90 protein-coding genes and 6 tRNA genes (1 of these 96 running past the window's edge) are annotated in these 115,343 nt (G+C 40.9%); 48 read left to right on the top strand and 48 right to left on the bottom strand.

Annotated features, from left to right (window positions below):
• Positions 1–153: 153 nt before the first annotated feature.
• Positions 154–2,319 carry a cation:proton antiporter gene (locus tag IEY40_RS03355; RefSeq protein WP_188953271.1) on the top strand — a complete coding sequence of 722 codons (2,166 nt, stop codon included), beginning with the start codon at positions 154–156 and terminating at the stop codon, positions 2,317–2,319.
• A gap of 92 nt (positions 2,320–2,411) precedes the next feature.
• Here the strand turns inward: IEY40_RS03355 and bcp are convergent, their stop codons facing one another.
• Positions 2,412–2,879, bottom strand: coding sequence for a thioredoxin-dependent thiol peroxidase (bcp, locus tag IEY40_RS03350; protein WP_188953269.1), 468 nt, complete (start codon positions 2,877–2,879; stop codon positions 2,412–2,414).
• Between the two features lie 95 nt (positions 2,880–2,974).
• The gene (locus IEY40_RS03345) at positions 2,975–3,511 is read right to left on the bottom strand and encodes a glycine cleavage system transcriptional repressor (protein WP_188953267.1); all 537 of its coding nucleotides are present in this window, start codon (positions 3,509–3,511) and stop codon (positions 2,975–2,977) included.
• A gap of 282 nt (positions 3,512–3,793) precedes the next feature.
• On the opposite strand from IEY40_RS03345, the gene dapA reads away from it, so the two are divergent.
• The 4 genes from dapA to IEY40_RS03325 all read left to right on the top strand — a co-directional run bounded on the left by dapA (position 3,794) and on the right by IEY40_RS03325 (position 10,298).
• Entirely contained in the window at positions 3,794–4,675 is an 882-nt protein-coding gene (gene dapA / locus IEY40_RS03340; protein WP_188953265.1) for a 4-hydroxy-tetrahydrodipicolinate synthase, read from the top strand.
• Between the two features lie 7 nt (positions 4,676–4,682).
• Positions 4,683–5,783, top strand: a complete 1,101-nt coding sequence (bamC, locus tag IEY40_RS03335) for an NlpB/DapX family lipoprotein (RefSeq protein WP_188953263.1) — start codon at positions 4,683–4,685, stop codon at positions 5,781–5,783.
• Positions 5,784–6,123: 340 nt separating this feature from the next.
• Positions 6,124–7,206, top strand: coding sequence for an efflux RND transporter periplasmic adaptor subunit (locus tag IEY40_RS03330; RefSeq protein WP_188953261.1), 1,083 nt, complete (start codon positions 6,124–6,126; stop codon positions 7,204–7,206).
• Complete coding sequence (locus IEY40_RS03325; RefSeq protein WP_188953259.1) at positions 7,203–10,298, top strand: efflux RND transporter permease subunit; 3,096 nt, start codon at positions 7,203–7,205, stop codon at positions 10,296–10,298. The genes IEY40_RS03330 and IEY40_RS03325 overlap by 4 nt, the downstream gene beginning before the upstream one ends.
• A gap of 184 nt (positions 10,299–10,482) precedes the next feature.
• Here IEY40_RS03325 and IEY40_RS03320 read toward each other — a convergent pair whose 3' ends face one another.
• A complete protein-coding gene (locus tag IEY40_RS03320; protein WP_229777001.1) occupies positions 10,483–10,917 on the bottom strand; it encodes a PaaI family thioesterase in 435 nt (144 codons plus the stop codon).
• Positions 10,918–11,002: 85 nt separating this feature from the next.
• Entirely contained in the window at positions 11,003–13,450 is a 2,448-nt protein-coding gene (fadE, locus tag IEY40_RS03315) for an acyl-CoA dehydrogenase FadE (protein WP_188953255.1), read from the bottom strand.
• 260 nt (positions 13,451–13,710) lie between these two features.
• Here fadE and IEY40_RS03310 point away from each other — a divergent pair, with 260 nt between their 5' ends.
• Entirely contained in the window at positions 13,711–14,490 is a 780-nt protein-coding gene (locus IEY40_RS03310; RefSeq protein ID WP_188953253.1) for a class II glutamine amidotransferase, read from the top strand.
• Here IEY40_RS03310 and IEY40_RS03305 read toward each other — a convergent pair.
• From IEY40_RS03305 to trhA, 3 genes are all read right to left on the bottom strand, one after another.
• Positions 14,476–15,468 (bottom strand): DUF3108 domain-containing protein, encoded by a 993-nt coding sequence (locus tag IEY40_RS03305; protein WP_229776991.1) that lies wholly within the window; start codon positions 15,466–15,468, stop codon positions 14,476–14,478. The genes IEY40_RS03310 and IEY40_RS03305 overlap by 15 nt on opposite strands.
• 40 nt (positions 15,469–15,508) lie before the next feature.
• Positions 15,509–15,853, bottom strand: coding sequence for an MGMT family protein (locus IEY40_RS03300; protein ID WP_188953251.1), 345 nt, complete (start codon positions 15,851–15,853; stop codon positions 15,509–15,511).
• Positions 15,854–15,983: 130 nt separating this feature from the next.
• A complete protein-coding gene (gene trhA, locus IEY40_RS03295) occupies positions 15,984–16,667 on the bottom strand; it encodes a PAQR family membrane homeostasis protein TrhA (protein ID WP_188953249.1) in 684 nt (227 codons plus the stop codon).
• A gap of 348 nt (positions 16,668–17,015) precedes the next feature.
• Between trhA and IEY40_RS03290 the strand changes: the two genes are divergently transcribed.
• Positions 17,016–17,570 (top strand): hypothetical protein, encoded by a 555-nt coding sequence (locus tag IEY40_RS03290; protein ID WP_188953247.1) that lies wholly within the window; start codon positions 17,016–17,018, stop codon positions 17,568–17,570.
• A gap of 147 nt (positions 17,571–17,717) precedes the next feature.
• Here the strand turns inward: IEY40_RS03290 and rrtA are convergent, their stop codons facing one another.
• Together rrtA and queC are read right to left on the bottom strand one after the other, a co-directional pair.
• On the bottom strand, positions 17,718–18,278 hold the full coding sequence (rrtA, locus tag IEY40_RS03285; RefSeq protein ID WP_188953503.1) for a rhombosortase: 561 nt from the start codon (positions 18,276–18,278) through the stop codon (positions 17,718–17,720).
• Positions 18,279–18,506: 228 nt separating this feature from the next.
• A complete protein-coding gene (queC, locus tag IEY40_RS03280; RefSeq protein ID WP_188953245.1) occupies positions 18,507–19,214 on the bottom strand; it encodes a 7-cyano-7-deazaguanine synthase QueC in 708 nt (235 codons plus the stop codon).
• A 202-nt stretch (positions 19,215–19,416) separates the two neighbouring features.
• On the opposite strand from queC, the gene queE reads away from it, so the two are divergent.
• Positions 19,417–20,085 (top strand): 7-carboxy-7-deazaguanine synthase QueE, encoded by a 669-nt coding sequence (gene queE / locus IEY40_RS03275; protein WP_188953243.1) that lies wholly within the window; start codon positions 19,417–19,419, stop codon positions 20,083–20,085.
• Between the two features lie 71 nt (positions 20,086–20,156).
• Here the strand turns inward: queE and IEY40_RS03270 are convergent, their stop codons facing one another.
• The 4 genes from IEY40_RS03270 to IEY40_RS03255 all read right to left on the bottom strand — a co-directional run bounded on the left by IEY40_RS03270 (position 20,157) and on the right by IEY40_RS03255 (position 21,867).
• A complete protein-coding gene (locus IEY40_RS03270; protein WP_188953241.1) occupies positions 20,157–21,218 on the bottom strand; it encodes a PLP-dependent cysteine synthase family protein in 1,062 nt (353 codons plus the stop codon).
• Positions 21,219–21,488: 270 nt separating this feature from the next.
• Positions 21,489–21,573: transfer RNA gene (locus IEY40_RS03265), tRNA-Tyr, on the bottom strand.
• Between the two features lie 28 nt (positions 21,574–21,601).
• Positions 21,602–21,686, bottom strand: a tRNA-Tyr gene (locus IEY40_RS03260).
• 96 nt (positions 21,687–21,782) lie between these two features.
• Positions 21,783–21,867 (bottom strand) — tRNA-Tyr (locus tag IEY40_RS03255).
• A gap of 125 nt (positions 21,868–21,992) precedes the next feature.
• Here IEY40_RS03255 and IEY40_RS03250 point away from each other — a divergent pair.
• From IEY40_RS03250 to IEY40_RS03240, 3 genes are all read left to right on the top strand, one after another.
• Positions 21,993–22,487: a VC2046/SO_2500 family protein gene (locus tag IEY40_RS03250; protein WP_188953239.1), complete on the top strand. Its 495-nt coding sequence runs from the start codon at positions 21,993–21,995 to the stop codon at positions 22,485–22,487.
• Positions 22,488–22,623: 136 nt separating this feature from the next.
• Positions 22,624–22,914, top strand: a complete 291-nt coding sequence (locus IEY40_RS03245; protein ID WP_188953237.1) for a DUF406 family protein — start codon at positions 22,624–22,626, stop codon at positions 22,912–22,914.
• A gap of 350 nt (positions 22,915–23,264) precedes the next feature.
• Entirely contained in the window at positions 23,265–25,493 is a 2,229-nt protein-coding gene (locus tag IEY40_RS03240) for a bifunctional diguanylate cyclase/phosphodiesterase (RefSeq protein WP_188953235.1), read from the top strand.
• 12 nt (positions 25,494–25,505) lie between these two features.
• Here IEY40_RS03240 and IEY40_RS03235 read toward each other — a convergent pair whose 3' ends face one another.
• A complete protein-coding gene (locus IEY40_RS03235) occupies positions 25,506–25,988 on the bottom strand; it encodes a YchJ family protein (RefSeq protein WP_188953233.1) in 483 nt (160 codons plus the stop codon).
• Positions 25,985–26,590, bottom strand: coding sequence for a YybH family protein (locus tag IEY40_RS03230; protein ID WP_229776990.1), 606 nt, complete (start codon positions 26,588–26,590; stop codon positions 25,985–25,987). Before IEY40_RS03230 ends, IEY40_RS03235 begins: the two co-directional genes overlap by 4 nt.
• 131 nt (positions 26,591–26,721) lie before the next feature.
• Between IEY40_RS03230 and smrA the strand changes: the two genes are divergently transcribed.
• Entirely contained in the window at positions 26,722–27,324 is a 603-nt protein-coding gene (gene smrA / locus IEY40_RS03225; RefSeq protein WP_188953231.1) for a DNA endonuclease SmrA, read from the top strand.
• A gap of 92 nt (positions 27,325–27,416) precedes the next feature.
• Here the strand turns inward: smrA and IEY40_RS03220 are convergent, their stop codons facing one another.
• Complete coding sequence (locus IEY40_RS03220) at positions 27,417–29,267, bottom strand: M2 family metallopeptidase (protein WP_188953229.1); 1,851 nt, start codon at positions 29,265–29,267, stop codon at positions 27,417–27,419.
• Between the two features lie 195 nt (positions 29,268–29,462).
• On the opposite strand from IEY40_RS03220, the gene psrA reads away from it, so the two are divergent.
• Both psrA and IEY40_RS03210 read left to right on the top strand, forming a co-directional pair.
• Positions 29,463–30,104, top strand: a complete 642-nt coding sequence (gene psrA / locus IEY40_RS03215; RefSeq protein ID WP_160052423.1) for a TetR family transcriptional repressor PsrA — start codon at positions 29,463–29,465, stop codon at positions 30,102–30,104.
• Between the two features lie 11 nt (positions 30,105–30,115).
• A complete protein-coding gene (locus IEY40_RS03210; RefSeq protein WP_188953227.1) occupies positions 30,116–32,392 on the top strand; it encodes an acyl-CoA dehydrogenase in 2,277 nt (758 codons plus the stop codon).
• Between the two features lie 545 nt (positions 32,393–32,937).
• Here the strand turns inward: IEY40_RS03210 and pyk are convergent.
• Positions 32,938–34,377 (bottom strand): pyruvate kinase, encoded by a 1,440-nt coding sequence (gene pyk, locus IEY40_RS03205; RefSeq protein WP_188953225.1) that lies wholly within the window; start codon positions 34,375–34,377, stop codon positions 32,938–32,940.
• A 318-nt stretch (positions 34,378–34,695) separates the two neighbouring features.
• On the bottom strand, positions 34,696–35,550 hold the full coding sequence (locus IEY40_RS03200; protein WP_160052426.1) for a MurR/RpiR family transcriptional regulator: 855 nt from the start codon (positions 35,548–35,550) through the stop codon (positions 34,696–34,698).
• A gap of 338 nt (positions 35,551–35,888) precedes the next feature.
• Between IEY40_RS03200 and zwf the strand changes: the two genes are divergently transcribed.
• The 9 genes from zwf to IEY40_RS03155 all read left to right on the top strand — a co-directional run bounded on the left by zwf (position 35,889) and on the right by IEY40_RS03155 (position 45,891).
• Complete coding sequence (gene zwf / locus IEY40_RS03195) at positions 35,889–37,358, top strand: glucose-6-phosphate dehydrogenase (RefSeq protein WP_188953223.1); 1,470 nt, start codon at positions 35,889–35,891, stop codon at positions 37,356–37,358.
• 9 nt (positions 37,359–37,367) lie between these two features.
• Entirely contained in the window at positions 37,368–38,066 is a 699-nt protein-coding gene (gene pgl, locus IEY40_RS03190; protein WP_188953221.1) for a 6-phosphogluconolactonase, read from the top strand.
• 11 nt (positions 38,067–38,077) lie between these two features.
• Positions 38,078–39,904 (top strand): phosphogluconate dehydratase, encoded by a 1,827-nt coding sequence (gene edd, locus IEY40_RS03185; protein WP_188953219.1) that lies wholly within the window; start codon positions 38,078–38,080, stop codon positions 39,902–39,904.
• 19 nt (positions 39,905–39,923) lie between these two features.
• Positions 39,924–40,568: a bifunctional 4-hydroxy-2-oxoglutarate aldolase/2-dehydro-3-deoxy-phosphogluconate aldolase gene (locus tag IEY40_RS03180; protein ID WP_188739715.1), complete on the top strand. Its 645-nt coding sequence runs from the start codon at positions 39,924–39,926 to the stop codon at positions 40,566–40,568.
• 959 nt (positions 40,569–41,527) lie between these two features.
• Positions 41,528–42,304 (top strand): hypothetical protein, encoded by a 777-nt coding sequence (locus IEY40_RS03175; protein ID WP_101033131.1) that lies wholly within the window; start codon positions 41,528–41,530, stop codon positions 42,302–42,304.
• A 736-nt stretch (positions 42,305–43,040) separates the two neighbouring features.
• Positions 43,041–43,571 (top strand): hypothetical protein, encoded by a 531-nt coding sequence (locus IEY40_RS03170; RefSeq protein WP_188953217.1) that lies wholly within the window; start codon positions 43,041–43,043, stop codon positions 43,569–43,571.
• A gap of 269 nt (positions 43,572–43,840) precedes the next feature.
• Positions 43,841–44,104, top strand: a complete 264-nt coding sequence (locus IEY40_RS03165) for a hypothetical protein (protein WP_188953215.1) — start codon at positions 43,841–43,843, stop codon at positions 44,102–44,104.
• Positions 44,105–44,541: 437 nt separating this feature from the next.
• Positions 44,542–45,102 carry a hypothetical protein gene (locus tag IEY40_RS03160; protein ID WP_188953213.1) on the top strand — a complete coding sequence of 187 codons (561 nt, stop codon included), beginning with the start codon at positions 44,542–44,544 and terminating at the stop codon, positions 45,100–45,102.
• Positions 45,103–45,198: 96 nt separating this feature from the next.
• Positions 45,199–45,891: an aspartate/glutamate racemase family protein gene (locus IEY40_RS03155; RefSeq protein ID WP_188920916.1), complete on the top strand. Its 693-nt coding sequence runs from the start codon at positions 45,199–45,201 to the stop codon at positions 45,889–45,891.
• Between the two features lie 58 nt (positions 45,892–45,949).
• On the opposite strand, the gene adhE is transcribed toward IEY40_RS03155, so the two are convergent.
• Positions 45,950–48,547, bottom strand: a complete 2,598-nt coding sequence (gene adhE, locus IEY40_RS03150; RefSeq protein ID WP_188920918.1) for a bifunctional acetaldehyde-CoA/alcohol dehydrogenase — start codon at positions 48,545–48,547, stop codon at positions 45,950–45,952.
• 793 nt (positions 48,548–49,340) lie between these two features.
• On the opposite strand from adhE, the gene IEY40_RS03145 reads away from it, so the two are divergent.
• From IEY40_RS03145 to IEY40_RS03125, 5 genes are all read left to right on the top strand, one after another.
• A complete protein-coding gene (locus IEY40_RS03145; protein ID WP_188953211.1) occupies positions 49,341–50,012 on the top strand; it encodes an HAD family hydrolase in 672 nt (223 codons plus the stop codon).
• A gap of 21 nt (positions 50,013–50,033) precedes the next feature.
• Entirely contained in the window at positions 50,034–50,993 is a 960-nt protein-coding gene (locus IEY40_RS03140; RefSeq protein WP_188953209.1) for a sugar-binding transcriptional regulator, read from the top strand.
• A 329-nt stretch (positions 50,994–51,322) separates the two neighbouring features.
• The gene (locus IEY40_RS03135; protein ID WP_188953207.1) at positions 51,323–53,038 is read left to right on the top strand and encodes a purine-cytosine permease family protein; all 1,716 of its coding nucleotides are present in this window, start codon (positions 51,323–51,325) and stop codon (positions 53,036–53,038) included.
• Positions 53,039–53,145: 107 nt separating this feature from the next.
• Positions 53,146–54,672: a mannitol dehydrogenase family protein gene (locus tag IEY40_RS03130; protein WP_428848128.1), complete on the top strand. Its 1,527-nt coding sequence runs from the start codon at positions 53,146–53,148 to the stop codon at positions 54,670–54,672.
• 5 nt (positions 54,673–54,677) lie between these two features.
• The gene (locus IEY40_RS03125) at positions 54,678–55,598 is read left to right on the top strand and encodes a carbohydrate kinase family protein (RefSeq protein ID WP_188953500.1); all 921 of its coding nucleotides are present in this window, start codon (positions 54,678–54,680) and stop codon (positions 55,596–55,598) included.
• Positions 55,599–55,775: 177 nt separating this feature from the next.
• Here IEY40_RS03125 and IEY40_RS03120 read toward each other — a convergent pair whose 3' ends face one another.
• The 9 genes from IEY40_RS03120 to IEY40_RS03080 form a co-directional block, all read right to left on the bottom strand.
• Positions 55,776–57,137, bottom strand: a complete 1,362-nt coding sequence (locus IEY40_RS03120; RefSeq protein ID WP_188953203.1) for an anti-phage deoxyguanosine triphosphatase — start codon at positions 57,135–57,137, stop codon at positions 55,776–55,778.
• 8 nt (positions 57,138–57,145) lie between these two features.
• The gene (yfbR, locus tag IEY40_RS03115) at positions 57,146–57,733 is read right to left on the bottom strand and encodes a 5'-deoxynucleotidase (protein WP_188953202.1); all 588 of its coding nucleotides are present in this window, start codon (positions 57,731–57,733) and stop codon (positions 57,146–57,148) included.
• A gap of 121 nt (positions 57,734–57,854) precedes the next feature.
• Entirely contained in the window at positions 57,855–59,069 is a 1,215-nt protein-coding gene (locus IEY40_RS03110; protein ID WP_188953200.1) for a pyridoxal phosphate-dependent aminotransferase, read from the bottom strand.
• 278 nt (positions 59,070–59,347) lie between these two features.
• Positions 59,348–59,908 carry an elongation factor P gene (gene efp, locus IEY40_RS03105; protein ID WP_160052443.1) on the bottom strand — a complete coding sequence of 187 codons (561 nt, stop codon included), beginning with the start codon at positions 59,906–59,908 and terminating at the stop codon, positions 59,348–59,350.
• 49 nt (positions 59,909–59,957) lie between these two features.
• Positions 59,958–61,145, bottom strand: coding sequence for an elongation factor P maturation arginine rhamnosyltransferase EarP (gene earP / locus IEY40_RS03100; RefSeq protein WP_188953198.1), 1,188 nt, complete (start codon positions 61,143–61,145; stop codon positions 59,958–59,960).
• Positions 61,146–61,231: 86 nt separating this feature from the next.
• Positions 61,232–61,759 carry a flavodoxin FldA gene (fldA, locus tag IEY40_RS03095; protein WP_160052445.1) on the bottom strand — a complete coding sequence of 176 codons (528 nt, stop codon included), beginning with the start codon at positions 61,757–61,759 and terminating at the stop codon, positions 61,232–61,234.
• 51 nt (positions 61,760–61,810) lie between these two features.
• A complete protein-coding gene (gene ybfE / locus IEY40_RS03090) occupies positions 61,811–62,083 on the bottom strand; it encodes a LexA regulated protein (RefSeq protein ID WP_188953196.1) in 273 nt (90 codons plus the stop codon).
• A 7-nt stretch (positions 62,084–62,090) separates the two neighbouring features.
• The gene (locus IEY40_RS03085) at positions 62,091–62,312 is read right to left on the bottom strand and encodes a DUF2788 domain-containing protein (protein WP_160052447.1); all 222 of its coding nucleotides are present in this window, start codon (positions 62,310–62,312) and stop codon (positions 62,091–62,093) included.
• 99 nt (positions 62,313–62,411) lie between these two features.
• Positions 62,412–63,185: an alpha/beta fold hydrolase gene (locus IEY40_RS03080; RefSeq protein ID WP_188953194.1), complete on the bottom strand. Its 774-nt coding sequence runs from the start codon at positions 63,183–63,185 to the stop codon at positions 62,412–62,414.
• 295 nt (positions 63,186–63,480) lie between these two features.
• On the opposite strand from IEY40_RS03080, the gene seqA reads away from it, so the two are divergent.
• Together seqA and pgm are read left to right on the top strand one after the other, a co-directional pair.
• Complete coding sequence (gene seqA, locus IEY40_RS03075) at positions 63,481–64,116, top strand: replication initiation negative regulator SeqA (protein ID WP_188953192.1); 636 nt, start codon at positions 63,481–63,483, stop codon at positions 64,114–64,116.
• Between the two features lie 41 nt (positions 64,117–64,157).
• On the top strand, positions 64,158–65,801 hold the full coding sequence (pgm, locus tag IEY40_RS03070; protein ID WP_188953190.1) for a phosphoglucomutase (alpha-D-glucose-1,6-bisphosphate-dependent): 1,644 nt from the start codon (positions 64,158–64,160) through the stop codon (positions 65,799–65,801).
• 98 nt (positions 65,802–65,899) lie between these two features.
• On the opposite strand, the gene katG is transcribed toward pgm, so the two are convergent.
• The 7 genes from katG to dacB all read right to left on the bottom strand — a co-directional run bounded on the left by katG (position 65,900) and on the right by dacB (position 77,400).
• Positions 65,900–68,086 carry a catalase/peroxidase HPI gene (gene katG / locus IEY40_RS03065; RefSeq protein WP_188953189.1) on the bottom strand — a complete coding sequence of 729 codons (2,187 nt, stop codon included), beginning with the start codon at positions 68,084–68,086 and terminating at the stop codon, positions 65,900–65,902.
• Between the two features lie 329 nt (positions 68,087–68,415).
• Positions 68,416–69,588 (bottom strand): acetyltransferase domain-containing protein, encoded by a 1,173-nt coding sequence (locus tag IEY40_RS03060; RefSeq protein ID WP_188953186.1) that lies wholly within the window; start codon positions 69,586–69,588, stop codon positions 68,416–68,418.
• Positions 69,578–71,668 (bottom strand): TonB-dependent siderophore receptor, encoded by a 2,091-nt coding sequence (locus tag IEY40_RS03055; RefSeq protein ID WP_188953498.1) that lies wholly within the window; start codon positions 71,666–71,668, stop codon positions 69,578–69,580. Before IEY40_RS03055 ends, IEY40_RS03060 begins: the two co-directional genes overlap by 11 nt.
• Positions 71,669–71,835: 167 nt before the next feature.
• A complete protein-coding gene (locus tag IEY40_RS03050) occupies positions 71,836–72,129 on the bottom strand; it encodes a DUF2607 family protein (protein WP_188953185.1) in 294 nt (97 codons plus the stop codon).
• A gap of 156 nt (positions 72,130–72,285) precedes the next feature.
• Complete coding sequence (locus IEY40_RS03045; protein WP_229776989.1) at positions 72,286–73,875, bottom strand: putative bifunctional diguanylate cyclase/phosphodiesterase; 1,590 nt, start codon at positions 73,873–73,875, stop codon at positions 72,286–72,288.
• Positions 73,876–74,212: 337 nt separating this feature from the next.
• Positions 74,213–75,625 (bottom strand): TonB-dependent receptor, encoded by a 1,413-nt coding sequence (locus tag IEY40_RS03040; RefSeq protein WP_188953183.1) that lies wholly within the window; start codon positions 75,623–75,625, stop codon positions 74,213–74,215.
• 131 nt (positions 75,626–75,756) lie between these two features.
• Positions 75,757–77,400: a D-alanyl-D-alanine carboxypeptidase/D-alanyl-D-alanine endopeptidase gene (dacB, locus tag IEY40_RS03035; protein ID WP_188953181.1), complete on the bottom strand. Its 1,644-nt coding sequence runs from the start codon at positions 77,398–77,400 to the stop codon at positions 75,757–75,759.
• A 603-nt stretch (positions 77,401–78,003) separates the two neighbouring features.
• On the opposite strand from dacB, the gene pssA reads away from it, so the two are divergent.
• The 5 genes from pssA to IEY40_RS03010 all read left to right on the top strand — a co-directional run bounded on the left by pssA (position 78,004) and on the right by IEY40_RS03010 (position 83,218).
• The gene (pssA, locus tag IEY40_RS03030; RefSeq protein ID WP_268244193.1) at positions 78,004–79,344 is read left to right on the top strand and encodes a CDP-diacylglycerol--serine O-phosphatidyltransferase; all 1,341 of its coding nucleotides are present in this window, start codon (positions 78,004–78,006) and stop codon (positions 79,342–79,344) included.
• An 82-nt stretch (positions 79,345–79,426) separates the two neighbouring features.
• Positions 79,427–80,236 carry a tRNA-uridine aminocarboxypropyltransferase gene (locus IEY40_RS03025; protein WP_188953177.1) on the top strand — a complete coding sequence of 270 codons (810 nt, stop codon included), beginning with the start codon at positions 79,427–79,429 and terminating at the stop codon, positions 80,234–80,236.
• A gap of 156 nt (positions 80,237–80,392) precedes the next feature.
• The gene (locus tag IEY40_RS03020; RefSeq protein ID WP_188953175.1) at positions 80,393–80,752 is read left to right on the top strand and encodes a hypothetical protein; all 360 of its coding nucleotides are present in this window, start codon (positions 80,393–80,395) and stop codon (positions 80,750–80,752) included.
• A 181-nt stretch (positions 80,753–80,933) separates the two neighbouring features.
• Positions 80,934–82,946: a RecQ family ATP-dependent DNA helicase gene (locus IEY40_RS03015; protein ID WP_188953172.1), complete on the top strand. Its 2,013-nt coding sequence runs from the start codon at positions 80,934–80,936 to the stop codon at positions 82,944–82,946.
• A complete protein-coding gene (locus IEY40_RS03010) occupies positions 82,943–83,218 on the top strand; it encodes a hypothetical protein (protein WP_188953170.1) in 276 nt (91 codons plus the stop codon). The genes IEY40_RS03015 and IEY40_RS03010 overlap by 4 nt, the downstream gene beginning before the upstream one ends.
• Positions 83,219–83,512: 294 nt before the next feature.
• Here IEY40_RS03010 and eco read toward each other — a convergent pair whose 3' ends face one another.
• A complete protein-coding gene (gene eco / locus IEY40_RS03005) occupies positions 83,513–84,067 on the bottom strand; it encodes a serine protease inhibitor ecotin (protein ID WP_188953168.1) in 555 nt (184 codons plus the stop codon).
• Positions 84,068–84,313: 246 nt separating this feature from the next.
• On the opposite strand from eco, the gene IEY40_RS03000 reads away from it, so the two are divergent.
• Positions 84,314–85,336 carry a GGDEF domain-containing protein gene (locus IEY40_RS03000; protein WP_188953166.1) on the top strand — a complete coding sequence of 341 codons (1,023 nt, stop codon included), beginning with the start codon at positions 84,314–84,316 and terminating at the stop codon, positions 85,334–85,336.
• 114 nt (positions 85,337–85,450) lie between these two features.
• On the opposite strand, the gene IEY40_RS02995 is transcribed toward IEY40_RS03000, so the two are convergent.
• The 3 genes from IEY40_RS02995 to IEY40_RS02985 form a co-directional block, all read right to left on the bottom strand.
• Positions 85,451–88,165, bottom strand: coding sequence for a bifunctional acetate--CoA ligase family protein/GNAT family N-acetyltransferase (locus tag IEY40_RS02995; RefSeq protein WP_188953164.1), 2,715 nt, complete (start codon positions 88,163–88,165; stop codon positions 85,451–85,453).
• 172 nt (positions 88,166–88,337) lie between these two features.
• Entirely contained in the window at positions 88,338–91,526 is a 3,189-nt protein-coding gene (locus tag IEY40_RS02990) for an efflux RND transporter permease subunit (protein ID WP_188953162.1), read from the bottom strand.
• A gap of 5 nt (positions 91,527–91,531) precedes the next feature.
• Positions 91,532–92,722, bottom strand: coding sequence for an efflux RND transporter periplasmic adaptor subunit (locus IEY40_RS02985; RefSeq protein ID WP_188953160.1), 1,191 nt, complete (start codon positions 92,720–92,722; stop codon positions 91,532–91,534).
• Between the two features lie 213 nt (positions 92,723–92,935).
• Between IEY40_RS02985 and IEY40_RS02980 the strand changes: the two genes are divergently transcribed.
• Positions 92,936–93,496 (top strand): GNAT family N-acetyltransferase, encoded by a 561-nt coding sequence (locus IEY40_RS02980; RefSeq protein ID WP_188953158.1) that lies wholly within the window; start codon positions 92,936–92,938, stop codon positions 93,494–93,496.
• 62 nt (positions 93,497–93,558) lie between these two features.
• Here the strand turns inward: IEY40_RS02980 and trxB are convergent, their stop codons facing one another.
• Positions 93,559–94,512, bottom strand: coding sequence for a thioredoxin-disulfide reductase (gene trxB, locus IEY40_RS02975; RefSeq protein ID WP_188953156.1), 954 nt, complete (start codon positions 94,510–94,512; stop codon positions 93,559–93,561).
• A 201-nt stretch (positions 94,513–94,713) separates the two neighbouring features.
• Entirely contained in the window at positions 94,714–95,193 is a 480-nt protein-coding gene (gene msrA / locus IEY40_RS02970) for a peptide-methionine (S)-S-oxide reductase MsrA (protein ID WP_188953154.1), read from the bottom strand.
• 221 nt (positions 95,194–95,414) lie between these two features.
• Here msrA and astE point away from each other — a divergent pair, with 221 nt between their 5' ends.
• The 5 genes from astE (at position 95,415) to nadA (ending at position 101,828) form a co-directional block, all read left to right on the top strand.
• Positions 95,415–96,449: a succinylglutamate desuccinylase gene (gene astE, locus IEY40_RS02965; protein WP_188953153.1), complete on the top strand. Its 1,035-nt coding sequence runs from the start codon at positions 95,415–95,417 to the stop codon at positions 96,447–96,449.
• A gap of 426 nt (positions 96,450–96,875) precedes the next feature.
• Complete coding sequence (locus tag IEY40_RS02960; RefSeq protein WP_188953151.1) at positions 96,876–98,054, top strand: thiamine pyrophosphate-dependent dehydrogenase E1 component subunit alpha; 1,179 nt, start codon at positions 96,876–96,878, stop codon at positions 98,052–98,054.
• A 2-nt stretch (positions 98,055–98,056) separates the two neighbouring features.
• Entirely contained in the window at positions 98,057–99,034 is a 978-nt protein-coding gene (locus IEY40_RS02955) for an alpha-ketoacid dehydrogenase subunit beta (RefSeq protein WP_188953149.1), read from the top strand.
• Between the two features lie 9 nt (positions 99,035–99,043).
• Positions 99,044–100,636, top strand: a complete 1,593-nt coding sequence (locus IEY40_RS02950; RefSeq protein WP_188953147.1) for a dihydrolipoyllysine-residue acetyltransferase — start codon at positions 99,044–99,046, stop codon at positions 100,634–100,636.
• Positions 100,637–100,760: 124 nt separating this feature from the next.
• The gene (nadA, locus tag IEY40_RS02945; RefSeq protein WP_188953145.1) at positions 100,761–101,828 is read left to right on the top strand and encodes a quinolinate synthase NadA; all 1,068 of its coding nucleotides are present in this window, start codon (positions 100,761–100,763) and stop codon (positions 101,826–101,828) included.
• 324 nt (positions 101,829–102,152) lie between these two features.
• Here nadA and gap read toward each other — a convergent pair whose 3' ends face one another.
• A complete protein-coding gene (gap, locus tag IEY40_RS02940; protein WP_188953143.1) occupies positions 102,153–103,163 on the bottom strand; it encodes a type I glyceraldehyde-3-phosphate dehydrogenase in 1,011 nt (336 codons plus the stop codon).
• 233 nt (positions 103,164–103,396) lie between these two features.
• Complete coding sequence (locus IEY40_RS02935) at positions 103,397–104,227, bottom strand: DUF2989 domain-containing protein (RefSeq protein WP_188953141.1); 831 nt, start codon at positions 104,225–104,227, stop codon at positions 103,397–103,399.
• Between the two features lie 201 nt (positions 104,228–104,428).
• Between IEY40_RS02935 and IEY40_RS02930 the strand changes: the two genes are divergently transcribed.
• The 4 genes from IEY40_RS02930 (at position 104,429) to IEY40_RS02915 (ending at position 106,526) form a co-directional block, all read left to right on the top strand.
• Positions 104,429–105,865 carry a glyceraldehyde-3-phosphate dehydrogenase gene (locus tag IEY40_RS02930; protein ID WP_188953139.1) on the top strand — a complete coding sequence of 479 codons (1,437 nt, stop codon included), beginning with the start codon at positions 104,429–104,431 and terminating at the stop codon, positions 105,863–105,865.
• A 337-nt stretch (positions 105,866–106,202) separates the two neighbouring features.
• Positions 106,203–106,278: transfer RNA gene (locus IEY40_RS02925), tRNA-Gly, on the top strand.
• A 39-nt stretch (positions 106,279–106,317) separates the two neighbouring features.
• A tRNA-Cys gene (locus tag IEY40_RS02920) sits at positions 106,318–106,391 on the top strand.
• A 49-nt stretch (positions 106,392–106,440) separates the two neighbouring features.
• Positions 106,441–106,526: transfer RNA gene (locus tag IEY40_RS02915), tRNA-Leu, on the top strand.
• A 2,293-nt stretch (positions 106,527–108,819) separates the two neighbouring features.
• Here IEY40_RS02915 and IEY40_RS02910 read toward each other — a convergent pair.
• Positions 108,820–109,686, bottom strand: coding sequence for a PA4780 family RIO1-like protein kinase (locus IEY40_RS02910; protein ID WP_188953137.1), 867 nt, complete (start codon positions 109,684–109,686; stop codon positions 108,820–108,822).
• Between the two features lie 223 nt (positions 109,687–109,909).
• On the opposite strand from IEY40_RS02910, the gene IEY40_RS02905 reads away from it, so the two are divergent.
• Together IEY40_RS02905 and IEY40_RS02900 are read left to right on the top strand one after the other, a co-directional pair.
• Positions 109,910–110,383, top strand: coding sequence for a YciI family protein (locus IEY40_RS02905; RefSeq protein ID WP_188953135.1), 474 nt, complete (start codon positions 109,910–109,912; stop codon positions 110,381–110,383).
• A 144-nt stretch (positions 110,384–110,527) separates the two neighbouring features.
• Positions 110,528–110,827, top strand: coding sequence for a 2OG-Fe(II) oxygenase (locus IEY40_RS02900; protein ID WP_188953494.1), 300 nt, complete (start codon positions 110,528–110,530; stop codon positions 110,825–110,827).
• 147 nt (positions 110,828–110,974) lie between these two features.
• Here IEY40_RS02900 and yfaE read toward each other — a convergent pair whose 3' ends face one another.
• From yfaE to IEY40_RS02880, 4 genes are all read right to left on the bottom strand, one after another.
• Positions 110,975–111,268 (bottom strand): class I ribonucleotide reductase maintenance protein YfaE, encoded by a 294-nt coding sequence (gene yfaE, locus IEY40_RS02895; RefSeq protein ID WP_188953133.1) that lies wholly within the window; start codon positions 111,266–111,268, stop codon positions 110,975–110,977.
• Positions 111,258–112,388, bottom strand: coding sequence for a class Ia ribonucleoside-diphosphate reductase subunit beta (gene nrdB / locus IEY40_RS02890; protein ID WP_188953131.1), 1,131 nt, complete (start codon positions 112,386–112,388; stop codon positions 111,258–111,260). Before nrdB ends, yfaE begins: the two co-directional genes overlap by 11 nt.
• Before the next feature lie 69 nt (positions 112,389–112,457).
• Entirely contained in the window at positions 112,458–114,746 is a 2,289-nt protein-coding gene (nrdA, locus tag IEY40_RS02885; RefSeq protein WP_188953129.1) for a class 1a ribonucleoside-diphosphate reductase subunit alpha, read from the bottom strand.
• A 563-nt stretch (positions 114,747–115,309) separates the two neighbouring features.
• On the bottom strand, positions 115,310–115,343 hold the end of the coding sequence (locus IEY40_RS02880) for an HAD family hydrolase (RefSeq protein WP_229776988.1). Its footprint extends 629 nt past the window's final position; 34 of the gene's 663 nt are visible here — the last part of the coding sequence; the start codon falls outside the window, past its right edge — the gene reads right to left on this strand; the stop codon is at positions 115,310–115,312.

The following is a 115,343-nucleotide window of genomic DNA, read 5'->3' as shown; positions in this document are numbered from 1 at the left end:
TTCACTGTGGTTAGTTATAAGGAATGAGATCGCGATTACCAATTAACATCGTAATAACCTTTTTATGGTTTAGGGTATAAAACAGTTCACGTATGATCGTGAAGCACATTGCTTAGCTCGAGTGAGCAATGTATCGAAAAGAAGGAAACAAATATGGTCGAACACATCACAGGCATGCTGGCATTAATCGGTGTGTTGTCGCTTTTGTGTCAATGGGTTGGTTGGAAGTTACGTTTACCCGCTATTTTACCACTACTATTGTGTGGCTTATTGTTAGGCCCTGGTTTGGGTATTTTAAATCCTGACGAGATTTTTGGCGATTTATTATTCCCGATTATTTCGTTAGGGGTTGCGGTCATTCTATTTGAAGGCGCACTGACCTTAAACTTTAAAGAAATTAAAGATCATGGCCGTATGGTCACCAACCTAGTGAGCATTGGTGCATTAGTTACCTGGCTCGTGATTGTGCCTGCCGCACACTTTTTAATGGGCTTTGAGTGGAGTATTGCCGCATTATTTGGTGCTCTCGTGGTAGTGACGGGCCCAACCGTAATTGTGCCAATGTTACGTACTGTTCAACCAAAATCTAACCTTGCCAGTATTTTGCGCTGGGAAGGTATTGTGATCGACCCTATTGGCGCACTAATGGCTGTACTGGTGTTTGAATACATTGCTGTATCGAACGATCCTACTACCCATGTACTGCATGCCCTTGGACTAACGTTAGTCATTGGTTTTGGTTTAGGTGCTGTTGCAGGGTATTTAACGGGTTTGGCTATCCGTAAAAACTTATTTCCACATTACTTACTCAATACCGCAGTATTAACCATTATGCTAGGGGTGTTTGTTGGTTCTAACTTAGTACAGCATGAGTCAGGTTTATTAACCGTAACCGTTATGGGGATCCTATTGGCTAACATGCGCGGCGTAGATATTGCCGACATTTTAGAATTTAAAGAAACCCTTACCGTACTATTGATCTCGGCACTGTTTATTTTACTGGCTGCACGCTTAGATTCTGGTGCGATGCTCGACCTTGGTATTGGTGGTATTGCTGTTTTATTAGTTGTGATGTTTGTAGCAAGACCATTAAGTATTTGGATTTCGGGACTTGGTACCAATTTATCATCAAAAGATAAGTGGTTTTTAAGTTGGGTCGCACCACGGGGTATTGTTGCTGCAGCGATTTCATCGTTATTTGCTATTAAACTTGAAGCAGTTGGCTTAGAAGGGGCATCATCGATTGTACCATTAGTGTTTTTAATTATTATTGGTACGGTTGTTATTCAGAGTTTAACCGCTGGCCGCTGGGCTAAGTTTTTGGGTGTAAAAGAAGGTTCGAACCAAGGTTTACTTATCTTTGGTGCGTCTAATTTTTCACGTGAACTTGCGAAAGTGTTAATTTCGAAAAACATCAAAGTTGTGTTGGCAGATAATAACTGGGACAGTATTCGCCAGGCGAGAATGGAAAACATTCCGGTATACTTTGGTAACCCAGCGTCTGAACACGCCGAAACCTATATGGATTTAAGCGGTGTCGGTCGTGTGCTTGTTATGTCGCCTTATCGTCAGTTAAACCCATTAGTGACTTTCTATTTCCAAGACTTACTTGGGGTTGAAAAGGTTTATGGTTTAAACAACGCGGACAGCGCCAGTGCTCGTCATCAGTTGTCTGAGTCTTATTTAAAACGCTTGTGTTTGTTTGGTGAAAATATCTCTTATGCCAAAATTGCCAGCTTGATGGCCAAAGGCGCGGTATTAAAAGTCACCAACATCACTGAAAACTTTACTTACGAAGATTTTAAAAAGCGTTATGGCGACACCGCTATGCCGTTGGTTTACTTAACCAAAGAAGGCAAAGTTAAAGTGTTGTCAGGAGTAGGGCCGTTTGATTATCCTGTTGGGATTGAATTGATAAGTTTGTTACCACAAGAAGCGCAAGATCAAGCTGTTATTCAACGTGCATTAGACGAAGAAGCTGACCGCAAAGCAAAAGCTCTGGCTGAAGCAGAAGCTAAAGCGGCTGCAGAAGCGCGAGCTATCCGTGAAGCGGAAGAAGCTGAACAACGTGCAATAGACAAAGCGCGTCGTAAAGAAGAAGAGCTGGCACAATTTGAAGAGCAAGAAAAGGCTCGATTACTTGCTGAAGAACAAGCCGTCATTGCTAAAAAAGAATCGGCAGAAAAAGCCAAATTGTTAGCTGCTGAGAAAAAAGCCGCTGCACAAGCTGCCGCTGAAAACGCAGATGAATCAACTCAGGCAGAGTCATCTACTGAGGAAGATAAGCCCGCACAATCCACTGACCCGAAAACGATTTAATCGTTAGCGGGTAACAAAAAGGCTTAGCAGTAATTGCTAAGCCTTTTTTTTGCAGGAAGAGTTATCGTTAGATATTGACTACGGAGGGATAACTATTCAGCTAATGTTGCCAGTACCACTTCGTGATGGTCTTTGGTTTTGAATTTATTGAGCACATGGCTAACTTTGCCATCAGTGCCCACGATAAAGCTTAGACGATGAATTCCGTCATAATGTTTACCCATGAACTGTTTAGGGCCCCATACACCGAAGCCATCAGCAACAGCGTGGTCTTCATCGCTCAAAAGGGTGAAGTTAAGTGCTTGTTTGTCGGCAAACTTGGCCAATTTGGCTACAGGATCTGGACTAATGCCAAATACGGTAACGTTTAAGCCATCTAGCTGAGCTTTGATATCGCGAAGACCCTGCGCTTGAACAGTACAGCCAGGCGTTGATGCTTTTGGATAAAAGTAAACGAGTACTGGGCCATGGATTAAGGCATCTTTAAGAGAGACTGTTTCACCAGCTTGATTTTGTAAGCTAAAGCTAGGTGCAGTATCACCTACGGTTAATGTGTTCATGATTTGTCCTTATCAGATGAATTGCAGATAGTACGCTACCTTGTTGAACAAGGTTCAACTTGTCAAAGTGTTTACTCTGAAAATAAATCCTATTGTTAAGGTGCTGCAATACCTTGCATGCGCTTGATAGTACATTCAAGAGACATTGATTCTGCCAGTTCATGAATACCTTGTTCAAGCATCAATAAGTCGACTTTATCGGGAATGTTAATTGCCAATAAAATGGATTGCGTTTTAAGATTGTCATTATCGTCAGCGTGCGAACGGACCGCGGCTAAATCTAAACCCCGATCGGCCAAAAATTGGGTAATGCTTTTCATGGTGCCACGTTGATCTTCACCATTAAACAGCACTTCAATGCGTGAGATAAAGTTTTTGGGTGTGTGTTTTGATGTGCGCTTCATTACTGTCATTAATTCAAGTTCGACACTTAAACTCGGTAATAAGCTTTCAATTTTGGTTATTGCAGTCCACGAGCCAGATATCATCATAATTAAGGTAAATTCATTACCAAATAATGCCATACGACTGTCGACTATATCGCAATCGCATTCACTTGCTAAACGCGCTAAACGACTGACTAAACCAGGGCGATCTGCACCCATTGCCGTAACGACCAGGTAGTTGGTCATGGATTTTCCTCACTGTCGATATCTTTGAGCGAAAACGCGTGCCGATGCAATGCGTTTTTGTGCGGGTGCTAATGCTAACATTTATCAGCAAAACACCTCAAGATACTAACCTATATCGGTCACATTAATGTGATTATTTTTTAGTTGCTAAGGTCGAAAAATGCTAGCTTATACCCATATCGAGAACAGAAATGACTTATTTCAGTTAATGCTTGCCGTAGTGCTTGTCATTAGTGGTTGGCATCAGTAACATAGCGAATCCTGAAACCTTGGGGAAGATAGATGATAAACGGAAGCATCGTAGCCTTAATCACACCAATGAATAGTGATGGCACAATAGATTACGCAAGTCTTGAAAGACTTGTCGAGTTTCATATCGAACAGGGCACAGATGCCATTGTTGCAGTCGGTACGACCGGTGAGTCGGCGACATTGCCAATGAAAGAGCATGCTGCTGTTGTGGCTCAAACCGTTAAGTTTGCCTCAGGTCGTATTCCTGTTATAGGTGGCAACGGCGCCAACGCGACGGCAGAAGCTGTTGAGCTGACTAAGTCACTGCAAAATACTGGTGTAGCAGCCATGCTTGGGGTGACGCCTTATTATAATAAGCCAACGCCAAAGGGATTAATTGCCCATTATAAGGCTGTTGCTGCTAGCACCGACATTCCACAAATTTTGTACAACGTACCTGGCCGAACTTCAGTAGATATGAAGCCAGAAACTGTCGCAGAATTAGTTGGCGTGAGTAACATTATCGGAGTTAAAGAAGCGACAGGCGATGTTAGCCGAGTTGCACGTTTGCGTGAGTTGTGCGGTGAAGACTTTTTGCTTTACAGCGGCGATGATGCGACTGCACGAGAGTTTTTATTACTTGGCGGTAATGGTGTTATTTCTGTTGCAAACAATGTGGTTCCACGAGCGTTTAAAGCCATGTGTGATGCAGCCCTTGCAAAAGATGCCCAATTAGCTAAAACGATTGATGAGCCATTAATGGGCTTATACAGTTCTTTATTTTGTGAAGCCAACCCAATTCCTGTGAAATGGGCTGTTCACAAGATGGGATTAATCTCTCATGGACATATTCGTTTGCCTTTAACTGAACTTTCTGAGCAGTTTCATGGTCTGTTAATAGAAACAATGAAACAAGCCCAGATAAAGGTATAATAAATTCATGTTAAAGAAAGTTACTCCGTTACTTCTTGTTGCAGCTGTTTCAGCTTGCAGTACGCCATTAGATCGTCGTCAAGCTAATGGCTCTGACGATTTCATTAATGCTGAAACTTCACCGTTATTGACTATTCCTGAAGGGTTAAATACCCCGACTTATAGCAAAGAATATGAAATTCCAGCTGTTGGCACTAAGTCTGATAAAACGTTAATCGGAAAAAAACTCGATATTCGTGCGCCTCTTCAAGTATTGCCGATGGCTGAAGGGACTCATATTGAAGAAAGCACTGACAATATTCGTGTTGTGATTGATTCAATAGAAAGTACTACTGATCTCAAGCAAGAAATATTTGATGTAGTTAAAGCTTACTTAACCAAGAATAATATGGTTATTCGTGCTGAAGATTATGCTGCCGGTGTTATCGAAACCGATTGGATTGAACACGAAGAAGTGATTGAGTCTAGTTGGTGGGGTAGCGATAAAGTGTACACGTTGCGTCAGCGTTACAGCTACAACATCGATGTTAAGCCTCACGGTCGTTCTGGTAGTGTAGCGATTAGTTTGCTAGAGCATGAAGAGTTTTATAACGGCGAAGATCAAAAAATCTTATTGAGTGGTGACGATAAACGTCGTTATACCACCGACATGCTTAACAACGCCATTGGTTATATGAGTGTTGAGCGTGATAGAGCCATTCGCGCAGCGCGTATTCAACAAAGTTTGGGTATCAAAGTTGACTTAGTGACAGGCACAGGCTCAGATGCTGCTTATTGGTTAGCTGATGCAAATTACCAATCTGTGTGGGATCGTTTACGTTTAGTTCTGCCTGAAATGGGCTTTGATGTAGTCGATATGGATACCAGCAAAGGTCTGTTCTTCATTAATTTAGAAGAGAGCAGCGGTTTCTGGAGTTCGTTATGGGGCGATGAAAAGCTGTCGCTGAAAAAGGGCAATTATCGTTTATTGCTTAAAGAAACCGACAATCCAGAGCAGACTAAAATTTTACTACACGATGTCGAAGATAATGCATTAGACAATGAAGCGATTACTGAAGTGTATCAAATCTTGTCAGATCTTATGCAAGAAGACCGAAAAGTGCGTTAATATTCACTTATCATGTTATCTATTTTGAAGAGACGCTCAATTTGAGCGTCTCTTTTTTTTAGCTAATTGTCACAATTTGTGTCAACAGCGATGTGTGTATAAGCCGCGCTGATGTCATTATTCCTCTTAAAACCTGGCTTTATGCGGTTTTTATGCAGCAAATGCAGGTTTAAACGCTGTTTTATTCATAATTTTCGTTGTTGAACAATTTGTTGTTTGCTTTCGTAATATGTTCGCGAAAGTAAAACGCCTTGAAGCAGGCGCATTGCTGAGTACAATCACATAATTAAACAATCAGCTAAATAATTATTCATTTACCCTGGATGGTTACGGACAAACAATGAAAAAAATAATATTACTGATCGCCATAGTGTCAATCGCGCTGTTCGGTTACTTTTCTTTCCTGCCTGAAAAAGCACAAATACAACGTCCTCGAGCAATACCTAATGTGGTAGTGGCTAAAGTTGAGGTAATGCCTATTCGTGACGAAGTAGAAGCGCTCGGGACAGGTAAAGCATATGAATCGATTATCGTGACTTCGAAAGTGGCCGAGATCGTTAATCAAATTAACTTTGATGATGGTGAGCTTGTTGAAAAAGGCTCTGTATTGGTGTTACTGCGTAACGATGAGCAAAAAGCCAAAGTGGCAGTCGCTGAAGTGAAGTTAGCAGAAAACTTACGTGAGTTAGACCGAATTAGAGCACTGGTTACCAGTAAAACCATTGCTGAATTGGAGCGCGACCGGTTACAAAGTTTAATCGACACCACTCGCGCAGAAGTTGAACAAGCCAATGCAGCCTTACATGACCGAATCATTAAAGCACCTTTCTCAGGCCGATTAGGTCTGCGCCAAGTCAGTGTGGGTAGTTTAGTCACACCTGGTGAGCAAATCAGTACATTGGATGATATCAGTAAAATTAAGCTGGACTTCTCTGTGCCAGAACGATTTATCCAAGAGTTAAAACCCGGCAAATTAGTTGAAGCCAAAGCCGTTGCTTATCCAGACCGTGTATTTAAAGGTGTAGTAACTTCTATCGATAGCAGAGTCAATCCAAGTACTCGCGCAGTGATTGTGCGCGCCGTAATGCCAAACAGCGATTTAAGCTTACTTCCTGGCATGCTAATGAAAGTGAAGTTAATTAAACAAAGCCGTGAAGCTTTGTTATTACCTGAAGCGGCGATTATTCCTATTCAAAATAATCATTTTGTTTATGTAGTCAATGCCGACAATAAAGTAGAGCAAGTGAAAGTCACTTTGGGTATTCGTACTCGTGGTTGGGTTGAAATCACTCAAGGTCTTGAAGTGGGCAAGCAAGTCATTATTCGCGGTATTTTAAAAGTACGTCCGGGTGATGAAGTGAAAGTACAACAAGCCGAAAACTTTAAGTTTGCTCAAGTCGAAGGTACGGAGAAGTCGGCATGATATTAACTGACTTATCGGTTAAAAGACCGGTCTTTGCATCGGTTATCAGCATCTTGCTGATTGTATTGGGCTTAGTGTCGTTTGGTAAATTACCATTACGAGAATACCCAAATATTGATCCACCTATTGTTTCGGTAGAAACAAGCTATCGTGGGGCAAGTGCCTCTGTAGTGGAAAGTCGAATTACTCAATTAGTTGAAGATCAGATCAGTGGTGTTGAGGGAATTCGCCATATTAGTTCATCCAGCAGTGATGGGCGCTCAAGTGTCACCATTGAGTTTGATATTAACCGTGACATTGAAGCTGCTACCAACGACGTGCGCGACCGAATTTCTGGATTGTTAGAACAGTTACCAGAAGAAGCCGACTCTCCGTCAATTTTTAAAGCCAATGGCAGTGATGAAGTGATCATGTGGCTTAACCTAGTGTCTGATCAAATGGACACATTGCAGCTGACTGATTATGCCAACCGCTACTTAGTTGACCGTTTCTCGGTAATCGACGGTGTTTCAACACTGCGTTTAGGCGGCGGTAAAGTTTATGCGTTAAGGATTTGGATAGACAGACAAGCATTAGCTTCACGCAACTTAACCGTGTCAGATGTCGAAGATGCGCTGCGCTCAGAAAACGTTGAATTGCCAGCAGGTTCCATTGAATCCAAAGAGCGTCACTTTACCGTGCGTTTGGACCGGGTATTCAAAACCGCTGAAGATTTTTCTAACCTTGTGATTACTCAAGGAGATGATGGCTATTTAGTTAAGCTTGGTGATATCGCTAAAGTTGAAATTGGCTCAGAAGAAGAACGTATTATCTTCAGGGGCAACAAAGAATCGATGATTGGTTTAGGGGTAAGTAAGCAGTCGACTGCCAATACCCTAGAAGTTGCACGGGCCGCCAACGCACTCGTTGACAAACTCAATCCAACATTACCCGCAGGTATGGAGATTAAACGCTCATACGACAGTTCAGTGTTTATCGAAGCGTCTATTGATGAGGTTTATCAAACTTTATTTATTGCCATGATATTAGTCATTGTCGTGATTTACCTTTTCTTAGGTTCTGTCAGAGCAATGTTAATTCCAGCGATTACGGTACCAGTATCACTATTAGCCACCTTTATTGTGCTTTATGCGCTTGGTTATACCATTAACCTACTAACGCTACTGGCAATGATTTTGGCTATCGGAATGGTGGTTGATGACGCGATTGTCATGTTAGAAAACATTCACAGACGTATAGAAGAGGGTGATTCACCATTAAAAGCCGCTTTCCTAGGCGCGCGTGAGGTCGCATTTGCCGTGGTTGCGACAACCTTGGTACTGGTAGCGGTATTTATGCCTATTACCTTCTTAGAGGGCGACTTAGGTAAGCTATTTAAAGAGTTTGCGGTCACAATGAGTGCAGCAGTCATATTTTCGAGTATTGTTGCGTTAACACTGACACCAATGATGTGTTCTAAATTGCTTAAACCTGCAGATCAAGACCCATGGCTCGTTAAGCAAGTCGACAAAATGATGGTTAAATTATCCGACTGGTATTTAATCATGCTTAATACCGGCATGAAACGCCCAGTGATGGTGTCGCTTGTTGTGTTGATTGCATTTGGTTTAAGCGGCTACTTACTCAATAAAGTGCCACAAGAGTTTGCCCCTCAAGAAGACCGCGGTTCTATGTTCTTAATGGTAAACGGACCACAAGGTGCCAGTTTTGAATATATTGAGAAATATATGGATGAAGTGGAAGGGCGTTTAATGCCAATGGTAGAAAACGGCGAAATTAAGCGTTTACTTATTCGCGCTCCGCGCGGCTTTGGCACCGCATCTGACTTCTCGAACGGCATGGCAATTATTGTGTTAGAAGACTGGGCTGAGCGTCGTAGTGCTAACGAAATTATTGTCGAAATCCGTGAGCGTTTAGCCGATCTTGCCGGTATTAGGGCTTTCCCGATTATGCGCCAAGCCTTTGGCCGTGGTGTGGGCAAACCTGTGCAATTTGTGATTGGCGGACCAAGCTATGAAGAGCTGGCCGATTGGCGTGACATCATGCTCGAAAAAGCCAAAGATAATCATAATATTATTGGTCTAGACCATGATTATCAAGAAACAAAACCACAATTACGTGTATTGATTGATCGCGAACGAGCAGCCGATCTCGGCGTGTCGGTGTCGCACATTGGCCGCACATTAGAGTCAATGTTGGGTTCTCGCTTAGTGACAACCTTTATGCGTGACGGTGAAGAGTATGATGTGATTGTTGAAGGTAACCGTGAAAATCAAAGCACGGCGACAGATATGGAAAACATCTATGTGCGATCTGAGCGTACTCAAGAGTTAATTCCGTTATCTAACTTAGTGTCGATTGAAGAATTTGCAGATGCAAGTTCGCTTAATCGCTACAATCGCATGCGCTCAATCACTTTAGAAGCTAACCTTGCGGCTGATTACAGTTTAGGGGAGGCATTAGATTATATGAATAATCTTGCTGCAACTTACCTACCTGCTGAAGCGGTAATCAGCTATAAAGGCCCATCGTTGGATTACCAAGAATCTGGTAGCTCAATGAACTTTGTATTTTTACTGGCCTTGGGTATCGTATTTTTAGTATTGGCAGCACAGTTTGAAAGTTATATTCACCCAATGGTGATTATGCTTACCGTGCCATTGGCGACACTCGGTGCATTGGTTGGTTTATGGGTAACAGGGCAAAGTATCAATATTTACAGCCAAATTGGGATCATTATGTTGGTCGGTTTGGCGGCTAAGAATGGTATTTTAATTGTTGAGTTTTCTAACCAACTACGCGATCGAGGTGTAGAATTCCAGCAAGCGATTTTACAAGCATCTACACAGCGTCTTCGTCCGATTTTAATGACCGGGATTACGACTGCTGCAGGAGCTATTCCATTGGTGATAGCTTCTGGTGCTGGCGCCGAAACTCGCTTCGTCATTGGTGTGGTGGTGTTGTCGGGTATTTTACTGGCGACCTTCTTCACACTAATCGTAATACCAGTAGCTTATAGCTTATTTGCGCGTAACAGCAGTTCGCCTGAAGCCGTTGCTAAGCAGTTAGAAATAGAACTTAAAGAAGACTAATTGCGACCCGTAAGTGTAAAAAAGCCAGTCATGTGAATGACTGGCTTTTTTGTTATTTGTTTCGCCCAAAGATAAGTTGATACATTGGGGAATTATCTATGTAACCATCAGTATCAATCAAAAACGTACTCAATAAGATTACACATTCGTGTTCAGTTTTGAGTTAAAGAACTTATATACACATTCAAGGACGGATAATTAAACATGTCGCTGTAGCAGTAGCGAGCAATTTACCCTCTTCTGTGGTTAATGTGCCTTGCGATATCCCCAATGATTTAGACAAGTTCATTAAGTTACCTTTAGCGACTAAACGTGTGTTTTGTGGCACAGGGCGAACCATTTTAATATTTAGATCAATAGTTGAATAACTGACGCCTGCTGGTAATGCTGAATGAACAGCACACGCGGTAACTGTGTCTAATACTGTTGCCGCAAATCCACCATGAACACCGCCCATAGGATTAAGGTGACGTTCATTAGCAAAGGCTTCAAATGTGACGTTACCTTCACTGACATCGATGGGCTTCATCGGGATGACTTCGCTAATTGAAGGGGCAGGGATGTCGCCATTTAATATGGCTTGCATTTGTTGTAATCCAGTGAGGTTTTTCATCATTATCCTTTACGATTTTTTAATAGTCACAATTTTTAGCGATAAAAAAAGGTAAAGCATATGCTTTACCTTTTTACTTAGAGCTTAATAATTAAGCTGCTTTTTCTTGCTTTGCTTTAGGAGCAAGTTGAGCACGTAATTCTTCAGTGTCAAAATCATCAACGTTAATTGATTTAAGACGACCAATTTCAGCACGTTCCAGTAAGGCGATTTCGCTGTCGCTTAACACACCTAGCGCTTTACCTTCTGCTGCAACTTTATCTAACCACATAAATGGTAGACGTTTACCCGCAGCCTTACAGACTTTGTCGTACAAAGGTTCTGCTGCAAGAATATCTTTAAACGTTTGTTCTTGAATACCCACAGCGTTGAACTCAGATGGTGTCCAGAACTGGCCTTTACCTAAACGGTCACGGCTAGCACATGGCGTTTGCATTATCTTAGCCACTTTGTGATCCAGTACATCACTTGGACGCTTAATAGGACGACCGAATGGGAAGATTACCGCGCGAAGTGCAATACCAAGGCCCATTGGGAAGTTGTTAAGCAAGTCGTCTAACGAATCTTGTAACTTGTATAACGAATCTTCTACAGCCCATTGAACTAACGGTAGATCTTCAGTTAAACGACCATCGTCTTCATAACGCTTTAACGTGGCAGAAGTCAGATACAACTGGCTTAATAAATCGCCTAAACGTGCAGAAATACGCTCTTTACGTTTGAGGTTACCACCTAACGTTGCCATGGCTAAGTCAGACAATAACGCTAAGTTAGCACTGAAACGGTTCATTTGCTGGTAGTAACGTTTGGTTTTATCTGAATATGGGCTATTCGAGAAGTAAGATGAGGTTAAGCCCATCCAGAAACTGCGAATAAAGTTAGACGTTGCAAAACCAATATGACCAAAGATGGCTGAGTCGAAGTTATCTAAACCACGGTTAGCATCGGTATCAAATGCAGATTCCATTTCAGCCAATACATATGGATGACAACGGATTGCACCTTGTCCATAAATAATCATTGAACGCGTTAGAATGTTTGCGCCTTCAACCGTAATGGCAATAGGTGCAGCTTGATAGCCACGGCCTAAATAGTTATTCGGCCCAAGACAAACACCTTTACCGCCGTGAATGTCCATTGCATCAATAACACATTTTTGCATTCTGTCGGTTAAGTGGTACTTAACAATGGCAGAAATAACAGATGGTTTTTCACCTAAATCAATAGCTGTGGTAGTTAATGTTGCCACGGCATCCATCAGGTAAGCGTTACCACCGATACGTGCCATTGGTTCTTCGATGCCTTCTAACTTACCAATAGGTAATTTAAATTGACGACGAATACGTGCATAGGCACCTGTTGCTACAGCCGCTGTTTTTACACCACCGGCAGAGTTTGAAGGTAGCGTAATACCACGACCAACAGATAAACATTCAACTAACATTCTCCAGCCTTGGCCGGCCATATCTGGACCACCAATAATGAAGCTTAATGGTACAAACACTTCGTTACCGCGTGTTGGACCATTTTGGAACATACAGTTTAATGGGAAATGACGACGACCAGTTTCAACACCTGGGATATCAGTAGGAATTAATGCACAAGTGATGCCTAATTCTTCTTTATCACCAAGCAAATGGTCAGGGTCGCGCAGTTTAAAGGCAAGACCCAAAACTGTAGCTACAGGCGCTAGGGTAATGTAACGCTTATTCCACGTTAGCTTCATACCAAGCACTTCTTCGCCTTGGAATTCACCTTTACATACCACACCAAAATCTGGGATTGAGCCAGCATCACTACCTGCTTCTGGGCTAGTTAGTGCAAAACATGGCACTTCTAAACCTTGCGCTAAACGCGGTAGGTAATGATCTTGCTGTTCTTTAGTACCATAATGCTGCAATAGCTCACCAGGGCCTAACGAGTTAGGAACACCTACGGTAGAAGCAAGTTCACTGCTTACGCCGGCAAGTTTTTGCAATACGCAAGATTGCGCGTAAGCAGAGTACTCTAAACCGCCGTATTTTTTCTTGATGATCATGGCGAAGAAACCATGGTCTTTTAAGAACTGCCATACATCTTGAGGTAAATCACCTAACACGTGAGAAACTTGGTGTTGATTAAGCATTTTACACACTTCTTCAACAGGACCATCTAGGAAAGCCTGTTCGTCAGCGGTTAAGCGTGCTTTAGGATAATTATGAAGTTTGCTCCAGTTAGGATTACCGGCAAATAAGTCAGCTTCCCACCATGTTGTACCTGCTTCAATGGCTTCTTTTTCGGTAGAAGACATTTCAGGCATGATGCCGCGATAAACTTTTAACAGTGGACGACTGATAAAATTCTGTCTAAACGATTTAATATTTAATGGTAGTGCGATAACGAGGAATACTATCCAAGCAATTACACCAATAATGTCCATTGTGCTGCCAACAACTAACACAACTGCCGCAGCAATTGTGGTCGATAATAGCGATACTCTAAGGTATGCCATAGCGCCGAGCACAAAGATCATCGCGATGATCCAAAGTAGGGTGGTCACTGTACTTCTCCTTAAAGCTATTTATGTAGACAAGAAATAGCTTATTTATTGTTGATCTCATTCACAGGAAAGATTGTGGTCAGACCTGTGTCACATAAAAGTTAACCTGATGTAGCCTCGAATACAAGTATTTTTCAAACAATTGTTTAAATATTTGTGTGTTTGAAATATTCCACTCAATAAGCATACTCGATACAATACGTTCGACTTATTAAAATCGCTCAATTTAGCGGAATTTAACAACTATAAAGGCAAGATTAATGTGCGAATTACTGGCGATGAGTGCCAATGTACCAACCGATATTGTGTTCAGTTTTACTGGTTTAGCTGAACGTGGTGGGGTCACTGGCCCTCATGTTGATGGTTGGGGAATTACGTTTTATGAAGGCAAAGGTAATCGAACATTTAAAGACGCTTGCCCAAGTAGTAAATCTCACATTGCTGAGTTAATTAAATCTTATCCTATTAAGAGTGAGATTGTTGTCAGCCATATACGCCAAGCAAATCGTGGCTGTGTTTCTTTGGTAAACACACATCCATTTACACGTGAATTATGGGGACGTTATTGGACTTATGCTCATAATGGACAATTAACTGGCTATGAGCAAAAATTTGCAGGTGTATCACGATTTCAACCTGTGGGTGATACTGACAGCGAATTGGCTTTTTGTTGGATTTTAGAGTCAGTAGTTAAAGAGTTTGGCGAACACGAACCACAAAATATGCAGCTTGTATTTGATTATATTGCTCAGCTCGCTGATGAAATACGTCAGCTTGGTGTATTTAATATGCTGCTCAGTAACGGCATTGATTTAATGGCATATTGTACTAATAATTTATGTCATATCACACGGCGTGCCCCGTTTGGTAAAGCCACTCTCATTGACACGGATGTTGTGATAGATTTTAGTCAAGAAACCACGCCAAATGACGTGGTGACTGTTATTGCGACACGGCCATTAACCAACAATGAGAATTGGGTTGTTTTGTCTCCAGGTGAGTGGAAGTTATTTCGCCAAGGTGAATTAGTCTTCAACTAGTTGTTTAATTTTATCCAGTTCAGACTCACTGATATCAGCTTCATTTTCAACATCTGCGGCTAAAGTATCTAATGCGTCAGAAGGGCCATCGATTAATATCGGTGTCATTGGTGGCAATGGTTTTTCAAACTGGTAGCTGGCTAATTGAATATCTAATTGCTTACTGCCTTTTGAGAAGTGACTTAATCTTACAGGCAAATAAGCTAAATCAGGTGCCATCCAAAAATAGGTTTGGCGCTTTTTAGCTTTCTTGGCTTCCCGAACAACTTCTACTTTAACCGTTTCATAAGTACCGCTGTTAAGTGTGAGAGTTTCCTTACCTAATACTCTAAACTGATAATCATCCACTTCTTTTTCTTTGACCATTTTATAATCTAATGGTCGGGTATTTGCAGCTAAGTCCATTCTAAATTGAAGTTGAACCATAAGAGGGTCAAATACTTTCTCTTGATAAGGTAACTTTAATGCTTCTTGCTTATAGATGGTGTGAATAAACTCTTGGGTTTTAGCAAATGCGGTTTGCTCAGTGTAATCACTGCCAGTACCTGTGCGTTCATGGATATACCTAAAGGGAACTAACTTACCATTTTCGAGTGTAAATTCACTTTTAAGGTGACGCTCATCAGACAACATTAATAAGCTGACATCACTGTCAAACTCATATACATAATAACCGCTGTCGGTGGCGGGAAGTTTATAGCTCGCTTCACCTAATTCAATACTGCCATAATACACAGTATATTTAGCGGTATGAGCAGTTAAAGGCGACAAGATTGCAGCTTGTTGGTCTACCGTTATAGGAATAATAGGGTTGAGTTGTTCAACTTTTTTGGCAATCGCTAAGGCTTCAGAGGGACTGAGTTGTGTAGTCGACTCTGCATCAGTAACAGCTGGTGTTGACTGGGCAGTCGTCTGTGCATATGCAACAGAGCTGAGGCAGAACATCATAGTGATTAAGCGAGTTAATTGGTTGATCAATGTATCAATACCTCAACAGTGAAAAGTTAACAGTGTAAAATTAAAAGGGGAGTGTCATTACTAGCGTAGCAAGATCAGGTTTCCATTGATATTGAGACAACGAAATCTTACCAGCGTTCACTAAGACGCCTTCTAATCTGAGTAATTCTTGTTGTGTACGAAAGAGTTCGGTTTCTTTTGCGAATGAAATTTTACCTTGGCTATTTATGACTCTATGCCAAGGCAACAACATATTGTTTGGCGCGAGTTTTAATGCCCTTGATACATACCTCGCTCGACCCGGAAGCCCCGCCAAATCGGCAACTATCCCATAAGGTAACACAGAGCCGTGTGGGATAAGATTAACAATAAACCATATTCGCTCCATGGGCGTTAGTTTTGTCATACGATTCCCACTGATGGTGTTTCAATGTGTATTAGCGATAGATGATAGAAAAATAGCAGTCAATGTACAACCGCAATTTTTCAAATAAGTTAACAGGTTAACAAGCAAAGTTTGATGAGAAAGTAATGTGTTAAAGCACGGTGAGATAAATACATAAGAAGTGGCTAAACGCGCCACCTAAGACAAACATGTGCCAAATGGCATGATTAAATGGAATACGTTTACCGACGTAAAAGATGACTCCAAGACTGTAGAATAGGCCACCCGCAAGCAATAAACCTATACCTAAGTCGCTCATTTGAGTTTTTAAATCGCCCATGACAGTGACACACAACCAACCCATTATTAAATATAACAGCACGCTAAATACTTTAAAGCGGCCAATAAATAAAGTTTTGAAAATGATGCCACCCAGTGCAAGTGTCCAAATGGCAATGAGTACTGTTGTTGCTTGTGCGCTTTGAAGGCTTATCAGCATCATGGGAGTATAGGTGCCAGCAATTAATGTATAAATGGCGCAATGATCGGCCATTTTAAACCGTTTGCGCCAGATAACACTTTGGCTCGAATGATACAAAGTTGAAGCCAAAAATAACACGATGATGCTCATGCCGTATACCAACACACCGCCCATCTGTACAAACGTTAATTCAGCCGGCGCTTTTAATAGCATCAGCACTAAACCAATAATACCCGCCACTACGCCTAAACCATGTGATATGGCATTAGCTCGTTCTTCATTGTGGCAATAGTCAGAAATAGATGTGGGTTTTGTGGTTTGATTTGTTGTTAATGTATCAGTTAAAGAGTTCATAATATCCTGTTTGCAACCTGGATGGTTTTTCTGCAAAGCTAGTCTAGCAGCCTCGATCTTAAATAGCTATATTTAAGAGTACACGTGTAAGCTTAATATCTAATGATTAATTATTTATGATTTTATTCAGATAATTAAAGTCACAAAGTTAAACATTATTTATCGAAAAGCAGCCTAATACGATAAATATAGTGCGTTGAAAATGGCTAATCACGTTATACTTATTTGATCTTTCGTGGCAATTTTTTTTATGTTGGACATACATTTTTATTTCCAACAACGCCCCAATACAGGACTTTACCGCCGCGGTATTGAATATGCAAAATGCTATGCGCTACAGGTGAAACTATGAATACAGCAATGCCTGAACAAGATGCAGAAAGTGAGCACATTGACTTTAATCTCGATGTGACTCCCTTTATTACACCAGAAAATGACGTTCCAGATGACAAACAACTGCAACAGCACCAACAAGATGTCGCAGATGGGATCCAACGACAGTTAACCGGTGGAATAGCAAGTAACACCAACAATAATCAACCATTGTTACTTGATGATGAAATTGAACAACACGCTAATCGTCTACAAACACTACTCGCGCGATTAACGGGTAATAACAGTTGGGTTATTGTATTAATTGTCCATGTATTGGTCATTGCATTAGCACTGATTTTTGGCCGGGCAGACATAAGCGGTTTAGCGGATATCCCACTTGAGCAAAAAGTCGAAAAACCTTTACCACCTTTAAAAAGCTATTTAATTACCGAAACTGAATATAACAAGTTAGTCGAGCGCGCTCAGCAAGCTGAACACTTAAACAGTAACCAGCAAAATATTGGCTTACAAGATGGACCAATGGCTGAGACCAAAACGGATGGAGTAAGTAATAAGAGTTCTCAATAACGAAGACGTTTATGATCATTATTGATACAGATGAACGCTAATCGATTAGGATCCTATCTTTAGAGTCCTATCTTTAAAATTCTAAGTTTAGAATCAGCAGCCGGAAAAGATTACCCTCAAATGAATAATCCTTAAAATAAATAGCCCTTAAGACAATTTATTATATTTAAATCGGTTTGCAATAACTGACCAACATAACGCGCACAACAGGCCACAGATAAGCCCGACAAGGTGAGACTCGGTCGCGACTCGAGCGCCGATTAATTCAGTGACACTCTCTGTAGCGCCAAAGAATTGTTCATATTCAACTTTGGCTATAACCCCAACCAGTAGTAAATAACCAGAGTAATAACCTTTGCGAATGTCCATTATGGCACCAAAAGCAAATAAGCCATGTAACATACCACTAAGACCTACATAGGCTTTTAAGCTGGGATAAAACAGATATAGCCCAATACCTTCAAGTAAGCATAAGCACATAAATAGCAATACCAGCTTCTCTGGATGTCGTTTGTAGTGAACTTCATGTAAAAACACTATCACCCAAAAACCAGCTAAATTCATCAATAAATGCCACAAGTTGGTATGCAGCAAATTACCGCTTATCAAACGCCATACTTCACCTTGCGCAATAGCATCATAACGATAACTAAAATATTGGTCTATTGGGAAAAACGCGGGGCTAGGGACGTCAGCTGCAAACAGCATGATACAGATGACGCTGATCACCACTAAAAAATGATAGGGTCCTACTGAATGAGATTTTGTGGCCAAAATTACCTCTAAGTATTATCGCTGTTTTGATGTTAAGGATCACACCGTCGATAAAGAATTATAGTCAAATCTTGCTTTAAAGAGATGTAAAACTTAATCCCTTTAAAGCAGCAATTATTTCACAACAGTCAATAGATACTGATATTCTCTCAATGAGTCGTGTTATGCCAATTTACTGTTCAGTGAAGCCATAACAGAGTCTTGGTTTTGTAAGTAATCATCGAGCCCGCGTTGGCGTAATAAACAAGCTGGGCAATCTCCACATCCTGTACCAACAATACCGTTATAACAAGTTAAGGTTTGTTGTTGCACTAAGGTTAATTGTTGATATTTATCTGCCAAAGCCCATGTTTCTGCTTTATTAAGCCACATTAACGGCGTAATTATCTTAAGTGGTTTATCCATGCCCAATGCTAAAGATTGCTGCATCGATTGAATAAATTCATTACGACAGTCAGGGTAGCCCGAAAAGTCGGTTTCGCACACACCGGTAATAATGGCATCACAACCTAACTGGTAAGCATAAATCCCGGCTAAGGTTAAAAACAAAATATTACGGCCTGGCACAAAGGTGTTGGGTAAGCCATTATTCATTAACTCGTGAGATACAGGAATAGCATCGCGAGTTAATGCAGATATCGCTAACTCGTTCAACAAGGTCGTATCCATGACTTTATGGCTGGCTAATTTCAGCTCAACAGCTAACGATTTAGCAACGTCAATTTCTTGCCGATGACGTTGGCCATAATCAAAAGTAATGCCGTGTACTTCATCGTACTGTGACAATGCTTGAATAAGGCATGTGGTCGAATCCTGACCGCCGCTAAAAACAACTAAAGCTTTGGTGGTGTTAGGTGTTGTGTTTGACATGAATATACTCTTAACGCTCTGATCAATCATCTTGGCTTTCTGCCGAAACGATTCAGAAAAAATCGAAATGATATTTTACCTAAGGTCGGCATAAGTGCAAAGCAAGCGGCGTAAATACTTGCAGCTGGAAGTAAAATCCTCTATAAATGCCGCCCTGTTGTTTGTCTGGTCGTATTGCTAGGCGTAAAAAGTAAGGTAAATCATGAAATATCCAGTTAACGAAGTATTTGAAACAATACAAGGTGAGGGCTCTTTTACAGGTGTCCCAGCACTTTTCGTTCGCTTACAGGGTTGTCCTGTTGGGTGTGCTTGGTGCGATACTAAGCAAACTTGGGATGTATTATCTGAGAACAAAGTCAGTGCTGATCAAGTGATTCAAGTTGATGGTACTATTGGCCGTTGGGCGGATCATACCGGTATTAGTTTACTTCAAGCATTTAAAGATAAAGGCTTTACTGCTAAGCACATCGTGCTAACTGGTGGAGAACCTTGTTTATACGATTTAACTGAAATGACTAGCGATTTTATAGCGGCTGGTTATCAGGTGCAAATTGAGACAAGTGGAACTTTTGAGGTTAAGTGTCATGACCGTGTTTGGGTGACTGTTTCCCCTAAAATCAACATGAAAGGCGGCTACAAGGTCCTTGAGCAAGCATTAATACGCGCCAATGAAATTAAACACCCTGTAGCCACTGAAAAACATATAGATGAATTAGATACACTACTTGAAGGCATAGATGTGACTGACAAAACCATCTGTTTACAGCCAATTAGTCAAAAAGATCGTGCTACAGCATTGGCCATGAAAGTGTGTATTGCTCGTAATTGGCGCTTATCGATTCAGACGCATAAATATTTAAACATCGACTAGGTTCATTTAATCAATTGATACAATAATGCCGCAAATTAACTGCGGCATTATTGTATTTATACTATCGAAAATTACAGCAATAAACCATTCTCATCAAAATGTTGCAGTTTTTGTCGGTAATGCTCAAAGCAGCCAATGTGTGCCTCAATCCATTGTGGGTTGTAATAGGTGTCTAAATAACGCTCTCCAGCATCACAAATTAAGGTCACAATAGAACCTGTTTTTCCATCCTGACGCATTTGAGTTGCTAATAATAATGCCCCATACAAGTTAGTCCCAGTCGATGCGCCAGTTTTGCGGCCAATCAATTGTTCTAACCATAAAATGGTGGCAACAGATGCTGCATCAGGAATTTGCAACATATTGTCGACAACGCCTGCAATAAATGAGGGTTCAACCCTTGGTCTGCCAATCCCTTCTATTTTACTGTTTTTGTCACTGACAATACTGGCATCACCACTGTGAAAATAATCGTAAAAAACGGAGTTCTCTGGGTCAACAACACATAATTGTGTTGCTTGTTGTTGATAACGTATATACCTGCCAATAGTTGCGCTGGTGCCGCCAGTGCCTGGACTCATCACAATCCAGTTTGGAATTGGGTGTGGCTCTTTTTCCATTTGATTGAAAATAGAGTCGGCAATATTGTTATTTCCGCGCCAGTCTGTAGCCCGCTCTGCATAAGTAAATTGGTCCATGTAATGCCCATTTAGTTCACTTGCAAGACGTTCTGACTCTGCATACATTTGGCTGCCATTATCAACAAAGTGACATTGACCACCATAAAACTCAATTTGTTGTATTTTCTTTTTTGCAGTGGTTTTTGGCATAACGGCAATAAAGGGGAGGCCTAATAAGCGAGCAAAATAGGCTTCTGATACTGCAGTACTGCCTGAGGATGACTCAATAATCGGCGTGCCTTGCTTAATCCAACCATTACACAGTGCATATAAAAACAAAGAACGGGCTAAACGATGCTTTAAACTGCCTGTTGGGTGGGTACTTTCATCTTTTAGATAGATGTCTATGCCTTCAATCTGTGGCAAGTCTAATTTAATTAAATGTGTATCAGCAGAGCGTTGGTAATCCGCTTCGATTTTAGCGATGGCCTGATTGACCCAAGTAGTTGGCATTCGACAAACTCGTTATTCCAAATGGGAATATATAATAACGAAAATAAAAAGTTAAAAGTAGTGTTTATGACAAACAGAATGAGTTCTTTATATAGGTATGTTTTATCAAGAAAAAAACAGCAACATGGCTATGCATTATTGTGAATATAGAGAATAGATAAGCGAGATGAAATAGACTAACAAAGAATTAAATCAGCAATAACAACTGGATTTTTAAGCAAGTAATGTGGGACTCAAGCAGGTAAGACAATTGAAAAACAGAATGTAAAATGGTGGAGGGAGAAGGATTCGAACCTTCGAAGGCTGAGCCGTCAGATTTACAGTCTGATCCCTTTGGCCACTCGGGAACCCCTCCACTGCGAAAGAAGATAACAAAGAAAAGATGGTGGAGGGAGAAGGATTCGAACCTTCGAAGGCTGAGCCGTCAGATTTACAGTCTGATCCCTTTGGCCACTCGGGAACCCCTCCACAAGTTTTCTTTATAACTTACTTTCTTTTTACACTTTAACGCTTTTGTTTTAGCAATCGAAATCGCTAAAACGGTACATCACACAACGACGCAAATGGTGGAGGGAGAAGGATTCGAACCTTCGAAGGCTGAGCCGTCAGATTTACAGTCTGATCCCTTTGGCCACTCGGGAACCCCTCCTCAATTGCGGCCGCCATAGTATTCACAAACCCATTGTATGTAAAGCCTAAAAATGAAAAAAATCTTAAAGTTTTGATTTATTTGGTCGATAAAATTACATCGAGCAAAGGTAGTGATGTTTTTATATGCAAATTGAGTCAACATTAGTCAATGAGTTACAAATAGGCAGCAGATTAAACGGGGCGGTTGAACATAATCGTCGTGGAGAATTCGGCTTACTATTGGCTATGTTATCGGCAGATGCTCGCGATATGGCGCAATTTCAGTTAGACGTCGATCTTAATGTAGAACAAAAATTGCGCAAACAATTCTCGCTACCACCTGCAGAACGATTAATTGATGATGTTTCGAGCGATATTTTTGTTACCGATAATGCCCCACTTTTTCAGCAGGGGGCTCGTCAATTTCAATTGCAACAGGCCTTAACTCCTGAAGCTCTGGTTATTCGTGGCTCACAATCTGACGCTATGGTTGAAGTGCTGAGTAATTGTGATGAACTCACAAAACGCAAAGCGATTAATTTATACCAGCAACATGATGTTATTGAAGATATGCATTTTATTGACCAGCTAGCTACCCAGCGGAAAATAAGTCAAACCATGGCGCTTCAGTATGCTTAAAAGTGGCGGGCAACATAGTGTATACAAACAGGCATACTAGCGCTGCTTAATATGCTATTTGTGAGCTTGGCAAATAAATCACCCTGATCTTTGCGTTAGGATATTAACACTAACAAGGTGATCTAGAGGTAATGACATGATTAAGCAAATTAAACAGCAACAACCTGGTAATGTGAATGATAGTTGTGCCGATTGTGGAAGCTTCGTTGATATTGGTGCGGTTGTGGAGGCAGATGACACGCTATTGCAGCTAACCTTTAATGGTGAAGATGCACTAACAAAAGCAAATGCACTCGAACAAATCGCTTTGCAACGTTTTCCAGAGACCAAAGCTGAAATTAAACAGTTGGTCAACCAGTGTGAATTGACATTGAATTTCGCGTTTAGCGTTGAAAAAATGATTTTTCAACTCGAAAACTCACTGTAGAAGATGCGTTGATTACAAATAATAAATAATGCGTGGCGTGTTTAGTCTTTACTGTAGATTTTCATTAAATCAATAGCTTAGTCGCTTTATGATGCGTCACATTTATCGTAACAAGTACCGACTAAATGATTGCTGTTAGTCGGTTAAAAGTGTAATCTTGCGGCATTAATAAAAGGTATAGTAGCAAATGCTTTATTACTGCTATGTTGTACCTTACAAGCGGATATCGCTCCCAAGTCGTACTCTGATTAATGACTGGCGCTTCAATGCGTAATAATAAAAATCATCTTTCAATGTCAATGATTATAAACCAGCAAATTTGAGTAATGTAGTTGTGTTTCGGGATGTAAATGAATCGTAAAGAGCAACAGCACTTATTGGAATTAATTGTAAATTCCAGTGCAAAACAGCAAGGTAATTTTTCAGAAACCTCTGAGATGGTTTGCCAACTCTTAAGAGAGTATTTCGACGCATCCTTTGTCTCTGTGTGGTTGCTAACCAATAGCATCGATGACACTCATACTATTGACGCAACAAACTCTGATGGGTTCTATGTTTGTGCCCACAATTTAGTCGCAAGCAACATTGCAGATCCATTAAGTCACAATGCGTCTTTGCGCCAAACTTCAATAATTGAACCGCAATTTTTTACAGAGCTTCGTTTACACCGCTTTATATTGTCTAGTGACGTTCACCAAAAAAATCTTATTCAGCAGTTTGCGAGCTATTATGAACATCACAACATTAACACCAGCATTGATATTGCAATTCGCATAAATGGTCACATTGAAGGTGTATTATCAATAGAACACTGCCAAGCCCATAAGTGGCTAAAAGCTGATATTCAGTTTGCAGTGCAATGTGCCGATCAATTAGCACTGACGTTGGCCACGCGCTACACCTACGACAGTAACGAGCAAATCTATTTACTGCGAAATGCTACAGAACAGTCAGAACATGTGGTGATGTTAGTCAATACTGACAGTAAAATTGTTGAATACGTTAACGGTGCCCATGAAAAAATGACTGGCCTTGCCAGAGAGACGATTGAACACCAAAGTGCATTAAATCTCGATATTTTCCGCTCTAACCCTCAACTTTTAGATGTCATTGTAAACAAACTTCATAACAAAGAAATCGTTAAAGGCAATATCAAGCTGAGTCGTACAGATGAGAGCGAGTATTGGCTAAATTACCACATCACGCCTTTTGTTACTGAATTAGGTAAACATTACGCGCTGGTATCGAGCTATGACAATTCAAGCGAATACTTGCATAAAGCGGAATTAGAACACCTTGCCTGGCATTGTAGTTTGACCGGTTTGCATAATCGTAGCTATTTTACGCAGCAACTGGATCGCGCAATCGATGGCACATTGATACTTGTCGATTTAATGGGCTTTAAACGTTTTAATGATACACATGGTCATGATCAAGGCGATGCATTATTGATTGAAGTTGCCCGCCGGTTAAAGCATTTTTCGTTATCTGCAAATGCCATTGATGTTGCCCGTGTTGGCAGTGATGAATACGCTATTTTGTTACCCATCAATTCTGCAAATGCAGACGATTTTTTTGCTGAACAAGAGCAAATGGTGAAACGGCTTTATTTAAGTTTAGTTGCACCCGCGATTATTTTACGTGAAAAAGTGAGCCCTAAACCTGCTATTGCGGTAGTTGATATCAAGTCCGTGGCAGGGATGTTTTCACCACTATCTTGTGCTGACATTACTTTGCAATATGCTAAGAGTAAGTCGGAGATGCATTACCAGTTTTTTAATGCTGATTTGTTAGATGCATTTACCAGCAATGCTGAAATCGAGCGGGATTTACAACATGCAATTAAAGGCCGTGAGTTTGAACTTTATTATCAGCCATTAATGGATTTACAAACTAATCAATATATTGGTGCTGAAGCGTTAATTCGTTGGCATCACCCTAAAAAAGGCGTGTTGTACCCAGGATCGTTCATCGACATTGCCGAGCAAAGCGGAATGATAAATCCTATCGGGGAATGGGTGTTAGAAACTGCCTGTAAACAGCTCAACTTATGGCAACATAAAAATGTTGATATTGCGATGCACGTTAACGTGGCCGCAAGACAGTTTTTTAGCGGTAATTTGTATGAGCAAGTGTGGCGATTAGTGACGCGTTATCGTATAAAACCCAAAACATTAATTTTAGAGATCACTGAAACTGAGTTAATGGGTGATATTCGATATGCGATTAACTTATGCCATGAATTAGCTGAATTAGGTGTAGGCTTAGCGATTGATGATTTTGGTACGGGTTACAGTTCCATGAAGTATTTGAAACAGTTCCCAATATCGAAACTCAAAATTGATCGTTCATTTATTATGGACATTTCGTCTAGCCGAGAAAGCCGTGAGATTGTCAGTGCGATAATTGCTATGGCAAAAGCGTTGAATATTTCATTAACAGCAGAAGGCGTTGAAACGAGAGAGCAGGAAGAGTTTCTATCATTAAGCGCTTGTCATCATGCCCAAGGGTATTTGTACAGCCCAGCGATACGGGTGAACGAGTTTGCGCAGTTTATCGATAAACACAGCACTAGGTAGCCAGTGTAAAAATTAATGAGTTAGCTTTGCACAACACTGCTTAAATTTACGGCCACTGTGGCAAATACAGGGTTCATTTCTTGCCGGCGATCGCGTACTCATTTGTTTTCCTTCGGTGTAAAGCCATTGCTCATCAACTAACACAAATGATGATTTTTCGTAGATTGCATCGATGTGCTTATCTTCTACATACCACGCTTTAAATGTAACTTCGCCATTATTTTCTCGCTGTTCTGTTGCCAGTAACTCTAATCCTAACCAATGAGTATTACTTTGAGCTAGCTGTTCAACCGTTAAACCTTGTCGATAATTTGGGTGATGTGTCGCAATAAGATAGTCAAACTGGCCTACAACAAATGCACAGTAGCGTGAGCGCATAAGTTGTTGTGGCGACTGAGCCACTTTTTCAGCGCAATGCAAAGGTAAACAACATTGTTGATACAAGGTTTTACTGCCGCAAGGGCACAAGTCTGTAGGTGAAATATTGATTGTCATTTTGCAGTTGTACTCTGCTCAGTAGGAGTAGCGCTGATAAATTGGCGCCCATAATACAAATTAGGTACTGGCTTCGCATCATAATAAAGTTTTGCTGTAGCATGGGTATTTGAGTCCACACTTATTAACCATTTCCCGCTATTGTCTTTAGCCGATACGGTGACAAATTTACCCGCAAATTCACTCACAGGTTCACCAGAATCAGCCCCAGGATGAAAGCGTACTAAATAATAGCCTACATCGGTTGCGCTATTTTCGTCGACATGACGTACCAGTACTCTGAAATCAACTTCTAATGAAGCTTGCTTACGCTTAATTTTATCAAAAAAGCGCGTGTATAAATTGAGGATATTCTGTTTACCCAGAATAATCCCTTTTTCTTGGGTTTCAGAAACGTAGGCAGCATCTTCAGTATAAATTTTCTCAATGCTGTTGAGGTCTAAATGTTCAAATGCTTGTACTAATTGGCTAAAGTTAGCATTGAGAGCTTTGTGAGGAATGGCTTTAGCTGCAACTGCATTAAGCGAAGAAATACACAAACACACCGTGAGGATAAAGTAAGCTAAAATGGATGTGTTCAAACGTAACAATATTTTTTTCAATGCATATTCTCTTTTTGATATTCTTTTTATAGGAAAGGAAACCCACAACGCTATACCGTGAGCACAACTATAAATTATTCAGCGATTTTGCCAAAGCGCATAATCTTTACAAAGTATGTAGGAGGTTAACCATGTCTTTTAATGAAGATGATTTATTTTTACAAGAAATGGCCGACGTTACCCCCTTAAAACCAGAGCGCCAAAGCATTGCGGCGCAAACATGGCTTAATCCATTAAGTGTAACAGATGCTCAACTTGCAAAGCGAGCGGCAGCACAACAACATGAATTGTTACAGTTATTACCCACTGACCCACATTTAATACAGCCGCTACAACCAGATGACATAGTCAGTTATAAGATTGACGGTATTCAAGATGAAGTGTTTAAACATTTAAGATTGGGCAAATATCCGATTAAAACAGTGTTAGATCTTCATGAATATCGGCTCAACCAAGCACGCGACAGCATGATTAATTGTTTGTTGAGTGCTTATGAGCGTGGTGAGCGCAATGTGCTGATAATTCATGGTAAGGGTTATAAAAGTAAACCCTATCCAGCGTTGATGAAATCAGCGGTGTGCCATTGGTTACAGCAAATAGAGCCGGTTACCGCTTATCATTCAGCTACACGCAATCAAGGTGGAGTAGGTGCGGTATTTGTGATGCTAAAAAAATCTCAGCAAAAGAAGATTGAGAATAGCGAACTTAATCGAAAGGGCAGTGGTTTCCGATAAAAAAATGGCGCTTATTCAGCGCCATTTAAATTCATTTATCTCTGCATAAACACAAGATTAAGCCATATGATAAATCAAAGTTTATCTGAGCGTTACCAGCCACATTGACGGTTCGCTTCAGTATTTTGCTCATCAAGCCATACTTGTAGTGGTGCAAAGTAATCTAATACTGCTTTTGCGTCCATTTGCTTAGTGCCAGTTATAACATTAAGCGCTTCTGGCCAGGGTTGACTCGCTCCCATTTCAAGCATTTCATTCAATTTAGCGCCAGCAGCTTCGTTACCATAAATACTGCAACGATGGACGGGGCCTGTATCGCCGGCAATATCACACAAAGCTTTATGGAATTGGAACTGTAATACGTGAGCTAAAAAGTAACGCGTGTACGGAACATTACCTGGAACATGGTATTTTGCTCCTGGGTCAAAATCTGCTTCGCTGCGAGCGATAGGCGCTTTAACACCCTGGTATTTTTCACGTAAATCCCACCAAGCTTGGTTGTATTGTTCAGGTTTAATGGTGCCGTTAAATACCTGCCAACGCCATTGGTCAATCATCAAACCAAATGGCATAAACGCAACTTTATCCAAAGCTTGCTTTAATAATAAGCCAATGTCTTTCGAAGCGTCAGGGACTGAGTCTAATAAACCAATTTTTTGTAAATACTTAGGTGTAATAGACAATGCAATGGTATCGCCAATGGCTTCGTGAAACCCATCATTAGCAGAGTTTTTAAAGATAAACGGCTGGTTTTTATAAGCGCGTTGATAAAAGTTATGGCCTAACTCATGGTGGATGACAGTAAAGTCTTCGGCATTTTTCTGGATACACATTTTGATTCGGATATCGTCCAGATTATCTAAATCCCAAGCTGACGCATGGCACACTACGTCACGGTCTTGTGGTTGCACAAACATCGAACGTGTCCAGAAGCTGTCGGGTAAAGCGCCAAACCCTAAAGAAGTAAAGAAACCTTCAGCTTGCTTAACCATTTTAATTTCGTCATAACCATTTTGAGCCAGTAACTCAGTTACGTTATAACCTGGGTCGGCATCTTCTGGCGCCACACTGTTATAAATGGTACCCCATTGTTGTGCCCACATATTACCCAGTAAATGCGCAGGGATTGGGCCAGTTTTAGGCGCGACTTCATCACCATATTGTTCGTTTAATTCCCCGCGTACATAACAGTGCAACGAATCATATAATGGTTTTATTTGAGCCCATAAGCGATCTAACTCAGCAGAGAACGCATCTGGTTCCATGTCGTACTGACTACGCCATAATTCAGATAAATCAGCATACCCAAGATCTTTTGCGCCTTCATTGGCTAATTCGACTTCGCGTTCAAATAACGGACGCATTGGTTTAGCTATTTCGCGCCAACCTTGCCATGCTTCGAGTAAAACAGCTGGATCTTTTGATTCAGCCATAAGATTTGAAAGCTCAGGCTGGGTTAAGCAGCGACCATCAGCAAAGCAATATTTCCCTTTACCGTATAAGCCATTAAGTTCTGATACGATACTGGCCAGCTCAGCATTTTTAGCTGGGTCTAATGGTGCGGGTAGTACTAAACTACTGCGAAGACTGTTAAGTTTTCTAGCATTAACAGCGTCGAGTTCAACATGAGCATATTTGGCCGCTTCTGTAGCATAACGAACCGACGTGGAAGTAACTTTTTCACCCATAGCGGCAGACAATGCTGCGGTATCGTCGGTAATAAAATTTGAGTAAATCCATTCTGCACGATTTGCTTCAATGTTTAAATTGGCTAAATCAGCCTCCGCTTGATTGATAAACTCAATCGCTGCAGCACTATCAATTTTTTCTACTTTTGCTGCAGATGTGCTAACAGTTGCTTGGGTATCATTACAGGCGCTAAGACCTAACGCGAGTGACACAATTAATGCAATTTGAGACGGTTGTTTTAAAGGGAAGTTCATTATATTGGCATCCTTGTTTTTCTTATCGGCGTCAGTGTACCGAAAAATAGCCAACTTTGCATATAAGTTAACAATCTGGTGCAGTTGTTAAGGTTTTTGTTCTTCGGTTTTATCTATAAAGCAAATAATTTCAATTGACATCTGTGCGCTCAATGATTAATTTAAACGGGTGTTTAAATTAAATTGGGTCATGGAATGGCAAGCCGTACTGATACAAAAACAAGAATACTCGATGCAGCTGAAAAGTTGTTTGCTGAGAGAGGTTTTTCTGAAACTTCGTTACGACTGATCACCAGTAAAGCCGAAGTCAATTTGGCGTCGGTCAATTACCATTTTGGTTCTAAAAAAGAATTAATCCGTGCTGTGTTGGCACGATATCTCGACGTGTTTATGCCCAGTGCTGCCATTGAGATAAATCGTTTACATCATGCGCCTGAACACGCTTCACTAAACGAGATTTTTTCTGCTTTAATTAAACCGTTACTTGAATTAAATAAAGTGCGTAACGGCGGAACAATCATTTTTCTGCAGTTGCTCGGTCGAGGCTATATAGAAAGCCAAGGTCATTTACGCTGGTTTATCACCACACATTATGGTGAGCATTTAGCGACATTTGTTAAAGCAGTTGCTGCTAGTGCGCCGCACATTCCGCCGGCAGAAATGTTTTGGCGCTTACATTTTACCTTGGGAACCATTGTGTTCACCATGGCATCAGCAGATGCATTAAATGAGATTGCCGCAGCCGATTATGGTGAACATAACAACACTGAAGCAATTATTCGTAAAGTTATTCCCTACATGGCGGCCGGTGTGGCTGTCCCTGTGTTAACAAACTAAGAAGGTATAAAATGAGTATCGTCATATTGCTACTTATAGCGATCATTATCCTCTTTGGCGTACGTAATATCCGCATGCAGTTCATTACTCGTCCGGTATTTTCGTTCTTCAAAAAGGTGTTGCCACCTTTGTCGAGCACCGAGAAAGAAGCCATGGAAGCCGGCGACGTGTGGTGGGAAGGTGAATTATTCCGCGGTAAGCCAAACTGGAATATGTTACACGGTTTTGGTAAGCCAACATTAACAGCTGAAGAACAAGACTTTATCGACAATCAAGTTCAAACAGCGCTTACCATGATTGACGATTTCGATATCGTGCATAACCGTAAAGATTTGCCACCAGAATTATGGCAATACTTTAAAGACGAAGGTTTCTTTGCGTTAATCATTCCGAAAAAATACGGTGGACGTGAATTTTCTGCTTTTGCAAACTCAACAATTGTGGCCAAAATTGCCACACGCAGTGTGAGTGCAGCCGTCACTGTGATGGTGCCAAACTCATTAGGCCCTGGTGAATTATTGACTCACTATGGTACTCAAGAGCAAAAAGATCATTGGTTACCGTCTCTTGCTGTAGGTAAAGATATTCCTTGTTTTGCGTTGACGGGCCCTGAAGCGGGCAGTGATGCTGGCGCAATCCCTGATGTCGGTATTGTGTGTCGTCGTGAATTTGAAGGTGAAGACACTTTGGGTTTAAGCCTGACATGGAACAAGCGCTATATTACGCTTGCGCCTGTTGCGACAGTATTGGGTTTAGCGTTCCAAATGCGTGACCCTGATGGTTTATTAGGTGATGTTAAAAATCTAGGTATTACCTGTGCTTTAATCCCAACGGATCACGAAGGCGTAGAAATTGGACGTCGTCATAATCCATTAATGATGGCATTTATGAACGGTACCACTAGCGGTGAAGATGTGTTTATCCCGCTAGACTGGATTATCGGCGGCCCTCAATATGCGGGTAAAGGCTGGCGTATGCTGGTTGAATGTCTGTCTGCTGGACGTGGTATTTCATTACCTGCACTTGCAACAGCATCTGGCCACGTGGCGACTAAAACAACCACAGCTTACAGTTATGTTCGTCAACAGTTTGGTATGCCAATTGGTAACTTTGAAGGCGTACAAGAAGCTATGGCGCGTATTATTGCCAATACATATCAACTTGAGGCTGCACGTCGCTTAACGACCCAAGGTATCGACTTAAAAGTAAAACCTTCAGTTGTAACCGCTATTGCAAAGTACCACATGACTGAACTCGGTCGTGACGTACTTGAAGATGCGATGGATATTCAATCTGGTAAAGGCATTCAATTAGGCCCTAAAAATTATTTAGGTCATGCATTTATGGCTAATCCAATCTCAATTACCGTAGAAGGTGCAAACATTCTTACGCGTTCATTGATGATTTTTGGTCAAGGTGCAACGCGTTGTCACCCATATGTGTTGGCCGAAATGGAAGCCGCTGGTATGGAAGATGAAACATCGGCATTAGATCGTTTCGATTCATTACTACTGGGTCATATGGGTTATGCCATTGGTAACGCATTACGCTCATTTGGTAGTGCGTTAACAGGCAGTCGTTTTGCCAGTGCACCAGTAAGCGGACCTACTCAGCAATATTACCGCGACATGACACGTATTTCGTCATCACTTGCGATTATGACTGACTTATCTATGTTGATCATGGGCGGCGACCTTAAGCGTAAAGAAATGATTTCTGCTCGCATGGGCGACGTATTGAGTCAACTGTATTTAGCTTCTGCTACATTGAAGTTATTTGAAGATAATGGCCGTCAACAAGATGATTTGCCCGCTGTGCATTACGCAATGACTGAGCGTTTACACCTAGCAGCTAAAGCGCTTGACGAAGCTATTCGTAATTTCCCAAGTAAAATTGCTGCCGTGCTGTTACGTGTGTTGATTTTCCCTCTGGGTAATCACTTTAACGCGCCAAGCGATAAAGTTGCGGTTGAAGTGTGCAAAGGTATGCTTAAACCTGGCCCTGCACGTGACCGTATCACATTCCTTTGTGGCGAATTTGATGGTGATACCAGTGGTATTGCTGAAGTGGAAAATGCATTCTTAGCCAAATATGCTGCGAAAGATTTGTATAAGAAACTGAAAAAAGCACAACGCAGTGGTCACTTAAAATCTAAGTTACCGATGCTGGAGCTGTTTGATGTAGCCCTCGATAAAGATATCATCACAGAAGCTGAACACAAACAGCTTGTAGAAGCCGATGTGCTGCGCCTAGCTGCAATCAATGTGAATGATTTTGATAAGTTATAATTGCGTTTAGACATAACATTATTTAACGCTAAAGCCCTGACTCAGTCGGGGCTTTTTTATACCGCAAACGCAAGCAACCAATCTGCTGAATGATGACAACTTATTTGGGTGAGGTGAGTGCTATAAGAGCTAGTTAACTGAAATAGAGTGATGTAAACGAATACACTTGTGATTACCGGGTAACGCGAAGTTTACTTGACCAAACAAGATAGCAGTCATCGTCAGTGAAAACACCGTATCGATGTTTAGTGGTCGATGTTCTATGTGTAGGTTTGCCTCATCGCCTTGCGGTTGTAGTTTGTGACTAGATGCTTTTAACTGACTAGATTAATGAATAAGCCTAAGTGATTTACTCCTACAATGCCTATCATATCTATTTTTTATGTGCATTCCGATACGCTGAAGTTATTTGTCGGTGCGCATTTAAGTGTGAATGTACGCCCAGACTATTTCTGGCAATAAAAAAGCCAACCGCATGGTTGGCTTTAACATTATTGATCCATAAGCAGATGCGTTAACACGCTGCATACGTCATATTGAGCGAGTTATGCAACTACCAACACTTTACAAGTGTTAGTGCCACCGATGGTTTCCATCGCGTCGCCTTTGGTCATCAGTACCATGTCACCACTTGATAAGTAACCGGCATTAACCATGCAGTTAAGTGCTTCTTTAGCTAGTTCGTCAGCAGGGTAAGCCGTAGAATCAAACTCAATTGGCTGTACACCACGATACATTGCCATGCTGGCTAATGTTCTCTGGTGACGCGATAAAGCAAAAATAGGTAAGCCAGAACTGATGCGTGACATTAATTTAGCTGTCGCGCCAGATTCAGTTAACGAAATAATCGCTTTTACGCCTGCTAAGTGATTAGCTGCATACATAGTTGATAGGGCAATAGTTTCTTCAACTGATGAGAAACTTTGATCCATACGGTGCTTAGATACTTTCACACTTGGGTGTGATTCTGCACCTAAACACACGTTAGCCATTGCTAATACTGTTTCTTCAGGGAAGTCACCTGCAGCGGTTTCTGCTGATAGCATTACTGCGTCAGTACCATCTAATACCGCGTTAGCCACGTCCATGACTTCAGCACGAGTTGGCATTGGGCTAGTGATCATTGATTCCATCATTTGGGTCGCAGTGATAACCGCTTTGTTTAACTGGCGTGAACGTTGAATTAAACGTTTTTGTACTGCAACTAGGGCAGCATCACCAATTTCAACACCTAAGTCACCACGAGCAACCATCACTACATCTGATGCTCTGATCACATCATCCATTGCTTCATCAGTTTCAACGGCTTCTGCACGTTCAACTTTAGCAACGATTAATGCATTACTACCTGCTTCTACAGCAAGTTTACGTGCAAGATCTAAATCAGCACCAGTACGAGGGAAAGAGACGGCTAAGTAATCAACATTAATCATTGCAGCTGTTTTAATGTCTGCCATGTCTTTTTCTGTCAATGCAGGAGCTGTTAAGCCGCCACCTTTTTTGTTGATGCCTTTATTGTTAGACAAAGGACCTGCAACAGTCACAGTAGTAAAGACTTTACGGCCTTCAACACTGTCAACTCGTAATTGCACACGGCCATCATCCAGCATCAAGATATCACCAATCACAACATCATCTGGAAGTTGCTTATAATCAATACCGACTTGTTTATCGTCGCCTTCACCTTTGCCTAAATCAGCATCAAGGATAAATTTGTCGCCCAAGTTAAGTTTGATTTTTTGGTTATCTTTAAACGTAGATATGCGGATTTTTGGGCCTTGCAGATCACCAAGAACAGCAACATGCTTGCCTAATTCTTTAGCGATTCTACGTGTATCTGTAGCACGTTTTAAATGATCTTCTGGTGAACCGTGTGAGAAGTTAAGTCTAACCACGTTAGCACCGGCTGCGATAATTTTACGTAAATTGTCATCGCGGTCAGTTGCTGGCCCAAGTGTTGTAACGATTTTAGTTCTGCGGAACATGAGATACTCCGTTAATGATAAGTAAGATTTTGTGTTAAATAGAATTCGGTTATTTAAAGTACACAAGCTATCTTAGTACTTAAATGATGTAACTATATTAACAGACATTCTTAATTAATGTAGTAAAGTTACAAACAAAAAGACGACTTTTACTGTGTAATTTATGTGACAGATAAGTGATTTTTACAATAAAAAAGGCCATTCGGTATGAACCGTATGGCCTTTAATGTCTCTTAAGTACTGATGTTAGATTACAAACTCGGGATCAAAACTTAATTTATTGTGTAATTATTTAACAGTTCGGGTAATAAATAGCCGTTAAATAGTGAGATCTTTATTAACACGTGACTCTTTTAATACTTCTTTAACGCGTTTTAGATTATCACGGAATCTCGGTCCACGGCGCAATGTAAAGCCGGTAGCGAGAACATCGATTGTCACTAACTGCGCTAATCGTGACGCCATTGGTAAGTACATGTCGGTATCTTCAGGTACTTCCATGGTAACAGGTAGCGTACACTCTAAAGATAATGGTGAGTTGCGGGCTGTAATGCCAATAACTGCGGCGCCGTTTTCACGGGCAATACGGGCAATTTCGATTAATGATTTAGTGCGGCCAGTGTGCGAGATAAGCACAACAACATCGCCTTCATTACAATTAATGCAGCTCATACGTTGCATTAACACATCATCGAAACAAATTACCGGTACATTGAAACGGAAGAACTTGTTTTGGGCATCGTGGGCCACAGAAGAGGAAGCACCAAGCCCAAAAAACGAAATAGTCTTAGCTTGAGTGAGTACATCAACGGCTTTATTGATTGCCGCTGTATCAAGACTTTGACGTGCGGTATCGAGCGATGCCATTGAAGATTCGAAGATTTTTGTTGTATATGAATCTGGAGAATCGTCTTCTTCAACATGTCGACTAACATAAGGTGTACCGTTAGCAAGACTTTGTGCCAAATGTAACTTAAAATCAGGGAAACCTTTAGTATCAAGGCGACGGCAAAAGCGGTTAACGGTTGGCTCACTCACATCAGCCATCTTGGCTAAAGTCGCGATACTAGAATGTATAGCTGTTTGCGGTGAGGCTAGTATGACTTCGGCAACTTTTCGTTCCGATTTACTAAATTGGGTAAGGCTTTTTTGAACCTTTTCTAGGGTATTCATAAGCAAGCATCCGCTAAAAAGTAGCTAAGTAGTAGGTTATGTAGTTTTATACCATAACTTACAGGAATTTCGTGATTTAAGTTATTTTTTTACCTTTTACACGATCCTGTTGTTATTTTTCAAGACACAGATCACGGTTAAATGGTTTGTAAGCCTTGTTATAGGTGGAAAATCATACCAGATAATAGGTGCAGATGACTAGGTTAACAACAATGCAATATTTGCAAATTAAAGATGCAATATTCAAGTTCTGTTGTTATATTACAACAAAAGTGTGTTTTTATTCATCGAGCGAATTCGAACATGGCGCACACACATAATCAGGAGAGCTTTCAGCAATGGGCAAATCAATTGGAGCCAAGGCTTGTGACTTCGTACTTTTCGGTACAAAAGGCGATTTAGCTAGGCGCAAATTATTACCTTCTTTATACCAGCTAGATAAAGCAGAGTTACTCGATAAAGAAACCAAGGTTATTGGTGTTGCAAAAGATGCATTCACCCATGAAGAATTCATCGCCCTTGTAACAAAAGCATTAAATACTTTTGTTAAAGATGAAATTTGTCCAACTACGCTAGAACGCTTCCTCAGTCGTTGTCATTACATCGGCACCAACTTCACCGAGCCTGAAGGTTACAAAGCATTCCACGATTTACTTGAACCAAGTAAGCGTGTCATGGTGAACTATTTCGCAACACCGCCTTCAATTTTTGGTGCTATCTGTCGTTGTTTACATGAGCAAGATTTAATTAAGTCAGACACCCGCGTTGTATTAGAAAAACCCATCGGAACCGATTTAGAATCATCGCATGTGATTAACGATCAAGTGGCCGAGTTCTTCAACGAAAACCAGGTTTACCGTATTGACCATTACTTAGGTAAAGAAACAGTACAAAACTTAATAGCGTTACGTTTTGCTAACTCATTGTTTGCATCAAAGTGGGACAACCGCACAATCGATCATGTCCAAATCACTGTTGCCGAAGAAGTGGGTATTGAAGGACGTTGGGGTTACTTTGATGGCGCAGGCCAGATGCGTGACATGATCCAAAACCATTTATTACAAGTGTTAACCCTTGTTGCAATGGATCCACCCGTTAATCTTGACGCTGACAGCATTCGTGATGAAAAAGTAAAAGTGCTTAAGTCACTGCGCCCAATTAACCAAGACAACGTGTATGAAAATACTGTTCGTGGTCAATACAGTGCAGGCTTCTTAAAAGGTTCGCCAGTTCCGGGTTACTTAGAAGAAGAAGACGCAAACACTAATTCAAACACCGAAACCTTTGTGGCGCTTCGTGTTGATATAGACAACTGGCGTTGGGCTGGTGTGCCGTTCTATTTACGCAGCGGCAAGCGTATGCCATTTAAGAGCAGTGAAATTGTGGTGTACTTTAAAAACCCGCCGCACAATTTGTACCGTGCTAGCTACCGCAATTTGCCACCTAATAAGTTAACCATCCGTTTACAGCCTCATGAAGGGGTCGAAATTCAGATGATGAACAAGGTGCCAGGTCTTGAGCAAAAGCAGCGTTTACAAACGACTAAGCTGGATTTAAGTTTCACTGATACTTTTAAGAATGAACGTATTGCTGATGCTTATGAGCGTTTATTACTCGAAGCCATGTTGGGTAACCAAGCCTTGTTCGTGCGTCGTGACGAAGTTGAACAAGCGTGGAAGTGGGTTGACGGAATCATTCAGTCGTGGGAACAAAGCGGTGAAAAACCCAAACCGTATCCAGCAGGTACTTGGGGCCCAGTGGCGTCAGTGGCACTTATCACTAAAGACGGCCGTTCTTGGGACGAGTAGGGAGCAGATATGATTAAAGAAACTGTATTTAAATCGTTTGATACACCAGCAGATCTTGAAGCCAAGTTAGCAGACAAAATTGCTCAGCAATTACAAGATGCTGTCGACACTCGTGGCAAAGCCAGTTTAGTCGTATCAGGTGGATCTACCCCGTTAAAATTGTTTGAGCTATTAAGCCATAAGCTTGTTGATTGGAGTGATGTTTACATTACTTTGGCCGATGAGCGTTGGGTTAATGCTGACGAAAAAGATTCGAACGAAAGACTTGTTCGTGAACATTTATTACAAAACCGTGCAGCTAGTGCCAAGTTCCGTGGTCTTAAGAATATGTTTGCTAGCCCTGAAGCGGGCTGTGACATGACAAGTGATTCGTTGGCTAACTTTCCTCGTCCGTTTGACGTGGTAGTGCTGGGTATGGGCACCGATGGACATACTTGTTCATGGTTCCCATGTAGCGCTGAATTAGATAACGCCCTGAACACTAAGGCGTTATGCGCAGCGGTTAATCCAACTACAGCACCACATGCACGCATAACGTTATCAAAAGATGCCATTTTAAATAGTCGTCAGATTTATTTGCATCTTGTTGGAGAGCCAAAATTAACTGTATATCATCAAGCACTTGAAAATGATGATGTTACCCAAATGCCAATTAGAGCCGTGTTAGCGCAGCGTAAAACGCCCGTTGATGTGTTCTATAGCGCGTAAGGAGTTTTACCATGCATTCAGTAGTACAAGCTGTTACCGATAGAATTATTGCTCGCAGTCAACAGTCGCGTTCAAGCTATTTATCTGCCCTAAACGACGCTAAAGCTCAAGGCGTTCACCGTAGTGCATTAAGTTGTGGCAATTTAGCCCACGGTTTTGCGGCATGTCAGCCGGTAGAGAAAGATTCTTTACGCCAACTGACCAAAGCCAACATAGGTATTGTGACGGCATTTAACGACATGTTATCTGCACACCAACCCTATGAAACCTACCCGAACATGCTTAAACAAGCGTGTATGGATGTGGGCAGTGTTGCACAAGTTGCAGCAGGTGTACCAGCCATGTGTGACGGTGTCACTCAAGGTCAACCGGGTATGGAGTTAAGTCTACTTAGCCGCGAAGTGATTGCTATGTCGACCGCAGTAGGGCTATCGCACAACATGTTTGACGGTGCATTGCTGCTGGGTATTTGTGACAAAATCGTACCAGGTTTGTTGATTGGCGCATTGAGTTTTGGTCATTTACCGATGTTATTTGTGCCAGCAGGCCCAATGAAATCAGGCATCCCAAACAAAGAAAAAGCACGTATTCGTCAACAATTTGCCCAAGGTAAAGTAGACCGCGCAGCATTACTAGAAGCTGAATCAAAGTCATACCACAGTGCCGGTACGTGTACCTTCTACGGTACAGCTAACTCTAACCAGTTAATGTTAGAAGTGATGGGCTTACAGTTACCAGGTTCATCGTTTGTAAACCCAGATGATCCTTTACGTGATGAGTTAAGCAAAATGGCCGCTAAACAAGTGTGCCGTTTAACTTCTATGGGCACGCAATACACCCCCATTGGTGAAGTGGTTAATGAAAAATCAGTCGTTAACGGTATCGTAGCATTACTGGCAACAGGCGGCTCAACTAACTTGACCATGCATATTGTGGCTATTGCACGTGCAGCTGGCATTATCGTTAACTGGGATGACTTTTCTGACTTATCTGCTGCTGTACCATTATTGGCCCGTGTTTATCCAAATGGTCATGCTGATATTAACCATTTCCATGCTGCTGGCGGTATGGCGTTATTGGTTAAAGAATTGCTTGATGGCGGCTTAATTCATGAAGATGTGAATACTGTTGCTGGTTACGGTTTACGTCGTTATACCCAAGAGCCTCGTATTATCGATGGCGAGTTAAAGTGGGTTGATGGAGTCACTGAATCGTTAGACAAAGAAGTATTAACGCATCTTGATACGCCTTTTCAAAGTAACGGTGGTTTAACCCTACTTAAAGGTAACTTAGGCCGCGCGGTGATTAAGGTTTCTGCAGTACCTGCAGGGAATCGTGTCATTGAAGCGCCAGCGGTTGTGATTAACGATCAAAATGAAATTGACGAGTTATTCAAGTCTGGTTCGTTAGACCGTGATTGCGTTGTTGTCGTTAAAGGCCAGGGCCCTAAAGCCAATGGCATGCCAGAACTACACAAACTCACACCATTCTTGGGCACCTTACAAGATAAAGGTTTTAGAGTTGCATTGGTAACAGATGGCCGTATGTCTGGCGCATCAGGTAAAGTTCCTGCCGCGATTCATTTAACACCAGAAGCATTAGACGGTGGCTTAATTGCCAAAGTGCAAGATGGCGATGTTATTCGTATCGATGCCACTACAGGTGAATTAACTCTGTTAGTTGATGAGAAAACGCTTGCTAACCGCACCGCAGGGATTGTGGATTCACACCATTCAGCGTACGGCATGGGTCGTGAATTGTTTGGTGCGTTACGTCGCAGCTTAAGCAGCCCAGAAACAGGTGCTCGCAGCACTAGCGCGATTGATGAATTATATTAAAAATAAGGAAGTCGGTAACATGATTGAGCCTAATAACTGGTTACTTCAACCACAAGAAGTGTTTAAACGTAGCCCAGTAGTTCCGGTTATGGTGATAAACAAGCTAGAACATGCAGTGCCTTTAGCTAAAGCACTCGTTGCTGGCGGGATCAGTGTATTAGAAGTGACCTTACGCACTCCTTGTGCACTTGAAGCCATTGCCAAAATTGCTAAAGAAGTGCCAGAAGCCCTTGTGGGTGCGGGTACTATTTTAAATGAAACTCAGCTAAACCAGGCGGTTGCAGCTGGTTCGCAATTTATCATTACCCCTGGCGCCACGGTTGATTTATTAAAAGCGGCTAAAAAAGGCACTGTGCCATTAATCCCAGGTATTGCCAGTATTTCTGAAATCATGGTAGGCATGGAGTTAGGTTACACTCACTTCAAGTTTTTCCCTGCTGAAGCTTCAGGCGGTGTGAATGCACTTAAGTCATTCTCTGGTCCACTAGCAGACATTCGTTTTTGCCCAACTGGCGGCATTAGCCCTGCTACTTACAAAGATTATTTGGCATTGCCAAATGTTGATTGTATTGGCGGTAGTTGGATTGCACCAACAGATGCAGTAGACAATGAAGAATGGGATCGTATTACACAGTTATGTAAAGACGCGCTAGCTGCCCTTTAATTAACCTTGTAATGACATCACTCTAAAAACCAGCTTTAGCTGGTTTTTTTATGGCTTTTTGTTTCATATCGTCGCTAGCATATGGCCTACAGCCACTAATATTTTGGGGCTTCGCCACACCATAGCAAAGGCCGTAAGTTTTAACTTACGCAGGGTAGTGTAATCGTCTTCCCGGTAATGCTTTTGAGCCGGGATCCAGGTGTTAGTTTTTACGTTTTGTACTTATGTACTTATGTACTTATGTACTCATGGCCTACGGCCACTAACGTCGTGGCGCTTCGCCCACACCAGACCAAGAGGAAACCAACGGCTGTTCCCTCTTGGAACTCCCAGCCGCCACATCAAAATTATCTGAAAAGCGATAATTTCGCGACGTGGTTTGATCCAGCTTTTAACTTCATTTATAGCCAGCTTTGGCCTTATTCGAAAATGCTAACGCTTCCGATGGTACATCCTGTACCTCGAAAGCTAGCCTGACATCCATGTCAGGACTCACGCTATTTTCTTCAACGTCCTCAAGTTCAGAGTTAAATTTGAACATTTTAAAATCAAGACAACTAACTCGTTTATGCCCCTTTATGAGCTACAGCCATCACTTTGCCAAATACGTAATAGATCTTTTTGCAATACCTTCTCTCATCATTGGAAAGATCTTATAACCCGTGTTTATACAGTATTACTGAGCTTTTGTGACACATAACTGATATAACGCCTGCTAAGTTCACTAGTTACTATTGAGCAAAAACGTAAACACCTGTAAATTCAATCAACTAAAATTGTTGTTGCACGGTTATTAGGCAAGCAAAGTGTACATTCTCGTTTTGACAGAAGGTGAATTAGTATGATGATTAACAAACCGTTGCGGATTAAACAATTATCATTATGCGCTTTGACAGGTCTAGCCTAATAAACGCGCATGTCGTATATACAAATGTTAGGCTCTAGGAGTAATACTCAAAATGGAATCAAAAAAAAAATGCTGTGCATTTTGTGGTGTACAAAAAAAACTATCAAGAGAGCATGTTTTTCCTAACGGTGTCATCCGAAAACTTGAGGAGGGCATGCTTTCGTTGAATGATAAATCTGACAAGGTGTTTAAAGCAGATTTAGTTGTAAAAGATGTTTGTGAACCTTGCAATAATGGCATTTTATCTGAAATCGATGGACGATTTGTAAAGTTATTTGAAGATAATATGCTTCAGCCGATACAGCCTGGGGATAATGTCGAATTTGAATTTAACTATAACGATCTCCTCAGAGAGCTGTTAAAAATATCATATAACTCAGCAAGAGCTTCAGCTGATGGTTTTAAAGCCGTAGCAGCGCTAAGGAAATATGTTCCCTACATTTTAGGAAAAGTTAATGACGCACCAGATGTGATGTTGCGGCTTCTAATTGTCACATCGTCAAATCGCCTTAATACTGAAACTAATCAAATTGAAGGAACTATGGAAGCTAGGTTGCTCCGTAGTTGTAAGGTAAGTTATAACGGCCCTCAACATTCAAATTTTATGATTAGGTTACTTGCGTTTAATAGTTTCTGGTTTTACCTAATTATTCCGCTCAAGCCCGTTTCTTCTTCAAAAATAGAGGTGTTCATCAATGGTTTTATGGATTCTTATCATCTTACGGGTATTCCTATCTGCAAAACTATGAAGTCTGTGAGTATTCCCAAAGAAAAAACAACTTATATGCACCCTAGTTTAATTGAAGGCATGAGTAGAAAACGAGCCTAACTAAGCCACTAAAGCGAGATTCGTAACCGTTGGCTCAATTTTGCTTCGCTACAAATTTTAACCAACAGTTACTTGCTCCTTAGTGGAGCGTTACATCATATCCGATTGCCATATATTTCCTAATACCACTCCTTACCTTTAGAGCCATAGCTCTAAGCCGTTTCTGTCCAGTAACAACTTAACTCTTGCGTTACTACAGTCATCAATGAAGCTTAATCGAAGAAACAAAAGTTCAGGTGTTGATGAGCCAGCGAGTATCCAAAACAAGGATGTTTTGGTTAAGCCTACATGGAGGTGCTTGCGGCGTCTCGCTGGATCATTTGCACTTGTAGTCAACCTTTGACGCCAATGAAAATTTAATTGAGTTTTAAAATTTAGTCTGATTAGGGCAAACTTTTATAAAAACAAATCTTCCAACCCGCTTTTGTCCATAAACGGTTTAGGGTGGTGACTCATTTCCCCAAAGTTTGTTTCCCTCCTAATTATGCAAAATCAAATATTGAGTAATAGTACCCAAAAATACAGCCAATGATGTTTAATCTTTTAAGCAGAATTCCCATGCACATGTAGTCGGCTGGTATATTTGGGGTATTTGAAGTAAGTTATTGTAAGTATATTGAATAATAATTTGTATTTAGTCTTCTTTTACGTGGCAAATTCACATGCGTGTTAATCCCAATAAGTGCGCATGCGCACTGTACAAATGCTATACGATTTTCAGGTTGAGGTGTTTTCAATGAAAAAGGTAATCTCAGTTACACTCTTAGGTTTGTCATTATTGGGGTGTAATCATAATTATGAAGGGGAGTATTTAGCGACAGAAGGAGTTGACTGTACCCTAAATTCTAATATAAATAATAACGATGTTTTTCTTGAAATTAGTCTTCAGAGTGAAGGTTATACAGCTATCGCACCAAGGGTGTTAAATTTGGGGCTGGGATCTACAAGTGATGGAACGGCATCGCCATCTGAAGATGATATATTAAATTTTAACTTTTCTAAACGTGGACCGAGAGTAAGGGGAGCACCTACAAATCCAAGCCCCTTTAAGTCGGTCTCAATGTCAATAAAGGTCCATCCAACCAAGCATAATCATATATTAATTCATGAGTCGTATGCTTCACTCATTCACGATAATAATGGCTATATAAATTTGTTAAAAGCCGACCAAAAGCAGCCTAACTACATCCCTCTTTGTTTAATCAAAAAAAATACAATAAACTATCTATGGTTAAGCGCTAAAACGTTTTTGTCCATAAATGAGTGAGATGCCTCAGCTTGAAATGCCTAAATTCAACTCTGAACTTGAGGTCGTTGCAGAAAATGACGTGGCGGCTGGGAGGTCCAAGAGGGAACATCCGTTGGTTTCCTCTTGGTCTGGTGTGGGTGAAGCGACACGACGTTAGTGGCCGTAGGCCATTTTTTAATTTAGTGGGGCAGTGAACGTTTATAAAAATAAGCATTGATGAAAACAGTACAAACGCCATTAAAAATCATGGGCGACATTATTTTTCTAATAAGCCGAGGAAGTACGGGATGGATTTACTTTTTATCATATACTTTGCTCTAGCCATTTACTTTGTGTTAAGCCTTGTCATATCAGTCTTCTTAGCTAAAAGAGGGGACTTGGATAATGTGCAAAAATTTGCTCAGATTGTTCTTGTCTGGTTAATCCCATATTTTGCTGCTATTGCTTTGTGGCAGTTTAACAAAAGCCAAGATCAAGCAGTCTGCAAGCATTCGAATTTTGGCGGAGGTCCAAGAGATAGCAGTGGTGCTGGATCAGATGGTAATCACTAAATATGCTTATAACAAACCACTAAATGCCCTCGTTCTGCTTGTGGGGGCACTTATACGTCATCGGAGGACGTATATTTGTGGTAACTAAAAAGTTAATTATGCGCTTTCTGGGAGCTATACTAGGTATACCATTTATATTGATGGGGATATGGAGTTTAATTCATCCAATTTTTGGCGGAATAACAGAAATGTTAAGCCATATTTCTCAAATATTAATCGGCTCTTTGTTTTTGTTTTATGCTGTAACTGGTTACAGTTCAATTTATAAATTTATTCATCGTAATAATAAAAGATAATTTCGTATTACACATATGAGCCTTCTATTAGTCAATAGGCGAGCACTCATTGTTAAAGTGGGTATTTTCTGTTTTCACTCAAATTAAAAACCAAATTTAGTCAGGGTAATAGTAAAACCTAGTTTCTCATAAAGGGTAAACATGACAACTCACTTCATTTATACCAAGAAACAACGTTCGTCAGCATTGTTACTGATTTTAAATGCTGTCGTGGCACTCCTTTTATACGTAGCAGCTCACAAATATCTACCAAGGTTAACGAACGATACCCATGCGTTAGCACAACTGTTTGAGGTTGTTGATATCGCCATTTGGGTTGTTGAAGCGATATTACTTGGATTAGCATTATGGTTTTGGTTTGAAAATAAACAAATTAGGGTGTGTGTCACGCCAACCACTTTGTCTTATTTTGATCCCACCTTTGGTGATGTGAGCTGGCAAGTCAAGGTTTCTGACATTACGCAATTAAAGCAAATCAGCCATACAGGGCATGAATTTACGTCAAACGTGATAGTGCTCAAAAATGGAGAACATAGGCAACTAATGTACTCAAACTATCGTGGATTTGATCGACGTGCTTTTTTTGATGCACTTGTATTAGCCAACCCGAATATCATTGTGCCAGAGAGTATATACAGCTACAAAATACAAAGGCCGTCATGGGCTAAACGCATTCGGAAAAAGTTTGGGTTAGATGAGTAATTTTTAAAAATTAAGTCGAGTCAGGGTAACAGTTTAAAAAAGAAGCCTTGGTGAAATCAGTTTAAGCATCATCAAATTCACATCACAGGAATAAGCATGAAAACCATTGGTATGATTGGCGGTATGAGTTGGGAGTCGACGCAAAGCTATTATCAGGCGATTAACAAAGGGATTAAGGCTGAGTTAGGTGGCTTACACTCAGCAAAGATATGTTTGTACAGCGTCGATTTTGCTGAAATTGAAGCTCTGCAACATCAAGGGTTATGGGATGAAACCGCCAAGATATTAGCTGATGCGGCTGTAGCGGTGGAAGCAGGTGGTGCTGATTTTGTGCTTATTTGTACCAATACCATGCACAAAGTTGCAGATGAGATCCAGGCGCAAATCTCAATACCGATTTTGCATATTGCTGATGCGACCGCTAATGCTCTCCTTGCTGATGGCGTCACTAAAGTCGGTTTGTTAGGTACTCGATTTACTATGGAGCAAGACTTTTACAAACGGCGGATTAGCGACAATTATCCCATTGAAGTGATAGTACCTAATCCAGTGGATCAAACGTGTGTTCATGACGTGATATATCGAGAGTTATGTTTAGGCAAAATTAACCCCCAATCAAGGCAAGCTTACTTAGCCATTATCGATAAACTCTTTGCTCAAGGCGCACAAGCGGTGATTTTAGGTTGTACAGAAATTGCCTTGTTAGTGAAGCAGCAACATACCCAAGTACCGTTATACGATACCACTCAAATCCATGCTAATAGCGCGGTATTGATGGCTTTAACATAAAAAACGCCTTAAGCGCGGTGGCACTTAAGGCGTTGTGTATCAATATTTAACCAGAAAATTAGTCTTTATAAGCACGGCCATAGAAGCTGTCTAGTAGCACTTGTTTAATCTCGCTAATGAGTGGGTAACGAGGGTTTGCACCAGTACATTGATCGTCAAACGCATCTTCTGCTAACTCGTCTAACTTGGCAATAAAGTCTGCTTCATTAACACCGGCTTCTTGAATAGAGGCTGGGATCCCAATGACTTTCTTAAGCTCTTCGATTTTCTCAATTAGCTTTTCAACTTTTTGCTCGTCTGTTTTACCACCTAATTTTAAGTGTTCGCTAATCGCAGCATAACGACACAATGCTTTAGGACGATCGTATTGACTGAATGCCGCTTGTTTGGTTGGCATGTCTGTCGCGTTAAAACGAATAACGTTAGAGATGAGCAGGGCATTGGCTAAACCATGGGCTAAGTGGAACTCTGCACCTAATTTGTGCGCCATTGAGTGACAGACCCCCAAGAACGCGTTGGCAAATGCAATACCTGCAATGGTGGCACCATTATGGACTTTCTCACGGGCGACAGGGGCTTTAGCACCAAGCTCGTAGGCATCTGGCAAGTATTTCACCAGCAAATCGAGTGCTTGTAATGCCTGGCCGTCACTGTATTCGTTTGCCATGACACTGACATACGCTTCTAATGCGTGAGTTACTGCATCAATACCGCCAAACGCGGTTAATGACTTAGGCATGTCCATCACAAGATTTGGGTCTACAATGGCCATACTTGGTGTGAGCTCATAATCAGCAATTGGGTACTTTTTACCGGTCACTTCATCGGTTACCACCGCAAAAGGTGTCACTTCTGAACCTGTACCTGATGTGGTTGGAATGGCAACCATTTTGGCTTTACGGCCCATTTTAGGAAATTTGTAAATACGTTTACGGATGTCCATAAAGCGTAAGGCTAAGTCTGCAAAATCGACATCTGGATGTTCGTACATAACCCAGATAATTTTCGCCGCATCCATAGGTGAGCCACCGCCTAATGCGATAATCACATCGGGCTGGAAGCTGTTAGCGACTTTAGCGCCTTGACGAACAATGGCTAATGTTGGGTCGGCTTCTACCTCGTAAAAGACTTCTGTTTCTAACCCTTGTGCTTTTAAAATCTTCAAGGTTTCGTTGCAATAGCCATTATTAAACAGAAACTTATCAGTAATAATTAATGCACGTTTTTTGTCGCTTAACTCTTCAAGGGCAATCGGTAAACTGCCACGGCGGAAATAGATAGACGATGGAAGCTTGTGCCACAACATGTTTTCAGCCCTCTTGGCGACCATTTTTTTGTTGATTAAGTGACTTGGGCCAACGTTTTCAGAAATTGAGTTACCGCCCCATGAACCACAACCTAAGGTTAACGATGGTGCTAACTTGAAGTTATATAAGTCACCAATGCCGCCTTGAGAGGCTGGGGTGTTGATTAAAATACGCGCGGTTTTCATTCTAAAACCAAAGGCTTTCACGCGTGCTTCTTGGGTATCTTGATCGGTATATAAACCAGAGGTATGGCCAATACCGCCTAAGGTAACTAATGCTTCAGCTTTATCCATGGCTTCATTAAAATCTTTAGCTTTGTACATACCCAAAAGCGGTGATAATTTTTCATGGGCAAATGCTTCAGCATCATCAATGTCTGTGACTTCACCAATCAATACTTTGGTGTGGCTTGGTACGGTAATGCCAGCCATAAGGGCGATATTGACTGCGCTCTGGCCAACGATGTCGGCGTTAAGTCCGCCATTTTTAAGAATGACGTTTTGCATTGCTGCAGTTTCTGCTTTAGACAACATATAGCCGCCATAGTGAGCAAAGCGCTCTTTGACTTGCTTATATATACTTTCAACTACGATAACAGCTTGCTCAGAGGCACACACCACACCATTGTCGAAGGTTTTAGACATTAGAATTGAACTCACAGCGCGTTTAATGTCGGCAGTTTCATCAATAACGATTGGCGTGTTACCTGCGCCAACACCAATGGCGGGTTTGCCAGAAGAGTAGGCGGCTTTCACCATACCAGGGCCACCAGTGGCTAAAATGAGGTTAATTTTTTCGTGAGTCATTAATTGATTCGATAACGCCACGCTGGGTTGATCTATCCAACCAATAATGTCTTTTGGCGCACCTGCCGCTACAGCAGCATCTAATACAATTCTTGCAGCGGTTGTGGTTGAGTTTTTAGCTCTTGGGTGCGGAGAGAAAATAATGCCGTTACGGGTTTTTAAACTGATAAGGGCTTTAAAAATAGCGGTTGAGGTTGGGTTTGTTGTGGGCACAATACCGCAAATAATCCCGACAGGTTCTGCAATCGTAATGGTGCCAAAAGTTAAGTCCTCAGACAAAATGCCACAGGTTTTTTCATCTTTATACTTGTTATAGATGTATTCAGACGCAAAGTGGTTTTTAATCACTTTATCTTCAAGCACACCCATTCCGGTTTCTGTGGCCGCCATTTTAGCGAGAGATATACGGGCATCAGCCGCGGCAAAAGCTGCGGCTCTAAAAATTTTGTCTACTTGCTCTTGGCTAAAGTTAGCAAATTCAGCTTGTGCCTTGGCAACGCGCTCTACCAGTAGGTCAAGCTCTTGAGTATTGGTTACAGTCATAATGATTTCCTCTAAAAATATTCAACAAATCGTTTTTGCAAAATATTCTTTGTTAATAAAATTACAGTTTACAGGGTAAATATGCTGTGATACTGACCACAAAAAGATAATAAGTGTAATTTTATTACAGTGTCTGTGTGTGATTTCTGAACGCTTTTTGGGTTGTAGATATGCATATCAATGACCTGTTTATGAGTTAATGATTGATTTAAATTACAATGGCACACTTAAGTTAAAGTTCCTTGATGATGAAATGATGATTCAATTTTCATCCTTCTTATGTCCATAACCACACTTTACCCATTAACGCTCAGCGCAAATTACTTACTATTGCATCCTTTAAGTGCGTGTCATTGGTGCAAGGTACAAGCTAAAAGCGACAATTTTAAGATTAATATTGATTGTTCTGTATTACAAACTGAATGATTTTTGTTCAGATTGAATTGTTTTATTTTAGAGCTTTTACTGTGTGATAAATATTATTCTATTGAATTTAAATAACATTTTATTATCACGAATCATACATAAGCAACCGCTAAAGCTCGGTTTGCTTATTTAATTCAAGAAATGTGATTGACATCAATATTGAGAAGAGGGAATATGCTCAAGGTTAGGGCATATGCTCACGCTGGGTGCGAATGCACAACAAACGGGTGGCAAAATTCTGATAATGGTTAATAGTGAGGCACGATAAGCATTAAATTATACCTAACATAGGCAGTTAAGTAGGATTTATCGTTTAAAGCCATTGTAAAATAGGACCTTAATTTTATTCATCCATTAAGGCTGGTTTATGAGTCCAAAGCCAAAGTTAGTCATTTTTGATTGCGACGGTGTTGTGATTGACAGTGAAGTTATCAGTGCGAATGTGTTAATCCACAAATTAGCCGTGTTGGGTGCACATATTGATATGGCGTTTGTGCAGCAGCATTTTTTAGGTTGTCAGTTTGCAACCGTCGCGGCCAAAATTAATAGTTTGTTGAATATTACCTTGCCACCAACATTTGAATTGCAATATCGAGAACAGTTGTTATTGGCATTTGAACGTGACTTAACCGTTACGCAAGGTATTAAAGATGTGCTTACAAGATTAACTGTTCCGTTTTGTATTGCTACAAGCAGCAGTTTGCCCCGCACAACAAAAGCGTTGGCAGTTGTGGGATTAGGCGATGTGTTTGCAGGGAATGTTTTTACTGCTAGTGAAGTCGTAAACGGTAAACCAGCACCAGATTTATTTTTACATGCAGCCAAGCGTATGGGCGTAGCACCAGAAGAGTGCTTAGTGATAGAAGACAGCTTTTTTGGTGTCACAGCCGCTGTCGCAGCCAATATGCCAGTCATTCATTATGTGGGCGGTGGACATATTAATTACCACAATCATCCGGTAAAAAATGTGTTTCCACAGGTTCCGGTGCTAAACAATTGGCCAGATTTCGCCAAGTTAATGCCCAACATTGTTCGCTAAGACTGAATAACAAGGAATATCATGGACAGCAAATCAAATTCAGAATTAGCGCGATTAGAAGATGCAGCTAGAGCGGCGTGGTTATATTACGTCGCTAAAAATACCCAAGATGAAATAGCGCAAAAATTAGAAGTATCAAGACAATCTGCGCAGAGGCTTGTTGCTCTGGCAGTAACTGAAGGCTTAATTAAAGTGCGTTTGGACCATCCAATAGCAAAATGTATGGAATTGGCTGAGCAACTTAAACACAGATTTTCTTTACTAGAGTGTGAAATTGTACCTAGCGATCCCAGTGATGAAAGCTCGGTACATGGCTTAGCACAAACCAGCGCGACAGTATTAGAGCGCTACTTAAAGTCAGCACAACCGAAAACGTTGGCATTTGGTACAGGTCGAGCGCTTAAGGCGTGTATTGATGAATTACCGTCAATGCAATGTCCACAGCATAAAATTGTGTCCTTGCTTGGTAATATGATGTCAGACGGCTCAGCTTCTGCATTTGATATTGTGGTTAGCATGGCCAACAGAGTCCAAGCTAAACACTATCCAATGCCATTGCCGGTTATTGCAAACTCAGTGACAGAGAAAAACATTCTGCATGAGTTAGCTCCGATAAAAAGCATTTTAGCGTTGGTTGAACAAGCTGATGCGACATTTGTCGGTATAGGGCAGATTGGCGAGCAATCACCATTATTACTTGATGGATTTATTGACCAAGATAAATTGAATGAATTGGTGAACGATAAAGCGGCAGGTGAAATTATTAGTTGGGTTTACGATCATCAGGGGCAGTTATTAGCACACCCAATTAACCAATTAGTCATGAGTGCACCATTAATACCCAATGCCAATAAACCAGTTTATGGTGTTGCTGCTGGTAAAAATAAGGTGAATGCAATATTTGCAGCATTACAAGGCGGTTTAATTAACTCATTAATTACGAATGAGTATACCGCAGAGCAAATACTCGCAAAAAAGTAATGAATGACGATATGAATTAAGCAGTAAGTCACTGAGACAAAGATGTAAAAGTGACTTACTGCAATTAGATTATAAAAATAGAATGCTGACGATAACAATATTGTCAGTAGGTTTATCTCAATATAAACCAAAAATAAGTCTGAGTAATAAAGTTATATTTATAATAAAACGTATGTGCAGCAAAAAGTGTTTATAAAAATAGAAAGTCAATGGGGTTATTATTTCAACTAAACAGAAATAATAAATAGTCAAAAAAGGTAAGCTGCTTAATTTTATCATCGATATTGGTGAGGGATTAATTTACCTGAAATTATAGGAATATAAAAATAATGACAACAAGTCACCAAGATTCTTCATTTCATCAAATGAATGAAGAGCAGCTTCCCGTCGCTAAGAATAAGCTGCACGGTTGGAAACATTTTGCAGGTTTATATGCTGGGGAGCATGTTGCTGCAACCGAATTTGTGATTGGTGCAACCTTTGTAGCCTTAGGTGCATCGACCATCGATATTCTTTTAGGGTTGCTCATTGGTAACCTATTAGCCATGTGTTCTTGGTGGTTACTGACTGCGCCTATTGCGGTTGAAACCCGCTTAAGTTTGTACAATTATTTGAATAAAATTGCTGGCGATTCAATGACCAAGCTCTATAACTGGGCTAACGTTATTATCTTTGCCGTGATTTCTGCCGCCATGATCACCGTATCCTCCACAGCGGTACGTTTCTTGTTTGATATTCCCGCACAGTTAAATTGGTATCCCAACAGTTTATGGTTTGTGATGATTGTATTGGCCGTTGGTTCAATTGTTGTTGTGGTAGCCATGTATGGCTTTTCAACCGTTGCTGACTTTTCTAAAATCTGCGCGCCATGGTTATTTGTTATCTTTATCGCTGGTTCATTCAGTTTATTCCCAGCGTTATCAAACCACGTGATAGGCACGACGACCTTAGGTGGTTGGCAAGACTTTATGACCATTGGCGACAGTTCCATTTGGACGGGTTTAAACGATAAAGGCGAGCCCGGTATTGGTTTGCTTGAAGTCATTGGTTTTGCTTGGGCCGCTAACTCAATCACTCACTTTGGTTTAATTGACATGGCTATTTTCCGCTTTGCTAAGCGTAAAAGTTATGGTCTATTTTCTGGTGTGGGCATGTTCTTTGGCCATTATATCGCATGGATCTCGGCCGGTATTATGGGCGCAGGGACTGCAGTATTGTTAAAAACCACCATCACACAGCTCGATCCAGGTGATGTGGCTTATCATGCTTTAGGTTTTTCAGGTTTTGTTATTATCATCATTGCTGGTTGGACTACGGCAAACGCAAACCTGTACCGTGCTGGCTTAGCCGCTCAGTCAATTTTCGTTAATCAATCGCGTGAACGCACTACTGCAATTGTAGGTATGGTTACGGTAGTGATTGCTTGTTTCCCATTTGTATTTACCCAAATGCTGCCATTACTAACATATGCAGGTTTATTAGTTGTTCCTGTAGGTGGGATTGTATTTGCTGAGCATGTGTTATTTCCTAAAATAGGGTTAACCCGCTACTGGGCTAAATATCAAAACTTGTCTAAAAGTACACCAGCAATTGCGACTTGGGCATTGGCGTTAATCTTTGGTTTTGGTTTAAATAGTCTAGATGTGATTTCATTTTATTATTTATTTATCCCTACCTGGATATTCACCATTATTATTTATACCTTACTGGCTAAAAAGTATGGCGCTGATTTAGATTATAGCGACGCAATTATTGCTGATGAAAAAGAACAGCAACAAATTGCCGAATATCAAGATGCAATGGCCATAGATGACAAAGAAACGATAGAAGATGTCAGTAAATTTACCAAACTATTAAATGGTTTCGCGTTTATCTCGTTAGTTATTATTACCGCACTTGCCGTTAATGTGATGTTTTATAGCCCGACGATGGATATATATGCAGACAATAAGTCATTATTCGAAACCGTGTGTTTTGTTTGTACAGTGATTTATTTCAGTTGTTCATATTTTGCGCTAAAACGTCACAAAAATTTAAACTTATAGAAACCAATAAGTGACTCAAAGCAATGGTCATATTAATGATCGAAGATTGCTTTGAGTCTGGCGTGTTACTGAACTAACACAGAATCGATTATTATATTTTACGAGGCATGAGTATGCAGCACACTCAACAATCTAACATTAAACTTAACACGTTAAATCAACAATCGTTATCCACTTTATCTGCTGATGTTGATGTGCCGAAATACGACCGCAGTAAATTAACTGCAGGTATCGTTCATATTGGTGTTGGTGGTTTTCACCGTGCTCACCAAGCGATGTACATTAATGAATTGCTCAAAATGCCGGGCTCTGAGTCTTGGGCCATTTGTGGTGTGGGTTTATTAGAAGCTAATCGTAGTTTACGTGATGTATTGGTTAAGCAAGATTATTTATACAGTTTAACGGTACGTCACCCAAATGGTCAGATAGATCATCAAGTCATTGGTTCAATGATTGATTTTCTTTTTGCGCCAGAAGACAAGCAAAAAGTAATTGATAAGTTAGTTAGTCCACAAACTAAAATTGTCTCACTGACCATTACTGAAGGTGGTTATAACTTTAACCCTGCAACGGGTGAGTTTGATTTTACCAACCCTGAAATTATCCATGATATGGCTAATCTACACGACCCATTTACTGCATTTGGTTATATCACGGCTGCGTTAATTCAGCGTAAAGCAATGGGTATGAAGTCTTTTACCATTCAATCTTGCGACAATATTCAGCACAACGGTGACATGACCCGTAAAATGTTATTAGCATTTGTGAGTAAAATTGATGTTGAATTAGGCCAATGGATAGAAGCGAATGTTGCGTTCCCTAATGCAATGGTTGACCGGATAACACCTGTCACCACAAAAGCTGATATTGAACATGTCGCCAATACATTAAATATTAATGATGAATGGCCGATTACCTGTGAAGCGTTTACTCAATGGGTTATCGAAGATAACTTCAGCGATGGTCGCCCAGCGTTAGATAGTGTTGGAGCGCAATTTGTCAGTGATGTGACCCCATTTGAGAAAATGAAAATCCGTCTACTCAACGCGGGTCACTCTGTATTAGGGTTATTGGGTTCTATTCATGGCTTTGCCACGATTGATGAGTCAGTCACCGATCCATTATTTGCCAAGTATCTTCGTCAATTTATGGATGATGAAGTTACACCATTGATTGATCAGTTAGAAGGTATCGATTTAACTCAATACAAAGACACGTTAATTGAGCGTTTCGCTAACCCGAACATTAAAGATAGTCTGGCGCGTATTTGTTTAGAAAGCTCAGCAAAATTACCTAAGTTTATCATTGCATCAATTAATGAAAATATCGCCTTAAATCGAGATACATCTTTAGCGTGTTTGGTCATTGCAGCCTGGTGTTTATACAGCGATAAACAGGTAAACCAACAGGGTGAAGCGTTAGAGATTAACGATCAAATGGCCGTTCAATTACATGAGTTCGCCAGCAAAACGGCTCAAGATCCATTAGCTTTTTTACAGTTAACCGATTTATTTGGCGATTTAAACAATCAAGCTGTGTTTTGTAAAGACTACCGAAAAGCTATTGCTGACTTGTATGCTGACAACAGTAATATCAAAGCGATTATGCAAGCAAGATTACAAGCGAAAGGTTAAGCATGATGAACAGTGTATTAGTGAATCATAAAGCCAAAGCAGATATTAATATCAGTTGTTTTGGTGAAGTCTTGTGGGACTGTTTTCCTGACGGAAAACGTGTCGGCGGCGCACCTTTAAATGTGTGTGTAAGGCTAAATTCTTTAGGCATTAAGGGCTCAATGATAAGCGCTGTTGGTGATGATCAATTAGGCCATGAATTGTTGGCGTTTATTGATGAACGCGGAGTTAATCGTGATTGTATTGCCATCAACCCAGTTAAAAGTACCAGTACCGTTGAGGTGACTTTAGACAAAAATGGCTCTGCCTCTTATGAAATTGTGGCTGATACCGCATGGGATAATGTTGCATTAACCGACAATATTATCCGTCAGGTTAAGCAAGCAGATGTACTGGTATTTGGCAGTTTGATTGGTCGAAGCTCAGTGTCATTAGCCACATTAACGGAGCTAGTCGAAGCAGCTAATTTTACTGTGTTCGACGTTAATCTTCGCGCGCCTCATTATCATATCGACAGTATAGTTAAGTTGATGAATAAAGCTGATTTTATTAAGTTAAATGATGATGAGCTGTACGAAATCGCTAAAGCTATGGGTTCGCCTTTTAATTCGCTAGAGCAAAATTTAGATTTCATTGCAACGCAGACACAAACTCAATATTTGTGTGTGACCAAAGGCAGTCATGGTGCGCTATTAAGCATTGATGGGCAGAAGTTTTATAACTCGGGTTATCTCGTTAACGTGGTTGATACTGTTGGCGCCGGAGATTCGTTTTTAGGCTCGTTGTTATATCAATTATGCAGTGATAATAACCCGCAATATGCAATTGATTTTGCGTGTGCAGTTGGCGCAATGGTGGCTCAGTCTGCTGGCGCAACGCCAGTGTTAACGATTGAGCAGATCAATGCGTTTATGCAACCGGCGTAAGCTATACGTTGGGTAAAGTTGAGCCGTATATCAATTGGTTTTATATGTAAAAAGTTGTTGTATGTAAAGTGAAGTGTCGTGTGTCGTTTGGGTTAGTTCCCCTTTATTTAACCCGCTAGCGCTTGGTTTTTATGTTTATAAATAACCAAGCGCTTTTTTCTTTTCTAGCCAATATGATTATTGTTCGCTGCTTAATTCAATAATTCCAGCCGTTTTAGAACCAAACAATTGTTGATGTAACCTGCCTGCAAACCCATCTGTCATACCAGAAATATAATCGGCAATGACGCGCATTGGATTGGTATCATCTTCATTTGCCGCTATCCAACGCTCACGAGTATTAAGAGGCAGTAACCGTTCTGGATCAGAAGCAAAGGCTTCAAATAATTCCATGATGATTTGTTGACCTTTATATTCGAGCATTTGAATTTCAGGTTTACGAATAACATATTTAAACACTAATTGTTTGAGTACGTGTAAGGTGCTGGCAAAATCTGGCTGTAGCTGTGCATTGTATTTTAATAAATCGGCTTCAAATTTATCGTTGGTGTCGATGCTAATCGCAGTGACAAAACCGTTAACTAATGTACCGATGGCATCTTTACGTAAATGATGTTCATGAGAAAAAAGTTTTTCGCCAATACTGGCGATTTCCGACTTTAACCACTGATCGTTGATATGTTGTAACTGTCCAACCACATCTTTTTGCCATTGCCGCTGATTGACAATACCCATCACGATCGCATCTTCTAGATCATGAACGGCATAAGCAATGTCATCAGCCAGCTCCATAATGGAACAATCTAACGATTTAAACTGGGTTTTAAGGTGAGGGTAGTTGGCATTGACCTGGCTCTGTTCGCTGCTAATAAACAGTTGGCGATCGTTGTCGCTTAGTGCCGATAGTACCCAATCGATAATGGGTTTGTCGTCATCGAATAAGCCTTTCACTGGAGGCCAATCTGATGGTTTTAATTGTCGATGATTCGCTATGTCGGGTTTATGTTGATCGATAAACAATTGCGAATGCATGGCGGGGTATTTCATTATTCCGAGCAAGGTGCGCCGCGTGAGGTTCATCCCCCATGAAGGTGTATACGGTTCTAATCGAGATAAAATTCGAAACGTCTGACCATTACCTTCAAAACCGCCATGATGTCGCATCATGTAATTGAGTGCCACTTCGCCACCATGACCAAAAGGTGGGTGACCGATATCGTGCGCCAGGCAAACCGATTCGATTAAGCTCATAGAGTTAAGCAAGTATTTAAACTCGGGGTATTTACGGCGTAATTGTGCGGTAATACCGGTACCGATTTGTGACACCTCTAATGAATGAGTTAACCGGGTGCGATAAAAGTCGTTCATACCGACACCCAAGACTTGGGTTTTTGCTTGTAAACGTCTAAAGGCGGCAGAATGTAAAATGCGGGCACGGTCGCGCTGAAATGAACTGCGATGATCATTACGGCGTTGCTTATCTTCACCGAGTAGGCGCTGGTGCCAAATATTGTCTTGCTGCTCTGTGGTATCGGGCATAAATATCCTTACAGCATTTGGTTAATTTCATCTAAATTCAGGGTGAAACTTGGAATAAAGCAATCTCTAAAATAGCGCACAGCAGGATTTGGATTGTCATCGAGTATATGTTCTAAGCGCTTGCGGGCACTATTAAATTCACTATTGCCGGCTTTTTGCTCTTCTAAACATTTCAAATAGGCGCAGAGTGTGTCAGCAGCTTTCACAATCGCTTTGTATTGCGGATCAGCCTCTTCGCTAATAAACAAACTTCGATAATCATCTTTAAATTCATCGGGTACCATTTCAAGCATACGCTGTTCAGCAATGGCTTCTATTTTTTTATATTCGGCTTCTATTTCTTTATTAAAGTACTTAACCGGTGTGGGTAAATCACCAGTAAGAATTTCGCTCGCGTCATGATATATCGCAATGGTAGCAGCCTGATTAGGGTCTAAATTGGTAGCAAACTTTTTATTACTAATAATGACTAACGCATGTGCGACCATCGCCACTTGTAATGAATGCTCCTGCACGTTTTCACGACGTACGTTGTACATTAACGGCCAACGTTGGATCAATTTCATACGAGCTAAGTGGGCAAAAAGATGACTCATGAGACTCCTTACATCAAATGCATAATCTGTAATTCACATCTCAGCTTACCTGAGCTCGAAGATAAAAAAAAGCGACTGTTCAGTCGCTTAGTGTTTTAGTTGTCGCAAATCGTCATAACGATTATTGGCGGTAATCTTCTAAAAAGTTGCCAAACTCATTTAATGCTTTGGTTAAGTCGGCTTTGTGCGGCAAAAAGACTACGCGTAAGTGATCGGGTTCAGGCCAATTAAATGCGGTTCCTTGCACTAAGAGGATTTTTTTTGTTTTCAGTAAATCGAGCACTAGGCGTTCATCATCACGTAAATTAAACTTTTTCATGTCTAATTTTGGGAAAGCATATAAAGCGCCTTTGGGCTTTTTACAACTCACACCAGGAATTTGATTAAGTAACTCGTATACCGCATCTCGTTGAATGGTTAAGCGGCCGTTGGGGAGTATCAATTCATTAATAGACTGATAACCGCCTAATGCCGTTTGAATGGCGTGCTGATTTGGCACGTTAGCACACAAACGCATTGAGGCGAGCATCTCAAGGCCTTCAATGTAACTTTTTGCGGCTTTTAAGTTACCCGATAACATCATCCAGCCCACACGAAAACCTGCAGCACGATATGCTTTTGATAAGCCATTAAAGGTAATGGTTAAAATATCGTCAGATAACCGCGCAGCAGGAATATGTTTTGCTTCGTCGTATAAAATTTTATCGTATATTTCATCGGCAAATAGTATTAAGTCGTGCTGACGACATAACTCTATGACCTGTAAAAGTAATTCTTCAGTGTAAACGGCGCCAGTTGGATTATTAGGATTAATCAGCACAATTGCACGAGTACGGCTGCTAATTTTACTTTTTATGTCATCTAAATCCGGAAACCAATCGGCTTCTTCATCACAACGATAATGTACTGCTTTACCGCCCGCTAAATTAGCAGCTGCAGTCCACAATGGATAGTCGGGCGAGGGGATTAGCACTTCATCGTCAGTGTTAAGTAATCCTTGCATGGCCATAACAATAAGTTCTGACACGCCATTACCGATATAGATATCTTCTATATCTACGCCAAAAATACCTTGTGCTTGGTAGTGCTGCACAATGGCTTTACGGGCGGAGAATAAGCCTTTCGATTCGCAATAACCTTGCGCACTTGGCAGGTTTAAAATCACGTCACGCACGATTTCTTCTGGGGCTTCAAATCCAAACGGGGCCGGGTTACCGATATTTAATTTTAAGATACGGTGTCCTTCGTCTTCTAAACGACGGGCTTCTTTATGCACTGGTCCACGAATGTCGTAGCAAACAGAGTCAAGTTTATTGGATTTGATAATGGGTCGCATACTGCTCTCAATAACTAAATTACGGCTTAAGTTAGCGAACCATAACGAATTTATTAGCTTTGTGAAAGGGGCAAAACAGTAAAATGAATAATATTCTCAGTGTTAAATGCTAAGCGACTGGGTAAATTAGGCTTTGCTTTAGTGTTTTATGCTGTTTTGGTGGTGTTTTTTAGTGCGGATATATTGTTTAATAACAAAAAAGCCAGCACTACGTGCTGGCTTTTACCGGGTTGACTTGTATTAGCACCATTTTACTCAATAGTACAAGTCTTTGGCGATTAAACGCGCTTTTTGAACTCGCCAGTGCGAGTATCAATTTCAATCTTGTCGCCAACTTTAACAAAGTCAGCAACAGTAACAGTACCGCCACCAGTGATGGTTGCTGGCTTCATTACTTTACCTGAAGTATCGCCACGAGCTGAAGGCTCTGTGTAGATAACTTCACGTACGATGTGAACTGGTAATTCAACAGAAATGGCTTTCTCGTTGTAGAAAGTCACTTGACACTGATCTTCCATACCATCAACGATGTATGCAGCAGCATCACCTAGGTTGTCAGCTTCAACGTCGTATTGGTTGTATTCTTCATCCATAAATACATACATAGGATCAGCAAAGTAAGAATAAGTACAATCTAGACGTTCTAAAACGATATCGTCTAACTTGTCTTCACCTTTAAAGGTTTGTTCAGTGCCAGAATCAAGCAATAAGTTTTTTAATTTTAACTTAACGATTGCAGCGTTACGGCCAGAACGAGTTGTTTCAGTTTTCTGAACAACCCATGGGCTGCCATCTAACATGATCACGTTGCCAGGACGGATTTCATGAGCAGTTTTCATTGTACTATTTCCTATATATATGGACTTTTTATATTTACAGAGCAGTATCTTAGCTATTTTTAACGAATTGAACTAGTCGACTCGCAAGATCTGCATCATTTAACGCGTTATTGGGCCAGTTAATTGCATGTTGCTGTAACGGCAAAATAACAGAATTTAATTGTGACCAGTAGTTTACTACTGCATGTTGATCACCTTGATTGAAGGCCAAATTCACCTCACACCAAGCGGTCGATATTTCTGCCGCGAGATTATCGCAGTAAATCTTCATAAAAGCTTCTAATTTTACTAGATGATAATCATCTTCTTGCGGATATATGTGCCAAATAAAAGGTTTTGCGGCCCATTGTGCCCGTAAAAACGAATCTTCACCGCGCACAATATTAAAATCACAGCTCCATAGCAAGCGATCAAAACCAGTTTGATCAGTCATGGGTAATATATGCAGTGTGAGATTTCCGAATATAAATTGTTGACCGGGCATCAAATCGCTAACATCACAGGTAAAAAATGAAGCTAAGCTCGATAAACTTCGGCCTTTAGGTATTAGCGCGTGTATTGGTTTAGGTGAGGTTTGCCATTGGGCCATTAATGCGGTTAACGCTGGGGTCTCATAACTAAACACACTAATGACAGAGTCATCTATGTTAATGCCACTAAGTCCTAGTTGGTTAAAGAGGCCCATTTTATTCTTGGGGTTAGCTTGCCATTGTTCACGCTCATTGAAGAGGTTTTGTTCGCAAATTAGCCCACCAGTTTTTTGGTTAAAACCGGGAAAATAAAACCACTTTTTAACACCACTTGGTTGTGTTGAAGGTAAGCCGTGGCAGCCATCTACCCAATCTTCGGCACTTAAATATTCAAGGTTTAACCAGTAGGGTACTAAGCTTTGTGGTTGTTGATGTAATTGTTCTATGACGTACTTTACCTGTTTAGGTAATTCACAAGCAAACGCTTCAATGATGACTTCTCCTGCCTGATAGTCTATATCTAATGGGTTGTTCCATTGAAATATATTCACACCATTAAAAATTTGTTGTTGTAAGACAGGATTAAGACTCGGTAAAATATGTGAGAAGCTATTTAAATCATCTACCCACAAATTGACCGCTATATGATATTCAGCCGCTAACTGCTTGGCTAAGCGCCAAGTCACGCCAATGTCGCCATAGTTGTCTACAACGGTGCAAAAGATGTCCCAGTGTTTAGCGACTTGAGTAAGATGAGTTGTGGTCATAAATATAGGTGAAGTACATCATTAATATAAAATTTAAATAGTAAAAAAGCGGCTAAATGCCGCTTTTTTGTTGGGACAAGTCAGAATTAGTCTGCTAATTCTGCTAAGCACATTTCTTCATAAATCTGCTTAACCCATGCATCAACGCGTTCTTCTGTAAGTTCTGGCTGACGATCTTCATCGATACCGAGACCGACAAAATGTTTGTCGTCTGCCATGCCTTTAGAGGCTTCAAAATCATAGCTTTCAGAAGGCCAGTGACCAATAATAATACCACCACGTGCTTCAACAATGTCACGAACCATTCCCATTGCGTCAAGGAAGTATTCTGCATAGTCTTCTTGGTCACCACAACCAAAAATAGCGACTAATTTATCGGTAAAGTCGATTTGTTCAAGCTCAGGGAAAAAATCGTCCCAATCACACTGTGCTTCGCCGTAATACCAGGTTGGAATGCCAAACATAAGCAAGTCGTATTCAGCGATTTGCTCTTTCGTGCTCTTAGCGATGTCTTTAACATCGAGCATACTTTTGCCCAGTTTTTTCTGGATCATTTTGGCTACAGCTTCGGTGTTACCTGTGTCGCTACCGAAAAAAAGACCTACAGTTGCCATTGTCTATCCTTTAAATATCTAGTTCGCATTGTGCGATGTTCTAAAAACGTCTCAGTTGTCGAGTTGTTGTTGCAGAATAAATTCGATTAACTGGCTACGACTGATGTTACTGTTCAAAGCTTGTTCGTTCAAGGCATCATATAAATCTTGTGACACTTTTAACTCTATTCGCTTTAAACCGTTAGCGCGATCACGCTGAATTTGGTTTCGCTTATTGATCTTTAATTGCTGTTCCCGAGAAAGAGGGTTACTTCTCGGACGCCCGCGGCGTGTTTCTGTGGCAAAAAGGTCAATAGTCGTTCTATCTGTTGTTTCTTTTGCCATTGTATTTTTAACCGATCCCAGAGCCTTCCCAGGTCATCTGTATAATACCTTTTGCAATAAATCCGGCACAGCCGAGGAATAACACTGCCCAAACAATATATCGACCAAACTTAGGTACATCACCTTGTTTAAGCACATCATGGATTGCCATACCGATAAAAAAGAATATCGCAGCAAAAAACAAGTTCAGCCCAACGGCTTCTATTTGGTCCATGTACTGATTTAACATACTTCTACCTTCGCTTTAGTCATGTCTGGCGAAAAGAGGGCGCGAATATATCACATCGTGTCAGAATTGGGTATGTGCAAAACGGTAAATTATTAAAATTTACCCTTGGTTTTGTTCAATAAACTCAGACACGATACGATTAAAAATCTCAGGTTTTTGTGCATGCAGCCAATGACCTGTGCCATTTAAGGTTTTTGCGGTCACTTGAGGAAATTGACGCACAATTTCGTCGCGGTGTTCTGCGGTAACATAATTTGATTCGCCACCACGAATAAACAGTGTTGGCTTGTCAAAATGCACATCAGCGCTGATAGGCAAATCCCAGCCAATAATACGTGGGTAACAATGAATTAGACCATCCAGATTCATTTTCCATTCAAAACCTGTGTCTGTACGTTGTAGGTTTTTCAGTAAAAATTGAGAAGTGCCTTCATCAATACCTGAGTTTATCAAATGGGCTAATGCCGATTTACGACTGGTGTTTTCGTCAAAGATTAAACTGGTTAACGCCGCGAAAACTGTTTGATGACGCGGTTGGTAAGCTACTGGTGCAATGTCTGCTACCACCAGACTATTAACACGACTAGGATGCAATAATGCCATGGCCATGGCAATTTTGCCTCCCATTGAATGACCAACAATATGTGCGGCTGAGATCTTCAATTGGTCTAACAATTCAACCATTGCATTGGCTAGAGATGGGTAATCCATGTTGTCCCAATGTTCACTTAAGCCGTGATTGGGCACATCGACGCGAATAACCTGATGGTTTTGCTCTAGTACACTGCCGAGGTTTTTTAAGTTATCAAGGTTGCCAAATAGTCCGTGTATAAGCAGGACCGCTTCACCTTGACCGTGAGAAACATAATGCATAATGCGATAAACCCGTGACAACAATCAATTTGGCTGAATTTTGCGGCAATGGGATAAGCAAATCAAGTTTTGCAGATCGTCTGAAGCATAATTGCTGTAATTTTACTCTTGAAATAAAAATTTTTAGTGAATATGCGCCATTAAATGATTTTGCTACTTTATTAGTAGGTTAAGCTTGGCTTACACTGAAGATATATTTTGATCGCTGCGCGCAAATTTGATCAGCGACCGCGTGTTTAACGAAGTTTAACCCAACGTTAAGCCTAAGACAGATAGAAGAATAAGGATGACTCTGATGAAATACATTGAAATTGATGAAGAACTTTATCGCTTTATTGCCAGCAAGACTGAACGCATCGGCGAGAGTGCTTCGGATATTTTACGTCGTTTATTGCATTTATCAGTGGAAACCGTGGTGGTCGATTTACCTGATTCAATTAGCGAACCTAGCCTTGAAACTGAACCCGTATCGGTAACCGAATCAGAGGGGCAACGTAGCCAACTATTTAATCAAGCTAAAGCCGCCGTTGAAAAAGTGATTGCAGCCCAAGTTGAGCCTGAAACCAATCGCGAGCAAGACGCGATAGCAACTACCATAGAATTTAAATCTATCGTTAATGAACATTTATTGGCTCAGCAAAAAGGGGCTGTGGGTCGTTTTATGTGGTTGCTCGATAATTTACACGCGTCTACTGGCAGTGACTTTAATAAAGTACTCGATATTCAAGGCAAAGGACGTTTGTATTTTGCCCGCTCTAAACAAGCGTTATTGGAATCGAGCCAGTCTTCTAATCCTAAAGAAATTGGCACCAGTGGCTTTTGGGTTACAACAAATAATAACACTGCCAAAAAGCAAACCATCTTTACTGAGGTATTGGAGCATTTAGGTTGCGACAGTGAATACGCCCGCACTATTGCAGAGTATATTTAAGTTTCTAATCAACCAATTCATTTACATCTAGGAGAGCATTTGTGGCTATTCATCAACGCGCAGGACAGCAAGCTTTACAAACGGATTTAGTGAATATCCCTAAATTGATGAGTCATTATTATCGTATTATTCCTAACGTGGAAGACGTACAGCAAAAAGTGACATTTGGTACCTCTGGTCATCGTGGCAGTGCTTTCAATGCTAGTTTCAACCAAAACCACATTTGGGCAATTACGCAGGCGGTAGTTGATTATCGTCAATCAGCGGGAATAACTGGGCCGATGATTGTCGGTTTTGATACCCATGCCTTGTCTTATGCCGCATTTATGTCAGTGGTTGAAGTGTTGACTGCCAATCAAGTCAAAATGCTGATTCAAAAAGACGATGGATTTACGCCTACCCCTGTTGTGTCGCAAGCGATTGTTCGTGCTAATGCTTCTAAGCCAGCAGCATTAATTGATGGTCTCATTATTACCCCTTCACATAATCCGCCGCAAGATGGTGGTATTAAGTACAATCCTCCACATGGCGGACCGGCAGAAGGTGACATTACTAAGATCATCGAAGCTAAAGCCAATCAATATCTTGCAGAACAGTTGTCAGGTGTTAAAAAAATTAATTACGGCGTGGCAGTTAAATCGGGCTGGATTGATGAAGTTGATTTTATTGCACCATATGTAGAATCACTTGCTGAAGTGATTGATATGGACGCGATTAAAAAAGCCAATATTCGTTTAGGTGTCGATCCTCTTGGTGGCTCGGGTATTTATTATTGGGAGCAAATTGCCGCGAAATATGGGCTTGATATTACTTTGGTTAATGACAAAGTCGACCCAACCTTTGGCTTTATGCCGCTGGATAAAGACGGCAAAATTCGCATGGATTGCTCGTCTCCTTATGCTATGGCTGGTTTGTTAGCCTACAGCGAAGATTATGATTTGTGCGTCGGTAACGACCCAGATTATGACCGTCACGGTATAGTGTGCCCAGGTTTTGGCTTAATGAACCCTAACCATTACTTAGCCGTGGCGATTGATTACTTAATGACTCATCGTCCGCAATGGTCTGATTCATTATCGGTAGGTAAAACACTGGTATCTAGTGCAATGATTGACCGTGTTTGTGCATCATTAGGCCGTCAATGTTTAGAAGTGCCTGTGGGCTTTAAATGGTTTGTTGATGGTCTTGCCCAAAGTACGATTGCTTTTGGCGGTGAAGAAAGTGCTGGCGCTGCGTTTTTAAAACGCGATGGTAGTACTTGGTGTACCGACAAAGATGGTTTTATTTTAGCGCTGTTGGCTGCTGAAATATTAGCGGTGACGGGTAAAACACCGGCGCAACGTTATAAAGAATTAACTGACCAATTTGGCGAAAGCTTTTATACCCGTATCGATAGCCCAATTAGTTTGAAGAAAAAAGCTAAGTTTGAATTACTCAACGCAAATAGCTTTACCGATACTGAGCTTGCTGGTGAATCAATCACGGCGATATTAAGTCATGCGCCAGGTAATAATGCGGCGATTGGCGGGATTAAAGTGACTACTGAAAATGGCTGGTTTGCTGCTCGTCCATCTGGCACCGAAGCGCTATTCAAAATCTACGCTGAAAGCTTTATTAGCCAGCAGCACCTTGAGAGTATTGTCGCCCAGGCTCAAACGATGATCGATTCTGCTTTAAAAGGCTAATTGCGGTGTAAATAGCTTAGGTATATTTTACTGAGCCTTAACGCTTAAAAATAAAAAGCACTGAATAATCAGTGCTTTTTTGTATCTAACGTTGAGGATTATGCGAGATCGAATCGATCGGCATTCATCACTTTAGTCCATGCTTTAACAAAGTCTTGTACAAACTTCTCTTTTGCATCGTCTTGGGCGTAAACTTCAGCGTAAGAGCGTAAAATTGAGTTTGAACCAAAGACCAAGTCAACTCGAGTAGCTGTCCACTTTACTTTATTTGTACCACGTTCAACAATGTTGTACAGATTAGTACCGACAGGTTTCCAGGTATTTGACATGTCAGTCAAATTAACGAAAAAGTCGTTTGTAAGCACGCCAACGTTGTCAGTAAATACCCCGTGAGGAGTATTGTCGTAGTTAGTCCCCAGTACTCGCATACCGCCAATTAACACTGTCATCTCATGAGCTGTTAAGCCCATTAATTGGGTACGGTCTAACATCATTTCTTCAGGCTGTACGACATAGTCTTTCTTTTGCCAGTTACGATAAGCATCGTGAAGAGGCTCTAATACTTCAAATGATTCAACATCAGTTTGCTCCTGTGTTGAATCACCACGACCGGCAGAGAAAGGCACTGAAATGTTAACGCCTGCGGCTTTAGCTGCTTGTTCAACGGCTGCCGTGCCACCGAGTACGATTAAGTCTGCCATGCTAACAGGTTTTGTTAATCCGGCTTTAATCGAGGTTAATGTGCTAAGGACTTTTTGTAGTCTTGCTGGTTCATTGCCTTGCCAATCTTTTTGAGGAGCAAGTTGAATACGTGCACCATTCGCGCCGCCACGATAATCAGAACCACGGAAAGTACGTGCGCTGTCCCATGCGGTTGCAACTAACTCGGCAACAGACAAACCACTGGCTAAAATTTTAACTTTTAACTCACTGATTTCTTGCTCACTTAAGCTGTAATCAACTTGTGGCACCGGATCTTGCCAAATTAACTCTTCGGCTGGTACATCTGGGCCTAGGTAACGTGCTTTAGGTCCCAGGTCTCGGTGAGTCAATTTAAACCATGCGCGAGCAAATACGTCTGAGAAGTAGGCTGGATCTTTGTAGAAACGTTCTGAAATCTTGCGATATTCAGGGTCCATTTTCATTGCCATATCAGCGTCGGTCATCATAGGTTCGACTTTAATCGTCGGATCTTCTACGTCAGCAGGCTTATGTTCTTCTTTGAGATCAATTGCCTTCCATTGCCACGCACCAGCAGGGCTTTTAGTCAATTCCCAATCGTAATTAAGTAACAGTTCAAAGTAGCCGTTATCCCATTGTGTTGGGTTTGTGGTCCACGCGCCTTCAATCCCGCTGGTTACAGTGTCACGACCAATACCGCGGCTAGTTTTGTTTAACCATCCTAGGCCTTGATCCTCTAATTCTGCACCTTCTGGATCCGGTCCTAAATTTTCTGCCCGGCCATTACCATGAGATTTACCTACAGTGTGTCCACCTGCGGTAAGCGCGACGGTTTCTTCATCATTCATTGCCATGCGAGCAAATGTAATGCGTATATCGTGAGCTGTTTTTATTGGGTCAGGGTTACCATCAACCCCTTCAGGATTAACATAAATTAAGCCCATCATTACTGCAGCTAATGGGTTTTCAAGATCGCGTTCACCAGAGTAGCGGCTGTTTTCAGATCCACTTGGCGCTAACCATTGTTTTTCTGAACCCCAGTAAATGTCTTTTTCTGGGTGCCAAATGTCGGCGCGACCACCGGCAAAACCAAAGGTTTTTAGGCCCATTGATTCATAGGCAACTGTTCCGGCTAAAATGATTAAATCTGCCCATGACAGCTTGTTACCGTATTTCTTTTTAATTGGCCATAAAAGACGACGTGCTTTATCAAGGTTGCCGTTGTCTGGCCAGCTATTAAGTGGAGCAAAGCGTTGGTTACCAGTGCCTGCACCGCCACGGCCGTCAGCAATACGGTATGTGCCCGCAGAGTGCCAAGCCATACGGATCATTAATCCGCCATAATGTCCCCAGTCTGCGGGCCACCAATCTTGGCTGTCGGTCATTAATGCGGTGAGATCTTTTTTTACAGCTGCAAGGTCTAAAGATTTGAAGGCTTCGCGATAATCGAAATTTGGATCCATAGGATCAGATTTGCTGTCATGCTGATGAAGGATGTCGAGATTAAGTGCTTTTGGCCACCATTCCATCACATCATTTGATACTGAAGTATTCCCGCCATGATTGACTGGACACTTACCGAGCGATTGTTGTGCTTTTTCCATGAGATGTTCCTTTATCACTAAAATAACTTAAACGTTAAGCAAAATTGGATTACCTTTTCAGGCTAACTGACTGTGATTACAAATTAAAGCGACTTTTACCTATCTGTTTAATCGGTTTTACTAATACAGCTGAGAAGTTAAAAAAACTGTTTAATAATAGTACAGATATAAACAAATTAGGTTAAAGAATTACTACTAACAAAATAATGATCTAGGTCATTAAATTTATGGATGCATGGTAAAGATTTGTCAATGAGAGTAGGTCGCTACAAGAGCTGTGGAAGCATGTGGTGTCAGTTATATTTAACACCACAGAGGCTGTTTGTCACTTATAAATATTTAATCCAAGCTTGCTTACTGGCTTGTTTATAAGCACTAAATCGTTTTACGGGATAATATAAAAACACCATTAGGCTAAGGGCTATTAGCCAAACCCAAGCCATATTATCGACGCCTAACAGATCACCGTGATTAGATCCTAAAAAGTATTTACTGATCCCATACATTAGTAGCAGTACATACAAATGCAAGATATAGAAAAACATGGGTACTGAGCCAAATGTCGATAACACTTGTCCAACCGGATTGTTTAAGCGCTCAAAGCCCACTAAACCGATAAACATCACTCCGAGGGTTATCAATAAAAAACTTAATGAAGGAGGGTACTTAGTTAAATTAAATATCGACATTAATGATTCACCAATACTAGATCCTAATTGCCACGGTAAGGTTTCGCCATAGATATTGCCGCCTCGTAAGAGAATAAACAATGTTAAACACGCGAGTCCTAGCAGGAGTAATTTACGTTGTCGGTTGCTGGCGATAGACGATTTTGAAAATATAGGTCCAGCAACATAACCCAGTAAAATGACCCCCATCCAGGGGAGCGCGGGATAGCTTATTTTAACTTTTATGATGCCGTCGGTAATTAAATAACCACGATCATGCAAGATAGTCCACAAACTATATCCCCACTCATTAGGCATAAATTGAATTGGAGTTAATAGATTATGACCAAATACTATCGCAAAACCTAACAGTCCCATGAATGGGCGGGGTAAATTAATTAACGCGGCTAAAGTGAGCATACTTAAACCAATGACCCAGATGACCTGTAGCCACAATGTATGATAGTTGCCCATCCATGAAATGTTGATCACAATTATTTCAAGCGTAATTAAAAATAACCCGCGCTTAACTAAAAACTCCCGAGCTGAGCGGGGCTGTAACGGATTGCGATTAGCATAAAGCCATGCCGACACCCCGGTTAAAAAAACAAACACTGGTGCACAAAAGTGCGCAGCAAATCTACTGACAAACAATTCCCATGAGGTGGTGCTCAAATCCATTGGGTCGCTTACTTGCATGTGCAGGTAAAACCGTTCACGTACATGGTCTAGAAGCATAATGAGCATAACGATGCCGCGCATCATATCGATACTGCTGATCCGTTTTGCTTTGACTGCGCCGTCCATTTCGGCAACATGTAGATTAGAATTCATAAGCTACACTCACTTTGACACTGCGTGGCTCACCAGGAAAAGCCCATAATGCCGAATAGCTGTTAGCAATATATTGCTCATTAAAAAGGTTGTCGACAGACAAACCAAGCTTAATGTTGTTATTAATGCGTGTGTTAACAAACAGCCCCACTAATTGATATGAGGCTAATTGGAAATCAGGATCAACAGTATCTCCAAGTCTTGAGTCAACGAAGCGCCAGTTAATACCAAGATGCCCATCAATATTTACATCTGATAAGTCTTGTTTAACAATAATACTCGCAGTATTTTTCGGTACATTAACCAAACGACTACCGGCACTGACAAGTACACCCCAATCAGGATTAATAGCCTCGTTAACGGTTCGTGTATCAAGATAGGCATAAGAGAGACTCGCTGATAGCCCCTCGGTAATTTCGGCATTAAGATCAATTTCAACTCCAGTGCTTTTCGCAGCACCTAATGTCGCTGAATAACCCGTGTTGATTGGATCTGAAGTTAAAATATTATTCTTTTTGGCATCAAAAATAGCAATGGTGCCATTGATAGGCATTTGCGCTAACCATTGAGTATCAAACTTTACTCCTAACTCAATAGATTTACTTTCTTCAGGTGCAAAAGCATTGCCCGCATAATCTGTTCCAGACAATGGTAGATACCCTTCAGAATAAACTGAGTAGACACTCAGTTGGTCTGAATACACATACACTACACCTATTTTAGGGCTTAGGCGTTGGTCCGATTGTGAGGATGAACCTTGACTTACATCGTCGGAAATTTCTTGTTTATAGGAATCTATTCTCAGGCCTAATTGGACTTTCCACTGTTCGGTTACATCAATTTGATCTTGAACATAACTACCCCAAGCTTGTTGCTGCTCTTTATTTTTGTATAAAAGGCTGACTTCAGGTTGCTCGTCGCTATAAATAGGTTGATATATATTGATTGAATAAGCACCTTTACTGCCACGATAACGTGACATAGCCGTATTTAATTCATAGTCATAGGCGTCAATACCCAATAATAAATTATGCTGCAATACTCCTGTCATCAGGCTACTACTGAGTTCAAAACGTACGGCGTTGTCGACGGAGCTATAGTCGCGATATCTGTGTTGACGAGTGAGTGTCTCGCCATCGTCATATAAGGATTGTCTGCTTTGTGCTAGTTCAGCATCAGATGAAAACCCTGAAAGGCTAGAGTCTCGGTAGGCATAGCCTGTAGATAAAGACCATTGCTGAGTTAATTGTTTATCATAGGTTAGCTGGTGACTTTTAGCTTCAATAACGGTGGCGCCGTCATTAGGGTTACCTAAATAACGTGATAGCGGTACCGTATTGATATCATTGTTAATGACTACAATCCCCCGGTCAAATAGCTGCTCTTGTTTAAGGTATTCCACCTCATAAAGTAATGAACTCTCCTTATCGATTTGCCAACGTATTGAAGGTGAGATTACTTTTTTATTGCTAAATACCTCATCTCTAAAGCTGTCATAATCTTGCCATGCACCGTTAACCCTAAAAGCAATGGTTTCGCTAAGCCCTGTAGTAAAATCACCTTCAACTCTATATTGGTCTTCGCTGGCAGCAGATGCCTTAATGTAACCACTGGTTTCATATTGAGGCTTTTTGGTAATAATATTGATGGTGCCACCTGGCTCTGAACGGCCATAAAGTGCAGAACCAGGTCCTTTTAAAATCTCAACATATTCAACATTGGATAAATCTCGATGGCCACTAAATGACCTCCCACCATTAAAGCCATTAATTAAGTAGCCTGACGGAATATTCTCGTTCCCAGGAAAACCGCGTAATGAAAAGCTGTCCCATAGTCCACCTCCATTATTTTGTCTGGCGATACTCGATGAAAAATCTAATAAATCCTGAAAGCGAGTTATACCAGTGTCTTGTATTAACGTGTTATCTAACAGTGTGATGGCTTGTGGTAGTTCACTACTAGCGACATTTCCACGATATGCTTGACGATAGTGAATTGTGATCCGTTCTATTTCATCGTTGTTTTGTAACAATGGTTTAGTGTGAGTGATTTCTGGTGTTAACTCTTGTTCAACGGCCATGATATTGACGCTAACAGATAATAGGGTGTAAGCCCCTATTGAATAAAGTTTTGGTTTTAATAAGGTTTTCATTGTCTCTCCGACAAACAGCAAACAAAATTTGGCCATAACAAATACGTAGCACTTATGCCGCGGTATTCGTTAAGCTAATAGATAAGTGAAATAATTTATTCGACTGTTTGTGGTGGTGCGCGGGTATTAAAATAACGCGTAAATTGGGAGGCAAATGAAATTAATCGGAATTGCTGACGCGCATAAGATTGCACCATAACAGGTACAATGTAAGGCGTAGAGGTGACCACATTTTGGAGTTGATGTAACGACGAGCAATGAACATTGTGTTGTTTTGCTGTGTCTTCAATGTGAGTAATGCTATGGACCGATGAAGCGACAGACAGCAAAATAACCATGGCAATGAGCCACAGTATTAAAAATTGCTTGTTGTCTTTGTATTGCGCCAATGCTGGTCCCCTGTTTTTATCAGGGCGATTGTAAATGACATGCATTTACATAAGCAATCGCAAAATGTTCATTTACAGATTAACGTGTTATTTATTAACCGAGATAACTTTGAGCATGACTGTGCTTATCAACGGCTAAATAAATGTGATAAAGCGTTAATTGACCGATGAGCGAATAGGTTGATGCAATAATTGACCTACTGAGTCTTTTGGCATAGGTTTGCCAAAAAAATAGCCCTGGGCTAAATCGCATCCTAATGATTGTATTAAATCTGCGGTGTCAGGGTGTTCTATGCCTTCAGCAACCACGCTACATGCTAAATGTTTAGCCAAATAAATCACTGATTTTACAATGGCAAGATCGGCATCCTGATGATGAATATTGTTGATAAACGACCGATCAATCTTAATTTGTTGAATGGGTAAATCGCGCAACATCTCAAGAGAAGAAAAGCCTGTACCAAAATCATCAATACTGAATTTTCCACCAAATTTGGCAATATAATTCATAGTCTGCTTAGCTTGCTCAGCATCTATCATCATTGCACTTTCAGTTATTTCGAACATCACTTTTTGTGATGTGTGGTTGTTTTTGATTAGCGTGGATGCTTTGTTAACAAGTTTTGTGTCATGTAAATCCTTAGCTGACAAATTAATGTGAATACACAAGGCTAAACCTAACGAATCAAAATAAAGCATGTCTTTAGCAACTTGCTGCATTACCCAGGTTGTAATCTGATTAATTAACGTAGTTTGCTCTGCAATGGGAATAAATAGGCTTGGACAAAAATAACTGTCATCAGGTCTAGGCCATCTTATCAACGCTTCCACGCCATAAAATTGCTGGTTGTCCAATTTAACAATCGGTTGATACCATAATTCAAACTCTTGTAATTCAATGGCTTGTTTTAATAAGGCACTGATGTTGACCTTTTCAACTGCATTATTATTCAGGCTTTGGTTATAAAGACAAAATGGGGCGGATAGGCTTTTACTGGAATACATGGCAATGTCAGCTTGTTGCAGTAACTGACCGATTTCTGAAGCTTGGCTTGGATAATGGCTTACACCCACACTGGCACCAACGAGTAAGTCATATGTTTCAATAGAAAAGCTATTCTCGAGTGCTAAATGAACGGTGTTAATGGTACCAACGATTAATGAAGGGTCAACTTGAGTGTCAACGACAGCAAATTCATCGCCACCTAATCTGAACAGCTGTGCCGAACGGGGAAGGTGGTCTTGGATACTTTTCCCCACCTCGATTAATAATAAGTCGCCATAATAATGCCCTAGTGCATCATTTACTTGTTTAAAGCGATTTAAATCAATTAATAATAAGCTAAATGGTTTAGCTTCAGCGACGTGGTAGGTTAACGAGTCCATAAGGTATTTGCGATTAGGTAGGCCTGTTAGGCTGTCGTGTAGGGCAATATTACGCTCACTTATGACTAGCTTTTCAACTTTAAGCAAACTGAGCAAGCTAAGGCGAGTCACTAATACTACAAAGCCCCCACCAAAGAGCATTATTACGCAAAAAATAATATCTGGAGGTGCGACCTGATTACGATCACTCAAATAATAAAATACGCCGAGATATCCCATTATAAAAAAGACAATGAGTGCGCGAAGTATTCGCCATCCTAGGCTGGTGTCTTTATGGCAAATATCAGTTACTGCTCGTAAGCTGTAAACTAATAACCCGATCCCTAATACAAGCATTAACAAAGCTAATATCTGTAACAATCGTCATTTCCTGTGTCAATGAACTGGGTGGAAGAGCTGCATATACTCAACAAAAGAACAACGTCTTATTCGAGTTAAGAGTATTGACTATAGCGTGTAATCATAAGACGGGATTAAATCAGTTTACGGTGTATTGAGTCCATTCGACGTAACTTAATACTCCAGCCAGTCAAGTGTGATTAAGTTTTTCAATCAAACGCTACCAAAGCGATAATATAACCATAGTGTAATATTTGGTTTTGTGCTTTATTTGACGTTTTTACAATATAAAAATGCGGTAATATCATCACTGATATTACCGCATTTTATGCTGTTAACGGCTAATCGATAGCGAGGTTTACCCTCTGTATCCAAATAGCTTTTGTTCCATAATGGCTTTAGCTACGGCATCAGGAACGGCATCAACCCATTCACCTTGGCCACGACAGATTTGTTGTAAAATTTCTCTAGAAAAGATATTAAATAATTCTGGGTTACTTGATTCAATACTGGTAATAAAACCATTATCGAGAACATGGCGGAATAAGTAACGCAGATTGTTTGGCACACTAAGAGTGTTTAAATCGTTTACTTCACCTTTGCCATCGCGTTCAGGATACACAAATAAACGAGTGTTATCTGGGAATAACTTGCCAAAGGCTTCAAGAATACCGCCTTCCATACCACGATAATATTCTTCGTCGAAAATTTGTTTAATATTGACGATTCCCACCACAATTCCTATTTGCAATTGAGTGTATTGACGGAAATAAGCGCGCAATGAGAAGTAACGAGTATAATCCGATATCATCACGTTATAGCCTAATAAATTAAGTAACTTAACGCGTTCCATTATGTCTTTTTCAGACATATTGGCATCTTTGCCGTGAAGGTCATTGAGCGATATCTCTGCAATTAACACGGTATTTTTATCGGTAATGCCTTCTTGTGTCGAAAAGGCTTTATAACCTTGCTCAATCATATCAACATTGAGTTTAGTGATGGGCTTAAACGAGCCACGAATGGTTAATACATTCTTTTTGTACAACATGTCAGCCGGTACAGCAACGCTGCCGTCAGCTTTAAACATAATCGCACGAGTTTTCCAACTACGAATAAGGTGGATGTTTTTAGCTTGATTATCAACATCTTCAAAGTAAGGCCCTTGAAAGTCGATACAATCAATTTCAATTCGATTGGCTTTCATGTTATCGGTTAACGAGTCGATAATCATTTTTGGGTCTTCAAAATAGTAGTAACTGGCATAAATGAGGTTTACACCCAAAATACCTAGCGCTTGTTGCTGAGCTTCAGCGGTATCGTCAAACATGCGCACATGAACAATAATGTTTGATGGTTCTGCACCTGGGTACATTTGAATGCGAACACCACACCAAGCATGGCATTCGTTTTTACGATTAAAGCTTTTAGCGGCCACGGTGGTTGCATAACTAAAATACCGTGATGATTTAGAACGAACGCCGCCGACACGATCGACAACAAGATCGAATTCTTGCTCCATCATGGCCAATACACGAGCTTTACTGACATAACGGCCATCTTCTTGCACACCGTAAATCGCATCAGAGAACTTCATATCGTATGCAGACATCGTTTTAGCGATCGTTCCGGCTGCCGCACCCGCTACAAAGAAGTTACGTGCCACTTCTTGGCCTGCGCCAATTTCAACAATCGTGCCGTATTTCTTTTCATCTAAATTGAGACGAAGTGCTTTTTCTTTGGTGCCACGTGAACTGACTTGCTTATCCATAATATCTCCACACGATTTACAACTAACGTTTACTGCCTGTCAACAATGTTATCGTAACAGTCTATATCTGTCAGTGTTAGATTGAAATTATTGAGTTTTTATTGTGCCAGCGGCTTGAATGTTAACGCCGATTAGTTGATTGGCACATCCAACATTGTTTGTAAAAAAACGGCCGAAAAAGGCGCTTTTTGTTGTTTTTTAATTTGTGGGCTTAAGCCATTTTCGATGAGCACAAACAAGTAATCATGGCCGTTGCTGGCCTTGACTCTACCGGCTAGATTAGCTACGCCTAACATGCTGCCAGTTTTGGCAAATACATGATTTTTTAACGGTGATTTATTAAAGTAGCGTTTATAGCGCAAGGTGCCACTGACACCTGATTCAGGCAGGGTATCGAGTAAAAAGTGGTATTCAGGCATTCGATAAACCGTAGTAAGTACACTGAGTACTTGTTCTGCACTGAGTAAGTTATAACGAGACAATCCAGAACCGTCAGCTAAATTGGCATCGGCCAAATCAATCCCTAGAGAATACAGAATCGCTTTCATGGCTTGGCTACTGCGAGCAAAGTCACTTGGTGCTTGAAAATAAACTTCACCGACTTTTTTTAATAAACTGTCTGCAATTAAATTATCGGACTTTAATAGCATGGTTGATAACAAATCAGTTAACGGGGCAGAGTGATGACTGGCAATTAATCGCCGCTGACCGTGTGTAGGTGTGAGCTGCGCGCGACTCAATACCATAGGTGCGTTATGCTGTATGCCTAAGGCCTTCAATTGTTTTGCCACGATGTGTTGGGCATAAAGCGCAGGATCAGTAATGGCGATCGCTAGCGGCAATGATTTAGCTCCAACGTGACACCCTGTAAGATGGTAACGATTATTGTCAAAGCGACTCAGTGTCAGCATGCAAGCAGGCTGGCTATTGGCTTGAGTATAAACCGAGCCTGTTGGCGCAGCCTTATATTGTGATTTGGCAGCAACCGGATTCACAAAGTAAGCATCGTTAGTGATGTTAATTGGACGTTTTCCCATCATGTTAATACTGGCTGTTTTGTCGTAGCCTGTAGTTGATAAACGTCCATAGACACAATTTTTATCGATAATAAACGGTGATATTGGTGCCGCGTAACAAATGCCTAAATCGTCCCACACCCAGCCTGGAGCTTGTAATTGGCTATCTTGCTCACTGACTAATACGACTTGACCGTCAATTTTACGAATGCCCAATTGTTTTAGTGAGGTAAGTAATTGCTGAAGATCTTGGTAGGTTAACGTGGGGTCGCCACTAAACTCGATGTAAATATCACCCTGGTAAATGCCATTATTGACCTGTTGTCTATTAATAGGATTTTTACTATAAGTGCTTAGTTGCGTTTCATAGTAAAACCCCTGGCCTAACTGCTTTGTTGCAGCTAAAGCCGTGAGTAATTTTTGAATACTGGCGGGCTGCATTAATGATTGGTTATTGTAAGTAAATACCGCTTGTTGGGTCGTCATGTCCCACACGCTAATGCCGAGTTGCGAGTATGCCGGTTTAAGTAACTGCAACATGCTATCTAAGTATTGTGTCGTGGGGTTGGGGGCTGGTTCATCAGAGGCTAATGATGTTTCAGTGGCGAAGTGCTGCGGTACGGTTATTTCTGCATTAGCAACCGGTGCCACAACAACATGCGCCATAACACTTAAACTGGCAAAAGCAGTCCAAATACGCTTAATACTAGGCTGTTGCGGTTTGTTTTGGGATAACGCCGTTAAAAACGGTAAATACATATAGGCCTACAACTTAGTCAACGTGCGATTATGATCAATGCTTTACAATGTTTACCTATTTTAGCGTAACAAATTATTCGCTGATACGACTATTACACTAACAGGCTAAATATATTGCAAACATATGCACGCTCTACGTCAATTAATTCAATTGGTGTTTATCTTTCTGTGTTAGCTAGCTAAATGCCTTATTTTGAATGGCAAAGGGCATGTTGCAAGCGAATACCGCTGCGCAGTTAGTCAGCAGATTGGTAATTATTTAACTCTGTTGTGTTTTTTTTGGCCAATGAAAGCCATTAAAACCGCTCTAAAGTAAGAAACATCTTGCTCATCACCTTGTTAGTCGGTAATTTCTATCAGCTAAATTACGCGGCAAAAACATATTTTACTTGTGTTATGTCGCTATTACGGCCAATGAGACTGAAAATAAACCGCGCTTTAGCTTATGATAGACGTCTTATCGTGGTTAGATAAAACAGAGATAATATCACACAGAGAAATTGCTACTGCTTTATTTAATTAACGCACACAGTGTAGAAATATCACCGCCCACATAACCATAACCATAGGCCGTGAAGTTTGTTATTTTGCTCATCAGCTATGATGAGCGCTCATTTTAAGGAGGATGCCTTGCTGGATAAGTTAGGTGGTATTGCGCTAAAAGCTGATGCTGTTTCTTGGTTACTAAACCCCCAAGATTTTAAACAGGCATTATTAGCTAGAATTGCGTCGGCAACATCATCAATTTACATTGCTGCTTTATACGTTGAAGACGATGAAGCTGGACGTGAAGTGTTGCATGCGTTGTTAGCCGCTAAAGCGCGCCAACCAGATTTAGACATCAAAGTATTAGTTGATTATCATCGCGCACGTCGTGGCTTAATTGGTCATAAAGGCGACAGTGGTAATTATATTATGTACCGTAATTTGATGGCCGAAGCATCTCATCCATTTGACATTATTGGCGTGCCTGTAAAATCGCGTGAGTTCATGGGGGTTTTACACCTTAAGGGCTTTATTATTGACGACGCGGTTATATACAGTGGCGCGAGTATTAATAATATTTATCTGCAACAAAAAGACAAATATCGATTTGATCGTTATCACCTTATTGAATGTGCCGAGTTGGCGCGCAGTATGCGAGATATGATCAAGCAAGATATCGTCAATGATTCAGCTGTTAGTGTGTTGACTCAACCATTAGAAAACGAAATCAACCCAGAAAAACAAGATATTAAAAGCTTTAAACACAGACTGTCTCAAGCGCATTATCAATACAAAACGACTACTGTGGGAAATCGCGTTACACCATTATTAGGGCTAGGGCGTAAAAACAATTTACTAAACGACACTGTCATTAAGTTAGTTGAAGGCGCTAAACAACATTTGTTTATTTGTACGCCTTATTTTAACCCACCAGCGATTTTAAGCCGAGCTTTAGCTAAACATCTGCGCGAGGGTAAAAAGATAGATATTGTTGTAGGCGACAAAACGGCTAATGACTTTTATATTCCGCCAGAACAAGATTTTTCGACCATTGGCGCTCTGCCATACATGTATGAGCAATCGTTGCGTAAATTTGCTAAACGTCAGCAATGGGCAATCGAAAACGGACAGCTAAACATTCATTTGTGGAAAGATGGCATTAACAGCTTTCACTTAAAAGGCATCAGCGCTGATAACCGCAAACACCTGATCACAGGTTCTAATCTTAACCCTAGAGCGTGGGCATTAGATTTAGAAAATGGCTTGTTATTGCATGATGAGTCGGGGAGCTGGAAAGAATCGTTTGTTGCTGAACAGCAACATATTTTGTTGCACACCGAAAGACTTTTTCACTACAGCCAGATTGATACCTTACACAAATACCCTAAACCGGTAAAAAAGGTTATGAATCGTATCCGTCGTTTAAAAGCTGACTTTTTATTACGCCGTATTCTATAATCTTCGCTACAGCATAGCCTTATTATCTAATTGTCTTCACCACTCCAATGAGTGGTGAAGTTTTTTCACACCAGAGCATTATATGAATCCAGTTGTTAATTCAAAAGCTAAAGCACCTATCCACGCGGTTCATCGCTTACATGCTTATCGAAAATCGTTGTCGACCAAACCCTTCGGTGCGCGGGGTAAAAAGCTTGTTCGCTGTGAATTGTGCTTGTTGGGTGAATTATTTTGCACCTGTAAACATCGTCAATATTTGGTGACTCAGGTTAGTTTTATGTTGTTGATGTACAATGATGAAGTGCTGAAACCGACTAACAGTGGAAGGCTTATTGCTGATCTAATCCCTGACACTCACGCATTTTTATGGACGCGGACCGATACCGACCAACAAATGTTGGCTCTATTAGCGGATGAGCGCTACCAGCCATATTTAGTATTTCCTCAGCAATATATTGAAAACCAGCAGGCTATCGTAAATCAAATTTTGCCCGACAATTTGCGTCAAATAAATGGTACTGTAAAAATACCATTATTAGTGATGCTTGATGGTAGCTGGCGTGAGGCGATTAAAATGTATCGAAAAAGCCCTTATTTGCATCATATGCCGGTGTTGTCATTTGCCCCTGAAACGTTAGCGACTTATGCACTACGCAAAGGTAGCCATGATTTTCAATTAGGTACGGCGGAAGTGGCCTCACTGGCATTAACGGCTGCACAAGAGCCACAAAATGGCGCAGCACTATCTGCTTGGTTTGATTTATTTGTCGAATCATCGTTGCTTGGTCGTAATCGGCGTGCAAAAGAAACGTTAACACCGATTGCTAATTACATAGAGGCATTTACCGATGCATTAGCTGCAAGCCTAACGCAAAAGCAATGTGATAAATAAACCAATACTGTATTTGCATATTCATCGTTTTTGCGGGATGCTAAATAGCAGTAAATGCAATGGGTAGGATGGTATATCGATGAAATTGTGGTTAAGATCAAGTAACATAACACTCAACAATCGAACTCAATTGCTTAAGGATTATTTAACCATATTATGGAAGACTTGCTCAATAGTACTCGGCAATACAGTCCGCAAAAATTATTAATTTTATTTCGCTTAGAACCCGGTTGTTTAGGCCCTGATGGTGTTGATCATATAGAAACGTTTTGCCAGCTCGCTGAACGAACCTTAGCGAACCTCAATGCAGATGTTTGCCAGTGGTTTATTTCACCTCGTTTTGATAAATCATTAGTTGAAATCCAATATAGCCTTGCAGGTAAAGTTTTACCTCGCGACAAAGCGATTAAATTTGTGCAATCGTTTGAGCAAAACCTCGACACTATAGAAGAGCGGTTTGAAGACAAACTAACCCAATTGATCAATCAATATATTGCACGTAAACATGTGCCTTAACAACAAACCGTCATTTAGCTGTAACACTCTTTAATATCAGTAACTAAGCCAAGCATTAACAACTAAAAAGCGTGCTTTAAAGATGCTGTAGCAATAACAAATTAGTCTTAGGCTTAAGCTAACCATTTTATTTTTTGACCCTATGCAGTTTTGGGTTTAATCACCTTCATAGGGATTATTTATGTCAACGAGTGACGCTATTCATCTTAGCGATACATCAACGCTAAACGATGCAAATCTACACCAATTATTGCAACAACAATTTGGCTTTGAACAATTCAGGTCAGGACAACTAGCGGCAATAAAAACGATTTTATCGGGTCATTCAGCGTTGGCAATATTTCCTACCGGTTCAGGTAAGTCTTTGTGTTATCAGTTTTGTGCACAACAGTTACCAAATCTGACCTTAGTTATTTCACCTTTACTGGCTTTAATGAAAGACCAGTTAGCTTTTTTAGCCAGTAAAGGTATTGCAGCCGCCAGTATTGACTCAAGCTTAACTTACGAGCAAACCCAGCAAGTCATGCGAGATGTACGCGACAATCGTACAAGGATTTTAATGGTGTCGGTTGAGCGTTTTAAGAACGAACGTTTTAGACAATTTTTGCACTCTGTGGCTATTTCATTATTAGTGGTTGATGAAGCCCATTGTATTTCAGAGTGGGGGCATAACTTCCGTCCAGATTATTTAAAAATTCCGCAGTTTTGTGCTGCATTTTCCATCCCACAAACCTTGTTATTAACTGCGACCGCCACAGAGCAAGTTAAGCATGATATGGCATTGCGCTTTGAGCTTTCGCCACAGCAAATTATTCAAACGGGTTTTTACCGACCTAATCTTGATCTATCAGTGGTTGCTGTAAGCCAACAAGATAAAAATAACCATCTAGCACACTATGTTAAACATTTTACTGCTGCTAACCACTGCGGCGCAGGCATTGTGTATGTCACCTTGCAGCAAACTGCAGAAGAGGTTGCACAATATTTAGTTAGCCAAGGTGTCAATGCGCGTGCATATCATGCCGGTATGGAGCAAGACGATCGCCAGGATATTCAGCAACAATTTATGGATAATCACGTACAGGTTATTGTGGCAACCATTGCATTTGGCATGGGTATCGATAAATCGGATATTCGTTTTGTGATGCATTATGACCTACCTAAATCGATTGAGAATTACAGCCAAGAAATAGGCCGAGCAGGAAGAGACGGTAATGTGTCTCACTGTATAACCTTAGCTAATCTTGATGGGTTGAATACGGTTGAAAACTTCGTCTACGGAGATACTCCAGAGCCTGAAAGTATTGCTAACTTATTGGATATTATCGCTAGCGAAACAGATCAAGGTCGCTGGGAAGTACAAGAGTTATCGTTATCTACAGCGTGTAATATTCGTACATTGCCGCTTAAAACGTTATTTGTACAATTAGAGCTGATGGATGTCATTAAACCAAGCTTTGCTTATTTTGCCGATTTTAAATATCGCTTTATTGAAGATAAGCAAGCAATCCTCAATCGCTTTAATGCAGAACGCCAAGCGTTTTTAAACCAGGTGTTTGAGCATACTCAGTTTAAAAAAATCTGGGGACAATTGGATTTTGACAGTTTGTACCAACAATATGGTTGCGAACGTCAAAGGGTTGTAGCCGCACTAGAATATTTAGCTGATCAAAATTTAATTATTCTCGAAACCAAAAAGATCACTCAGGTATACAGTGTTAAGCAACAGGCCTTAAGCAGCGAATCGCAAAGACTGCAATTGACGCAACAATTAGCGCAATACTTTGGTGGAAATGAGCATAAAGAAATTGTGCGTATTGGTAAGCTGGTGGCTTTTTTTGAACTCGACACTTGCTTAAGTGCTGCGTTAGCTCAATATTTTGATGATCAAGCTGCACCGAAAACATGTGGGCATTGCAGTGTTTGTCGAGGCGAAATTGCGGTATTATCTAAACAGACGTTGGCTCCATTACCAGATACGGCTAACGTTGCTGCAATGCTAACGCCACTACACCAAGTGGCCCAAGCAAAATCGTTACCCACTGTGACCATAGCAACACAGGCTAAGTTTTTAGCTGGCATGGTGATGCCAAGGTTTAGCCGTATGAAGGTTAAACAATTAGATGGCTTTGGTCGTTTTAGTGCTTATCGATATCAAGATATTCTGGATGCTGTTAAGAAGGTGAATTCATGAAACCCGTTCCTGAAGCATTATTAAAGAAACACGCCAATTTAGTGCAAACTGAAGGTGTAACTGTAATCTCGCATACTCAGCGTGAAACCAATGATTGGGTATTGCAAACCTTGATGATTGAAAATTGCGATGTCCCGTTTAAATATAAGCGACCTAAACGGTTTAAGAGCTTGCAAGGGCAAAAGGTCAATTTAATTTATTATCCCTCAAAAGAAGTGGTTGCCGGTTTTGAAATTGAAATAATGCAAGTCGTGAGAGTACGACGCTATTAGTGATCGTTAATTTCAATACAGTCATTAGCGCCGGTTGTCTGCGCCATTGATGATAGAGCGATTGCTGCTTGTTCATCAATGGCGAGTTTTCAATGGCGAGTTTAATATTGGCGAGTTTGGTATGTTGGCAAGATTTTCGATATCTGATAACTCGTGCTGGATATCAATTCTCTATAGCAACTCTTTATATCAATACACTCTATCAATCCCTCTAGTGAATACGTCACATCAAATTAATACTTTTTATTATCAATAAATTACCATTTCTTTTATAGGCTATGATTAATGCGCCTATTATTGACCACTAAACTTAAATTCACTGGCCGCGCGCCAAATGCGATAACGTAATTGCGCTTCTTTTGGAAGATAAAAGACTTTAGCTAAACGGCTGTCATATTCTTGAGTTATGGTGTCATTAAGACTAATAAATTGGGCTGTTTTGGCTTCGGTACACATCATTTTAGTGCTTGGGGCTTGAATCATGCTGTCAACTTGATAGTAAGGATATCCCCAACCATCTAATGATAATGTATGTATTTCGCCCATTAGGCGCACCTTATTACAATCAACCAGTTTATTCTGGCCAATTTGGATTTCGATTAAATATTGAGACTCATCATTAAGCTTTGGCAGGGTAAGTATATGCTGCACCATGTTTTCATTTGGGGCAGGGTACATCTTGGTTTCAACTTGAGCCTCATAATTATTATTGTCCATGACACTTGTTTTAATCGCCAACGTTTGCAACTGTGGTTGCTCCACTTTTGGCATGGCATAACCAGCAAATGCACAGACAACTAAGGCACTGAGTCCAAATATCTGCAGTGTTAAGTGTTTTGTTGTTTTCATGGTTAACCGATCTCCTGTAATGGCAAAGACCATAGATGTGGCCTGTAATAGTGTCTTTCTTAACGTACTGAATGTCTCTAAACGTAACGCGGTATCAAAAGGGTTATTTTTACACTAAATTTATAAATAAAAGATTGCTTACTATTTAACTAATATTAACAACAATAATTGAGTTTAGTTGATAAGTATGACATAACATACTGATAACCTTTGACACATTGCTTTTATCATAAGGTATCGTTCTCGATGCATAATAATCAAAACCTAGAACAAACCTCGCACATATTGCGTTTAGCGCTACCTAAAATGTCTGAGTTGGCAATTCCAGTAACACCGGAAAACTATGCCATTTGGTTTGATTATTTTTCCGAATCCAACCTCAATTTAAAACGTGCTATCGATGGGCTTATCGCCAATGATGTTAAGTTTACTCCAGAAGTTAATTTAGGATTGTACAATCGCTTTATTGAAGAGCGTTCGCCTGAAATTATCGAAAACGTCCAAATAGAAACCCAAATATTGATCAACAGTTTGGTACATAAAATTCAACAGCTTGGTGAAGGTACAGAGTCTTTCTCTTCTAACCTAAGTGAGTTTGGCGCTAAGTTACAAACAAAACCTGATGCAGACGAACTGAGCTTAATTGTGTTGAGTATTGCTGCAGAAGTTGAGCAAGTGATCGCTAATAATCGTCATATGTCGACAACTTTAGTGTCTTTGTCAGATGAAATTGCCAACCTTAAAAGTGAGATGGACAATTTAAGTAAAGTGGCAATGACAGATGAACTGACATCGCTTAATAACCGTAGAGCATACGAGTTATTTGCTGCTGAACAGATGACTAAATTTACCGATACACAAACAGTTTGTAGTTTGTTGATGATTGACATCGATCATTTCAAATTGTTTAACGATACGTTTGGTCATCTAATTGGTGACAAAGTGCTAGCTTATGTGGCTTTAGCGATGAAACAAACGGTAAAAGGTGATGACTTAGTAGCGCGCTATGGCGGTGAGGAGTTTGTGGTGATGTTACCCAATGCCAAATTACATGATGCAGTTAATGTCGCCGAGAAAATACGCGAGCGTATTTCGCTAAAACAATTGTCGATTGGTAAAGAAAAGAAACAGAATTTAGGTCATATTACGGTGTCAATCGGAGTGGCTACTCTGCAAACTGGCGATGATGTCGATACCTTGTTAGCCCGTGCAGACGAACAACTGTATAAAGCCAAAGCTTCAGGGCGTAACTGCGTTAAATTTGCCTAAGCACGATGACTTAGGAGCTGTGTGACCTAGGAGCTATGACTTAGTCACTCTAACCTAAGAGCTGTAATTTAAGGTTAACTAAAAAGCCATCAGTTATGATGATGGCTTTTTGCTTTATGACTCAACTTGTTTATCTTGGTTTTCTAAATCCATGTGCATTTTAATAAGATGCTCCTCCATATCAAACGATACAGTAAAACCTAATGATTTAGCCAAGCTAGCCATATTACGGTTTTCGAACATAGTGAAACCGGTTAAATATAAGGTGTTGTTATTTTTATAGTAAGAGATGAGCTTTTCTAACAATAGCTTGCCTAAGCCAATCCCTTGATAATCGCTGCGAACTGCCATGGCAAACTCAGCTTCGGTATTATCAGGATCAATAGAAGCTCTTACGGCACCTAAGGTTAATTCTTTACCTTCTGTTGAGGTGGTTGTGGCAATAAAGGCCATTTCGCGTGCATAATCGATTTGAGTCAATACTGCCATTTCTTCATGGGTCATGCGTGAGCGTACACCAAAGTAGCGTTTGTATCTGTCTTCATCGCTAAGCGAGTTATCAAATTCCAAATGTTTGGGCTCATCTTCGGGCAATATTGGCCTTAGCATTACAGTTAAGCCGTTTTTAAGCGTTGAGGTTTGTTCCAACTCTTTAGGGTAAGGCATAATGGCTAAGCGGCCGATATTGTCTTGTGGGCTATCATGCAACCGCATATTAACGTCTAATAAAGTGATTTTTTCTCCAGCAGCTAGCACTGGGTTAATATCTATTTCGGCAATCTCAGGGCAATCAATAATTAAGTGCGATATTTGAGTAAGCATTAGGCACAAGGCGTTCATATCAAGGCCGAGTGGTAAATGTCTGTCGCGCAATTTATTGGTTTTAAGCGCTTGGATAACCATGTAACGTGCCAACGCCATATTCAATGGTGGTAATGCTACTGCCGCATCTCGTGTTGGATCCCATTCAGAGCCGCCTTCACCTAAACAAATGGCGGGGCCAAATACCGGGTCGTTGATTACCGATACCCTAATCTCTTGTGCGCCCGCAGTTAATGCCATTTTTTGAATGATTAAGCCATCTATTTTGGCATTAGGGTTAATTTGATGAACCCTGTCGATAATGGAGTGTGCTGCGTGGCTGACATCTTCATCTGAAGTTAAATTCAATACCACACCATGTACGTCAGATTTATAAAGTAAATCAGGTGATTGAACTTTTAACGCTACTGGATAGCCGGCTTTATTGGCTACATTGACGGCTTCATCTACATCACTGACAAACCAGGTATCAATAGTATTTAAGCCATAAGCTTTTAAAATATCGACAGCTTGATGTGTCTCCACCACAGTTTGTCCGCGATCGAGGGCCTGTTGTAACAGCGTTTTGGCAACATTACGATCAGCCGGAATGTTGTCTGGAATTGATAATGGTACTTCTTGCAACAGTTTTTGGTTGCGACGGTATTCAACCATGTGCATAAAGGCGCGCACTGCCCCCTCAGGGGTACGATAAGTTGGGATACCTGCTTTAGTAAAACGTTTCCGTCCAAGGTATGCAGAATCTTCCCCACTCCAGTTGGTTAAAATATTTAATCTATGGCGATTTGGGTGTTGGCTAATGGTATCGATTAGGCTAGTGGCTATCTCTACACTTTCCGACAATATTGAAGGTGAATGCAATACTAAAATGGTGTCGGCATCGTTACTCTTCATTAAAATATCTAACGTTTTGGCATAACGCTGGTGGTCTGCATCGCCAATCATGTCGATAGGGTTTTGCCTTGACCAGGTGTCGGGCAAAATTTTATTAAGTTCGTTTATGGTGTCGTCAGATAGTTGTGCTAACTTGCCGCCTTTAATAATTAATTCATCAGCGGCAAGTACCGCAGGGCCTCCACCATTACTCATAATAACTAATCGCTCACCTTTTAGTGAGGTTGAATGGGCAAGGCTTTCAACAGCCGCAAAGAGTTCAATTAAATCGTTTACTCTTAGCATACCTGCACGTCGAAATGCTGCTTCATAGACTGCATCGTTACCGCCAATACCGCCTGTGTGGAGCATTGCAGCTTTTACACCTTCATGGCTGCGGCCAGATTTAATCACAAAAATAGGTTTGTTGCGCGATGCAGCGCGAGCGGCTGACAAGAAATGTCGTTTTTCATTGATTGAATCGATATAGAGCATAATTGCGCTGGTTTTACTGTCTCGACCTAAGTAATCGAGTAATTCATCAAAGTCGATGTCGGTAGCATCACCTAAAGAGATAAATGAGGAAAACCCAATGCCTTTATTGTTTGCCCAATCTAAAACCGTGGTGCAAATTGCAGCCGATTGGGACACAAAGGCAATTTTACCAGGTAATGCGCCAACATGAGCCAAACTGGCATTTAAGCCAATAGATGGCAATATCATGCCTAAACTGTTGGGGCCGAGTAAACGCATACCGTAACGTTTAGCATATTGTTTGGTGAGTGCGAGTAAATTATTACCGTGCTCATCGGTTTGTGATGCCATGCCAGAAGCCATAATGATTGCGACTTTACAGCCAAATTGGGCTAATCGTTCAACAATACTAGGTACTTTTTGGGCATTAGTGCAGATAATGGCTAAGTCAGGTTTTATCGGTAATGCTTCAATGTTGGGATAAGCTAAGACACCCATTACGGCAGTGTATTTAGGGGTAACCGGCATAATTGGCCCCGAAAACCCACTGGATAAAAGGTTTTTCATGACGCCTTTTCCGGCGCGTTTATTCCCATTGGACGCACCAATCACTGCAACTGAAGTGGGCTTAAATAACGAGTGAATACTGCGTTGGCTCATGGTGGCGTCCTTTGGTTACAACCGATGACAATCAGATTAGCATATTCTCAATAAAATGATGAAGTTGCTATATGTTATCCGCATTAATTTATCGCAAATACCAATGTTTATTTGTTGAGATAAAAAAGGGACCTTAAATAAGATCCCTTAACGAATATAAAAGCAGTAAAGTTTAGCTTTGCTGTGATTCTTCTAGTGGCGCATTATTTGAGCTCGGAGAGTAGATTCCAATAATACGTGCCATTAACGCTTTAGAGTCTTCTATAGCAATGTATAAACACGGGATTAAACACAAGGTAACTACGGTGGCAAATAACACCCCAAATGCTAATGATACAGCCATTGGAATAACCATTTGTGCCTGCATACTGGTTTCAGCCATGATAGGCACTAAACCAATAAAGGTCGTTAATGATGTCAACATAATCGCTCTAAAACGTTTACAGCCAGCATTAAGCACAGCTAAACGCATTGGCACGCCAGCTTTACGTGAGTTATTGACATAATCGACCATCACCAACGAATCGTTTACTACCACGCCCGCCGCCGCAATAATTCCGAACATCGATAGGGCACTTAAGTCGATCCCTAAGATGATATGACCCATTACAGAACCAATTACACCAAACGGGATCACTGACATAATCATTACCGGTTGAATATACGAGCGCAACGGAATGGCTAATAAACTATAAATCACTAACATAGATAAGATGAAGTCGCGCACTTGCGTGTTTGCACTATCAAGCTGTTCTTGAATATTGCCTGATACTTCACTGCGAACTTGCGGATACTTTACCAACAATTCAGGAATGAAGTTGTCACGGATATCTTTAGCCAGTTTAAATGGTTCTGCTTGTTCTGCATCAACAGAGGCCCAGACATTAATGGTACGGCTACCATTTTCACGTCGGATACTGTTTACGCCTTGAACCACCTTAATGTCAGCTACTTCAGATAATGGTAGTTCTGTACCATCAGCGGTTTTAATTAATACGTCTTGGACTAACGCAATCGAGTTACGCTGTTCTTCGGGGTAGCGCAGCATTACTTTAATTTCTTCACCGTTACGGATAATACGCTGTGCTTCTAAGCCGTAAAAACTGTTACCCACTTGCGATGCTATATTCGCCAAGGTTAACCCAAGTACGCTCGCGAGAGGTTTCAACTGGAATTGTACTTCTTTCGCGCTTGATTGACGGCTGTCATTCACATCGCTCACGCCTTTTAGGCCGTTAAGCTTTTGCTTTAATGCTAATGAGGCTGCAACGAGTTGGGCTTCGTTATTACCTTCTAGCCTAAAGCTAATGTCACCGTCTTCTCGGCCGCCGCCCATTAGGCTGTCCTGAATGGTAAATGACTTCACTCCAGGGATGAGCGGCATGGCTTGGCGCCATAATTCAGCTAATGCGAAGGTGTCCATAGGACGTAATTCTGGATCCACCAGTTTGGTCATCACTTCTGCGCTAGTTTGGCTACGTAGGTCAACCTGCATATCAGATATCATCCGTTGGCCATATTCGTCTTCGACTTGTTTATCCACTTTATAAAGCGTTTCTTCAATTGCCAATGCCGCTGCTAATGTCGCTTTTTCTGATGCATCGACATTCATTTCGATTTTAATTCGCGGGAAGTCGTGTGGAATTTTTGGCTGGCCAATAAATCGTACTAATCCACCACCGTAAAGTCCGGCACACACCAGAATTAAACTGATAAATACCATGATCACTGCGTAGCGGTATTTAATCGCTATTTCTAACGAAGGGCGATAAATATTCTCAATATATTTGGTTAAGTTTCGGTCTATTTTGCCTTGAATAAAATTCACGCCATTACGCAACCAGTCAAGAGGGTTCTTCGAACCTGCCTTGACTACCTTGGGTTTTTTCATGTGAGCCAAATGCGCGGGTAAAATCAATTTCGATTCAACAAGCGAGAATAACAAACATAAAATGACCACAAAGCCAATTGCTTGGCCGAAGGCTGATGATGGACCATCACCCATGGTGATAGGTAAAAATGCGGCTATAGTTGTGAGTACACCAAAGGTGGCAGGCATGGCCACTTTTTGGACACCTCTAATAACACTTTCAACACTCTGCCCATGCTCTTCTGATTCGCTGTGGGCACTTTCTCCCATGACAATCGCATCATCAACCACAATACCGAGCACTAAAATAAAGGCGAACAAACTGATAACGTTAATGGTGACATCAATGAAAGCCATTGGCATAAACAGCAGGGTGCCCAAGAAGCAGACCGGTAATCCCATCATTACCCAAAAGGCGAGGCGCACGCGTAAAAATAACGCGAGCATTAGGAATACCAGTACAGCACCACTTTTCATACTGTCTAGCATGAGGTCCAGACGGCCATCGAGGTAATATGTCATGTCAACCCAAGGTTCAAGTGTTACACCTTGTGGTAATGATTTTTGCTTTTTATCAACATAAGTACGGATAACGTCGGCAACGTCTGTAATACTTTGATTTTTAGCTGCGCCGATAAAGAAGGTAACTGAGTTTTTACCGTTAAATTTAGAGTATTGTATCCCTTCTTGGAAGCCGTCATTTACGACGGCGATGTCGCCTAATGATAGTTTGGTACCATCATCGAGTGTTAACAGTGGCAACTCTTCAAATTCGTAACCGACATAGGCTTGGTTTTGAACACGCAAGTTAATATAGCCGTTTTCTGCTTTAATCTGCCCAGCAGACATATTGCGTGAATAGCCCTGAACAGCTTGAGCGACATCATTAAAAGTGAGGCCAAATTCGCGCAGCTTATCTTTGCTGACTTCAATACTGATTTCATAACCTAACCCGCCGTAATACTCAGAGATATTCACGTTTGGCAGTTGCATGATTTCATTATGAACTTTATCGCCTAAATCTTTCAATTGCCGCTCAGACATGTCGCCATACAAGCTTAAGTACATCACTTCTTGGCGAAACTTAATCCGTTCTACTTTTGGTGGTTCCATGTCTGCTGGAAAGGTTGAAATTGAATCAATTTCTGATTTGATCTCGTCTAAGACAACTAATGGATCGTAAGACTCTTCAACTTGAAAATAACCTTGTGCCACATTCCGGTTTGAGTAGGTGATTACCCGCTTTAAGCCTTGAACGCTTTCAAGTGCTTGCTCAATCTTAATCGTAATGCCTTCTTCTACTTCTTGTGGGGCAGTACCGGGGTAAACTGCGCTAAATTCAATCCAGTTAATTTCAACTTCTGGAAAAAATTGCTTTCTAATGGTGCTGGCCGTCAATAATCCGCCCAGTAAAATGATGATCATTAGCAAGTTTGCCGCAACACTATTGCGGGCAAACCAAGCTATGAGTCCTTTATGAGTATCAGCCATGATTATTATTCACCTTCTTCCATCGCAAGTTCAGTGTCATCTTCTGCTACGGGTTCTTTTTGCAGAACGCGGTCTTCTGGCAGAGCGACCTTCATTCCATCGGTAGGATAATCCAATGCAGAGGTAATCAATTGCATTCCTGATTCTAAACCATCGGTAATCACCACATTAGCGCCATCTTGGCGGATTACAGTCACGGGTTTATATTTTAACGTTCTATCTGCGTCCATAATCGCTACCGCACCATTAACAACGAGGTGGCGAGGCACCACGGCCACATTCCCTACTTGTATACCTTCAATTTGCGCAGTGACATAGGTACCGTAACGTAATTCATTCTTATCCGTGGTTAAGCCGTAAGGGTCATTTATTTCTGCTATCAAATAGGTCATGCGACTCTTGTTATCGACGACGCCTTCGCTGCGGACAATTTTACCTGACCAGACTTGTTTACTGCCGGCAAACTGACCCGATAGATTAACATTGGCATTGACGCCTTTAGCGGCCAAATACTGCATTTCTTTGTCGGCTATCGGCAAACGGACTTCAGCTTTATCTGTATTGAGTACCTTGCCGATTGGAGTGCCTTTACTGACAAAAGAACCTAGGCCAATTTCACGTCCGTCGATTAACGCATCGTACGGTGCACGAATAATGGTTCGTTCTAAATCTCGTTTTGCACGGTTTAAACTGGCTTCAGCACTTTTTAATTTGGCCAGTTCTTGAGCTAATTGTGGTTTGCGTAAACTTAAGTCAGTTGGTTCTCTGTTGGTGATATCTGCCCATTCACGGATGGCGACTTCTGCATTTGCACGCTCTTGCACTAATGACGCTTGAGATGATGCAATGTTGGCTTGAGCATCAAGCAAACTTGATTGATAATCGCTTGGGTCGACTTTTGCCAATATTTCCCCTTTTTTAACAAAGCCACCTTTAACAAAGTTTGGATCTAAATAAATAATTTCACCGCTGACTTGGGCGACAATTTCAGTCATGTATTTAGCATTCACTACACCATAAGAGTTGACATCAAAGGTCATGGGTTGGTAGTTAATGACTTCAACAGAGACTAACGGGGTCGTATCAACCTCTGGTTTTTCTTCAGGTGGTTTTTTCAAAGCAGAAAGGCCAACCAGGCCAGCAATGCCTATTCCTAATACGATAATGGGTAAAATAATCTGTTTTTTAGTCGCCACAATGCTTCCCTTTAAATGATTTGTTTTTGCAGTGTTATCCCCAATAGGCTGCAATTAATCTATTTTCTACTTTATATGTTAATCGAAATGTTTCTTGTTTGTTGTATCAATGTGTAAACTTGTGTTTCAGTCCAAGGTTGGCTTTTAAGTTATCACAGTCTGTTATCCTAAACTTGGACTGTGTTAAACGTCATGACAAATAGGAATAATGCCATGCAGATACCCAATACCCCTAGATTACAACTTTCATTAATGACCCTTGATGACGGTGCGTTATTATTTGAATTAGATCAAGACGAACGGGTAATGCATTTTCTCACAGGCGGGATTAAAACAACTCAAGAACAGATTAATACGGTTATGTTGCCTAGATTGGCTCAATATTTAAATCCGTCAAGAGGGTGGGGATTATGGAAAGTCCATGCGCTCGATTGTGACGCCAATGATCAACACAGGTTAAGTGGCGAGTATTTAGGCTGGATATTAGTCAGACCAATGCACTTTTTCACCCAAGCACAACCGTATAACTTGGAATTAGGTTGGCGTTTTAAGCATGTCAGTTGGGGTAAAGGCTATGCTACAGAAGCTGCCAAAGCGGTTATGGATGTTGTCAGTGAGCCTAATGACGTGACTCATGTGAGTGCTATAGCTGTAGAAGACAATCTTGCCTCAATTGCGATTATGAAAAAACTCGGTATGACGTTTCAACATAAAAGTATTCACCGCGATCCTTTAGGCGATACTGAAGCAGTGTTTTATCAAAAAGCGGTGTGATGTTTTTAAGGCAATAAAAAGAGCAGCCTGAGCTGCTCTTTTGTTGTATTACATCCAATCGATTACTTTTGTGCGTCTAAGTAACGCTCTGCATCTAATGCAGCCATACAGCCGGTACCCGCAGAGGTGATTGCTTGACGGTAATGTTGGTCCATTACGTCGCCACAAGCATAAACGCCTTCAATGCTGGTTTGTGTTGCATTGCCTTGAAGACCACTGTTTACTTTTAAATAACCGTGGTTCATTTCTAACTGGCCAGCAAAGATACCTGTGTTAGGGCTGTGACCAATGGCCACAAATACACCAGCAACCTCTAAATCGGTAACAGAGCCGTCTTTAGTACTCTTCTTTTTAAGACCTGTTACGCCCATATCATTACCAGTCACTTCTTCAAGTGTTTGGTCTAGATGTAAAATGATGTTGCCGTTAGCCACTTTGTCCATCAAACGGTTAATTAAAATCTTTTCTGAACGGAAGCTGTCACGACGGTGAATTAAGTGAACTTCAGATGCGATATTACTTAAATAAAGTGCTTCTTCAACAGCAGTGTTACCGCCACCAATGACCGCAACCTTTTGGTTACGATAGAAGAAGCCGTCACATGTAGCGCAGGCAGACACACCGCGACCCATAAATGCTTCTTCAGATGGAAGACCTAAGTATTTAGCTGAAGCACCTGTGGCAATAATTAATGCATCACAGGTAAATTCGCCATTGTCGCCTTTTAAACGGAAAGGGCGTTCAGTTAACGTCACTTCATTGATGTGATCGAAAATGATTTCAGTATCAAACTTCTCGGCATGCTTTTGCATACGTTCCATTAATGCTGGACCGGTTAAGTCTTCTGCATCGCCAGGCCAGTTTTCAACTTCAGTAGTCGTTGTTAATTGACCACCTTGCTGCATGCCTGTGATCATTACAGGATTTAAATTAGCACGCGCTGCATAAACAGCAGCGGTATAGCCGGCAGGGCCTGAACCTAAAATTAGTAGGTTAACGTGACGAGCTTCACTCATGATTTTGTTCTCCGATAACATGCCTTAAGCAATTTGCATGGAATTGTATGGAATTTATATCGGCGGGTAAAGGGAAGTTAACGGTAGGGAATCGATTGCGCTAATCTATTGTGTAAATATTATTGTTCAAGCCGGATAATGGAGATTATTAACCAGCTTGATTCGCTGACAAGTCTAGCAAGGTGCTTAGCTTTGCATCAATTAGTAAACCAAATGACAGGTTGGTAAATTATTTTTTTCTAAATAATTCTGATGGTATTCCTCGGCAATGTGGAATGTTTGTATCGGTACAATTTCAGTCACAATATGACGTTGTCCCCATTTACCGCTGCGTGCTAATGCCAGTTTTGAGCTTTCAGCTTGGGCTTTTTGCTCTTTATCATGGAAAAAAATCGTACTGCGATATTGCGTGCCAATGTCACCGCCCTGCATATTCAGCATAGTTGGGTTGTGGTTTTTCCAAAAAGCGTCTAACAAGTCGTTGTAACTGACGACGTCTGGATCAAACTCAACTTGAACCACTTCGGCATGCCCAGTTGAACCCGTTTTCACTTCTTTATAGGTCGTTGCACTGTCTTTACCACCCATGTAGCCACACGTTGCGTTACTGACGCCGTTAATTTCACGGAAAAAATACTCAACACCCCAAAAACAACCTGCACCAAATGTTGCTAACGCCATCACATACCCTTAAAACAAATTATAGAAGTCTAGATGGCTGTAATTGTGTTGAATATTTTCTGTTTTTGCAAGCAAACTTTGATTAATAAATAAATCTAACATATGCCATCATTAAATTAGCGTTCTCCTATGGTAGAATCCGCGCCAATAGGCACAAAAAGTTAATCCATAATTAATATGTTATTAACCACGCCATATAATAATGATACAAGGAGTTGATCGTGTTATCTGACTTAACCAACAATAACGATTTTTTAGCTTACACCTTAGCCAACCCCACTCAAATACCTGCAGCTTATGACTTTATGTTAGGTCAGCATACCCGCGTTGATGTATTAGATACTGGAGTGATTGTGTTTACGCCAACCACTGCCAGCAAAGATATTGTGTTGTCTTGCGCTGTACACGGTAACGAAACAGCGCCGATTGAAATATGCAATCAGCTCATAAGTGATTTGCTCAATCAACGTATTATTGCCAAGCAACGGGTGATGTTTTTAATTGGTAACCCTGCCGCCATTTTGAATAAAACTCGCTTTATTGACGAGAACATGAATCGCTTATTCAGCGGCGCACATTCTAAAGGTGAGGGCTTAACACATCCTGAACGTCATCGTGCTAAAGATCTTGAGCAATATGTCGCTGATTTCTTTACTGCTAATAATGACCGTCAGCGCATTCATTATGATTTACATACTGCGATTAGATCGTCTAAACACGAAAAATTTGCTATTTATCCGTATCGTCCAGGCCGTGCTTACAGCGGTGAGCAAATTATGTTTTTGGCTGCATGCGGCGTCGACACTATGTTGTTTCATCATGAGCCTACAACGACGTTTAGTTATTACTCTTCAGAGCACTTTAAAGCGGATGCCTTTACTGTTGAGCTCGGTAAAGTAATGCCATTTGGCCAAAACGACATGAGTCGTTTTGCACAAACTCATACTATGCTTGAAAAGTTGATTACTGAAACTGAGTTAGCACCTGTTGAGTTCGACGCTAGCAAGGTCAACTTGTATAAAGTATCGCGCTCTATTAACAAGCATTTTGATGATTTTGAATTTAGCTTCGCTGGTGATGCAGAAAACTTCAGTGCCTTTAGTCAAGGCGAGGTATTAGCAACAGAAGGTGGGAAGCAAATCACAGTCGAGCAACCGTTAGAAGCGATAGTATTTCCTAATGCAAATGTACCCATTGGACAGCGCACAGTGCTATGTTTAGTGCCGGCGCCGAATGAGTCAATTGTAAATACCTAATCAAGCTGAACAAGCTCGATTTCAGCAAGAATTGACACGCGTTAAGGAAGGCATTGATTGCGGGTAATGGTTGTTCCCATTCAAAATCAATGGTGTAGCATAAATGTATTTAAAATTTGTCTTTGGGTGTTTAACCGTGTTCCTCTGATTTTTAAATTAAGAGCATTGTTACGCTAATTTCTAAGGAACTGACATTTCTGCATTAACGCGCCTAGTATTGAAAACACGGTGAAGCATTGAAACATGCATCTTCAAGTTGATTGGGTATAGTCGTAAAGCAATATATACATGTCAATCGTGAGTAAAATGCGTTTACAGCGAGAGTAAGTATTGATAGGTAGTTTACGTTAACGTAATGTCTACTCGCATAGTATAAATAGTGCCATGTTTATATTGAACATGGCTCAACAATAACAAGAGCATAATATGAGCAACGCACCACTGACCAATGAAACAGTGCACCGTGTCAGCTTCTTAGACAAAGCGTCATTGCACATCCCCATTTTGCGTATTTTGCAAGCCGATGGTACCACGTATGAAAACGCGGTATTGCCAGTTATCGACAAGACTTTAGCTGAAAAAATCTTTGATACTTGTGTTTTTACTCGAGTATTAGACGAGCGTATGTTGGGTGCGCAGCGTCAAGGACGAATTAGTTTTTATATGACCTGTACTGGTGAAGAAGCCTCTATTGTGGGCAGCACTGCAGCACTTGATAAAGACGACGTCATTTTGGCTCAATACCGTGAGCATGCCTCATTGCGTTACCGCGGTTTTAGTACTGAACAATTTATGAACCAAATGTTCAGTAACGAAAAAGATTTAGGTAAAGGGCGGCAAATGCCGATCCATTACGGCAGTCGTGAGCTCAATTACCAGACTATTTCCTCGCCGCTTGCCACTCAAATACCGCAGGCAACTGGTGTGGCTTATGGTATGAAGTTACAAGGCAAACGTAATGTGGCTATTTGTTACTTTGGTGAAGGGGCTGCGTCAGAAGGTGATTTTCACGCGGGATTAAACATGGCTGCAGTTCTCAAAGCACCGGTTATTTTCTTTTGTCGTAACAATGGTTATGCCATTTCTACTCCTACCGAAGAGCAGTTTGCCGGTAACGGTATTGCAAGCCGTGGTGTAGGTTATGGCATGCACACTATTCGTGTTGACGGTAACGACATGCTGGCAGTACTAGCAGCAACGCAACAAGCTCGTGCCCATGCGATAGAACATAATGCACCAGTACTTATAGAGGCGATGACTTACCGTTTAGGTGCGCATTCTTCGTCAGATGATCCTTCTGGTTATCGTTCGAAAGAAGAAGAAGCTAAATGGCAACAACATGATCCAGTTAAACGATTCAAATTATGGATGATTAACAAAGGCTGGACCAGCGAAGCTGACGAAGCTAAGTTATTTGAACGATATCGAGAAGAAGTGTTAGCAGCAGTAAAAGTCGCTGAGAAACTCCCTATCCCTAAATTGGATGAAATCATCGAAGACGTGCTTGATAAACCAACCCCAGCGCTAAGAAAGCAGCTTAAAGAGTTGAAAGAGCATATTAATAAGTATCCAAAAGCCTATCCTAAAAGCGCAGGGAGACTCTAATCGTGGCTCAAATGAATATGTTACACGCCATCAATGAGGCGTTATCAATTGCCATGAAAGCCGACGAGCGCATGGTGATTTTTGGTGAAGACGTTGGCCACTTCGGTGGGGTTTTTCGCGCGACTTCTGGTTTACAAGAGCAGTTTGGTCGTGATCGTTGTTTTAACACGCCGCTAACTGAACAAGGTATTGCAGGTTTTGCTAATGGTCTAGCATCTTATGGCATGACTGCGGTTGCTGAAATTCAGTTTGCTGATTATATTTTTCCGGCATTTGATCAAATCGTCAATGAGTCGGCAAAATTTAGATACCGCAGTGGTAATCAATTTGATGTAGGTGGCTTAACCTTCCGCACGCCTTACGGTGGCGGAATTGCCGGTGGTCATTATCACTCTCAATCGCCTGAAGCCTATTTCACCCAAACACCGGGCTTAAAAGTGGTTATTCCACGTAATCCAGAGCAAGCCAAAGGCTTGTTATTAGCTGCTATTCGCGATCCAAACCCGGTGATTTTCTTTGAGCCTAAACGTTTATATCGTGCTTCAGTGGGCGAAGTGCCTGCCGGAGATTACCAAATTGAACTGGGTAAAGCACAAGTAGTTAAACAAGGCCGCGATATCACAGTATTGGCTTGGGGCGCGCAGATGGAGATCGTTGAAAAAGCCTGCGAACGTGCTGAAAAAGAAGGTATTTCATGCGAAATTATCGACTTACGTACCTTAGCACCCTGGGATGTTGAAACGGTTGCTAAATCCGTAACTAAAACGGGTCGTTTATTGATAAATCACGAAGCGCCATTAACGGGTGGCTTTGCGGGTGAAATTGCAGCAACCATTCAACAAGAATGTTTCTTATCACTTGAATCACCAATCAGCCGAGTGTGTGGATTAGATACTCCGTATCCGTTAATTCACGAAAAAGAATACATGCCTGATGAATTGAAAACCTTCGAAGCCATCAAGGCTACAGTGGCGTTTTAGGAGTAAGATATGATTAAAGATTTTATTTTACCCGACATCGGTGAAGGTGTGGTGGAATGCGAATTAGTCGATTGGTTAGTGAACGAAGGTGACATGGTCACTGAAGATCAACCGATTGCCGATGTGATGACCGACAAAGCGTTAGTGCAAATTCCTGCGCCGCATGCAGGAAAAATTACCAAGTTGTATTATGCCAAAGGCGACATTGCCATTGTGCATCAACCTCTCTATGCCGTTGAAATGGATAATGATGATGCAGAGCATACTCAATCACCAACAGCCGAAGTGAAGCCTGTCGTTGAAACTGGCTCAACTATTACCTCTGCAGTGAGCCAATCAAACGTCGAAGATTTTTTACTACCTGACATTGGCGAAGGTATTGTTGAATGTGAGCTGGTCGATTGGCTTGTTGAAGAAGGCGATATGGTGGTCGAAGACCAACCTATAGCCGATGTCATGACCGACAAAGCGTTAGTGCAAATACCTGCAATGAAAGCGGGTAAAATTGTTAAGTTGCATTATCGTAAAGGCCAGTTAGCCAAAGTCCATTCGCCTTTATTTGCTATCGAAGTAGAAGCTGACGAAGCATCAATGACGTCAGCGCCAGAGCAAGTTGTTCAACAAGCAGTTAATCAAAGTGTGGTTACCTCTGGCGAACCCGTTGCGCAAGGTAAAGCATTAGCAAGCCCAGCAGTACGCCGCATGGCTCGCGCACTAGATATCAATATCGCACTTGTTATTGGCAGTGGTAAAAACGGCCGCGTTTATAAAGAAGATATAGAGCGCCACCAACAAGGCGGTGTTAATCATTCTGCAGCCTTGTCTACCATAGAGCCTTCAGCGCATGTATCTTCCAGTGTTAGTACCACAGAAGTTGCGACCTTTACTCAGTCTGGCGTTGATCGCGTTGAGCCTATTAAAGGCGTTAAAGCGGTGATGGCTAAGATGATGGTTGAATCTGTATCGACTATTCCACACTTTACCTATTGTGAAGAGTTTGATTTAACAGATTTAGTTGCCTTACGTGAAAGCATGAAACAACGTTACTCGACAGATGAGGTCAAGCTTACCATGATGCCTTTCTTCATGAAGGCCATGTCTCTTGCCATGAATGAGTACCCAATACTGAATAGCCAAGTTAATGCTGATTGCACCGAGCTAACCTATAAATCTCGTCATAACATTGGTATGGCTGTTGATTCAAAAGTAGGTTTATTGGTACCCAATATAAAAGATGTGCAAAGCAAATCAATATTAGACATTGCCGCCGACATTACTCGCTTAACCACTGCTGCGCGCAGTGGCCGAGTATCGCCTGCAGATTTAAAAGACGGTACGATTTCAATATCAAATATTGGTGCTTTAGGTGGAACGGTTGCAACGCCAATTATCAACAAACCTGAAGTGGCCATTGTTGCCTTAGGTAAGTTACAAGTATTGCCTCGCTTTAATGCTAAAGGTGAAGTGGAAGCGCGTAAAATTATGCAAGTGAGTTGGTCTGGCGATCACCGTGTCATTGATGGCGGCACTATTGCTCGTTTCTGTAATCTTTGGAAACACTACTTAGAGCAGCCTCAAGAAATGCTTTTAGCCATGCGCTAAACTTGCAATCGTAATACGATAGTCAAAAAATGACTAAGTTAGCCAAAGGACGCATAAAGCGTCCTTTTGTTTTTAACCACTTTTTCGTATAATCTCCGGATTATGTCAATCGATTGGAACCTGTATGAGTCTGTCGGCACCTAACATTGAAACTATTGAGTATCCGTTTCCACCAAAACCTGCCGTGTTGTCTGACGCTGAGAAAGCACAATATAAAGCACGAATTAAACAGTTATTGATCGATCAAAATGCGGTGTTAGTGGCCCATTACTATACTGATCCTGAAATTCAAGCTTTAGCAGAAGAGACGGGCGGTTGTGTATCTGACTCGCTAGAAATGGCGCGTTTCGGCCGTGATCATCCTGCGAAAAAATTGATTGTTGCTGGCGTTAAGTTTATGGGCGAAACGGCTAAGATCTTAAGCCCAGAAAAAACTATTTTAATGCCAACACTTGAAGCAACCTGTTCATTAGATTTAGGTTGTCCTATTGAGGCGTTCAATGCATTTTGTGACGCTCATCCTGATCACACTGTTGTGGTTTACGCCAATACGTCAGCAGCCGTAAAAGCCCGTGCAGATTGGGTTGTGACGTCAAGTATTGCTTTAGAGATTGTTGAGCACCTTGATAGCCAAGATAAAAAGATTATTTGGGCACCTGACCGTCATTTAGGCTCGTATATTAATAAACAAACTGGCGCAGACATGTTGCTGTGGCAGGGCGAATGTATTGTGCATGATGAGTTTCAAGCCAAAGCATTACGTGAGTTGAAAAAGCAGCACCCAACAGCAGCCATTTTGGTTCATCCTGAATCACCTGCCAGCGTTGTTGAACTTGCTGATGCTGTAGGTTCTACAAGCCAATTGATTAAAGCTGCCCAGACCATGGAAAACGATACATTTATCGTGGCAACTGATCGTGGTATTTTTTACAAGATGCAACAAGCTGCACCAGGTAAAACCTTACTCGAAGCGCCAACTGGCGGTAATGGAGCAACCTGTAAAAGCTGTGCTCACTGCCCATGGATGGCAATGAATGGGCTACAGGCCATTGAACAGTCACTGATCAATAGCGACAAAACCAATCACGAAATCTTTGTAGACGACGAACTGCGCATTAAAGCGCTTATTCCACTGACTCGCATGCTTGATTTTGCCAAAGAATTAAACATGAAAGTGAAGGGCAATGCATAATCAACGTTTAACTTAGTCGTTGTAAAAGAGCCGACATGTTGTCGGTTTTTTTGTGTCTAAGTTTTAACTTGCGTAGGGGCTGTTGATTTTGCTGATTGAATTTTGTCCGAGTTAAAAACGTTTTAATCAAGGCAATGGATTGATGCCTAGTCATCTAATCGCTGCAAAAACAACCTTGAAAGCTCAACAGCCCCTAGGTGCTGAGCCATAAAACCCTGATGAGCGGAGGATGCATTGTTTAAATTGATTTGCAGCAATTAACAAAAAGCCCCGCATAAATGCGAGGCTTCTAATCTAAATATAACGATTAATCTACAAAGTAGATTACTTAGCGTTCATTAGAGCAACAGTGTTGTCGAGCATGCGGTTACTGAAACCCCATTCGTTGTCATACCATGCCATTACTTTCACTAAACGACCTTTAACACGTGTTTGTGTTGCATCGAAGTTAGATGAGAATGGGTTGTGGTTGAAATCGATAGACACTAATGGCTCTTCGTTGATTGCTAATACTTGATTCAGCGGTGATGCTTTAGCAGCATCTGCAACGATTTGGTTAATTTCTTCAACAGTCGTGTCACGTGATGCTAAGAATGTTAAATCAACTAAAGATACGTTTACAGTCGGTACACGTACAGCTAAACCGTCAAATTTACCTTGTAGCTCAGGCACCACTAACCCTACTGCCGCAGCTGCACCAGTTTGAGTTGGGATCATAGACATTGCTGCAGCACGAGCACGACGTAAATCAGTGTGATATACGTCTGATAAACGTTGATCGTTAGTGTATGCATGGATAGTGGTCATTAAGCCAGACTCAATACCTACAGCATCACTTAATGGCTTAGCAACAGGTGCTAAACAGTTAGTAGTACATGAAGCATTTGAAATCACTGTCATGTCCGCAGTTAGTACATCTTGGTTAACACCATAAACAACAGTAGCATCTACGTTTTTGCCTGGTGCAGAAATAATAACTTTCTTCGCACCAGCATCTAAATGCGGTTGTACAGCAGCTTTAGATGTGAAAATACCAGTACATTCATACACGACATCAACGTTTAATTCTGCCCAAGGTAACTTTGATGGGTCACGTTCTTGGAAAGTGAGGATTTTGTCGCCATTAACATAGATGGCTTCATCATCGTGATCAACTTTTGCATTAAAGCGACCATGTACAGAATCGTACTTGGTTAAGTGTGCGTTGATTGAAGCATCACCTAAATCGTTTACTGCTACGATTTGGATTGGGTAATCTTTTTCGCTTTCATAAAGTGCACGTAGAACATTTCTTCCGATACGGCCATAGCCGTTAATAGCAACACGGATAGTCATCTCATATCCCTCAAGTGATAATAATAATTTGGTGGCATGTCGAACGCCTGGTTGTAAAATTACCAAATTAACCGTAATGGTCAAGTTAAATCACCCTAAATAGGCAAAATAGGGCGATTATTTTGTATTTTTTTTACATTTAGCACGTTTTGAAGATAATTTAAGCACAGTTTTGTAAGTTGGCATGTTGTGAGTGCATTTGGTTAAAGTGTGTTTTTAAGCATAAATCGACTCTATTTCAACAGCATTTCACTTGGGCTATTAGCAAATTGTTCACTCATTACAGAGGCTACTAATTCTGTTGCTTGGCTATCTAATGATTGGGCTAATTGTTTATCGCCTTTAATAATCGCCAACAATTGAGCTTCATCTGCTTGGTTTTGACCCAAAAGCAAATACGCCCGGGTTAACAGGTATTCTTTTTCATTATCTTGTTGCTGCTTATAGATAGACGCCAAGGCTAAAAACCAGTCTGGATTGATTAATGCAGAATCTGTAGTACCAAGTAAATGAAGATAGAGGGTTTTGGCATCGTTTGGAGCAAAGCGGACATAATGAGCAGCAAGCTGACTTATTATTTCAGGATCGCTAAGCTCACCTTGTTTAAAAGCTTTCTCCACAATCTCAAGACCGGCCTGATCATTAAAGCGTATCCAACGATAGTAGGCTAAATAGAGGTCGTTATTGTGTTGAGTATATTCTTGCAGCTCTGCAAGAGTTTGAGTGCTCACTGCAAATGCACGTTCACGGTCACGTGTTCTGTCAGTATTGAGTTTATGTTGCACACCAGCGGCGAGTTCGATGCACTTGCTGTACTTTTCGAGATAGATAAGTTGCTGATACAACTCTTTGCCTGTAGGTACAGAACGTTGTTTTAATAAGTAACGATGACGAATTAGGTCGCCTTTTTCAAATCGACACCAACTATCTTTATGTAAATCGCTACAAAGTTCAGGATTATTTTTACAAATTAGGTCGCTATTACGGTCATTATCGCAGCCAAAAAGACCAAAAAATGCTCCAAAAACTGTAAATGATGTAATTAATACAAAATTTTGACTCAAATCCAACTCCAGGAGGTAAATTGTCTAATAAAATTACATATTTACCGAAAATTTGTTACTGGCGAAATCAGCTATATTTCATTACAATGTCGCCGACCAAGAGGGCAGAGCCCATACAATAAACTTAATTATTGGTCTTTTCTTTTTGTTACTCAAACCTTTCTGTTAAAAAACTGGAAAAGTGAGATAAAGGATCCCTACATGAGCGCAGATAAACATTTACAAAGCTGGCAAGAACGTTTCGAAATGGCTGAAGCAATGCAACCATTGCTCGGTAAGTTGTATCGTAACCAAGGCGTAGAAGTAATGGTATATGGTAAGCCATTATTAAACGCATCAACCATCGAAATCATTAAGTCACACCGTTTAGTACGTCGTCATGTTGGTGAAAAGTTACGCCTTCGCGAAAGTTTCCCATTTGTTGAAGCACTAAGCAAATTGGCAGTGAAGCATTGTAGAGTCGATATCGGCAAACTAGCGATAAACTACTGGCGTGACAACAAGGATGCAAGCGGTATTGAAGCTTACATGGCAAAAGAATTAGCGCCTGCAATTAATCATGGCGATGATACACCTGCACGTGATGTTGTACTTTACGGTTTTGGTCGTATCGGGCGTTTACTTGCTCGTTTATTGATTGAACGTACCGGTAAAAGCAACAAAATGCGTTTACGTGCCATTGTATTGCGTGGCGGTAAAAAAGGTGACCTTGAAAAACGAGCAAGTTTATTACGTCGCGATTCAGTTCATGGACCATTTAATGGTTCAGTTGAAGTGGATGAAGAAAATAATGCCATCATCGCGAACGGCACGTATATTCAAATTATCTATGCGAATTCACCTGATGAGGTTGATTACACTAAATACGACATTAGCAATGCATTAATTGTTGATAATACCGGTATTTGGAAAGATGAAGACGGATTAGGTTTACACCTTAAAAGTCCTGGCGCAACTAAGGTATTGTTAACAGCTCCTGCTAAAGGCGCAATCAAGAACGTTGTTTACGGTGTTAATGAAAATGACATTTTAGACGAAGACATGATTGTGTCTGCTGCAAGTTGTACCACTAATGCGATTACACCCGTATTAAAAGCGGTTAACGATAAATATGGTATCGAGAATGGTCATGTTGAAACTATCCACTCATATACTAATGACCAAAACTTAATCGATAACTACCACAGTGCAGATCGCCGTGGCCGTAGTGCACCATTAAACATGGTTATTACCGAAACGGGTGCCGCTAAAGCCGTAGCTAAAGCGCTTCCTGTACTCGCTGGTAAGTTAACTGGTAATGCGATTCGTGTTCCAACACCAAATGTTTCAATGGCAATCATCAGTGTTAATTTGAATGCTGAAACTAACCGTGACGAATTAAACGAATACTTAAAAGATGTGGCACTTCAGTCAGGTTTACAAAATCAAATTGACTACACTGATTCTACTGAAATTGTATCGAGTGACCTAGTGGGTTCGCGTTATGCTGGTGTTGTTGATTCACAAGCAACGATTGCAGAAGGTAAGCGTGCTATTTTATATGTTTGGTATGACAACGAGTTTGGCTATAGCTGTCAGGTTGTCGGAGTAATGCAAAAAATGTTGGGATTAACCACATTATCACTACCTAACGTATAACTTTGGTAAGTAATTTATACTCTGTTGATAGAGAATAGATTAAAAGCACCTCAAAAGAGGTGCTTTTTGCTTTGATAGCATTGTGTCGAAGAGTGATAAGCTCAGTCACGCTGTTAATACATAATATAAATGTGATTGTTTGTAGTAATAATTTGATTCAAATTGCTAAATAATCACCACAATGATGATTTATGCACCAAACAGTCATTTTGTTGCAATAATCCTGTCTTTATTGATTGACTATCCAGATCAAATCGGTAGAATGCCATTCCGCAGTCAGGGGAAACATCCTTAAGTTGTTTTGCTTTATTAAGCAAATATTGAAATGATTGAAAATGCGACATTAGCTCAGTTGGTAGAGCGATACCTTGCCAAGGTATAGGTCATCGGTTCGAACCCGATATGTCGCTCCAATTTCTTATCTTATCCGATGGATTAGAAGTTGGTAGCATGGCGCGATGGCAGAATGGCTATGCTGCGGATTGCAAATCCGTCGATCTCGGTTCGACTCCGGGTCGCGCCTCCACAGAATTGCGTTTAATGGTTACTGATTGTAACGGTTAAAACAACACTTTGCCCGAGTGGTGGAATCGGTAGACACAAGGGATTTAAAATCCCTCGCTGAATAAGCGTGCCGGTTCAAGTCCGGCCTCGGGTACCATTATTTATAGTAAGAAATCACATGCGTAAGTATGGTGTAAAAAAGCCTCGACATTAGTCGGGGCTTTTTTACGTCTGTAATTTGAGTTTGATTGTTAAGAATTAAAGTCAAAAGCAAAATCCCTCGCGCTCTAGTTGAAAATCAGGCGTGCCGGTTCAAGTCCGGCCTCGGGTACCATCCTTTACATACGTTAAGTATGGTGTAAAAAAGCCTCGACATTAGTCGGGGCTTTTTTACGTTTGAGATTTGAGTTTTATTGTTAAGGATTAAAGTCAAAAGCAAAATCCCTCGCGCTCTGGTTGAAAATCAGGCGTGCCGGTTCAAGTCCGGCCTCGGGTACCATCCTTTACATACGTTAAGTATGGTGTAAAAAAGCCTCGACATTAGTCGGGGATTTTTTACGTTTGAGATTTGAGTTTTATTGTTAAGGATTAAAGTCAAAAGCAAAATCCCTCGCGCTCTGGTTGAAAATCAGGCGTGCAAGCGCAAGTCCGGCCTCGGGTACCATCCTTTACATACGTTAAGTATGGTGTAAAAAAGCCTCGACATTAGTCGGGGCTTTTTTACGTCTGAGATTTGAGTTTGATTGCTAAGGATTAAAGTCAAAAGCAAAATCCGTCGCGCTCTGGTTGGACATCAGGCGTGCCTTTTTTTCTATAAAAAGCAGTCTGGCCTCGGTACCATTATTTATATATGTGATGTACAAATTATGAGGGGGCATCATTTTGTTATTTAAAGGTGCTGTTGGTGCATTACCACCTTAACCGAATATAGCGAGCATTTGGATCGAAAACGACGACAAGGCGTTGCAAATTGTCAGCGCTGGCTGTGCGCTTGAGTCATAATTCCCAATCAAATTAAAAGTCATTTTATACTTGATTGATATCAAGCTGCTCTGCTGTGGCGAATTCGGCGTATGACAGGTAAACTACTCATTTGACTTTAATTTTTACCATGTTGATTAAAGTTAGTGAGTTGAGTGCATCTAACCAAACCCTCGCCAAAGCCATGAAAACGAGTTATGTTACTTGTACAAATTTGGGGGGGCAATTTTTTTGGGTTTTTATGCCTATGGTTATTGGTACTTTATTAATATTCAATGCTTTAAAGCAATGGGTTGTGAAAACTGACAGGTTAACAGAGGTTTAATTTAAGTGGTGTATTCGAGCAAGAGAGATGAGTTTAACAAAACAGTAGAGATGCTGAAGATCTTGTTTAAGGTTGAACATTCCAAGTTTAGCTCTAAAAAGGTGCTGCCACATTTTGTTGTATTTGTTTTTCTATTTGCTGGCTTGCTACATTCACCTGATCAACATAAAACAGAGGCTTGGATGGTTAACGCGATAATGCCCAAGCTTCGTTTGATTTCAGAAAAGAAGTTCGAGCAGCAGAAACTTTAATTACTGTTTCTTGGTTTTCTGCTTTGAAATGGATTCTGTTACAGGGTCGTTAGCGTTCGTTATCGTCAGTAAATATTAGTAAGGATTTGACTATTAAAATTGATAATAAGATGCGATTTGTTGCTCGCTTATTTTGTATTGTCTTTACCATAACTGTTATTAATATGTTGATAGAAGGCGGTTATAAGTACCAAAATACGGGAAGTATTCATTATGTATCGGCAAACTCTAACCCAGTTAAGTTTTACTTTGCTGTTGTGTGGCAATCTTTAATTGCATGTGTTTCATTTTATTTCGGTTTTGTCGTTAGACTGAAAAAGGCGACAAAGACAGAAAACAATTAGCAAGTTTGTTAACGAAGGCACTATATGTGAGACGCTCTAAAGCGTCGCCTCTCAATAAGGTGGCCCGTTACAAATGCGTTTACTCTAAATTTAGTTGGGTCAGTAAATTTAGTTGGGTCAGGGTAAATTTTTATAAAAATAGTTTAAGACTTATCCATTAAGCTAATTATTGTCCAGAAATGCGTTAGATCTTTTAATTACAAACAAGGTTGAATCGAAGATAAACTTACGGCGGATGTAATCGCGGCTATGACCTTCGAAAACATGGATGTTTTCGCAGAGCGCCCATGGATAGGTTCACCGCGTGTCATAGAAGTGATTTCATTTGAGTATCGATACCTAGCAGCTTAATTTAGTTTAGGTAAATACTAAAAACATTTCTGTCCAGAAATGAGTTAGATGCCTCAGCTTAAAATACCTAATCCAACGCTGAACTTGGTGCCGATGAAGACTCCTTACAAAAGAATACGTGAGCCTTTAAGTAAAAAGGCAACCTCGAGGTTGCCTTATTTGTGACGATTTATGATTGTATCACCTCGTTATATCGGCTTAATCATCATAATGATCATTATCAATCGCCTGTTGGCGTTCGCGTTTAAACTGCGCTTCTTCATAGGCGGCGTTAATTTCTTCAAGTACCGAATCTATATCAGCCGCGTTATTGTCGTCTTCAAACAAGCCTGTGAGTGCGGTATCTGGCTCTAATTCACCTTGCTCATATAGAGCCCACATTTCTTTGGCGTATTTGGTTTGTAGCAGCTCTGGGGCAAATTGACCGTAGTATTCGGTCATATTATTCACATCACGGTATAACATGGCTCTGGCATTGTTATTAGCGGATGCATCAACAGCTTGGGGTAAGTCAATAATGACTGGGCCATTACTATCTACCAGTACATTAAATTCTGACAAGTCACCATGCACAATACCTGCACATAACATGCGAACTATATAGCCCATCATGGTGTGATGTTGCGACATAGCTTGCGCATGGGTTAAGTTAACATCGTTTAAACGAGGCGCCACATCGCCATTGGCATCTGTGATTAACTCCATCAATAATACGCCGTCGAAACAACCGTAAGGCACAGGCACGCGGATTTCAGCTGCAGCGCATTGATACAATGCATCTACCTCTGCATTTTGCCAGGCTTTCTCTTGTTCTTCGCGGCCATATTTCGAGCCTTTTTCCATCGCGCGACCACGGCGGCTATTTTTAGTTTTACGTCCTTCTTGGTACTGCGCTGCCTTTTTAAAACTGCGCTTGGTCGCTTCTTTATAGACTTTGGCGCAGCGAATGGCATCACCACACCGGATCATATAGACGGTGGCTTCTTTGCCACTCATCAGTTGGCTTATCACTTCATCAACGAGACCATCGTTAACCAGTGGCTGTAATCGTATTGGGGTTTTCATAGCGCCCGTTATACCTTAGTTGCGACTATGATGATATATCTTGGCAGACTATTTTTATCTTGTTCTAACATCTGGTAAATTTTTGTGCAGTTTATGTCATCAAAATTGTTTTTATCCATATTTTTGTCACGCTTTACCCGGATTGATAAGCGGGTCAATTTAGATGTAATCATTAACGACACATAACCACATCTCTTGCTGAGATTTGAAAATAGGAATACCCATGAATGTTTATACCAGCACGTTAACCCATTTTTTGCTCTTTTCTACGATGTTATCTGCTCCGTTAATGGCCCAGACTGAGATTAATCCAATTTACGATCAATCTCGGGCAGAAAAAGTAGGGGCGGATGAATATGGCATGAAACGCTATGTGATGGCGTTTTTAAGTCGAGGACCTAACCTAGACCGTTCTAAAGCTGAAGCTGATGAACTACAACGTTTACACATGTCCAATATTGGACGTTTAGCCGAAGAGGGTAAATTGGTATTGGCCGGGCCTTTTTTAACGGATGGCAAACTCCGTGGAATTTATATTTTCGATGTAGAAACCATTGAACAGGCTCAACAATTAACTGCAACCGATCCAGCGATTAAAGCAGGCAGTTTGGTAATGGAATTAGTACCCTGGTATGGCAGTGCTGCATTAATGGAAATTAACGCTATCCATAATACGCTGGCCAAAACGCTGATGTAATTTAACAATCGTTTATGGTTTTTTTATACCATGAACATTGAGAGTGGATGAAAACTTAATAACATATGCATAATTGAATGGTCTTTTGGCGTTAGCCTCTGAGGCATAACAGGTACAATATCCTTTGTTTAGTTGATAAGGATTATTATGGCCAATGTAGTGAACAAAACGATATTCAGTAGTCGAGTATTTTCCGTTAATTTAGTGACTTATCAAGAGAATCATCGAGTGATGACACACGTTGATCCTGTGCAGCAAGGACGATACTACAAGTTCAATGTTGTGATTAAACAGCCTCAGGTTGGGGGAGTCTTTACCTGTGAAAAATACATTATAAATCTGTTTAATCGCGTGTATTTGTTTCGCCCTGATCTTTATGAACATAGCGTGACTAAGATACAATCCGGTAAACGGGTTTTATTAAGCATTGCAGTGAACATTTAATAGGGTGAATATAAGGCTTTCGTTGCTTCAACGTTGACGATTGTGGAAGTCGATACTTAAAAACGTGAGTGATTAGCCTTCGTGCGCCAGTTTGGTGAGTGCAGGTGCAGGACTATGATTGGTACTGTATTGACGTTTTGCGACTATCTAAACACCCTGGCAAGACAGCTTAAGGTTGAGGTCGGTTTCTGGTACACAACAGCAGGGTAGGCATTCATCAGCTTTTAGCTCAGCTAATGGCTGGGTAAGGTAACTCACTTCACCCGAAATCACGGTAGTTTTACAGGCGCCGCAAAAACCATTACGGCACTCTGAAAATACTTTTACTTTTTTCGACTCAAGCGCTTCTAGTAAGCTTGAATGTTTGCCGTCAAACAAAATCACCGGCTGACCTTTCAAGCTTACTATAGGGGCTTTTTTGAAATACTTCTTATAAGTCAAAGTCTAAAAACTCATCGCCATCTACAGAAGAATCAATTTGTCCTACAAGGTATGAAGACACTTCAACTTCTTGTGGGGCCACCTGTACAGCATCGCTTTCTAACCAGTTTTTCATCCACGGAAGTGGGTTTGACAACTCTTCGTATGGTTGTGGTAAGTGCACTGACTTCATACGTTGATTAGTAATAAACTCAACATACTGACATAATATTTGTTCGTTTAGACCGATCATTGAACCGTCTTTAAACAGGTATTTAGCCCATTCTTTTTCTTGCTCAGCGGCTTTTACAAACAAATCGTAGGCTTCTTGCTGACATTCTACGGCAATCTCAGCCATTTCAGGGTCATCTTTGCCGCCTTGCATTAAGCTAAGGATATGCTGAGTGCTGTTAAGGTGTAAGGCTTCATCACGCGCAATTAAGCGGATAATTTTGGCGTTACCTTCCATTAAGCGGCGCTCTGCAAAAGCAAATGAACAGGCAAAGCTCACATAAAAGCGAATAGCTTCTAATGCGTTAACCGACATCATGCATAAGTACAGTGACTTTTTAAGAATACGCAAGTTAACAGTAATTTTTTCACCATTAATGTCGTGCGTACCCGAACCGTGCAAGTTATGTACTTGTGTCAGTTTAATTAAGTCATCGTAGTAACGAGCAATATCACCGGCACGTTTTAAGATGTGATCATTTTCGACGATATCGTCAAATACCACAGACGGGTTGTTAACGATATTACGAATAATATGAGTGTAAGAGCGTGAGTGAATGGTTTCTGAGAACGACCAGGTTTCAATCCAAGTTTCGAGCTCTGGTAATGACACTAACGGCAAAAATGCAACGTTAGGCGAACGACCTTGTATAGAGTCAAGTAAGGTTTGATATTTAAGGTTTGAAAGGAAAATATGCTTTTCGTGATCAGGTAAACCACCAAAGTCGATTTTATCACGGCTAACGTCAACTTCCTCTGGGCGCCAGAAAAACGATAATTGTTTTTCGATTAGCTTTTCGAAGACTTCATATTTCTGTTGATCGTAGCGAGCCACATTAACGGATTGACCAAAAAACATCGGTTCTTTAGTTGAATCGTTAGGTGTTTGACAAAAAGTTGAGTAAGCCATTATTTGGTGTCCTGAAAAACGCATTTCAAAAAGCGGGGAAGGCCCCCGCTCAATAATTCCATTAGATGATTAAATTTTGCAAGCACCGCCTGCACAGCCATCATCTTCTTCCTCTACAGCAATCAAGTCGTCGAACTGATCTTTAGCGCCGTCACGGGTATTATGATAATACAAAGTCTTGACGCCTAACTTGTACACACTTAACAAATCCTTCAATAAGGTTTGCATTGGTACTCGTCCGCCTTCAAAACGGCTTGGATCGTAGTTCGTGTTAGCCGAAATAGCCTGATCAACAAACTTTTGCATTAACCCAACAAGTTGGATGTAACCATCGTTGTTTGGCATGTTCCAAAGTAATTCGTATTTGTCTTTAAGTAGATCAAAGTCAGGCACAACTTGCTTTAATTGACCGTCTTTACTGGCCTTAACGCTAATTAATCCGCGTGGAGGCTCAATACCGTTAGTCGCATTGGATATTTGTGATGACGTTTCAGACGGCATTAATGCTGATAAGGTTGAGTTACGTAAACCATATTGCTGAATGTCGCTACGTAATGTTTCCCAATCCATGTGTAATGGCTCGTCACAAATCTTATCTAAATCACGCTTGTAGGTGTCGATAGGTAAAATACCTTTCGAGTAGGTTGTCTCGTGAAATAACGGACATGCACCTTGTTCTTTAGCTAAGTTCATTGAGGCTTTTAGCAAATAATACTGAATGGCTTCAAAGGTTTTGTGGGTCAGGTTATTCGCTGAACCGTCTGAGTATTTCTTACCGTTCTTGGCTAAGTAGTTAGCAAAGTTAATCACACCAATACCTAAGGTGCGACGGTTCATTGAACTCGTTTGTGCTGCTTTGATTGGGTAATCTTGATAATCAAGCAAGTTATCTAAAGCACGCACTGCAAGATCTGCTAGAGGCTCAAGTTCAGATAAATCTTTAATCGCACCTAAGTTAAGCGCCGACAGAGTACACAAGGCGATTTCACCTTCTGGATCATCGATGTTTGTCAGTGGCTTAGTTGGTAAAGCAATTTCTAAACACAAGTTAGATTGCTTAATTGGCGCGACTTTAGAATCAAATGGGCTGTGAGTATTGCAGTGATCCACGTTTTGAATATAGATACGACCAGTAGAGGCACGTTCTTGCATCATCAATGAAAACAGTTCAACGGCTTTAATTTGTTTTTTACGTACGTTGCTGTCTTGCTCATACTGAAGATATAAACGTTCAAACTCAGCTTGATCTTCAAAGAATGCATCGTAAAGACCCGGTACGTCAGATGGACTGAATAGGCTGATGTATTCGCCTTTGATTAAACGTTGGTACATCAGTTTGTTTAGCTGTACACCATAATCAAGATGACGAACACGGTTGTCGTCAACACCACGGTTATTTTTAAGTACCAGTAGCGATTCGACTTCTAAATGCCATAACGGATAGAAAAGGGTCGCTGCACCACCACGAACGCCGCCTTGAGAGCAAGACTTAACCGCAGTTTGGAAATACTTATAAAATGGTAAACAACCAGTATGGAACGCTTCGCCGCCACGAATTGGGCTGCCTAACGCACGGATACGACCTGCATTAATACCAATACCAGCACGTTGGCTTACGTACTTAACAATAGACGATGCAGTGGCGTTGATTGAATCCAGGCTATCGTCACATTCAATTAATACACACGAGCTGAACTGGCGTGTTGGAGTACGCACACCAGACATGATTGGTGTTGGTAATGAAATTTTGAACAATGAGGTTGCGTCATAAAAGTCTCTGATGTACTTCAGACGAATTTCTTTTGGGTAACGGGCAAATAGGCACGCTGCCACTAAAATATATAAGAACTGAGCGCTTTCGTAGACTTCGTGAGTCACACGGTTTTGCACTAGATATTTACCTTCTAATTGCTTAACTGCAGCATAAGAGAAGTTCATATCGCGCCAGTGATCGATATAAGTGTCTAGTGTTTCAATTTCTTCACGAGTGTAATCAGCCAAAATATGCATATCATATTTGCCCATTTCCACTAAACGTGTCACATGGTCATATAACTTAGGCGGTTCAAATTGACCAAAGGCTTTTTTGCGTAAATGAAATACCGCTAAGCGAGCTGCTAAGAATTGGTAATCTGGCGATTCTGGCGAGATTAAGTCTGCTGCGGCTTTAATGATGGTTTCATGAATGGCTTCAGTTGGAATACCGTCAAAAAACTGCAGGTGAGATCGAAGTTCAACTTCAGATACTGAGACGTTTTTTAATCCCTTGGCTGCCCAAGTGATCACGCGGTGAATTTTATCTAAATCGATAGTTTCACGTTCGCCACTGCGTTTAGTGACTGTCATATTGCTTTTCATTGAAGAGAGGCCTTGGTTCTAAATTTGATCATGTGATCACGTTCTGGATGCTGTGTTACTTTATTCGATCAGAACAAATCACAAAACAGTTCCATGTTAAAACAATCATCCTGAATGCACTTACGGCAATGTACATCAACAGTACGTTCAGTAAGCATCTACGCTTTTGTTACAAACACAGCGTAGTGTTTTGATTGTCACCCACACACAAGATATGGTGTTATTTATAAACTGAGATACAAGATAGTGAGGTTTGAGCAGATTTGCAAGCCTCAATTACATTAACTTCTTGTGGATAAGTTGAGGATAAAGAGCAGGGTTAGTAACGGCTAACCCTAGAGCCCAAATTTATATAGTGTTTTTCATGCTTGATGTTTTTTTGTGCGATAGATTAGAAAAATTTGATCGCTAAAATAAGCAGCGATCAAAAAATTAAGTCCATTTTTAGATTGATCTTTACCTGCATTTGATCGGCACGTAAAAAACTAATTTGTTGGCTTCAACAAATTGACTCACTAACAACGTAATTGTGATTGAATAGAAGCCAATTATTGCCAAATGCATCATTCTGTAAAAAACTGAGTAAGTGAAGCGCCA

It is taken from the genome of Shewanella ulleungensis, from assembly GCF_014648315.1.
In the GTDB taxonomy this organism is placed as follows: Bacteria; Pseudomonadota; Gammaproteobacteria; order Enterobacterales; family Shewanellaceae; genus Shewanella; species Shewanella ulleungensis.
The sequence above is the reverse complement of the archived record's forward strand: the minus strand, read 5'-3'. Positions and strand labels throughout refer to the sequence as shown.

Bases quoted from the DNA above. Each gene is read 5' to 3' on its own strand.
- pssA (WP_268244193.1), top strand. From the start codon at position 78,004: ATGAGCGCTCATTTTAAGGAGGATGCCTTGCTGGATAAGTTAGGTGGT.
- IEY40_RS02905 (WP_188953135.1), top strand. From the start codon at position 109,910: ATGAATGTTTATACCAGCACGTTAACCCATTTTTTGCTCTTTTCTACG.
- IEY40_RS03175 (WP_101033131.1), top strand. From the start codon at position 41,528: ATGGAATCAAAAAAAAAATGCTGTGCATTTTGTGGTGTACAAAAAAAA.
- nadA (WP_188953145.1), top strand. From the start codon at position 100,761: ATGAGTCTGTCGGCACCTAACATTGAAACTATTGAGTATCCGTTTCCA.
- IEY40_RS03140 (WP_188953209.1), top strand. From the start codon at position 50,034: ATGGACAGCAAATCAAATTCAGAATTAGCGCGATTAGAAGATGCAGCT.
- IEY40_RS03000 (WP_188953166.1), top strand. From the start codon at position 84,314: ATGCATAATAATCAAAACCTAGAACAAACCTCGCACATATTGCGTTTA.
- nrdA (WP_188953129.1), bottom strand. From the start codon at position 114,746: ATGAAAAGCAATATGACAGTCACTAAACGCAGTGGCGAACGTGAAACT.
- IEY40_RS02910 (WP_188953137.1), bottom strand. From the start codon at position 109,686: ATGAAAACCCCAATACGATTACAGCCACTGGTTAACGATGGTCTCGTT.
- IEY40_RS03085 (WP_160052447.1), bottom strand. From the start codon at position 62,312: ATGTTAAATCAGTACATGGACCAAATAGAAGCCGTTGGGCTGAACTTG.
- msrA (WP_188953154.1), bottom strand. From the start codon at position 95,193: ATGGCGTTAGCAACATTTGGTGCAGGTTGTTTTTGGGGTGTTGAGTAT.
- efp (WP_160052443.1), bottom strand. From the start codon at position 59,908: ATGAAAACTGCTCATGAAATCCGTCCTGGCAACGTGATCATGTTAGAT.
- IEY40_RS03015 (WP_188953172.1), top strand. From the start codon at position 80,934: ATGTCAACGAGTGACGCTATTCATCTTAGCGATACATCAACGCTAAAC.
- IEY40_RS03060 (WP_188953186.1), bottom strand. From the start codon at position 69,588: ATGAATTCTAATCTACATGTTGCCGAAATGGACGGCGCAGTCAAAGCA.
- IEY40_RS03270 (WP_188953241.1), bottom strand. From the start codon at position 21,218: ATGCCAACTACTTGGGTCAATCAGGCCATCGCTAAAATCGAAGCGGAT.
- queE (WP_188953243.1), top strand. From the start codon at position 19,417: ATGAAATATCCAGTTAACGAAGTATTTGAAACAATACAAGGTGAGGGC.
- IEY40_RS03210 (WP_188953227.1), top strand. From the start codon at position 30,116: ATGAGTATCGTCATATTGCTACTTATAGCGATCATTATCCTCTTTGGC.
- rrtA (WP_188953503.1), bottom strand. From the start codon at position 18,278: ATGCTGTTTGCAGCTGACGTCCCTAGCCCCGCGTTTTTCCCAATAGAC.
- queC (WP_188953245.1), bottom strand. From the start codon at position 19,214: ATGTCAAACACAACACCTAACACCACCAAAGCTTTAGTTGTTTTTAGC.
- IEY40_RS02930 (WP_188953139.1), top strand. From the start codon at position 104,429: ATGAGCGCAGATAAACATTTACAAAGCTGGCAAGAACGTTTCGAAATG.
- IEY40_RS03010 (WP_188953170.1), top strand. From the start codon at position 82,943: ATGAAACCCGTTCCTGAAGCATTATTAAAGAAACACGCCAATTTAGTG.
- trhA (WP_188953249.1), bottom strand. From the start codon at position 16,667: ATGAACTCTTTAACTGATACATTAACAACAAATCAAACCACAAAACCC.
- ybfE (WP_188953196.1), bottom strand. From the start codon at position 62,083: ATGGCAAAAGAAACAACAGATAGAACGACTATTGACCTTTTTGCCACA.
- IEY40_RS03200 (WP_160052426.1), bottom strand. From the start codon at position 35,550: ATGAATACCCTAGAAAAGGTTCAAAAAAGCCTTACCCAATTTAGTAAA.
- pgl (WP_188953221.1), top strand. From the start codon at position 37,368: ATGATTAAAGAAACTGTATTTAAATCGTTTGATACACCAGCAGATCTT.
- adhE (WP_188920918.1), bottom strand. From the start codon at position 48,547: ATGACTGTAACCAATACTCAAGAGCTTGACCTACTGGTAGAGCGCGTT.
- pyk (WP_188953225.1), bottom strand. From the start codon at position 34,377: ATGTTCCGCAGAACTAAAATCGTTACAACACTTGGGCCAGCAACTGAC.
- bamC (WP_188953263.1), top strand. From the start codon at position 4,683: ATGTTAAAGAAAGTTACTCCGTTACTTCTTGTTGCAGCTGTTTCAGCT.
- IEY40_RS03145 (WP_188953211.1), top strand. From the start codon at position 49,341: ATGAGTCCAAAGCCAAAGTTAGTCATTTTTGATTGCGACGGTGTTGTG.
- IEY40_RS03155 (WP_188920916.1), top strand. From the start codon at position 45,199: ATGAAAACCATTGGTATGATTGGCGGTATGAGTTGGGAGTCGACGCAA.
- IEY40_RS02990 (WP_188953162.1), bottom strand. From the start codon at position 91,526: ATGGCTGATACTCATAAAGGACTCATAGCTTGGTTTGCCCGCAATAGT.
- edd (WP_188953219.1), top strand. From the start codon at position 38,078: ATGCATTCAGTAGTACAAGCTGTTACCGATAGAATTATTGCTCGCAGT.
- IEY40_RS03290 (WP_188953247.1), top strand. From the start codon at position 17,016: ATGAATACAGCAATGCCTGAACAAGATGCAGAAAGTGAGCACATTGAC.
- trxB (WP_188953156.1), bottom strand. From the start codon at position 94,512: ATGAGTGAAGCTCGTCACGTTAACCTACTAATTTTAGGTTCAGGCCCT.
- IEY40_RS03125 (WP_188953500.1), top strand. From the start codon at position 54,678: ATGAACAGTGTATTAGTGAATCATAAAGCCAAAGCAGATATTAATATC.
- IEY40_RS03345 (WP_188953267.1), bottom strand. From the start codon at position 3,511: ATGACCAACTACCTGGTCGTTACGGCAATGGGTGCAGATCGCCCTGGT.
- dacB (WP_188953181.1), bottom strand. From the start codon at position 77,400: ATGTATTTACCGTTTTTAACGGCGTTATCCCAAAACAAACCGCAACAG.
- bcp (WP_188953269.1), bottom strand. From the start codon at position 2,879: ATGAACACATTAACCGTAGGTGATACTGCACCTAGCTTTAGCTTACAA.
- IEY40_RS03170 (WP_188953217.1), top strand. From the start codon at position 43,041: ATGAAAAAGGTAATCTCAGTTACACTCTTAGGTTTGTCATTATTGGGG.
- IEY40_RS03310 (WP_188953253.1), top strand. From the start codon at position 13,711: ATGTGCGAATTACTGGCGATGAGTGCCAATGTACCAACCGATATTGTG.
- nrdB (WP_188953131.1), bottom strand. From the start codon at position 112,388: ATGGCTTACTCAACTTTTTGTCAAACACCTAACGATTCAACTAAAGAA.
- IEY40_RS03250 (WP_188953239.1), top strand. From the start codon at position 21,993: ATGCAAATTGAGTCAACATTAGTCAATGAGTTACAAATAGGCAGCAGA.
- IEY40_RS03135 (WP_188953207.1), top strand. From the start codon at position 51,323: ATGACAACAAGTCACCAAGATTCTTCATTTCATCAAATGAATGAAGAG.
- dapA (WP_188953265.1), top strand. From the start codon at position 3,794: ATGATAAACGGAAGCATCGTAGCCTTAATCACACCAATGAATAGTGAT.
- IEY40_RS03055 (WP_188953498.1), bottom strand. From the start codon at position 71,668: ATGGCCGTTGAACAAGAGTTAACACCAGAAATCACTCACACTAAACCA.
- smrA (WP_188953231.1), top strand. From the start codon at position 26,722: ATGTCTTTTAATGAAGATGATTTATTTTTACAAGAAATGGCCGACGTT.
- psrA (WP_160052423.1), top strand. From the start codon at position 29,463: ATGGCAAGCCGTACTGATACAAAAACAAGAATACTCGATGCAGCTGAA.
- earP (WP_188953198.1), bottom strand. From the start codon at position 61,145: ATGACCACAACTCATCTTACTCAAGTCGCTAAACACTGGGACATCTTT.
- katG (WP_188953189.1), bottom strand. From the start codon at position 68,086: ATGGAAAAAGCACAACAATCGCTCGGTAAGTGTCCAGTCAATCATGGC.
- eco (WP_188953168.1), bottom strand. From the start codon at position 84,067: ATGAAAACAACAAAACACTTAACACTGCAGATATTTGGACTCAGTGCC.
- IEY40_RS03355 (WP_188953271.1), top strand. From the start codon at position 154: ATGGTCGAACACATCACAGGCATGCTGGCATTAATCGGTGTGTTGTCG.
- yfbR (WP_188953202.1), bottom strand. From the start codon at position 57,733: ATGAGTCATCTTTTTGCCCACTTAGCTCGTATGAAATTGATCCAACGT.
- IEY40_RS03025 (WP_188953177.1), top strand. From the start codon at position 79,427: ATGAATCCAGTTGTTAATTCAAAAGCTAAAGCACCTATCCACGCGGTT.
- IEY40_RS02950 (WP_188953147.1), top strand. From the start codon at position 99,044: ATGATTAAAGATTTTATTTTACCCGACATCGGTGAAGGTGTGGTGGAA.
- IEY40_RS03080 (WP_188953194.1), bottom strand. From the start codon at position 63,185: ATGCATTATGTTTCTCACGGTCAAGGTGAAGCGGTCCTGCTTATACAC.
- IEY40_RS03040 (WP_188953183.1), bottom strand. From the start codon at position 75,625: ATGGATAAGCAAGTCAGTTCACGTGGCACCAAAGAAAAAGCACTTCGT.
- IEY40_RS03180 (WP_188739715.1), top strand. From the start codon at position 39,924: ATGATTGAGCCTAATAACTGGTTACTTCAACCACAAGAAGTGTTTAAA.
- IEY40_RS03325 (WP_188953259.1), top strand. From the start codon at position 7,203: ATGATATTAACTGACTTATCGGTTAAAAGACCGGTCTTTGCATCGGTT.
- IEY40_RS02980 (WP_188953158.1), top strand. From the start codon at position 92,936: ATGCAGATACCCAATACCCCTAGATTACAACTTTCATTAATGACCCTT.
- zwf (WP_188953223.1), top strand. From the start codon at position 35,889: ATGGGCAAATCAATTGGAGCCAAGGCTTGTGACTTCGTACTTTTCGGT.
- IEY40_RS02960 (WP_188953151.1), top strand. From the start codon at position 96,876: ATGAGCAACGCACCACTGACCAATGAAACAGTGCACCGTGTCAGCTTC.
- seqA (WP_188953192.1), top strand. From the start codon at position 63,481: ATGAAATACATTGAAATTGATGAAGAACTTTATCGCTTTATTGCCAGC.
- IEY40_RS02995 (WP_188953164.1), bottom strand. From the start codon at position 88,165: ATGAGCCAACGCAGTATTCACTCGTTATTTAAGCCCACTTCAGTTGCA.
- IEY40_RS03235 (WP_188953233.1), bottom strand. From the start codon at position 25,988: ATGACAATCAATATTTCACCTACAGACTTGTGCCCTTGCGGCAGTAAA.
- IEY40_RS03330 (WP_188953261.1), top strand. From the start codon at position 6,124: ATGAAAAAAATAATATTACTGATCGCCATAGTGTCAATCGCGCTGTTC.
- fldA (WP_160052445.1), bottom strand. From the start codon at position 61,759: ATGGCAACTGTAGGTCTTTTTTTCGGTAGCGACACAGGTAACACCGAA.
- IEY40_RS03110 (WP_188953200.1), bottom strand. From the start codon at position 59,069: ATGCGACCCATTATCAAATCCAATAAACTTGACTCTGTTTGCTACGAC.
- IEY40_RS03130 (WP_428848128.1), top strand. From the start codon at position 53,146: ATGAGTATGCAGCACACTCAACAATCTAACATTAAACTTAACACGTTA.
- IEY40_RS03160 (WP_188953213.1), top strand. From the start codon at position 44,542: ATGACAACTCACTTCATTTATACCAAGAAACAACGTTCGTCAGCATTG.
- IEY40_RS03300 (WP_188953251.1), bottom strand. From the start codon at position 15,853: ATGACAAAACTAACGCCCATGGAGCGAATATGGTTTATTGTTAATCTT.
- IEY40_RS03020 (WP_188953175.1), top strand. From the start codon at position 80,393: ATGGAAGACTTGCTCAATAGTACTCGGCAATACAGTCCGCAAAAATTA.
- IEY40_RS03220 (WP_188953229.1), bottom strand. From the start codon at position 29,267: ATGAACTTCCCTTTAAAACAACCGTCTCAAATTGCATTAATTGTGTCA.
- IEY40_RS03240 (WP_188953235.1), top strand. From the start codon at position 23,265: ATGAATCGTAAAGAGCAACAGCACTTATTGGAATTAATTGTAAATTCC.
- IEY40_RS03120 (WP_188953203.1), bottom strand. From the start codon at position 57,137: ATGCCCGATACCACAGAGCAGCAAGACAATATTTGGCACCAGCGCCTA.
- IEY40_RS03245 (WP_188953237.1), top strand. From the start codon at position 22,624: ATGATTAAGCAAATTAAACAGCAACAACCTGGTAATGTGAATGATAGT.
- IEY40_RS03165 (WP_188953215.1), top strand. From the start codon at position 43,841: ATGGATTTACTTTTTATCATATACTTTGCTCTAGCCATTTACTTTGTG.
- gap (WP_188953143.1), bottom strand. From the start codon at position 103,163: ATGACTATCCGTGTTGCTATTAACGGCTATGGCCGTATCGGAAGAAAT.